Source organism: Yersinia sp. 2545 StPb PI (assembly GCF_052217125.1).
In the GTDB taxonomy this organism is placed as follows: Bacteria; Pseudomonadota; Gammaproteobacteria; order Enterobacterales; family Enterobacteriaceae; genus Yersinia; species Yersinia enterocolitica_E.
The window spans coordinates 4,664,480-4,779,822 of the sequence record NZ_JAZGPY010000001.1 but is presented as its reverse complement, the minus strand read 5'-3'; the positions used below and the strand labels follow the sequence as shown (position 1 = coordinate 4,779,822).

Sequence of the window (115,343 nt, the reverse complement as noted above, 5' to 3'; positions counted from 1 at the left end):
TGCTGGCTAAGCAAGCAGCCAGATCGGTACCTCCGCGAAAATGTTGGCCAAGAAAACGAATCGCCTGCTCAATACCACTGGCAGCAGATAGCTCGTAGTGAATTATTTCAGTGGCAAATAGCATGATGTAACAGCGGCGATTATCTGCCAGTGCAATTCGAAGCAGAGCCAGACAAAATGCTTTGGCACATTGTTCGTTAAATCCGCCCATGGAGCCTGAGGTATCGACACAGACGATAAAAGGGCCGCGAGGGTGTTCATCATTGCTTTTAAGACTGACCGGGCGCTGTAAGGTTTTCTCCTGCCAGTTGTCACCCTGCAAACGGTAAGTGAGTAAGCGGCGCTCCAGTAAACGGCGATAAAACTCAAATTCCAGCTCGCTCATCCCTAACATCACCAGTTCCGTCGGGAGCAATCGCAAAATATCATTGCTTTGATGAATGCCACTGACCTCCTCTGGCACTGTATCGGGCTGGCGAACCATGACAGTATAAGGTTCAAAGCGAGCCTCTGGTGTCGGTTGTGCCTTTGCTGAACGGCTACGACCCAATTGCTCGGCCAGTTGTTGTAATTCGGGTTGTTGTTGTAGAAAGTCACCGTATTGCAGTAGCAATTGATAATCGCCACGCTGTAAGTGGCCCTGACTCATATCCCAAAGCCGCCCTGCTGCCCCATCATTGGTTGCCAGTACTGGTTCTAATGCCCCACTGAGCGCCAATCTCTGCTGGAGTTCAGCCAGAAGTTGCTCTCGCTCTTGCTCAAGTAACTGGTGATGAATGGTGATGGTTTGTAGCGTTAGACTGACACGCCAACGCTGTAAAAATAAGGTTTGTAAACTATCGCCGGGTTGAGGGTTTCTGGCTAAATCAGCGGTTTGTAGCAATGTATTGGCTTGTGAAGCAAAGGGCGATTGCCATTGCTGTAACTGAGCCACAATATCTGGCAGATGCACATAAAATAGTGGGCTACTTTCCAACAAGCTTTGTTGGTATAGGGAAAACTCATTTGCCAGAGTAGCCGGAGCTTTAGCCTCGCGGATACGCTGCTGTAAGTTTTGCTTCCAACCAGGAATATCTTTCATTAGCGCCCGTTTAATTCGCGGGAATTTTTCGAAAAATAGTGCTAATTGAGGTGACGCCAATAGCCCGATCACCATCTCTTCGATAAGCTCACCCTCACTTATCGATAGCAGCATATCCAATGTTGCCAGGCTGAGCATCTGTCAGTGTCCGCGCATTTTTTGCTGTTGCTGTTTAAGTTGTTCTGCCACCTGCAACAAGCTGGCCTCGACTTTGGCAAGCCATGAGGAGGGAGTGAATAAACACGGCTGGTGTTGGCTGAATAGCCGCCGTTGTTCGGCAAGACTATGTTCTACTGTGGTTAATTCCACCAGCAATTCCGGGGGAACACTGGCAGTTGCCGTGCCCGGTTGGGAAAGTGTGGAGGGTTGGCGGCTGATATCCAGTATTGTGATATGAAATTTATCATCAATTTCTGCATCAATGGATTGGGCATAACCGACACCATTTAATTTAGCGCGCAAGCTCCCTCCTTTGTTCAACCATTGAGCGAGGGCATCTTTTTCTATTTGCAAATGGGTAACTTGAATATCATGCAGGCTGAGCGGTTTTTGCAGCAAAAGCGTCAAAGTGCTGTCTGTCAGGTCGTCTGGTAGAGCATATTGGGATTTGCGGCTGAACATACCGTTTTGTTTGACGACGGTTAGCGCTTGATGGTCACTTTGCTGTTGTTGGTGCTGCAACCACTGACCCTGAACATGCTGTAGTTTCATTAACAGGCTTTGCTGTTGATATCCCTGCTCGGTTAATAACTGTTCAAGCTGCTGTTGCAGCAGCTTAAGCGAACTGAGGTCATGCCACAGGCAATCTTTCAGCAAGATTAAGTCGATGGGTGTCACTTCACTGCGGCCACTAAAGAAAGCACTGGCTTGTAACAGGCGTAGCGCTTTTTTCCAACGTCTATCTGAGACATAGGGCGCTTGTTCTTGCGCACTGAGCCGTTGACGTAACTGAAAAATAAGCTCAAAACAGTGATCCGGTAAGGTGATTTTGTCGATCAACGGTTGCCACTGATAGAACTCTTCATCGCTGATACTGAGATTTTCTGCCACCGGATTATGATTTTCATTCTGTCGGCTGAGCAGTAGTGAGCGGAAGTTCTGCTTCTCTTGTACGCGATCCAGCCATAGACGGATCAACATGCGGTCATAAAGTGCTTCCAGGCTACTATCAGCGTCAGGCAGCTCGTTAGAGGCAGTAACGAGTAATCGCATAGGGATGCTGTCTTCCCGATCACCATTTCTAAAGCGCCGTTCATTAATCGCTGTCAGCAAGGTGTTTAGAATTGCCGGGCCGGCTTTCCAGATCTCATCCAAAAAGACGATTTCAGCCTCCGGCAGGTAACCGCCTGTCATCCGTTGATAGCGTCCCTCCTCTTTCAATGCCTGAATCGAGAGGGGGCCAAACACCTCTTCCGGTGTTGAGAAACGGGTCATCAGATATTCAAATGCACGGGCATTACGGAAGGCAAATTTCAGGCGGCGGGCAATCAGGCTTTTGGCAATTCCCGGTGGGCCGAGCAAAAAAACACTCTCGCCACTGAGGGCGGCCAGCAAACATAAGCGGATAGCTTCCTGTCTTTCATACAGACCACTTTCAAGGGCACTGCTTAAGCGGGAGATTCTTTCTGCTAATTGTGATGATTGCGCCATAATTGTTCTACATGTTCCGTTAGTTGATTGATTTTTACCTGATAAAAAGGAATAAACCATCTTTTCTTCATGGGATCGCTGGTTTTATTAATAAGATAGTTCGTTGATTCGTAGAATTTTTATATCATCAGTTATTTGTAGTTGATGAATTTTCGCTCTGTTAGGTGCCTATTTAAGAGTAGGCAATCCATTGAAATCGTGCATACTGTGCGCCTTTTGGTGGGCGTATAAACAATACAGAACCGAGGATTAAGGTTCTTAAACGCACGCATCAGCTTATGGATGTTCTAGCAAAAAGAAATCAATTATGAGCACAGAACATAAACAGTCTTTATCGGCGGTAACCCTGGCGGCAATAGGGGTAGTTTACGGTGATATTGGTACCAGCCCGCTCTATACCTTGAGAGAGTGCTTTTCTGGTCATTATGGTTTTGATGTCCGCCCGGACGTGGTGTTTGGCTTTTTATCGCTGATTTTCTGGATGCTTATCCTGATTGTCTCGATTAAATATCTTACCTATGTCATGCGGGCCGATAACGCCGGCGAAGGGGGCATTTTAACGTTAATGTCTTTGGCAGGGCGTAATACCTCTTCCAGAGCCACCTCAATACTGGTGATTCTCGGGTTAATTGGCGGCAGTTTCTTTTATGGTGAGGTGGTCATCACCCCGGCAATATCCGTTATGTCGGCCATTGAAGGGCTAGAAATAGCAGCCCCAGCATTAGACCCTTATATTGTTCCCTGCTCCATTGCGGTACTCACCCTGCTGTTTGTGATTCAAAAGCACGGTACCGGCAGTGTCGGTAAATTATTCGCTCCCGTGATGCTGGTCTGGTTTCTGACGATCGCACTACTTGGTTTGCGCAGTATTATTGCGAATCCAGAAGTATTGGTTGCGCTGAATCCTAAATGGGCGATAGGTTTCTTTACTGAATATAAATCCGTGTCGTTTTATGCGCTTGGCGCAGTTGTACTGGCGATAACTGGGGTGGAAGCCTTATATGCAGATATGGGCCATTTTGGTAAATTCCCTATTCGTTTAGCCTGGTTTACCGTGGTTTTGCCCTCATTAGTACTGAACTATTTTGGTCAGGGCGCGTTATTGCTGAAAAATCCTGAAGCCATCAAAAACCCCTTCTTCTTATTAGCTCCTGACTGGGCATTGATTCCGCTGTTAATTCTGGCAACCCTTGCGACCGTTATTGCCTCGCAGGCGGTTATTTCCGGTGTATTCTCGCTCACTCGGCAGGCGGTTCGCCTAGGCTATTTACCGCCAATGCGGATTATTCATACCTCCGAAATGGAATCTGGCCAGATATATATCCCGGTCATTAACTGGACTCTCTATCTGGCGGTGGTATTGGTTATTGTTGGCTTCGAACGTTCCAGTAACCTGGCGGCCGCGTACGGTATCGCCGTAACCGGTACCATGGTGATAACCAGTATTCTGTTCTGCATCGTGGCATTGAAAAACTGGCACTGGAATCGGGTATTTGTCGGCATCTTACTGGTGATTTTGCTGATTATCGATGTCCCTATGTTCTCTGCCAATGCGTTGAAATTGTTCTCCGGTGGTTGGTTGCCAGTGTCTCTGGGGCTGGTGATGTTTATCATCATGACGACCTGGAAAAGTGAACGTTTCGGTTTGCTGCGCCGTATGCATGAACACGGTAATTCACTGGAAGCGATGATTGCTTCATTGGAGAAATCCCCCCCAGTGCGGGTTACGGGTACTGCTGTGTATATGTCGCGCGCAATGAATGTCATTCCCTTCGCGCTGTTGCATAACCTTAAACATAATAAGGTGTTGCATGAACGGGTTGTGCTACTGACATTGCGAACTGAAGATGCGCCGTATGTGCACAATGTGAACCGGGTAACCATCGAACAACTCTCCCCGACGTTTTGGCGAGTGGTGGCCAGTTATGGTTGGCGTGAAACACCGAATGTGGAAGAAATCTTCCATCGCTGCGGCCTGGAGGGGTTGCCATGCCAGATGATGGAAACCTCATTCTTTATGTCCCATGAGTCGCTAATCCTTACCAAGCGGCCGTGGTACCTGTTCCTGCGCGGTAAGTTATTTATTGCGCTCAGTCGGAATGCGCTGCGTGCAGCTGACCAGTTTGAGATCCCACCGAATAGGGTGATTGAGCTTGGGACGCAGGTAGAGATTTAATCTGAAAGGCCGTTATGATTAACGGCTTTTTTTGTACCTATTCTTCTTCTTTTCCCACTGTTCAGCGAAACGTTTCGATGGCGATCACAATTTCATCAAATTGGGTTTGCCTTCTGCGGCTATTTTTCTAAACTCAGTATCAGCGAAACGTTTCGCTGTTGGAGTAGAAAATGAAAAAAGGCGCATTACTTAATTCTGATATTTCCGCTGTTATCTCCCGCCTGGGCCATACCGATCAGGTTGTGATAGGTGATGCGGGGCTGCCGATACCGGCAACCACCACACGTATCGATCTGGCACTGACACGAGGCGTCCCTGGATTTCTTCAGGTTCTTGAGGTGGTAACACAAGAAATGCAGGTTGAAAGTGCAGTCTTGGCGGAGGAGATCGTTAAAAATAATCCGCAACTCCATGAAGCGTTACTCGCGCAACTATCACAACTTGAGCAGCACCAGGGAAACCAAATTGTTTTGCGCTATATCAGCCATGAGGCTTTTAAAGAGCAAACCAAACAAAGCCGGGCAGTGATCCGTAGCGGGGAATGTTCCCCCTTTGCTAATGTCATTCTCTGTTCCGGCGTAACCTTCTGAGGCATTTATGCAACCTTTGCTGCAACTTAAAGGGATTGATAAAGCCTTTCCCGGCGTTAAAGCACTCTCCGGTGCCGCACTGAGTGTCTATCCCGGCAGGGTGATGGCACTGGTAGGCGAAAATGGCGCTGGAAAATCGACCATGATGAAAGTGCTGACCGGCATCTACAGTAAAGATGCTGGCAGTCAGTATTTTATGGGTAAGGAAGTGGCGTTTAATGGCCCAAAAGACTCGCAGGAAGCGGGCATTGGCATTATTCATCAGGAACTTAACCTGATTCCTCAATTAACTATCGCAGAAAACATCTTCTTAGGGCGTGAGTTTGTTAATCGTTTTGGCAGCATCGATTGGAAAAAGATGTATGCCGAAGCCGATTTACTGCTGGCGCGCCTTAATATCAGTTACAGCAGCCATCGGCTAGTGGGTGAGCTTTCCATTGGTGATCAGCAAATGGTGGAGATAGCCAAAGTGCTGAGCTTTGAATCCAAAGTGATCATTATGGATGAGCCAACCGATGCGCTTACCGATACTGAAACCGCCTCTCTGTTTAATGTGATTAAAGAGCTAAAGGCGGAAGGTCGCGGAATTGTTTATATCTCTCACCGGTTAAAAGAGATTTTTGAGATTTGCGACGACGTCACGGTATTTCGTGATGGGCAATTTATTGCCGAAAAACCGGTTGATAGTCTGACTGAAAACTCACTGATTGAGATGATGGTGGGCCGTAAGCTGGAAGAACAGTACCCGCGCTTGAATATACCCCGTGGTGAAAAGCGTTTGCAGGTCAAACAGCTATGCGGCCCGGGCGTGAAAAATGTCAGTTTCACTTTATACAGTGGCGAAATTTTGGGGGTTGCCGGTCTGATGGGGGCTGGTCGCACCGAGCTGATGAAAATCATCTATGGCGCGCTACCGCGTAAATCAGGTTTTGTGATGTTGGATGGCCGCGAAGTTGTCACCCATTCACCACAAGATGGTCTGGCAAATGGCATTGTCTATATTTCTGAAGACCGCAAACGGGATGGTTTGGTACTTGGAATGTCAGTTAAAGAGAATATGTCTTTGACTGCATTGCGTTATTTTAGCCGTTCAGGTGGTTCGCTCAAGCATGCTGAAGAGCAGCAGGCGGTATCGGATTTCATTCGTTTATTTAATATTAAAACACCTTCCATGGAACAACCTATTGGTTTGTTATCCGGTGGTAACCAGCAGAAAGTGGCTATTGCACGCGGTTTAATGACCCGTCCTAAAGTGTTGATCCTTGATGAACCTACCCGTGGTGTCGACGTCGGGGCTAAAAAAGAAATTTACCAATTAATCAACCAATTCAAACAAGAAGGGTTGAGCATCATTCTGGTTTCCTCAGAAATGCCGGAAGTGCTGGGCATGAGTGACCGCATTCTTGTGATGCATGAAGGCCAGCTAAGCGGCGAGTTCTCTATTGAACAGGCTACCCAGGAAGTGTTGATGGCGGCAGCCGTTGGCAAGCGTGATTTATTGAAAAATAATTTATTTACACTCTAAATAATTCGAGTTGCAGGAAGCCAACGCAAATGCGGCTTGAAATATGACGAGTAGAGCAGGAGTAATCAGATATGAGTTCCCAAGCTATCCAGACAAAACGCTGGTTCAGTAAAGAATGGTTATTAGAACAAAAATCACTGATTGCGCTGCTGGTGCTGATTGCTGTGGTTTCGTCACTAAGCCCGAACTTCTTTACCCTAAATAACATGTTTAACATTCTCCAGCAGACTTCTGTCAATGCCATTATGGCGGTGGGTATGACGCTGGTTATCCTGACATCCGGTATTGATTTGTCTGTCGGGTCATTATTGGCACTGACTGGCGCAGTAGCGGCATCTATTGTTGGGTTGGAAGTGAATGCTTTGGTTGCCGTCGCAGCTGCATTGGCGCTAGGGGCATTTATTGGTGCCATAACCGGGGTCATTGTCGCTAAAGGTAAGGTACAAGCGTTCATTGCCACTCTGGTCATGATGCTGTTATTACGTGGCGTTACTATGGTTTACACCAATGGTAGCCCAGTAAATACCGGTTTTACTGATGTGGCTGATACTTTTGGCTGGTTCGGTATCGGGCGCCCATTGGGTATACCAACACCAATCTGGTTGATGGCTATCGTCTTTATTGCTGTGTGGTACATGTTGCACCACACTCGCCTGGGCCGCTATATCTACGCATTGGGTGGCAATGAGTCAGCAACACGGCTCTCTGGTATTAGCGTAGATAAAGTTAAGATTATTGTTTATTCATTATGTGGATTGTTAGCGGCACTGGCTGGGATTATCGAAGTGGCCCGCCTGTCGTCGGCACAACCTACAGCCGGTACTGGCTATGAACTGGATGCAATCGCAGCCGTGGTTCTTGGGGGTACCAGCCTTGCTGGGGGTAAGGGGCGGATCGTCGGCACCCTGATTGGCGCGTTAATCCTCGGCTTTTTAAATAACGGTTTGAATTTATTGGGTGTCTCCTCTTACTACCAAATGATCGTAAAGGCAGTGGTTATCCTGCTGGCGGTATTGGTAGACAATAAAAGCAGCAAATAACCTCCTAACTCCCTACAGGAATTGCGACCATGAAAATGAAGAAACTAGCTACCTTGATCTCTGTTGTTGCCCTGAGCGCCACCGTAAGTGCTAACGCACTGGCAAAAGACACCATCGCACTGGTAGTTTCCACGTTGAATAATCCGTTCTTTGTTTCAATGAAAGACGGCGCGCAAAAAGAAGCGGATAAACTCGGCTATAACCTGGTGGTATTGGATTCTCAAAATAACCCAGCGAAAGAACTGGCTAACGTGCAGGATCTGACGGTTCGCGGCACCAAACTGTTGCTGATTAACCCAACTGATTCCGATGCAGTCGGTAACGCAGTCAAAATGGCAAATAAGGCCAATATCCCGGTTATCACACTCGACCGTTTGGCAAACTCTGGCACTGTGGTGAGTCACGTTGCCTCCGATAACCGTTTTGGTGGCAAAATGGCCGGTGATTTCATTGCCAAAAAATTGGGTAATGATGCCAAAGTGATTCAGTTGGAAGGGATTGCGGGGGCGTCTGCGGCCCGTGAACGTGGTGAAGGCTTCAAGCAGTCAATGGATCAACATAAATTCCAACTGTTAGCCAGCCAACCTGCTGATTTTGATCGTACTAAAGGTTTGAATGTGATGCAGAACCTGCTGACCGCCCACCCGAATGTTCAGGCTGTATTCGCACAGAACGACGAGATGGCACTGGGCGCACTGCGTGCCTTGCAAACAGCCGGTAAAGCCGATGTGCTAGTGGTTGGTTTTGATGGCACCGACGACGGTCTTAAAGCCGTTCAAGGCGGCAAACTGGGCGCAACTATCGCTCAACGCCCTGACCAGATTGGTGTTATTGGCGTGCAAACCGCTGATAAAGTATTGAAAGGCGAGAAAGTGCAGGCCGTTATCCCGGTTGATTTGAAATTAGTGACTAAATAATATCGAAAAGCAGGGCATATAACGCCGCTACCCTAAAACGGAAAACAAAACGTTACGGGTGGCGGTGTCATTCACAAAGGAATAAATACGATGAAAACAGGCAAACTGGTGGTCTTGGGCAGCATCAATGCCGACCATATTCTGAATGTTGAGCAGTTTCCGCGCCCAGGTGAAACGGTGATCGGGAAGCAGTATAAAGTGGCGTTTGGTGGCAAAGGTGCTAACCAGGCGGTAGCTGCTGGCCGTAGCGGAGCAAACATCGCGTTTATTGCCTGTGTGGGTAAAGATGATATTGGTGACCGGGTGCGCCAGCAATTAGCCAACGATAACATTGATACTGCGCCAATCGAGGCTGTAGCGGATACCACAACCGGTGTTGCTTTGATTTTCGTGAATGGTGAAGGCGAAAACGTCATTGGTATCAATGCCGGTGCTAACTCGGCAGTTACACCTGAATATCTTGGTCGCTACCAGCAGCAAGTTATCGATGCAGATGCATTATTGATGCAACTGGAATCACCACTTGAGACAGTTATTGCTGCCGCTAAATTGGCGAAGCTGCATCAAACACAGGTTATTCTTAATCCGGCACCAGCTCGTGAATTACCGGACGAGCTATTAACGCTGGTGGATATGATTACTCCGAATGAAACAGAAGCCGAGCGTTTAACGGGGATTCATATTGATCAGGATGATGATGCAGCGCAAGCAGCGCAAATTCTGCATGATAAAGGCATCGCTACCGTAATCATTACATTGGGTAGCCGTGGCGTATGGCTTAGTGAACAAGGTAAAGGGAAATTGGTTGCCGGGTTCAAGGTTAACGCCGTAGATACTATTGCTGCTGGTGATACATTCAATGGCGCATTATTAACTGCGTTATTGGAAGGTCAGATAATGGACTCAGCAGTACGTTTTGCTCACGCAGCAGCCGCTATCGCGGTGACTCGCCCCGGCGCGCAGCCCTCTATTCCGTGGCGTGCAGAGATAGACAGTTTCCTACAAGGCCAGGTATAACTTTGGCCACCATGAAAGACGTCGCCCGCCTGGCGGGTGTATCTACGTCAACAGTCTCACATGTTATTAATAAAAACCGCTTTGTCAGTGATCCTATTCGCGACAAAGTGCTGGCTGCTATCAAACAGCTCAACTATGCCCCTTCAGCACTGGCTCGTAGTTTGAAACTCAATCAAACCCGTACCATTGGTATGTTGGTTACCGCCAGTAGCAACCCATTTTATGCTGAAGTAGTCCGTGGCGTGGAGCGCAGTTGCTATGAGCGTGGTTACAGTTTGATTCTATGCAATACCGAAGGCGATATCGATCGCATGAGCCGTAGCATTGAAACTCTGATGCAAAAGCGCGTCGATGGTCTGCTACTGATGTGCACTGAAAATCACCGCCCTTCTCAAGATATTCTGCGTTGCTACCCGTCATTACCGATAATCATGATGGATTGGGCACCCTTTGAGGGCGTCAATGACGTGATTCAGGATAATTCATTATTGGGTGGCGAAATGGCAACCTCATATTTGATTGCCAGAGGCTATACCCGAATTGCCTGTATTGCTGGCCCACAAGATAAAACCCCTGCCAAAGAACGTTTGGAAGGGTACCGTCAGGCTATGGATCGCGCAGGTTTACCTATTCCATCCGGTTATGAAGTTGCCGGTGATTTTGAATTTTGTGGCGGTTTAGTCGCCATGAAACAGTTGCTTGCGCTACCGGAACCGCCAGAAGCGGTATTTACCAGTAATGATGCGATGGCTGTTGGGGTTTATCAGGCATTGCATCAGGCGGGGTTATCGATACCACAAGATATGGCGGTTATTGGTTACGATGATATTGAAATCGCACAATATATGACACCGCCATTGACCACTATCCATCAACCAAAAGACTCCCTTGGTGAACTGGCTATTGATACACTGATTCATCGATTGAATAACCCGGAAGCGGAACCACAAGTTCTGATTCTCACTCCCGAGCTAATCGAGCGGGGATCGGTGGTCAGTTGTTAAACTTCACTCTCCGCAGGTTGTGTGGCTTTTTTGCTATTACGGCCTTGAATTAGATTGTCGCCATCATTTGGTTTCAGTAATAAGAACACCATGGATGAAAGTAATGTCACTATTCCCATTGTAATAAAGGTGTAGTGGAAGTGATCGACATTGCCACCAAACGATAACCCATCATAAAACCGCAATACCACCGCACTAATGGCAACGCCAAAGCTAATGGCCAGTTGTTGGGTTACCGCCAAAACACTGTTACCTGAGCTGGCATTGTTATCGGTTAAGTCAGCCAGTGTGATGGTATTCATCGCAGTGAACTGTGTCGACATTGCCATCCCCAAGACAAACAGCGGCAATATCATCATCCACGGCGACATGCCCGGTGATTGCAGCGCAAATAGCGCAATCAGCACTCCGATAATAACCGTAATACCTACCAATACAGTCCTATAACCCAGTGAACGTAATACTTGAGTAACGGCAGATTTTGCCATCATCGAACCAATGGCGGTTGGGGCCATCATACAACCGGCAATAATAGCGGAATAGCCAAATCCGACCTGCAACATCAGTGGCATTAGGAAAGGAACGCAGCCAGTCCCTAAACGCGAGGCCACGTTACCGGCAATCCCAACCGAGAATGTTCGGTTTTTAAATAGCGGTAAACCAATCAATGGATTTGGATGACCTTTGGCGTGGAATATATAGAAGAGCAACATCAATAAACCACTCAGTAACACCGTGACTGGCAGATAGCTGGCGATATCCGGTCGGCCCATTATCTCCAGACTTACGGATATCAGGACCAAACTGCTACCAAATAGCAGGAAACCGATAATATCAAAGGCACGTTTAGGCATGGTGAAGTCCGGCATATATTTACGGGCATAAAAGATGCCCAGTAAGCCGATAGGAATATTAAGGATAAAGATCCAATGCCAAGTGGTATAGGTCACCAGTAATCCACCTAATAGTGGCCCCATCACCGGGCCGACTAACCCTGGGATAGTGACAAAATTCAGAACCGGCAATAATTCACTGCGTGGGTAAGCCCTGATCAGCGCAAGCCGGGCCACAGGCATCATCATTGCGCCACCCACCCCTTGAATAACCCGGGAGGCCACCAGAAAAGCCAATGAATCTGAAAGTGCACACAGTAATGACCCTAGCGTAAATAGAGATACAGCCAGAATGAATACCCGTCGGGTACCAAAACGGTCCGCTAGCCAGCCACTCACTGGAATCAACATCGCGACCGTCAGGGTATAGCTGATAATTGCTGACTGCATGGTCAGTGGTGAGCGGTTAAGGCTTTCAGCAATTGATGGGAGTGCCGTATTCAGTATGGTGGCATCCAAAGCCTGCATAAAGAAGGCCATGGCAGCTAGCCAAGGAAGGCCCGCCATACTGCGTGCAGATTTTATCATTGTTCGTCCTGATTATAGGGGTGAGTGTGAGCACCTTCTTTATATATATAGATAGAACAGCTAGCCGTTAATTTTTATCTGTTAATAATACCTGACATGCCAGCAAGGCTCCCTGACTGTCACCTGCCAAAATTGTATCAACAATATCCTGATGGTATTGCAGCTTAATCACTTCATCGCCGGTAATGGCGCGAAAATAGCTGTGATAAACCGAACTGAACAAATTGGCGAAAGAGGTCAAAAACGGATTACCACTGGCTTCATATATTAACTGATGAAATTGAGCATCCACTTGAATCCATTTTTCACGATTAAAGTGAGTATCTAACGCACGCATCTCTGCAATCAGTGATGCTAACAATGCTCGCTGTTGCTCATTGGCATTAATGGCTGCCAATGAACAGGCTTGAGGCTCAAGTGAGGTTCTTAATATAAGGAAGTGTTGCATCACTTGATCGAAATTCTCTCTGTTCAGCCACCAAGTGAGTAACTCCTGATCAAGGTAGTTCCAATTTGTTTGTGGCATCACTCGGGTACCAATGCGTGGGCGGGGTAATAACATCCCTTTTGCTGCCAGCATCTTTACTGCTTCACGAACGGCAGTACGACTAACACCAAATTGCTCCCCCAACTCTATCTCACCAGGCAGTATGCTGCCGGCTGCATATTCTCCGGCGAGAATTCGCTGGCCAATCTTCTCAGCCAACAGGTAAGAGAGATTTCGCTGGGCGGCCTGTTGTTGGGTATTTAGTTGCATGGTGATTTGTCCTATCTGTCTTCTTATATATCTATTTTACTCTACTGTTTAACACTGGTAGTGAATGTTTAGCTTAATAATTGTTTAAACATTGGTCTTTTAGCCTATTTTTGCTGAAATAAAACGCGGTTGAAAAGTTTTTTCAAATTAGGGGTTGCAGGCTGTCAGGAACTCCCTATAATGCGCCTCCACTGACTGGGAACAACGAAACATACTTCGCCGGGTCAGGAAGCGAAAAGAATGATTTTGACTTCGAAAGAAACCAAAGAAACTCTTGACTCTTCAGCGGGAAAGCGTATTATCTTCCTCCCGCGTTACCGTAAGATTCGCCGAAAGGCAAACGGGTAACGAACGCTCTTTAACAATTTATCAGACAATCTGTGTGGGCACTCGCAAGACGATATCGAAGCCTGTTTCGGCAGGCAGAAGAAATATCAAAGTCTTGAAGAGTGACCAAAGCAGTACACATTTGAACTTCGGTTCGAATGCTTATTTGCAGAAAGTAATCTTTGAGCATCGCTGCTTTTATTAGCAGCAAATCAAACAAATCTTAAATTGAAGAGTTTGATCATGGCTCAGATTGAACGCTGGCGGCAGGCCTAACACATGCAAGTCGAGCGGCAGCGGGAAGTAGTTTACTACTTCGCCGGCGAGCGGCGGACGGGTGAGTAATGTCTGGGAAACTGCCTGATGGAGGGGGATAACTACTGGAAACGGTAGCTAATACCGCATGACCTCGCAAGAGCAAAGTGGGGGACCTTCGGGCCTCACGCCATCGGATGTGCCCAGATGGGATTAGCTAGTAGGTGGGGTAATGGCTCACCTAGGCGACGATCCCTAGCTGGTCTGAGAGGATGACCAGCCACACTGGAACTGAGACACGGTCCAGACTCCTACGGGAGGCAGCAGTGGGGAATATTGCACAATGGGCGCAAGCCTGATGCAGCCATGCCGCGTGTGTGAAGAAGGCCTTCGGGTTGTAAAGCACTTTCAGCGAGGAGGAAGGCAATCGTGTTAATAGCACGGTTGATTGACGTTACTCGCAGAAGAAGCACCGGCTAACTCCGTGCCAGCAGCCGCGGTAATACGGAGGGTGCAAGCGTTAATCGGAATTACTGGGCGTAAAGCGCACGCAGGCGGTTTGTTAAGTCAGATGTGAAATCCCCGCGCTTAACGTGGGAACTGCATTTGAAACTGGCAAGCTAGAGTCTTGTAGAGGGGGGTAGAATTCCAGGTGTAGCGGTGAAATGCGTAGAGATCTGGAGGAATACCGGTGGCGAAGGCGGCCCCCTGGACAAAGACTGACGCTCAGGTGCGAAAGCGTGGGGAGCAAACAGGATTAGATACCCTGGTAGTCCACGCTGTAAACGATGTCGACTTGGAGGTTGTGCCCTTGAGGCGTGGCTTCCGGAGCTAACGCGTTAAGTCGACCGCCTGGGGAGTACGGCCGCAAGGTTAAAACTCAAATGAATTGACGGGGGCCCGCACAAGCGGTGGAGCATGTGGTTTAATTCGATGCAACGCGAAGAACCTTACCTACTCTTGACATCCACAGAACTTAGCAGAGATGCTTCGGTGCCTTCGGGAACTGTGAGACAGGTGCTGCATGGCTGTCGTCAGCTCGTGTTGTGAAATGTTGGGTTAAGTCCCGCAACGAGCGCAACCCTTATCCTTTGTTGCCAGCACGTAATGGTGGGAACTCAAGGGAGACTGCCGGTGATAAACCGGAGGAAGGTGGGGATGACGTCAAGTCATCATGGCCCTTACGAGTAGGGCTACACACGTGCTACAATGGCAGATACAAAGTGAAGCGAACTCGCGAGAGCAAGCGGACCACATAAAGTCTGTCGTAGTCCGGATTGGAGTCTGCAACTCGACTCCATGAAGTCGGAATCGCTAGTAATCGTAGATCAGAATGCTACGGTGAATACGTTCCCGGGCCTTGTACACACCGCCCGTCACACCATGGGAGTGGGTTGCAAAAGAAGTAGGTAGCTTAACCTTCGGGAGGGCGCTTACCACTTTGTGATTCATGACTGGGGTGAAGTCGTAACAAGGTAACCGTAGGGGAACCTGCGGTTGGATCACCTCCTTACCTAACGATACGCATTGCGCAGTGTCCACACAGATTGTCTGATGAATGTAAATGAGCAAGAGCACCTGTTGATGAGGGTGATGATTGTGCAATAAGACCTCGGTATCGAGTTTTTACTGCATCAGTCGTTCGAATGTGTCACCACATTCTCACCTTTACACAAAAATACTGAATCAGTGATTCAGTAGAAATTTTTGTGTCCCCATCGTCTAGAGGCCTAGGACACTGCCCTTTCACGGCTGTAACAGGGGTTCGAATCCCCTTGGGGACGCCACTCCGATAATGTGTGAAAGACATTATCAACTGAATATCTTAAAGATGACTTTAACGAGTCGTGTTTAAGATATTGCTCTTTAACAATCTGGAACAAGCTGAAAATTGAAACATTACAGCCGAAATTTATCTCTCCCTAGATGTACTGAGATAAAGAGTAACCTGTAATAGAGTCTCTCAAATAATCGCAATGCCAATGGGTAATCATTGTTGCAGTGTGAGCGAGAAGACACTCAGCAAGGCGTACAGCGCACAGCAACCGGAGTGAACTTAACGTTCATGAGGATTGCGCGCACTGCACAACATAGCAGAGTGTGTTCACAGCCACACCAATAACGAAAAACACCTTTGGGTTGTGAGGTTAAGCGACTAAGCGTACACGGTGGATGCCTAGGCAGTCAGAGGCGATGAAGGGCGTGCTAATCTGCGAAAAGCGTCGGTAAGCTGATATGAAGCGTTACAACCGACGATACCCGAATGGGGAAACCCAGTGCAATTCGTTGCACTATTGCATGGTGAATACATAGCCATGCAAGGCGAACCGGGGGAACTGAAACATCTAAGTACCCCGAGGAAAAGAAATCAACCGAGATTCCCCCAGTAGCGGCGAGCGAACGGGGAAGAGCCCAGAGTCTGAATCAGTTTGTGTGTTAGTGGAAGCGTCTGGAAAGTCGCACGGTACAGGGTGATAGTCCCGTACACCAAAACACACTTGCTGTGAACTCGATGAGTAGGGCGGGACACGTGACATCCTGTCTGAATATGGGGGGACCATCCTCCAAGGCTAAATACTCCTGACTGACCGATAGTGAACCAGTACCGTGAGGGAAAGGCGAAAAGAACCCCGGCGAGGGGAGTGAAATAGAACCTGAAACCGTGTACGTACAAGCAGTGGGAGCCTACTTTGTTGGGTGACTGCGTACCTTTTGTATAATGGGTCAGCGACTTATATTTTGTAGCAAGGTTAACCGAATAGGGGAGCCGTAGGGAAACCGAGTCTTAACTGGGCGTCTAGTTGCAAGGTATAGACCCGAAACCCGGTGATCTAGCCATGGGCAGGTTGAAGGTTGGGTAACACTAACTGGAGGACCGAACCGACTAATGTTGAAAAATTAGCGGATGACTTGTGGCTGGGGGTGAAAGGCCAATCAAACCGGGAGATAGCTGGTTCTCCCCGAAAGCTATTTAGGTAGCGCCTCGTGAACTCATCTTCGGGGGTAGAGCACTGTTTCGGCTAGGGGGTCATCCCGACTTACCAAACCGATGCAAACTCCGAATACCGAAGAATGTTATCACGGGAGACACACGGCGGGTGCTAACGTCCGTCGTGAAGAGGGAAACAACCCAGACCGCCAGCTAAGGTCCCAAAGTCATGGTTAAGTGGGAAACGATGTGGGAAGGCATAGACAGCCAGGATGTTGGCTTAGAAGCAGCCATCATTTAAAGAAAGCGTAATAGCTCACTGGTCGAGTCGGCCTGCGCGGAAGATGTAACGGGGCTAAACCATGCACCGAAGCTGCGGCAGCGACACTTAGGTGTTGTTGGGTAGGGGAGCGTTCTGTAAGCCGTTGAAGGTGACCTGTGAGGGTTGCTGGAGGTATCAGAAGTGCGAATGCTGACATAAGTAACGATAATGCGGGTGAAAAACCCGCACGCCGGAAGACCAAGGGTTCCTGTCCAACGTTAATCGGGGCAGGGTGAGTCGACCCCTAAGGCGAGGCTGAAAAGCGTAGTCGATGGGAAACAGGTTAATATTCCTGTACTTGGTGTTACTGCGAAGGGGGGACGGAGAAGGCTAGGCTAGCCGGGCGACGGTTGTCCCGGTTTAAGCATGTAGGCGGAGCGACTTGGTAAATCCGGTTGCTTATCAACGCTGAGGTGTGATGACGAGCCACTACGGTGGTGAAGTAGTTGATGCCAAGCTTCCAGGAAAAGCCTCTAAGCATCAGGTAACATTAAATCGTACCCCAAACCGACACAGGTGGTCAGGTAGAGAATACTCAGGCGCTTGAGAGAACTCGGGTGAAGGAACTAGGCAAAATGGTGCCGTAACTTCGGGAGAAGGCACGCTGGCATTAGGTAATGGGACTTGCTCCCGGCGCCGAAGCCAGTCGCAGATACCAGCTGGCTGCAACTGTTTAATAAAAACACAGCACTGTGCAAACACGAAAGTGGACGTATACGGTGTGACGCCTGCCCGGTGCTGGAAGGTTAATTGATGGGGTCAGCCGCAAGGCGAAGCTCTTGATCGAAGCCCCAGTAAACGGCGGCCGTAACTATAACGGTCCTAAGGTAGCGAAATTCCTTGTCGGGTAAGTTCCGACCTGCACGAATGGCGTAATGATGGCCAGGCTGTCTCCACCCGAGACTCAGTGAAATTGAACTCGCTGTGAAGATGCAGTGTACCCGCGGCAAGACGGAAAGACCCCGTGAACCTTTACTATAGCTTGACACTGAACATTGAGCCTTGATGTGTAGGATAGGTGGGAGGCATCGAAGTGTGGACGCCAGTCTGCATGGAGCCAACCTTGAAATACCACCCTTTAATGTTTGATGTTCTAACTCGGCCCCGTGATCCGGGGTGAGGACAGTGTCTGGTGGGTAGTTTGACTGGGGCGGTCTCCTCCCAAAGAGTAACGGAGGAGCACGAAGGTTAGCTAATCACGGTCGGACATCGTGAGGTTAGTGCAAAGGCATAAGCTAGCTTGACTGCGAGAGTGACGGCTCGAGCAGGTACGAAAGTAGGTCTTAGTGATCCGGTGGTTCTGAATGGAAGGGCCATCGCTCAACGGATAAAAGGTACTCCGGGGATAACAGGCTGATACCGCCCAAGAGTTCATATCGACGGCGGTGTTTGGCACCTCGATGTCGGCTCATCACATCCTGGGGCTGAAGTAGGTCCCAAGGGTATGGCTGTTCGCCATTTAAAGTGGTACGCGAGCTGGGTTTAGAACGTCGTGAGACAGTTCGGTCCCTATCTGCCGTGGGCGTTGGAAGATTGAGAGGGGCTGCTCCTAGTACGAGAGGACCGGAGTGGACGAATCACTGGTGTTCGGGTTGTCATGCCAATGGCATTGCCCGGTAGCTAAATTCGGAAGAGATAACCGCTGAAAGCATCTAAGCGGGAAACTTGCCTCGAGATGAGTCTTCCCTGGGGCTTTAAGCCCCCTGAAGGAACGTTAAAGACTATGACGTTGATAGGCTGGGTGTGTAAGTGCAGCGATGCATTGAGCTAACCAGTACTAATGATCCGTGAGGCTTAACCTTACAACACCAAAGGTGTTTTAGATTTGAGAGATAGAAATTTTCAGCGAAGTTCCGAGATTGGGCTGGCTGGCTGTGTGGAGACATATAGCGGGTTTAGTTTAGACAGAATTTGCCTGGCGGCCTTAGCGCGGTGGTCCCACCTGATCCCATGCCGAACTCAGAAGTGAAACGCCGTAGCGCCGATGGTAGTGTGGGGTCTCCCCATGCGAGAGTAGGACACTGCCAGGCATCAAATAAAGCCGAGACCCCATGCCAAAAGCGTGGGTTTTTTGCTATGGGCAGAATAGTGAAATAGGTATAAATAGTGACCTTAGAGTGGTTGCGTCGCAGGGCTCATAGTCAGACGAGTCAAATATTGCAGGGGCAGATGAGTCAAATCCGGCCGTCACAGCGATGAATAAAATAAAAGGCTACCTTGATAGGTGGCTTTTTTTGTTTTTATAGCTCTGACTGATCCATCTTGAGCCAGCTATAAATAAACTCTGCGATCTGATCTGGTTGATTAATATCTAATTGCTTTACTACAGTATCTATCGGCTCGTCACTTGCCAAAGCGATAACGTATTCATCAATCAAACCAGCGAAAGGCTTACCTACAGCTGCTCTATAAAGAGCAATTTTGCTGATCGGCTCGTGCTTAAAGCCCTCAACCAAAATCAAATCGATAGTTGATGTATCTAATCGACTAGCCAGATAGTGAAGATCCATCGGAGGCTGTTCTGGTGTTTCTGTCATTAATGCCCAGCGGCAATCACTGGCAACTAACGTTTGATGGGCTCCAGCTTTACGCAATTCATAACTGTCTTTGCCCGGCGTATCAATTTCCATATTGTGATGAGTATGTTTGATTAAGCCAACGCGGATTTGGCGCTGTTGAAGTAAGGGGATCAGATGTTTTAGTAAGGTTGTTTTTCCTGTACCACTGTACGCGGCTATACCGAGTAACGGGGGCGTCTTGCTGCTCATAATGGCTCTCTTTTAGCTTGTTCCCATAACTCGCAATCTGCGGGAGTATTTAGGTTACTGAATTGATTGGGTTGTCCATCGAATACCACTCTTTGCGCGTTGATACTCGTCATAAATATCATTAACTTACGCTCCCCTTTTGCCAGATACGTTGCTAGCGTTGGTTTAAGACTAACATGCATTAAAGCTAATGTTGGATGCTCACGCTCGTTATCACTAACATAAGCAGCAAGAGCCTGCCCTTTTGACTGCCAGAGTTGAGAAACCAGATTAAGTGGAAGCATAGGAACGTCACAGGGAGCAAAGACAACCCATTCGGTAGTTGAATGGCTTAATCCAGCATGCATGCCAGCCAATGGGCCTACAAAGCCAGTAATGATATCGTTAATGACGTGAACGCCACTTTGTTGATAGAGGGCTTGGTTACGATTAGCATTAATCAGTAAATTCTCAACCTGAGGTCTTAACCTATCAATCACATGTCGATACAGTGGCTTTCCATTTAGGGAGATTAATCCTTTATCATTTCCGCCCATTCTGGACGAAAGGCCTCCAGCAAGAATAACGCCTGTAATATTAGGTCGCATTTCTATCACTCCACGGTATTAAACTGACTATGGGATTGTATCTTCAAATAGGTGAACAGGTCAGGATTTACTTTTATTGACAATAGGCTCTCTTTCCCTGTGTGAATATCCCTGCTACTTTGTCAGCATATTTTTGAATAGGATAACTTCGCTATGAAATGTCATCGTGTTAATGAACTGATTGAGCTTTTACATCCGGCCTGGCAGCAAGAACCTGATTTAAATCTGGTGCAGTTTTTACAAAAATTGTCAGAGGAAGCTGGTTTTGAAGGTAATTTCGCAGATTTGACAGACGATATTCTTATTTATCATCTGAAAATGCGTGGCTCGGCATCAACGGAAGTGATTCCAGGACTGAAAAAGGATTATGAAGAGGATTTTAAAACAGCATTATTGAGAGCTCGTGGCATCATTAAAGATTAGTCACACTCCTGTCTGCGTAGGGAGGGGGCTTTAATGATACTATTTCTTATTCTCAGCGCGCCGCTGTTACTTATACAGACTGAATGTTGTTATGAACAATTCTGCTTTTAATTTTCAGACTTTGTCTCCAGACCTGATTATGGACGCCCTTGAGGCTGTAGGATTACGGGTGGATTCAGGGTTAACCGCGCTTAATAGTTATGAGAACCGCGTCTATCAGTTTATGGATGAAGATCGTAAACGGTATGTGGTGAAGTTTTATCGTCCCGAGCGTTGGAGCAGTGAACAAATTATCGAGGAACATCGGTTCTCGCTTGATTTGGCAGAATCTGAGATTCCGGTTATCGCCCCATTAGCGCTAAACGGCGAAACTTTGCATACTCATGGCGGCTTTTTCTTTGCTGTGTTCCCAAGTGTCGGTGGGCGGCAATATGAAATAGACAATCTTGATCAACTGGAGTGGGTGGGCCGTTTTCTCGGCAGAATTCATCAGGTGGGTAGCGATGGACTTTTTGTTGCCCGGCCAACGATGGATATTGAGGAATATCTGACCGAGCCACGTCAGTTACTGGCCAGCAGTGTGTTAGTGCCGGCAAAACAGAAAGACAAGTTTCTGGCGGCAACCGATCTGTTGATCGCCACCATTAAGCAGTATTGGCACACCGATTGGCAGCCGTTGCGGCTACATGGTGATTGCCATCCTGGTAATATTTTGTGGCGTGATGGGCCAATGTTCGTCGATTTGGATGATGCCAGAAATGGTCCGGCGGTTCAGGATTTGTGGATGTTATTACACGGCGAGCGCAGAGAGCAATTGATCCAGTTGGATATCTTGCTGGAAGCTTATGGTGAATTTGCTGATTTTGATCAGCGTGAACTTGCATTGATTGAACCTTTACGCGCAATGCGCATGGTTTATTACCTTGCATGGGTCGCCAGACGTTGGCAGGACCCTGCATTTCCGAAAAGTTTTCCGTGGATGGCGGAGTCTGATTTTTGGTTACAGCAGACTGCATCATTTACAGAACAGGTTAAGCTGTTGCAGGTACCCCCTTTGCAGCTGATGCCAATGTACTAAAGCTAAGATAATGGAGATTGTTATAGTATGAAAAATGTATGGTTAGCTCTCGTTGGCATGGTGATGGCATTCAGTGCATCTGCCGCACAGTTTACAGATGGAACCCAGTACCAGACGTTAAATAAACCAGTAACGGGTGAGCCTCAGGTTTTAGAGTTTTTCTCTTTCTATTGCCCGCACTGTTTTCAGTTTGAAGAAGTTTATCATATCCCTCAGGCAGTAAAAAAAGCACTGCCAGAAGGGACAAAAATGACTCGATACCATGTTGAGTTCCTTGGGCCATTAGGTAAGCAATTGACTCAGGCATGGGCTGTTGCCATGGCATTGGGTGTTGAGGAAAAAATCACCCCACTGATGTTTGAAGGTGTACAGAAAACACAAACTGTTCAAACCCCTGATGATATTCGTAATGTCTTTATTAAAGCGGGTGTGAGTGGCGAAGATTATGATGCAGCATTAAATAGTTTTGTCGTTAAATCACTGGTTGCTCAACAACAAAAAGCGGCTGAAGATTTACAATTACGTGGTGTGCCAGCCATGTTTGTTAATGGCAAATATATGATTAAGAATGATGGCATGGATACCAGCTCAATGGATACCTATGTTAAACAGTATGCGGATGTCGTTAAGTTCCTACTGACCCAAAAGTAATTGTACAAAAGGAGGAGCTGGCTTTTGTTAGCTCCTCTTTCACTTATCCAATACCTACATTGTCATCAGCACTTCAATTCTGTATCTATCTCTGCCACGGAATCATCATATTTACTAATGTGACAGTAATACGACTAAATACTGATTTTATATTTTTTTCCATGTTGTTTTCGATAGATTTATTTATTTCAGTGATGGATAAATACGGATATTAGCGATGCTAAAAAGAGAAAACGACTTGATGGTGGGTAATAAAAAAGAGAGAACACTAAATTATCCACCCGTGGAATTTATTTACCTTAAGACTGTAACTGAATAAGTAATATCCACAATTTAGATAAAGAAAAAATGACAGTAAAATAAAAAAACAATGAATGTAACTATATGATTATTATAATTTTAAATATTACCTCTAAAAAATAAGTAGAGCAGATATAATCTGCACATGCTTTTACTCACAAAGTTATCCACAGATTGGATCTTCAGGATCACTACGTAAAAATGCTCTCTTTCGCACAACAATGGACGCTAAAATTCGTCTCTTGTCGCCAGCTATGGCATTCTTAGCGTTAGACCTTGCTGAATAAAGATGAAGAAACCCTATGGCCCAGATTGCAGAAAACCCATTGATCCTCGTTGACGGTTCCTCTTACCTCTATCGTGCTTACCATGCGTTCCCACCACTGACCAACGGCAGCGGTGAACCAACGGGTGCGATGTACGGCGTGTTGAACATGTTGCGCAGTCTATTGCTGCAATATCGTCCTAGCCATGTAGCGGTAGTATTCGATGCTAAAGGTAAAACATTCCGTGATGAGCTTTTCGCTGACTATAAATCCCACCGGCCACCGATGCCAGATGATTTGCGAGCTCAAATTGAGCCGTTGCACCAAATGGTTAAGGCAATGGGGCTACCTTTATTGGTTGTCTCCGGTGTTGAGGCCGACGATGTTATTGGTACTTTAGCGCAGGAAGCTGAAAAAGCAGGTCATGCTGTATTAATCAGTACCGGTGATAAGGATATGGCGCAATTAGTTACGCCAAATATCACTTTAATCAATACAATGAATAACGCTATTTTGGGGCCACAGGAAGTCTGTGAAAAATATGGTGTACCTCCTGAATTGATTATTGATTTTCTAGCACTAATGGGGGACTCCTCAGACAATATTCCAGGGGTTCCAGGTGTTGGCGAAAAGACCGCACAAGCTTTATTGCAAGGTTTGGGTGGGCTGGATGCGCTGTTCAGTAATTTGGATAAAATATCCACACTGACATTCCGTGGTGCCAAAACCATGTCAGCCAAGTTAGAGCAGAATAAAGATGTTGCTTATCTCTCCTATAAATTAGCCACCATTAAAACAGATGTTGAATTGGATGTGACTTGTGATGAGCTAAAAGTTTCCCCCCCAGATGATGATCAATTACATCAGTTATTCAGCCGTTATGAATTTAAGCGCTGGTTAGTGGATGTAGAAGCGGGCAAATGGCTGGACGGTAAAAAAGATCGGCCAACGGCACAAACAAGTAATAAAGCTTTTGTGGCAGTAGAGCCAGCTGATGCGGTTGAGGTCACCGCAGTACTATCACAAGAAAATTATCAGACCATTTTGGATGAGAAATCCTTAGTAGAGTGGATTGAGCGCCTCAAAAAAGCAGAGGTTTTCGCGTTTGATACTGAGACTGACGGCCTGGATACGCTTAGCAGCAATTTAATTGGTATCTCTTTTGCCGTTGCACCAGGCGAAGCCGCTTATTTACCCTTGGCGCATGATTATTTGGACTCTCCTGTACAGCTCGACCGGGATTGGGTTTTGGCCACGCTAAAACCACTACTGGAAGACGATAAAGCCCTTAAAGTTGGCCAGAATCTCAAGTTTGACCAAAGCATGCTGGCACGTTATGGCATTGAGCTGCGCGGTATCGCTTTCGATACTATGCTGGAATCTTACGTTTTAGACAGTGTTGCTGGTCGCCATGATATGGATAGTCTGGCAGAACGTTATCTCAACCACAAAACTATTACCTTTGAAGAGATCGCCGGTAAGGGTAAAAACCAACTGACCTTTAATCAAATTGCGTTGGAACAAGCAGGCCCTTATGCCGCAGAAGATGCCGACGTTACGCTACAGTTGCATTTGGTGCTGTGGCCAAAACTGCAACAAAGTGAAGGGTTAAAGCGGGTATTCCAGGAAATTGAGATGCCGCTATTGCCAATTCTGTCTCGCATCGAGCGTACTGGTGTCTTGATTGACCAGAATATCTTGGCCGCACATTCAAAAGAGCTGACTATCCGCCTTGATGAGTTAGAAAAACAGGCTCATGAATTGGCTGAAGAGCCGTTCAACCTGGCATCACCTAAGCAGCTTCAGACTATCTTGTACGAAAAACAAAAACTGCCCATCTTGAAGAAAACCCCTGGCGGGGCCGCGTCAACTAATGAAGAAGTGTTGGCTGAGCTGGCATTAGATTACCCGTTGCCGAAGGTGATCCTTGAATATCGTGGTCTGGCTAAGCTGAAAAGTACCTATACCGACAAGCTGCCATTGATGATTAACCCAATTTCGGGCCGGGTCCATACCTCTTATCACCAGGCGGTGACCGCGACAGGGCGTTTGTCCTCACGTGATCCTAACCTGCAAAACATTCCAGTGCGGAATGAAGAAGGGCGTCGTATACGGCAGGCTTTTATTGCGCCTAAAGGCTATCGCATTATGGCGGCTGACTACTCACAGATTGAGCTGCGTATTATGGCGCACTTGTCGCAGGATAAAGGGCTATTAGCTGCATTTGCTGCGGGAAAAGATATCCACCGTGCGACAGCTGCGGAAGTCTTTGGTATGCCACTAGAAAAGGTCACAACTGAACAACGCCGCAGTGCCAAGGCGATTAACTTTGGTCTTATTTATGGTATGAGCGCTTTTGGTCTGGCGCGGCAGCTAAGCATTCCCCGTGGAGAGGCGCAGCGCTACATGGATCTCTATTTTGAGCGCTATCCCGGTGTGTTGGAATACATGGAGCGCACACGTAAGCAAGCCGCCGATCAAGGTTATGTCACCACGCTGGATGGCCGTCGCCTCTATTTGCCAGACATTCATTCTCGTAATGCAACTCGCCGTAAAGCTGCTGAACGTGAAGCTATCAATGCGCCAATGCAAGGTACCGCCGCTGATATTATCAAACGGGCAATGATTGCAGTGGATGCCTGGTTACAACAGGAACCAGAACCATTGGTGCGGGTAATCATGCAGGTACACGATGAATTGGTGTTTGAAGTGCATGAAAGTGTATTGGAAAGCGCGGAACAAAAGATTCGTGAACTGATGGAGCAGAGTATGCAACTGGCGGTACCACTGAAGGTGGATGTCGGTGTTGGTGATAACTGGGACCAGGCTCACTAGCTTTGTGGGTAAGTGGCGATAAATAAAGCATTTTATGTAATTAAGCTACATTTATCCGCCATTATGCGGGGAAGATGTGCGCTGAATCGTGCCAATTTGTGTAACTATACAACAAAAAATTCTTTTGCCCCGCGAAAAAATGATGTAGAGTTACAGACGTAGGGTACAGAGGTAAGATGTTCTATCTTTCAGACCTTTTACTTCACGTAATCGGATTTGGCTATATATTAGCCGCCCCAGTCATTTATTGACTGGGGCGTTTTTTATTGGGATTTGTGAGCACTTTTCGCGAACCGATAGGAAAACAGCCCGGCATTACCCGTGAAAATACGGGTTGATGATTTTTTTACTCTAGGGGGAAGTGGTATTGCCAGGTATTAACTCAGGGCGATATAAAACATCACCCTTGGGGATAACAGCCCTTGCGGGCTGCTGTTAGCGCTTACTCACTCACCTTCATCGTCATAATCATCAATCATAACTTCTGGTGGTATCTCGCTAAACCAGGTATCCAGTTTTTCCCGTAGTTTTTCGACGCCAATCTTCTTCAAAGAAGAGAAAGCTTCAACCTGAATATCACCCATAAATGGAATAATCGCTTCTCGCACCATGTTCAATTGAGCCTTACGGGCGCCCGAAGCCAGCTTATCCGCTTTGGTCAGCAATAATAGAACCGGGGTGCCAACCGCAACCGCCCAGGTAATCATCTGCTGATCTAAATCTTTCAGTGGATGGCGAATATCCATCAACACAACTAATCCTTTCAGACAGTTACGCTTTTGCAAATACTCACCCAGCGCGCGTTGCCATTTGAGTTTCATCTCTTCCGGGACTTCAGCATAGCCATAGCCCGGTAAGTCAACCAGACGAATACCGTCAACGACTTCAAATAGGTTAATTAGCTGAGTACGGCCGGGTGTTTTACTGGTTCTGGCCAGACTTTTCTGGTTAGTTAACGTATTAAGTGCACTCGATTTACCGGCATTTGAACGGCCAGCAAATGCCACCTCAATACCTTCATCACGTGGCAGATGGCGGATATCCGGAGCACTGATGACGAAGTGGGTCATGTGATAGTTATAGTTTCTAATAGTCAAAATTTGTCGTCTCCGTGAGAGATAGCTTACATGCAGCGATTATAACTGCATCAGGCAAAAAAAAGGGGGTTTATCTTTTATACCCTTCAAGTAACAGGGTTCAGGTATACTGGCAGGCGCGCTGGTTGAGTTGCCTTGAGGGCCGCAGATATGACAAGGATGGCGCATTGCAGGAGGGAGATATCCGGTTGTTATGTCAGTGCAGGGAGTGTGCTGTAAGGATATCCTTCCGCAGAAGATGCGAAAAAGGGCGACAGGTTAATCTGCCGCCTTTTTTCTTTCTCTTCTTTCTGCTAGATTCCGGCCCAATCCTATACTAAATCCGATCCCATACTTATTTACCCATTTAAGAGCACAGGTTATGAAGCAGCCAAATAAAGCACCACGCGCGAATATTGCGGCCCCGAAAGGTACCGCGACGCCTAAGCGTATTAGAAAGACCCGTGTAGAGCTTGATATTGAAGCTCGCGAGCGTAAACGTCAGAAGAAACATAGTGGCAATCGCTCAGGGGCGAGAACCAATGTAGAAGGCAGCAATAAGAAGGGCCAGTCCGAGACTCAAGAGAAAGATCCACGTATCGGCAGTAAAGTACCCGTGCCGCTGGTGGTTGAGAGTAAGGTTAAAGCTAAGCCAACCACTAAGCCGGTGGCTAAAGTTGAAGCTAAGCCACGTCTGACGCCGGAAGAAGAGCTGTCTAAGCTGGAAAACGATGAGCGTCTGGATGCATTGCTGGATCGTCTGGATAATGATGAAGTATTGAGCAAAGAAGATCAGGCTTATGTTGATCTGACGTTGGATCGTATTGATGCCCTAATGGAACAATTGGGTATTGAATTGGGCGACGATGAAGATGACGAAGCGCCAGAAGAAAAGCAGGAAGACATTTTGCAATTGCTGAAACGCGGTAACCCAAAAGATACATTTTAAACCATGAATTGGGTGATCCTGATAATAGCCCTACTGCTTACATGTTATCTAGTGTGGTTATTGGGTAAACTATGGCTACTGTCGCAACGAAGAAAGCGGTTGCGCAGTGCTACTGCGGCCAGACAACGAAAACATCTGCCCTCTAACCGGCCCGGTAGGCGCAAATATCGGAAGGAATGAACATGTCTGAGCAGGCTATAGTTTGGGATTTATCCCTGATTCAAAAATATAATTATTCAGGGCCGCGCTATACGTCGTACCCCACTGCGCTTGAATTCAGTGAAGATTATAATGAATCTGCTTTTCAGCAGGCAGTGAAGCGTTACCCACAACGGCCTTTGTCGCTGTATGTGCATATCCCGTTTTGCCATAAGCTGTGTTATTTCTGCGGCTGCAATAAGCTGGTGACACGGCAACAGCATAAAGCTGATGAGTATCTGGCGGTCTTGGAAAAAGAGATCCGCCAGCGTGCGGCGTTATTTGTTGGGCGTCAGGTTAGCCAGATGCACTGGGGCGGTGGTACGCCCACTTACCTGAATAAAATACAAATTACCCACCTGATGAATCTGCTACGTGAAAACTTTGATTTCCTGCCCGGTGCTGAGCAATCAATAGAAGTAGACCCACGTGAAATTGAACTGGATGTCCTTGATCACCTGCGTGCTGAGGGGTTTAACCGCCTAAGCATGGGGGTGCAAGATTTTAATAAAGAGGTTCAACGGCTGGTTAATCGTGAGCAGGATGAGGATTTTATCTTTGCCCTGATTGCCCGCGCTAAAGCCCTTGGTTTTAACTCAACCAATATCGATTTGATTTATGGTTTGCCAAAACAGACACCAGAGAGTTTTGCTTTTACCCTCAAACGGGTGGCAGAGCTGAATCCTGATCGCCTGAGTGTGTTCAATTACGCACATTTACCGAGTCTGTTTGCTGCTCAACGTAAAATTAAAGATGCCGATCTGCCGAGCGCCGAACAGCGGCTAGATATTTTGCAGCACACCATCAGTTTCTTAACTGAGTCTGGCTATCAATTTATTGGTATGGATCATTTTGCCCGGCCAGATGATGAATTAGCCATTGCGCAGCGTGAAGGTGAATTACACCGTAATTTCCAAGGTTATACCACCCAAGGCGACAGTGATTTACTCGGTTTGGGGGTTTCTGCTATCAGCATGTTGGGTGACAGCTATGCGCAGAATGAAAAAGATTTGAAGACTTACTATTCCTGCGTGGAGCAGCGTGGCAATGCGCTGTGGCGTGGTTTGGCGATGACTGAAGATGATTGCTTGCGCCGTGATGTGATTAAAACGCTGATTTGTAATTTCCAAATCAGTTATCAGCCGATTGAGCAGCAGTATGGTATTCGTTTTGCAGATTATTTTGCTGAAGATTTTGAGCTACTAGCGCCTTTCGAACACGATGGGCTGGTGGAGCGGGATGATAAAGGCATTCGGGTAACACCGCGCGGGCGCTTACTGATTCGTAATATTTGTATGTGTTTCGATATCTATTTACGGAAACAGGCGCGCAAGCAGCAGTTTTCACGCGTGATCTGATGATGTCCCCCTCAATGGTCAACATTACCTTGAGGGGGAATTTAGGCAGGAATTACTCTGTTTCTCCCAACTACTCCATTCCCAGCTCTTTTAACTTCCGCGTTAAGGTGTTGCGGCCCCAACCCAGCAGACGTGCCGCTTCTTGCTTATGACCTTGAGTATGGCGTAATGCCGTGGTTAACAGCGTGCGCTCCATTTCCGGCTGTGCCTCAGATAACAGATCCTGATGACCAGAACGTAGGGCGCGTTCAGCCCATTGTGCCAATAGGGTTGCCCAGTTGTCCGGCGTCCGCTGACCTGAAGCATCTGGCGTGCTGGTTTCAAACAATTCAGAAGGTAAATCTTGAGTCAGTACTTCCTGCCCGGCAGCCATCACCGTCAGCCAGCGACAGGTGTTTTCCAGTTGGCGCACGTTACCCTGCCAAGGCAGACGGGTTAGCGCCACTTCGGTCTCAGGGTGCAGATTTTTGGCTTCCACACCTAACTCTTTAGCCGCCACTTGCAAGAAGTAACGAGCCAAACGCGGAATGTCTTCACGACGTTCACGCAGCGGTGGCAGATGTACCCGAATCACATTCAGACGATGGAATAAATCCTCACGGAATTTACCTTCCTGAACACGCAGCTCCAGATTTTGGTGGGTAGCGGCAATAATACGAACATCTACTTTGACCGGTGCGTAACCCCCGACGCGATAAAACTGACCATCAGCCAGCACGCGTAGCAGGCGGGTCTGTACATCCAATGGCATATCACCGATTTCATCTAAAAACAGTGTGCCGCCATCGGCTTGTTCAAAACGACCTTGGCGCACTTGATTCGCGCCGGTAAAGGCACCTTTCTCGTGGCCGAATAATTCAGATTCAATTAAATCTTTCGGGATCGCCGCCATATTCAGCGCGATAAACGGCGCTTTAGCCCGTGGGCTGTGGCGATGTAACGCATGGGCCACTAACTCTTTACCGGTACCCGACTCACCGTTAATCAGCACACTAATAGAAGAACGAGATAAGCGGCCGATGATACGGAAAACGTCTTGCATCGCCGGTGCTTCGCCAATGATATCAGCGGTTGGGCCGCTGGCTGGTTGGCTGCGTGCCGGTTGCTGCTGCTCCTGATAATGGCTGATAGCCCGCTCAACCAGAGCTACGGCTTCATCAATATCAAAAGGTTTAGGCAGGTAATCAAAAGCCCCTTGCTGATAGGCACTGACCGCAGCATCTAAATCAGAATGTGCCGTCATTATGATGACCGGGAGCATCGGGTGGCGCTGCTTAATCTGTTTCAGCAGGGCTAATCCGTCCATGCCAGGCATGCGAATATCCGATAACAACACATCCGGGGTTTGTGTCGCGAGTGCATCCAACACCTGGTTACCGGTATCGAAGGTTGCACAGTTCAGACCTGCTCCAGTCAGTGCACGTTCAAGCACCCAGCGGATGGAGCTATCGTCATCGACGATCCAGACTATCCCTCGTTGCATAGAAACCTCACTGGCGAATAGGCAGGTAAACCGAGAATTCGGTATGTCCCGGCCAACTGTTGAATTCAATTTTACCCGAATGTTGATCGATAAGATTACGGGCGATAGACAAGCCAAGGCCAGTTCCCCCCTCGCGACCACTTACCATCGGATAGAACACGGTATCTTGTAATTGCGTTGGAACGCCCGGACCGTCATCTTCAATATCAATGCGAGCGCTCAAACGATAGCGCATACCATGCAGTGTTATCTGAAACGCAGTACGGGTGCGCAGCGTAATAGTGCCGCCAGCTCCCCCCAAAGCCTGTAATGCATTGCGAGTGATATTCAGCAACACTTGTTCAATTTGGTCTGGATCATGGGCCAGTTCAGGCAAGCTTGGGTCATAGTCACGGATTAACGTCACATTATCTGGTTTTTCCAGCGAGACTAACTGACAAACCCGTTCAGCAACCTGATGGATACTTTGTGTGATGTGTTGACCGGGCCGTTGTGGGCCTAATAAGCGATCAACTAAGTTACGCAAGCGGTCTGCCTGCTCAATGATCACTTTGGTATATTCCAACAATGCCGGATCAGGCAATGCTTTAGACAATAATTGTGCTGCCCCCCGTAAGCCACCTAACGGGTTCTTAATCTCATGAGCCAGCCCACGAACCAGATCACGGGCTGCGACTTGCTGTGCATGTTGTAATTGTTCTTGGCTTAACCGACGCTGATTATCCATCGGCGCCATTTCCAGCAATATAAAACCTTCTGGCAGTGATTGTGCTGTCAGCGACAAAATATGCGCGCGGCCATCAACAACTACGGTCACCTCGTTATCGGTAAAACCTTGACCGGCGATCAGACTTTCCCGCATCAGGTCGATGTTAAGAGAAAAATAGCCTAATAAATCGGGCAGGGGTGTACCAAAAAGTTTACGAGAGCTTTGCGCCAGAAGTTGCTGCGCAGCGGGATTGGCATAATGGATAGCCAAATCATCATCTAATAGCAGAATACTATTAATGAGAGAATTAAGGATCTGCCCAGCATCGGGCAGCGTGCCTGTTGCCATTACGCAGACTCCTGCACTCTTTTGGTGAATACATCCTAATCGGTTCAGTCGTGACTGAGCCAGAGGAAATATGACGAAAACGAAAAGTGGAGAAAAAAGCCCATCCGAAGATGGGCCAAAAGTTTCCACGGCAACAACCCTTCATCTTTCAAGTTGTAGGTGTGTTGGCTGCTCTCACTCACCCGAATCACTTACTGGTGTAAGCTCATCGGGATTCTCTCGCTTGCCGCCTTCCTACACCTTGAAATCTATTGGGTAAACTAAAATTAAACGCTGTAATACAGTTCGAACTCAACTGGGTGCGGAGTCATACGAACGCGGTCCATTTCTTCTTTACGCAGTTCGATATAAGCATCGATAGCGTCGTCAGTGAACACGCCACCACGGGTCAGGAACTCGCGGTCTTCGTTCAGTGCAGCCATAGCTTCGTCCAGTGAACCTGCAACTTTTGGAATTTCTGCTTCTTCTTCCGGTGGCAAGTCATACAGGTTTTTGTCCATCGCATCACCTGGGTGAATTTTGTTGATGATGCCATCAAGGCCAGCCATCAGCAGTGCTGCGAAGCACAAGTATGGGTTAGCGGCTGGATCCGGGAAACGTGCTTCAATACGACGTGCTTTCGGGCTGGCAACCACTGGAATACGGATAGAAGCTGAACGGTTACGGGCAGAGTATGCCAACATGACCGGAGCTTCGTAGCCTGGGACCAAACGCTTGTAGGAGTTAGTCGTTGGGTTAGCCAAGGCGTTAATTGCTTTTGCGTGCTTGATGATACCGCCGATGTAGAACAGCGCCATTTCAGACAGGCCAGCATATTTGTCACCGGCGAACAGGTTAGTACCGTTCTTGGACAACGACATATGGCAGTGCATGCCTGAACCATTATCACCAAACATTGGTTTTGGCATAAAGGTCGCAGTTTTGCCGAATGCGTGTGCCACGTTGTGCACCACATATTTGTAGATCTGAATTTCATCGGCTTTCTTGGTCATGGTATTGAAGCGAGTAGCCACTTCGTTCTGACCTGCGGTAGCCACTTCATGGTGATGCGCTTCTACTACCAGGCCCATTTCTTCCATGGTCAGACACATGGTAGAACGCAGGTCCTGTGAAGAATCAACCGGAGGAACTGGGAAGTAACCGCCTTTCACTGCCGGACGGTGGCCTTTGTTGCCGCCTTCGTATTTGGTGCTGGAGTTCCATGCGCCTTCGATGTCATCGATAGCGACATGAGAGCCACGGATGCTGCTACCAAAACGAACATCGTCAAACAGGAAGAATTCTGGTTCTGGCCCAAACAGCACGGTATCTGCGATACCTGAAGATTTCAGGAATTCTTCTGCGCGTTTTGAGATTGAACGTGGGTCGCGATCATAGCCTTGCAGGGTACCTGGCTCAAGAATGTCACAACGGATAATCAGTGTGGAATCTTCGAAGAACGGATCCATAACAGCGGTGCTGGCGTCTGGCATCAGTACCATGTCGGATTCGTTAATGCCTTTCCAGCCACCAATCGAGGAGCCATCAAACATTTTGCCTTCTTCGAAGAAGTCAGCGTTGACCTGATGAGCCGGAATAGTGATGTGCTGCTCTTTCCCTTTGGTATCGGTGAAGCGCAAATCAACAAATTTCACTTCGTGCTCATTCAGCATCGTCAAAACATGTTCAGCGGACATACTTATATCTCCTGGATTTGTCATAGTCGTCGTGGAACGATTATCGTTTGGGTGTTCAGTTATCTTTTTATTCAGGCTAACGCTCATGCTGATTTTTCATGACCGTTATTCATGCTAAACTGCGTCATAAAGTCTGTTGCGAAATCTATGCCAACTTTCCAAACGCCCCGTTTATGCCATATCATAGGGGTCTGCTGATATTCAGTATGCACCAGGATAGTTATATTGCACTATTTTGGTGCTTCATTTGCGTCGTTGGGCACTGTATTGGTGCAAAGGTGGGCCGAGAGGCTATTTTTGCACCGTGAAAGGGATCACAAACTAACCGCCGTCAGGTTGTTTATAAGAGAAGTTTGTGATCTTGTTTAGTCCCTCGCTTAATACGTGTACAATAGCGCGCTATTTCTAAATGCCTGAGGCAAAAAAGCTGTGATCGAGAATCTGCGTAACATCGCCATTATTGCGCACGTTGACCATGGGAAAACTACCCTGGTTGATAAGTTGCTACAACAATCTGGTACGTTCGGTGAACGTGCTGAAGCAACTGAACGTGTAATGGACTCCAACGATTTGGAGAAAGAGCGTGGGATAACCATCCTCGCGAAAAATACCGCCATTAACTGGAAAGACTACCGCATCAACATCGTGGATACCCCAGGACACGCCGATTTCGGTGGTGAGGTTGAGCGTGTAATGTCTATGGTTGACTCTGTGCTGCTGGTCGTCGATGCAATGGATGGCCCGATGCCGCAGACCCGTTTCGTGACCAAGAAAGCCTTTGCTCATGGTCTGAAACCAATCGTGGTTATCAACAAAGTTGACCGTCCTGGCGCGCGTCCAGATTGGGTTGTCGATCAGGTGTTCGACCTGTTCGTAAACCTGGATGCCACTGACGAACAACTGGACTTCCCTATCATTTACGCATCAGCATTGATGGGTATTGCGGGCGAAGACCACAATGATATGTCGGCAGACATGACTCCGCTGTATCAGGCAATCATCGACCATGTGCCTGCACCAGACGTAGACAGCACTGGTCCATTGCAGATGCAAATCTCCCAGTTGGACTACAACAACTACGTAGGTGTTATCGGCATCGGCCGTATCAAACGTGGTGTTGTTAAGCCTAACCAGCAAGTTACTGTTATCGATAGCGAAGGTAAGACCCGCAACGGTAAAATCGCTAAAGTACTGGGCCATATGGGTCTGGAACGTATCGAAGCAACTATGGCTGAAGCTGGTGATATCGTTGCTATCACCGGTTTGGGCGAGTTGAACATCTCTGACACTATCTGTGATGTGAATGCTGTTGAAGCATTGCCAGCACTGTCTGTTGATGAACCAACTGTTACCATGTATTTCTGCGTTAACACCTCTCCGTTCTGTGGTAAAGAAGGCAAGTACGTGACTTCACGTCAGATCCTTGACCGTTTGAACAAAGAGCTGATTCATAACGTAGCACTGCGTGTTGAAGAAACTGAAGATGCTGACGCATTCCGCGTATCAGGCCGTGGTGAACTTCACCTGTCGGTTCTGATCGAAAACATGCGCCGCGAAGGTTTCGAGCTGGCTGTTTCCCGTCCTAAAGTTATCAACCGTGTTATCGACGGCCGTAATCAAGAACCATTTGAAAGCGTAACTCTGGATATCGAAGAACAGCACCAGGGCGCAGTAATGCAAGCCATGGGTGAGCGTAAGGGTGACGTGAAGGACATGGTTCCAGACGGCAAAGGTCGTATTCGTCTGGATTATATGATCCCAAGCCGTGGCCTGATTGGCTTCCGTACTGAATTCATGACTATGACTTCTGGTACTGGTCTGCTGTACTCCACATTCAGTCACTACGATGATGTGCGTCCAGGCGAGATCGGCCAACGTCAAAACGGCGTACTGATCTCTAACGGTCAGGGTAAAGCTGTGGCATTCGCACTGTACAAACTGCAAGACCGCGGCAAGCTGTTTATTGGTCACGCGACTGAAGTGTATGAAGGCCAGATCATCGGTATTCACTCACGTTCTAACGACCTGACTGTAAACTGCCTGACCGGTAAGCAACTGACCAACATGCGTGCATCCGGTACTGACGAAGCAACCACTCTGGTTCCTTTCTTGAAGAAAACTCTTGAACAGGCACTGGAATTCATCGATGACGATGAATTGGTAGAAGTTACCCCGCAATCAATTCGTATCCGTAAGCGTCACTTGACGGAAAACGATCGTAAGCGTGCAGGTCGTGGTCCTAAAGAAGGTTAATTCTTCTTGGTACTGCTGATACTTAGGGCGCTAGCTGCGCCCTGAGTTCTATTCGCCGCACCCTTGAAGCTGCAACTGTGTTAGCTTCGCTTACTAACCCGAATCACTTACCTGAGTAAGCTCATCGGGATAAGTTCACTTGCTGCCTTGTTGCAACTCCAAGGTTTTTGAGGATACATCCTATTTTTTTGCCATTGTTATAAAAATATTATTTTTCCTGACTGACCCCTCCTTTTTCTTCCTCTCTCTGTTCAGTTTTCCCTTTTCCCGTTACAGTGAAACTCACCATCTAATTGGGAGAGCGCCATGCTGTATATCTTTGATCTAGGTAATGTGATTGTCGATATCGACTTCAAACGCGTATTGGGCGTTTGGAGCAAATTAAGCAGTGTCCCGCTGGCGACGTTGAGTGAGCGGTTTACCATGGGCGAGGTCTTCCAGCAGCATGAGCGCGGTGAAATTAGCGATGAAGAGTTTGCTCACCAGCTCAGTGATGAGATGGGGCTATCTCTAAGTTTTGAACAGTTTGCCGAAGGCTGGCAGGCGGTATTTGTCGCTTTGCGCCCGGAAGTGATCGCCATTATGCAAAAGTTGCGTCAGGAAGGGCATCGGGTGGTGGTGTTATCCAATACTAACCGGCTGCATTGTAATCACTGGCCCCAACATTACCCTGAAGTGGTGGCTGCCGCTGACCATATGTATCTGTCCCAGGATTTGGGCATGCGCAAGCCGGAAGCGAGAATTTATCAGCATGTGCTGAGTGCGGAAAACATCCCGGCGGAGCAGGCGGTATTCTTTGATGATGTTGAAGCAAATGTTGTTGCAGCCAGAATTGTAGGTATCACCGCAATTCATGTCATAGACCGAAAGGTTATTCCTGCTTATTTTCCCTGATAAGTTCTTACTCCAGACGTTAATGGGTTAGCCTTAAATATCACGCTAACCCATAACCGAGCCTAAACACCGGTATTGACTGAGAGATAAACATGGCGAGTTTTCTGCGTTTTCGCTTATCTGCATCTTTAAAACCCTACATTACGTTCGGGCGAATGCTTTACACCCGAATAGATAAAGATGGGTTAACCATGCTGGCTGGGCATCTGGCGTATGTGTCATTACTTTCTCTAGTGCCATTGGTCACTGTGATTTTTGCTCTGTTCGCGGCTTTTCCCATGTTTGCTGATATCAGCATAAAATTGAAAGCCTTCATATTTGCCAATTTTATGCCTGCCACTGGCGATATTATCCAAAACTACCTTGAGCAGTTTGTTGCCAACTCAAATCGTATGACGGTGGTGGGCACCTGCGGCTTGATTGTGACAGCACTGCTGCTGATTTACTCCGTCGACAGTGTGCTTAACATTATCTGGCGCAGTAAGGTTCACCGGTCACTGGTGTTTTCATTTGCCGTTTATTGGATGGTACTGACATTAGGGCCAATTCTCGTCGGGGCCAGTATGGTGATCAGCTCATACCTGCTTTCATTGCAATGGCTGGCAAATGCCCAGGTAGACAGCATGATTGATGAGACATTACGGCTATTTCCTCTCTTGATTTCCTGGGTTTCTTTTTGGTTATTGTACAGTGTGGTTCCGACAGTACGGGTGCCTGCCCGGGATGCACTTATTGGTGCGCTGGTGGCTGCATTGCTCTTCGAATTGGGTAAGAAAGGATTCACGATGTATATCACGCTGTTTCCGTCTTATCAGTTGATTTACGGGGTGCTGGCGGTTATCCCCATCTTATTCCTTTGGGTTTACTGGAGTTGGTGCATCGTGTTACTGGGGGCAGAAATCACCGTGACCTTGGGTGAGTATCGAGCACAGCGGTCTAAAGTGGTCATTGAGGAAAACCAGAGTCAGGAGATGTAAGGCATTATGATTGCGTTGATTCAACGGGCGCTTAGCGCCAGTGTTGTCGTAGATGGGAATATTGTCGGTGAGATTGGGCCTGGATTATTGATATTGCTGGGGGTCGAACAAGAGGACACCGAGCAAAAAGCACAGCGTCTATGTGAAAAGGTTTTGGGGTACCGGATTTTTGGCGATGAGAACGATAAAATGAATCTCAACGTCCTGCAAGCTGGTGGCAGTGTGCTAGTCGTCTCGCAATTTACACTAGTGGCAGATACGCAAAAAGGCATGAGACCAAGCTTTTCCCGTGGTGCAGTTCCGGCAGAAGCTGATCGGCTTTATCAGTATTTTGTTGCCCTGTGTCGTGAGCGTGGTGTAAAAACGGAAACGGGATTATTTGCCGCAGATATGAAAGTCAGTTTGGTAAACGATGGCCCAGTGACTTTCTGGTTACAGGTCTAGAGGCAGAATAGTGCCCAAAACTGAGGGTTATTTTATTGATAATTTTAAAGAGAGAATGCTTCTATGTATCACTTGCGTGTGCCCATAACAGAACAAGAACTCAAAGATTATTATCAATTCCGCTGGGAAATGTTACGCAAGCCGTTGCACCAACCGGTTGGCTCAGAGAAAGATGCTTATGATGCGATGGCCCATCATCAAATGGTGGTGGATGAGCAGGGTAAACCTGTCGCTATTGGGCGGTTATATATCAATGCAGATAATGAGGCTGCGATTCGTTTTTTGGCCGTTGACCCATCAGTGCGCGCCAAAGGTTTGGGAACGCTGGTGGCAATGACCTTAGAGTCAGTTGCGCGGCAGGAGGGGGTGAAGCGAGTTGTGTGTAGCGCGCGTGAAGATGCGGTAGATTTCTTCGCCAAGCTGGGCTTTGTCAGCCAGGGGGAAATAACCGCCCCGCAAACCACACCTGTGCGCCACTTTTTAATGATAAAACCGGTTGTGACCATGGACGATATTCTGCATCGCCCTGATTGGTGCGGTCAGTTGCAGCAAGCCTGGTACGACCATATTCCGCTTAGTGAAAAAATGGGGGTGCGCATCAGCCAATATACCGGCCAGCGTTTTGTCACTACCATGCCAGAGGCGGGTAATCAAAATCCTCACCATACCTTATTTGCTGGTAGCCTTTTTTCGTTGGCGACCCTGACGGGCTGGGGCTTGATTTGGCTATTATTGCGTGAGCGCCATTTGGGCGGCACGATTATTCTCGCTGATGCCCACATTCGTTACAGTGCGCCGGTTACTGGTCGGCCCCGGGCAGTGGCTGAGCTAAGCTCCCTGAGTGGTGATCTGGATAGATTGGCCCGTGGCCGTCGTGCCAGAGTGCAGTTAGACGTGAATCTATTCGGTGATGAAGATGCTGGTGCTGTTTTTTCAGGAACTTACATGGTGTTGCCAGTTGCTGCTGGAGAGGATGCCGTGAGTTAATTCACGCCCTCCGCTATGCCCGCTTTACTGATAACAGATGAGCGGGTGTACATTTATAACTTTCTTTTATCCTCCCGCGTTCTATCTATACATTCTTTTCCTGTGACCCCTCGCACTAATTTATCGAATTCTTTGCTGTGGTATGTGCAATATTCAATAGATAACTTACAGTTATATATTCATGTTTCTGATTGATCATTTTTTGGAGGCGAATCAAAAAGTAATTTTCTCAGTGTTACCCACTGACCAATATACTAAATATGATTGATATAATTAAATAAAATCATGCGTAGATACTTGTCTTATTTCTTTTTGAATCACAGCAATCACCTCCAGATGGTTCGATTTTGATTCCCCATCCTTGGTGTCAAGGAGGGAGTTATGATGGTATGTAATGAGAAAACATCAATTAATGTTATTGGTTCATCCGCAGCATTTAAGCAACTTTTACGTTTAGTTGACCGGGTTGCGCCATCACAACAAACTTTACTGATTTGTGGCCCTACTGGGTGTGGAAAAGAAGTTATTGCCCAACTGATACACCAACGTAGCAAAAATCCTTCAGCTCCATTTATTGATCTCAACTGTGGCGCAATCCCTGAGCATTTGGTTGAAGCTGAGCTATTTGGTCATGTCAAAGGTGCATTTACTGGTGCCTCTGGCGATCGGCGTGGTCATCTGGAAATGGTCGGTAATGGCACGCTGTTTTTAGATGAAATAGGTGAAATGCCTTTGTCAGTACAGCCTAAGTTATTGCGTGCATTGGAAACTCGTACTTTCCGGCCTATCGGCAGCAGCGACATTCGCCACTTTAATGGGCGAGTGGTCGCTGCCACTCACCGAAATTTACTTGCTCAGGTAAAAAGTGGTGTTTTTAGGGAAGACCTTTATTACCGCTTAGGTGTCATTACTCTGGATATTCCTGCTCTCAGCCAGCGAAGGGAGGATATCCCCGCATTAATTGACTATTTCTCAGGGTTACAAACTCACCCGTTAGTTTTCAATTCCCAGGCTATGTCTTACTTACAGCAGTATCCTTGGCCGGGTAATGTGCGGGAGTTGCGCAATCTGGTCGACAGGCTTGCGGCATTATCTGATAGCCATTTAATTACGCGTGAGGTGTTGGATACCTTTATGCCAACCTCACAACTCGAAGTGAAAGTGTCATCTGACCTGCTTGCTGATGCCATGCTGGCATTGCCGGGGGCTGATAAGCTCGTTGCGGTGGAGCAGTTATTGATAGACCGAGCGTTGCAGCGTACTACCGGTAATAAAACAGCAGCGGCACAACTATTAGGGATTAGTCGTAAGTCAGTGGAACGGCGAATTCATGGCCGGATGGATAAACGGCCAATAGCATTACAACACTTGCAGGAAGGTATGCGGTTAATGAATTGCTCCGCCTACCATGAAGCCATCGTTGATTTACAGAAAGGGTTACAACTACTGCTGGGAATCACCTTGGATGAAGAGGTTCGACAGCTTCATTACAAGCTCTATCGCCAACTCAGTATCAGCTATCAAATACTTTATGGTTGGTTAAGCCATGATGCGCTTAAATATCATAATGATGCCATCGCGCTAGGTAAAAAAGCAGGTGATGAGTCTGAGCTGGCAGGATTACTCTTTTGGCGTTGGTCGGCCCAGTTGGTGACCCTTGATTTACCGCATGTCCGCACTCTGGCTCAGGAGTTACTGCAATGGGGCCTGACTGAAAAAACCGCGTCAATATGGAGTGAAGCACATATCGCTCTTGCCAGTACCCTATTTTGGTTGGGGGATAATCAAGAAGTCTTAACATGTTTAGCTCGCAGTAAGTTACTGACTACCCCTTGCGAGTATGCTGATCAACAAGGATTGGATTTGGTTGGCATGGCACTGACCCTGAAAGGGCTGGCTTTATTTCAACTAGGTGAATTTAAAAAATCCAGAGAGGTAGCCCAAAAACTGGCCTCACGTGCTATGGGGGAAGACATTATTGCTTTTCATCGGGTTATCTCCTTACGGGGCGCGGCGTGGCTTGCTTGCTTGTTCGAAGACCGTGACAGTTTAGGTCGCTTGACCCACGAATTAGCAGTGCAGGCGCAGCAATATGGATTTACTTTTTATCAGGGGTTAGGGAAGGTACTGAAGGGGTGTTATTTGCTCATGCAGCATGACTATGTTCAGGCTGAACAGCATATGATTGAGGGTTATGATAGCCATCTGTTGTGCCAAGGAGGAAAGCTTTTTCACTCCTTCCAGGCATGGAAACGTGGCGAGTTATTGCTGCAATCAGGTGAGCCGCAACAATGTGATGTACTGATGTCACAGGCATTGGACTTGGCATTTAAGTATCAAGAACGCGCCTATCTTAGTGAGTTGATGGTCGTCAAAGCCCGTGCCAGACTGGCATTGAATGACATTGTTGGCGCTGAACAAGGCTTTCGCTGCGCCATCGCGAGTGCGCAAACGTTGGGTATTATTCCCGCACAAATTATTGCTACCAGTGAACTGGCTCGTTTGTTAGGGCAATCGCGACGAAAAGCTGAAGCGGTTGCCTTGCTGTCTTCCATTCTGAAAAGCATCGACTCTCACCATGTTCCACCTTTTGTCAGCCGGGCAATTCAGTTGCTGGCTGAACTGGATAAGCCGGAGTGAAGCGGCATTCTGGGGCATGGACGTTTTCGACCAATCACCGTCTCTCACTTGGACAGTATCGTCCATCCTAGGTGTTTTTAAACCCCTTAGATTTTAATTAATTATTAAAAATCAATTGATTATCTAGTTGTCACACAGGTTGCAATTTGTACTGTGGGTAGAGCGAATATCGGATGTACTACCTAATGATGTCTCCCTCTTATTTATAAGGAACACACTATGAGTACTCTATATACAATTAACGTAATCAATAACAGCCCGACAGCGCAGGATTTCTTTTTCTTCCAAAAACCGGCGATTTATACCGGTGGCGCTAAAGTTTACTCCAACAGTATTTATCAGGAAGTGTTATCACCTTTTGCCAGCTCGGGTTCTGTACTGACCTTTGAATGTTTAATGCAATTTTATGCTGGAGCGCAATCTCAACTACCAAGCTTGTTGGTTGGGCAAGATTCAGGATATATCACCTCAAGCCAGCCTGTCGATTTGACCTCTATTACCGCTGGAGTACAAACAGCAAACACCACGGTAATGTCGGTTGATCCTTCTCTTGGTCTGTCTCCCGCGACTTATACCGAGGGGGTGCAACCTGGTGCTTATCGTATTGTCACTCCTGCATTTAACCCCGTCACAGATGTATTTAACGCGGGGTTGGCGGTGCAAAGTGCCAGTGGCAGTAGCGTACTGTCGAGTTTCATCAATGCAGAACCAAGCAAAAATATCGATTGTCAGCCAGTGCTGAGTTTTTATGTCCAAACGGGTACCTATCAGGCGGGGACGGTTATTAACTTCTCTACGTCTTCAGTTGGGTCCGCGATATGTGATACCACCCAAGGTGTGACCGCATTCAATGTTACTTATAACCCTCAGGGCACCTGGACGGTTAGCGCTGCTTGATAAAAACACGCGTGTACGGCCTGCCTGATCAACAGTGCCGTACCTGTACTCCCCTATTTATTATTTCTATGAGGAGGCTATATGCCTAATCTAACAACCAGTATTTCGCTAAATCTATTATTGGGCCAATTTCCGAATCCTGTTAGTCAACTGACTCAGCCACCGCTCAGTAATGAGTGTGGTGCTTATGCATTAACTGCCACATTGGCTGCATTTGCACTGTGGCCGGAAAGTACCATTATCACTTATGGAGAAAATAATAATGTCATTCAACAAGACGATGATTTTATTAACGCTAAGGATAAGATCTATGGTCTGACTGGGATACTTAACCCCGATGGTGGGGCAAACGTTGCGGGTGGCGGATATAACTCACCTGCGGCAATGGCTGCTGTGGCGATAGATTTCGCACGGGTGGTATCGGTGAATATCACCGCTGCTGGCTTATATGCCTTGGGGGCGTTGTATCCAGCTGAGCAAGCTGCCTGTGTGGCGGTGGTAGGGGAGCCAAATGTACATACGGATGCTGTTTATGTAGAGCCGGCTCATGGGCAAGTACAATTGATTTGTGTGGCTTCCGGCCCGCAAGCTCTTCACATGTTAGCTCGTGGTTCCGACGGACTTTATTACGATCCCGCCACCGGAGTTCGTGATAATGATTGGGGTAATCCAACAGCTGAACTCTTTGAACAACTCAGTGGCTATGAATTTGTTGGTTTATGGCTAGTTATTAGTTAATTAATGAGTAATTTGAAATAGTAAACCGATAAACGGTGCTATCGAGTTGTTTATCGGTTTACTTCAATATTTTTTAGTGTGATTTTATAAACCTCCTTTCTTAACCTTTTCTTTAATTTATCATCGTTAAATTATCTATAATTTATGTTTAGCTAAATAATGCAGGGTTGTTTTATTTGGTTTTTTTAAAAAAAGAGTAACTAATGCACTGGATCATACAGCGTAATCGTTATTTAATAAATTAACATCTGCTGTTTGCTATTTATAAATATAAATCAACCCTTAATATTATTTATTAAATAGCTAACTATAGATAAATCTAAACTAGTCTGAGTCATTTAATTAAGGAATTTATAATAAATTTTTTAATGGGAGTGAATTAAAATGGATAGAGATTGGCATAGACAAGATATTTTAGCTGCAATACGGAAAGCAAAAGGCTCACTAGCAGCATTATCAAGAGAGAGCGGGCTTTCGCCAAGTACATTAGCTAACGCGCTAACACGCCCGTGGCCCAAGGGAGAAGTAATTATTGCAGACGCTATCGGTGTTTCCCCTCGAGAGATATGGCCCAGTAGGTTCATCGATTATCGAGGGCGGATGATTATTCGAAGAGTAAGGCAAAACTAACGTTAAGAGGGTGGTTCAAATGGATAAAAAACTACTAAACTCGCTTAAAATGTTAATACCATTTTGGGAAAATAGTTCGGAAGCTTGGGGGGTTAAGGATAACAAGTCAGTGTTTATTTATGCAAATAATAGGTTTGGTACATTATTAGGCTTACCTGATAAATTTAGTGTGGAAGGGCGATTAGATGGCGAACTTCCTGCGCCAACGGCAGAGTTTCAGACTGAATTTCAGGAACATGACCGTCAGGCGATATTATCGAAAGAACGTGCGACAACGATTGAAATCCATGCATTTGAGCGACGTTCCTATTTTCAACCTTACTTTTGTGATAAGTATCCATTAATAGATAAAAACGGCATTTCACAGGGGCTTATTTTTCATGCCAGGCCAGTAGAAGATATAATATTAACGCATTTAAATAAAATAAAAGTCCCCACCTCACTTATCTTTACCCCGCCATCAGAGTCATTTACCAAAAGAGAGTGGGAGGTGTTATTTTATATTTTACATGCTTTTTCAAGCCCTGACATTGCTAAAAAGCTTAATTTATCAACCAGATCAGTCTGCAATATAATTAAAAATATCTATCGAAAGGCCGGTGTGACCAGTAAAAAACAGGTTATAGAATATTGTTATGAGAAGAAAATTAATAACTATGTACCACAAAGTTTCTTTGAATACTCAGGTTCTTTTCCGCTTGCGGGGAAAGGTAACGTAAATTTAAGGGGAAAGTAATGATGGATAAGACATTACTAAACTCGCTTGAGGTATTAATACGGTTTTGGGAGCATAGTTCAGAACCTTGGGGGGTTAAAGATAATCAATCAAGATTTATTTATGCAAATAACAGATTCAATAAATTATTAGCTTTACCGGATAAATACTGTGTAGAGGGGCGGTCTGATGGCGAACTTCCCACTCCAATATCAGATTTTGAGGTTGAGTTTCAAGAGCATGACCGTAAGGTAGAGCTATTGCAGGATCGTATAACAGCGGTTGAAATACATGAGTGGGATGGCCTTTCCTATTTTAAGCCTAATTTCTGTGACAAATATCCGTTAATAGATAGCGATGGGATATCGCAAGGTGTTATTTTCCATGTAAGACCTGTGCATGATATGTTGTTAACAAATTTAGGTAAAATAAAAGTCCCCACCTCACTTATCTTTACCCCGCCATCAAAATTATTTACTAAAAGAGAATGGGAGGTGTTGTTTTATATTTTACATGCTTTCTCAAGTAAAGAGATTGCTAAAAAAATCCATTTATCCACCAGAACAGTTTGTAATATAACTCAAAAAATCTATCGAAAGGCCAGTGTGACCAGTAAAAAACAGGTTGTTGAGTATTGTTATGAAAATAAGATAAATAATTATGTTCCGCAGAGCTTCTTTGAATACTCGGGTTCCTTCCCACTGGCTGGGTAAGTAAAACTAAATATAATGGGAGGATTGAAATGGAAAAAAACCTAAAGCAATCGCTTGAGATATTAATCCGGTTCTGGGAACACAGTTCTGAACCTTGGGCGGTAAAAGATAATCAATCAAGATTTATTTATGCCAATAGACGAGTTTATAAATTATTCAATTTACCTGGAAAATACAACCTTGAAGGTCGGTTAGATGGTGAGATTCCTACGCCATCAGCAGATTTTCAGGACGAATTTCAGCAGCAGGGTCGTCAGGTAGAATTATCACAGGACCGCGTAGCATCAGTTGATATTCAGCTATATGATGGCCGTTCATATTTCACACCTTATTTTAGTGACAAATACCCACTAATAGATGAACATGGCATATCCCAAGGAGTTATTTGTCATGGGCGGCCCGTACAAGATATAATGTTAACGCGTTTAAATAAAATAAAAGTTCCGATATCACTTATCTTTACACCTCCATCTGCATTATTCACCAAAAGAGAATGGGAGGTATTGTTTTATATTTTACATGCTTTCTCAAGTAAAGAGATTGCTAAAAAAATCCATTTATCAACCAGGTCAGTCTGCAATATAATCCAAAGCATCTATAGAAAAGCCGGTGTAACCAGTAAACGGCAGGTTATAGAGTATTGTTATGAAAATAAGATTAATAATTATGTGCCGCAGAGTTTCTTTGAATATTCGGGTTCGTTCCCTCTTATGTAGGACAAACTTCTGTGCCGATTACATGAAAAATATCATGTAATCGGCGTTGTCACCCAGCAGCAATCTGGTAGGGCAGTGTAAAACGCCCTTATTGCCCCGCTACGCTATGCACTTCACCATGCTGCATAGTTTGATTGACTTGTTGCCCATTGCTGTCAGTAGCTTGTAGAGAGCCGCTAACAGTAGGTTTCAATGGTGTATCGGCAGCCAGACTTCCTTTTATCTGTAATTTTAGGTTGCCCAGGCCATGCAACGGTAATGCTGGCCAACCCCAGTTTTGCAAGATATCCAGATTGACAGAACGGCCGGTCAGCGCCAGTGATAAGGCGCGGGCAGGCGTTTGGTCAATACTGGCGGTGGACTCCAGTAAGCCCTCTTTGGTGAATGCGCTTAACTCACTAAATGTAATCTGTTGTTCATTGGCATTGAGGGCCAGTGACGGACGGCGAATATCATTTTTATTAAATGTCGCATTACCTGCATTCAACATTAATGAGCCAGACCATACACCCCACTGATGGTTTTTTGCCAACAGTAAGTTAGTGCCTGCGGCGTCCAGCGATGTAATCTGGAAGGGGAAGTCAGGGCTGATATCAATCAACAAGTTACGATTAGCACTAAGCTTGCCGACGTACACCTCGGATAGCCAGTTTGGCAATGTTTGTTGCCATTGTTGCTTCCAATCGGCAGGCAGAGTGTAAACCAGCGCGACCAGTGTCAGTTCATCCAATTGCAGGCGATGAGTATCGCGCGCCCAATTCCCCTGAGTTCTTAATAGACCATCCTGCCAGCGGGTTGAGAACTGATTAATTGCGACGCCAGCCGGAGATAAAGTAAATGTTGCTATTGGGTCAATCAGATGAATATTACCCTTGATAATATCACCGGCATTGAAGGACAGTTCGCCATCCTCTGTTTGCCAATCGCCTTGTTTAAACGTGATATTTTTTAGCGTCAAATCGAGGTCATTAAATGCCCAGCTTTTCCCTTCTACTCGCGCATCAATTAAATCAAACCGTTTTAGCGTAATCGGCGGGAGTTGTAAGAATGTATTCCAAACATCATCTATCGATGCTGGTGTTTGTAGGCGAATATTGCTGAGCCGCAGGCGATCGACCAGCCAACTGCCATCAGCCGCTTGGCTGGCGTTACCGGTCAATTCACCCTGCGCGATATCTGCCCCAAAATTGGTTAGGGTCAGGGCATTTTTCTGTATCGAGCCTTGCAGATAAAGTTGTTGCGCGGTAATACCGTTAATGGTTAAAGAACCGGCACTAAACTGAAATTGAGCATTTTCGCCAAGGCTATTACCCGGTTGTGGCTGCCAAGGCACCAAACCGCCAGTCACTTGCTGACCCGCAATCTTCCACTGAGTTGCTGAGTTTTTCGCCTCAAGAGTGGTATCGAGGGCCATATTAGTCAACTGCAAGGTATCAGCCTGTAATGGCAGCGGTGATGGGCTGTTACTGAGGATTAAACGACCATTTTGCAGATTGAGACTGAGAAGGTGACGAGGCTCGGTCAGTTGCCGCCAACTCAGGCCAAACAGCGCTTGTTGGGCAACAAGAAACGGAGGCTGATTGGCCCGGCCCAGAGTGATATCACTGAAACTGATTTGTCCCGGTTGGGACCATGAGTGGTCTATTTTACCCAGAGAGAGGCGATATTCACTATTATCACTAACCCAACGGCTCAGCCAACCGGCAGCCCAACTGGTTTGGAGCAATACGTAACACAGCACTACGGACAGCACCAGTAGTAGTAATAACGTTAGCAGCACTTTCCCGAGAAATTTCATCCGGTCTTTCCACGCCTGTCGGTGATACGGAACCCTGTTTATGCCGTAATTTGTCCATGAGCTCAATAGACAATCAGTTATCCGGCGATAAAAAAATGGCCGGGATCGTTTACGACCGGCCATTTCATTGACGTGTTGATGTAAAGATTATTTTTCTTGTGGGAAGAGTAAGTTAAGCACAATGGCAGTAATACCACCGGCAGCAATCCCGGAAGAAAGCAGCGTTTTTACCCAATCTGGCGCGAATTGTAGAATCAATGGCTGTTGTGCCACACCCATACCAACTGCCAATGACAGAGCCATAATCATAATAGCGCGGCGATTGAGTGTTTCACGAGAGACAATACGCACGCCGGAAGCGGCAATAGTACCGAACATCACCAGCGTGGCGCCCCCCAACACTGGTTCAGGAATATGTTGCACGAAACCTGCAACCGCCGGGAACAAGCCCAGTACAATCAGCATCAGTGCAACAACGAAACCGACATAACGACTGGCAACACCGGTCAACTGGATCACGCCATTGTTCTGGCCGAAGCAGGAGTTAGGGAAGGTGTTGAACACCGCCGACAGCATGGAGTTCAAACCATTCGCCAGCACACCACCTTTCAGGCGTTTCATATACAACGGGCCATGAACAGGTTGTTCAGAGACATCCGAGGTCGCGGTGATATCACCAATGGTCTCCAGTGAGGTCACCATGAAGATTAACATCAGTGGTACCAGCAGATTCCAATCAAAGGAGAGGCCATAATAGAGTGGTGTTGGGATAGTGATCAGCGCGGTATCTACCACCGGGCGGCTCTCTGGCAACATACCCAACGACCAGGCCAGCAAGTAACCCACGGCCATCGCAATGACTAAAGAGGCCACACGCAAATACGGGTTGCGCTGGCGGTTCAGTAGAATAATCACGACTAATACGGCACCCGCTAATAGCAGGTTTTTCGGTGCGCCAAAGGTATGGTCACTCATTGCACCATAACCGCCGCCAATTGATGTCAGCCCAACCTGAATCAATGACAAACCGATGATCATCACCACGATACCAGATACCAGTGGGGTGATAATGCGGCGCGCCAGATGCAGGAAGCGGGAAAGTATAATTTCGGTGCAGGACGCCACCATTAGCGTACCAAACAGTGCCGCCATCATGGTTGGGATATCTGCGCCGCCGTTTTTTAGCGCCAGGCCACCCATAATCAATGGCGAAACAAAGTTAAAACTGGTGCCCTGAATCGATAATAGGCCAGAGCCAACTGGCCCCCAGGTTTTAATTTGCAGTAACGATGCCAAGCCGGAGGCAAATAGCGACATGCTAATAATGCGTTGGGTATCTTCCGCTGGTAGTCCCAGCGCCTGACAAATCAATAAGCCAGGGGTTATCACTGCGACAAACATCGCCAATAAATGCTGGCAAGCAGCGAACAATGTTTGGGCGAGTGGGGGGCGGTCTTCTAAACGGTAAATCAATTCGCTGGGGCGAGTGGCTGCTTGCTGTGGAGTATCAAGCTCGGCGGATTGCGTAGACATGGAGTGGCATTCCCGGATCGGCAAAGAGGGCATTTTAATGATCCGGCTCACAAAAGCAATCGGTTGCGCTGCGTTTTTAAAAATAATTCTATTCGGTGCTCACCTGCATTTTTCTATTACTAAACTTGTAATGGGCGGCGTTTTTTCTTCTAATTCCTTCCTTAACTGTTTTGGCGTTTTTAAGGAACTGTCTAACGTCATATTTTTAATCGATATTTCAATCGCATGGAGTACCAAGATGTTTCATCTCGATACCTATGGCACGCTAGTCGCGGCCTGCTTGGTTTTATTATTAGGCCGAAAACTCGTACAAACTGTCCCATTCCTGAAAAAATACACTATTCCTGAACCAGTAGCCGGCGGTTTGTTGGTTGCCTTCTTGATGTTGCTGATGCAAAAGACTCTTGGCTGGGAAATCAGTTTTGATATGTCGCTCAAAGATCCCTTGATGCTGGCATTCTTTGCAACTATTGGTTTGAATGCCAATCTGGCTAGCTTACGTGCTGGCGGCAAAGCTTTGAGCGTATTTGTGTTTGTGGTCATTGGTTTGTTGCTCATGCAGAACGCAATTGGTATTGCGCTTGCTAAATTGATGGGGCTAGACCCGTTGATGGGGTTACTAGCTGGCTCAATTACCTTATCAGGTGGGCACGGTACTGGTGCTGCGTGGAGTAAACTCTTTTCTGAACGCTATGGCTTTGAAAATGCAACAGAAGTTGCTATGGCTTGTGCAACATTTGGTTTGGTGCTGGGGGGATTGATTGGTGGCCCGGTAGCCCGCTACCTGGTGAAGCGCTCTTCCACACCCGATGGTACGCCGGAGGACAGCGAAGTCCCTTCCGCATTTGAAAAGCCTTCGGCGGGGCGCATGATCACCTCGTTGGTGTTAGTTGAAACCATCGCCATGATAGCTATCTGCCTGATGGCAGGCAATGTGATTGCGGGTTGGTTGCAGGGCACGATGTTTGAACTGCCAATCTTTGTTTGTGTGCTGTTTGTCGGGGTTATCCTCAGTAACACGTTGTCGGCAATCGGCTTCTATAAAGTCTTTGATCGTGCGGTATCAGTGCTGGGCAATGTCAGTCTGTCACTGTTTTTGGCAATGGCACTGATGAGTTTGAAGCTCTGGGAGCTGGCTTCACTGGCATTACCGATGCTGGTAATTTTGTCAGTTCAGGCACTGGCGATGGCGTTGTACGCTATCTTTGTCACTTATCGCATCATGGGAAAAAACTATGATGCAGCGGTACTGGCGGCGGGGCACTGTGGTTTTGGTCTGGGTGCAACACCGACTGCAATCGCCAATATGCAAGCGATTACTGACCGTTTTGGCCCATCTCATCTGGCGTTCTTAGTGGTACCAATGGTTGGCGCATTCTTTATTGATATCGCTAATGCGATCGTGATTAAGCTGTATCTTTTACTGCCAATATTCCCAGCGGTGGTAGGGTAACTGCACTTAGGGGGGGGGGTTACCTGCCCCTTATTTATTAAGCGTTAGTGTAACGCGCTCGCTCTGGTAGCCAGCGCTCAATCAATGCGCGTGCATGTTCAGGATATTGCTGGTGCAGATGGCGAGCTACCCGTTGGACTTCGGGAATCATCGCCTGATCGCGCAGTAAATCAGCCACTTTGAACTCCGCACTTCCAGTTTGCCGTGTTCCCAACAATTCGCCCGGTCCACGGATTTCTAAATCTCGCTGGGCAATGACAAAGCCATCATTACTATCACGCAACACTTGCAAACGCATCTGGGCGGTTTTACTCAACGGCGTTTTATAGAGTAATACACAATGAGAGGCGATAGCACCACGGCCGACACGGCCTCGTAACTGATGTAATTGCGCTAACCCCAAGCGTTCCGGGTTATCGATTATCATCAGGCTGGCGTTAGGCACATCGACCCCAACCTCGATCACTGTGGTTGCCACCAATAGCTGCAACTCACCCTGTTTAAATGCCTGCATAACTGCCTGTTTTTCTGGTCCTTTCATGCGCCCATGAACTAAACCGACTTTAATTTCCGGCAAAGCAATTTTCAGTTCTTCACAAGTTACTTCGGCGGCCTGCGCTTCTAGGACTTCCGATTCCTCAATCAGTGTGCAGACCCAATAAGCTTGCCGACCCTCTTCCAGACAGGCATTTTTAACTCGCTGGATAACATCACTGCGGCGGGTATCAGGGATTGCCACTGTAGTCACCGGTGTTCTACCTGGCGGAAGCTCATCAATCACTGAGGTATCAAGATCTGCATAGGCAGTCATGGCCAGCGTTCTTGGAATTGGGGTCGCGGTCATAATGAGTTGATGTGGATGGAAACCTTGCTCCTCGCCCTTTTCCCATAAAGCGAGCCGTTGATGAACACCAAAACGATGTTGTTCATCAATAATAACCAGCGCCAGTCCAGAGAACTGCACCTGTTCTTGAAACATCGCATGGGTGCCAACAACCATTGCAACCTGACCGCTGGCGACAGCTTCTTGCTGTGCTATACGGGCTTTACCTTTTTGCTTGCCAGCCAGCCAGCCCACTTGCAGCCCCAACGGTTCTAGCCATTGGCGGAAAGTGGAGGCATGTTGTTCTGCCAGTAATTCGGTGGGTGCCATCAAAGCAACCTGCTTGCCGTGAGCAATTGCCCGTAGCGCGGCCAGGGCTGCAACCAATGTTTTTCCTGAGCCAACGTCCCCTTGAATCAATCGCATCATCGGGAAGTTATGGGTCATATCCTGCTCAATCTCCGCCACTACCCGTTGCTGGGCATGCGTGGGGCTGAAAGGTAGCGCGGCCAGAAAACGTTGTTTGAGCTGTTGCTCTGCCAATAGCGGTAATGCCCGATAGCTTTGCGCGCCGGCCCGGACAGCCAACATACTGAGGTTATGAGCGACTAGCTCTTCCATGATTAATCGCCGCTGTGCAGGATGCTTGCCTTGATCTAAATCAGTCAACTGAATATTTGCTGGTGGGCGATGCAGGGTATGAATAGCTTCTGGCAAGCTAATGAGTGAGCGGCTTAACTCAATCGGCAATAATTCGGCAATAACACAAGTATCCAGCATCGCCAGCGCTTGATCGATAAGTTTGCGCAAGGTCGCCTGACGAATCCCTTCGGTGGTGGGATAAACGGGTGTCAGGGACTCTTGTAATTCAACGCCAATGTTCTCGCCATGCACCCGATATTCAGGGTGAATGATTTCCGCCCCGGTATTGCCCCGTTTGACTTCGCCGTAGGCGATAACATGCTTGCCCGGAGACAAACTGTTTTTCATCGCAGCGTTGAAGTTAAAGAAACGCAGAGTGAGAACACCACTACCGTCGCTGATTTGGCAGGTCATCATGCGGCGGCGGCCAAAGGTGATATCAGAACGTAGAACCTCGCCCTCAACATTAACCGAGAGGCCAGGCATTAAATCGCCAATACGATACAGGCGAGTACGATCTTCATAACGCAGTGGGAGGTGAAGCAGTAGGTCTTGGATGGTTTCCAACCCCATTTTAGCCAGCTTCCCAGCCTGACTTGCGCCAACACCGGAAAGTGTACTGAGGGGTACTGCATCCAGCAGGCGGCCTTTCATTTAAGACTCCGTGGCTTGCATGGCAGACCACCATTGTGCATCGGCAATAACCTGACCCTGCTCATCAATATGTGGTTGAGGTAGCCCTTTCCGTTTGGCGACTTGTGCCAATACCGGATAGCCCCCCTCAAACAGTAACCGTTGCTGCTCATCTTCGGACAAGACACTTTTTGCTCGCTGATACATACCTGCATTTTGCCGCTGCCGTTGGGCTTCATATAAAATCAACGCAGACGCGACAGAAACATTGAGTGATTGCACCATGCCGATCATCGGAATAATGATGTCTTGGTCCGCGAGTGCTAACGCTTCCTCAGATATACCGGTCTTCTCTTGTCCCATCAAAATACAGGTTGGGCGGGTATAGTCTATTTCACGAAAATCGACAGCATTATCAGACAGATGCGTTGCCAGAACTTGCATGTTCTGTGATTTCAGATGAGCAATGGCATCGCTAATATGAGTGTGTGTTTTGACTTGTACCCAACTGTTGCTGCCGGCCGCGGAAGAGAGTCGTGTATACATCTGAGTCGTTGGCCAAATTGCATGTACTTGATGGATACCGACAGCATCAGCTGTACGAATGATAGCGGATACATTATGAGGTTTATGTACTTGCTCCAGGCAAACCGTTAGGTCCGGCTGCCTGGTAGCCAGCATTTCACAAATCCGCGCATAGCGTTGAGGATTCATAGGCGTTAGTTACGATTACGGCTGACTTTAACCACATCTGGCATGATACGAATCTTACGCATTATGTTAGCCAGATGGACCCTGTCACGGGTAGTCAGGCGAATAAAGGCACTGTATACCCGGCCATCTTTCTCTTCAGTATTCAGGCTCTGAATATTAGATTCGGCTGCATTGATTGCCGCAGTCAGATTTGCCAAAGCACCTTGCTGATTGAACATATCGACTTTAATTTCAGCAATGAACTCTTGTTCAGTCTCTTGATCCCACTCAACCGCCATAAATTTCTCAGGCTCTTTCTGGTAGCCACGGATATTACGGCAAGACTCATGATGGATAACCAAACCTTTGCCTGGGCTGATATGAGCAATAATCGGGTCACCGGGGATAGGACGGCAGCACTTGGCAAAGGTAATTAGGACACCATCGGCACCCTTGATTGCCAGATTACGGGTGCCAGAGGTCGCCAGCGTTGATAGGTCACCCAACAGGTTTTTGGCCACTACCACACTCATCGCATTACCCAAGCCAATTTCTGCTAGCAAATCATCTAGCGTCGCCAGTTTCATACGGTCCAGTTCATGTTTGATATTATCTTCAGAAATATCAGACAGTTTTCGACCATTTCCTAACGCATGATTCAGTAACCGGCGGCCAAGGCTCACCGATTCATCACGTTTCAGGTTTTTCAGCAACTGGCGAATTTTGGCTCGCGCTTTCGAGCTGACAACAAAGTTCAGCCAGGCCGCATTTGGCCGAGCACCCGGAGCGGTAATAATCTCAACGGTCTGGCCACTGTTCAGTGACTGAGAAAGCGGGTAGGGCTGACGGTCAACACGCGCACCTACACAGGCATGGCCAATATCGGTATGCACGGCATAGGCAAAGTCGACAGGTGTCGCACCGGCAGGTAATTCAACGATGCGCCCTTCTGGGGTGAAAACGTAAATCTCATCAGGGAATAAATCAGATTTTACGCTTTCAATAAATTCAAATGAGCTGCCTGCACTTTGCTGTAACTCCAGCAAGCTTTGCATCCAGCGCTGAGCGCGAATTTGTGCGGTGGTGCCAGACTCACCCTGCTCTTTATAAGCCCAGTGTGCAGCAACCCCCATTTCGGCCATCTGATCCATATCTTCAGTACGAATCTGTACCTCGACCGGAACCCCATGAGGGCCGATTAATGAGGTATGTAACGATTGATAGCCGTTAGCCTTAGGGATGGCAATATAGTCTTTCACTCTACCGGGGCGTGGCTTATACAGGCTGTGAGCCTGACCCAACACGCGGTAGCAAGTATCGACTTCTTTGACGATAACCCGAAAAGCATAGATATCCATGATGGAGTGAAAGCGCTGCTCTTTCAGGTTCATTTTGCAATAAATGGAATAGAGATGCTTTTCACGACCACTGACTCGGCAAGGAATACCGGCCTCAGTCAGACGCCCTTCAATCTCCGCCAAGATTTTCTGAATCATCTCTTTGCGGTTACCACGTGCGGCTTTCACCACTTCTTTAATTACGCGATAGCGATTGGGGTAGAGCGCTTCAAAACCCAGCTCTTCCAGCTCGGTTTTTAAATGATGGATACCCAGCCGATGGGCCAGTGGGCTGTATATTTCAAGGGTTTCACGTGCAATGCGGCGACGTTTATCTGGGCGTAAGGAACCCAGCGTTCGCATGTTATGTGTGCGGTCAGCCAGTTTGATCAAAATAACGCGGATATCCTGCACCATCGCCATGATCATTTTGCGGAAATTTTCCGCCTGAGCTTCTTTCTTGTCACGAAAATTCAGTTTATCGAGTTTAGAAACACCCTCGACCAGCTCGGCTACGCTTTTCCCAAACAACTGCTCCATATCTTGATATGTAGCAGGAGTATCTTCAATGACGTCATGTAATAACGCCGCCATTAAGGTTTCGTAATCGAGCCGCATCTCCGCGAGAATACAGGCCACAGCAACAGGATGAGTGATATAAGGCTCACCACTGGAGCGTGTCTGACCCTCGTGAGCATCACGTGCAACAAGATATGCCTGTTTGAGGCGCTTAATCTGCTCCTCTGGCAGGTAACGTTGAATCAGCAGATTCAGGCTTTCAAACAGGTACAAGGCAGACTCGCTGTCTAATTAACGACGACCTTCAGCAATCGCGGTTACCGCTTGGATCTCTGCGGCTTCCTGCTCTTGCTGTTCTTGGCGTTCACGAACATCGAGAATCTGATTAGTAATCAGGCCTTCTTCAATCTCGCGCAGCGCAATCACAGTAACTTTATCGTTTTCTTCTGGAACCAGTGCGTCTTTACCGCCGGACTGGATTTGACGTGCCCGACGAGCAGCGACCAACACCAGGTCAAAACGGTTACCAATTTTCTCTACAGCGTCTTGAACAGTTACGCGTGCCATAATTCTGCTACTCCACAGGTGACGAAATGACGGGGCATGATACTGAAACTCGGTTCAGTCTGCCAATAATTTGGTGATTAAAGCGTCATGCCGCTGTTTCTGGCGGCCTAAACGCAGTCGTTCTGCGCGAATAATGGTTTTCAGATCAGATAAAGCCAGATTGAAATCATCATTTACGATTAAATAATCATATTCAGCGTAATGGGTCATCTCGGCGACAGCTTGCGCCATTCGCTTAGCGATAACCTCTTCGCTATCTTGCCCACGGCCTCGCAAGCGGCGATCCAATTCTTCCTTGGATGGCGGCAAAATAAAAATACTGCGTGCAGTGGGCATTTTTGCGCGAATTTGCTGCGCACCTTGCCAATCAATATCTAAAAATACATCGACACCGGTTGCAAGAACCTGCTCAATCGCCAAACGTGAGGTGCCATAGTAATTTTCAAATACTTTGGCATGCTCAAGGAAAGCATCGTCATCAATCATCTGGCAAAACTCTTCTTTAGAAATGAAGAAGTAATGTTCACCGTGATTCTCACCCGGACGTATTGCACGCGTGGTATGGGAAATAGAAACCTGCGTGTCGTACAGCGGTTGTGTTTTTAACAAAGCCTGAATCAGGCTTGATTTCCCTGCCCCACTGGGCGCGGAAACGATGTATAGCGTGCCTTGGACCATGATGACGTTTCAGTTGATTAGGTTGATATACCCTTCTTACTTGACGTTGCAACGGCGCTAGCAGCCCTCTCTCCAAAAACACTGACTTTAGTCAGCGCATCAGGATTTGCTCGCTTGCTACCTATCCGCAACACCAATTACTTTGGGTGTATATAGAAAGCAGAAGTGTGAATCTCCGCACAGTATACACGGCTGCTACGCGTCATGCAGCGTTACAACACATTTCACCTGAATGTTTCGTCTGTAAACAGCTCGATTTTCTGATTTTGCGGCGAAGATTGCGTAATTTTCATTTGTTGCTGTAAGCAGAAAACTATTTTTCGGTAGCGCCCGCATTTAATTTTTTTGGTCTTCGACGGATAAGACATTTCAGGTTTTACTTCCGGCCACCAAGGAAAGGGACTTATGAGCATGCTGAATTTAAAAATATTTGTTCTGTTGATAGTCAGTTTTATACATTGGTCCTCCAGAGCGGAAGCTATCTGCCCTGAATGGCCGCCAGAAAGAATGTCGGTTGAAATTAACTCACTCAAGAAACAACTGGATAAGTGGAATGTGGCTTACCATCAGCAAGGTATTAGCGTGCATGCCGATGATGTTTACGATCAATTGCAGGAAAAATTGCAGTTATGGCAGTCATGCCATTTATTGCCGGACAAACAGGAAAACAGACTTACTCCTGGTAATGGGAAGTTTCTTCATCCGGTTGCGCATACCGGACTAAAAAAACTTAAAAATGAAGTTGCACTGGCTGATTGGATGGTGGGGCGGAAAAATCTCTGGGTGCAGCCTAAAATAGATGGCGTTGCAGTAACACTGGTGTATCAGGATGGAAAACTGATGCAACTTCTCAGTCGAGGAAATGGTTTGAAAGGCCAGAACTGGACTGACAAAGCACCATTTATTACTGCTATTCCTCAATATATTGCTACCGCTCCTCCCTGGTTAACGCTGCAAGGGGAGCTATTCCTGCAAATGGACGACCATCAACAAGCATCGTCTGGTGGTGCCAATGCCAGGGCGACAGTTGCTGGCGCACTTATGCGTAAGTCTCCAGCGGCATTACTACCCCAATTGGGCATTTTTATATGGGCATGGCCTGATGGACCAAGCAGCATGGTGGAGAAAGGGACACTATTGCAAGCGATGGGCTTCCCCTTGACCGCTAAATACAGCAAACCAATAGTATCAAGTCGCGATGTTGCACACTTTCGCAAACACTGGTTGCAAACACCGCTGCCTTTTGTAACTGATGGCGTTGTTATCCGTCAGGAACAGGAGCCAGCCGGACGCTACTGGCAGGCCGTTCCGGGGCACTGGGTTGTGGCGTGGAAATACCCACCACAGCAGCAACTTGCTGAAATTAAAGATATACATTTCACGATAGGCCGCACTGGTAGAGTGACAGTCGTTTTACAGGTTTCACCAGTAAAAATTGATGACAAATGGATTCGGCGAGTGAATGTTGGCTCGGTCGCGCGTTGGCGGCAGTGGGATATTACATCTGGCGATCAAATCGTTATCGCACTGGCCGGGCATGGTATTCCACGGTTGGATAGTGTTGTTTGGCGGGTAAGCCAACGGCAGACGTTCACTCCTCCAGCAGAGGATCAATTTCATCAATTGAGCTGTTTTCGCCTTATCCCTCCTGAATGTGAGCCGCAACTTCTCTCTCGTTTGACATGGCTTAGTGGCCAAAAAGGACAAGATATACAAAGTGTTAGTAGTGGATATTGGCGAGAGCTGATCCATCATGGGCTGATCAATGATTTGGTGGGGTGGCTATCTCTCACGAAAGACCAAATAGCGGATGTTCCTGGCATAGGGATAGCCCGTGCTGAAAATATTTATCAGCAATTTCAAAGCACAAGGGAAAAACCCTTTTCCCAATGGCTACAGGCATTGGGTTTTGCGCAGGGTACACTTGTCAATTCTCAATGGCGGTCACTACAACAACGCAGTATCGCCGAGTGGAGTTTAATACCGGGTATTGGGCCGATTCGAGCAAAACAGATTACTCATTTCTTACACCACCCAGAGGTGCAAGCTATGGCTGACTTTTTATCGCAACAGAATATTAGCGGGTTCCAACTTGAGGAGTAAACCTTCACGTACCTGACTTAATGCTCTGAATGGTCATATTTGAAGATTGGCAGGCCCAGCCGGAATCGTAATGCTAACAGTCGTGCACTTAGCCCGGTGACGAGTGTAATGATAACAACCCAATTATGTGACAGTTGTGTGTATTGCAGAGTAATGTAGATCCAGGCGGCAGCGAATGAGATACCAGCATAGATTTCTTTCTGGAATACCAAGGGGATACTGTTACAGAACATATCGCGCAGGACGCCGCCAAAAACGCCGGTAATGACGGCCGCAATGGCGGCAATTATCGTACTGTGGCCCATATCAAGAGCGATTTGTGCCCCAATAATAGAGAAAACAATCAGCCCAATTGCATCAAGCACCAAAAACAAATGGCGTAAATGCTTCATTAGTGGTGCCATCCAAGTTGTGACGATTGCAGCAACGGCGACAATAACAATGTATTCCGGGTGTTTAACCCAACCCAGCGGATAATGGCCCAGCAGCATATCTCGGACTGAACCACCACCAATTGCCGTTGCAGATGCAATAATAATGACACCAAACATATCCATTTGACGGCGGCCCGCAGCCAGTGCCCCGGTCATGGCTTCAGCTGTAATACCAATAATATAAAGAACACTGAGTAGCATAATGAATCAAATTTCTTAAGGGCAGTAAAGGCCGCAGAGTAGTGACTAAGGCTGGTTGTCGCGACTGAGATTTTCTAAGTCATATATTTAAGATTACTTTAACTAATCAATTTATTAATTATATATCTAATAAATATAAATAAAAAAAGAATGTATTAATAATTAGGCATGAATAATTGTAGGGTAAAAATAGTAGGTTAAAGCTCTGTGAGAGTACATTAGTACGCTTGTATGATCCTCTTGCGTGATTGCAGAGTCATTCAGGGGATGGTAGTTTTTATCTTTTATTTCAGTGAGATTTGTTCATGGACAATCGTGTTAATCCGTTGCGTTATCGTGGGGCATTGTTTGCCGGTATGGTTGCTATCGGGGTATTACTGGGCGGTTGTGTTGATAACGCTGGTCATGCAAACACTGTAGCGGTGAAAGTTGTACCTCCGACCTGTATTAAAGGTGAGTCAATGACACAAACCACACTCTACTTCGGTTTGAATCGGCCTCATGGCCCCGCTATTTCTATCACTGAATGGCAGTCTTTTGTCGATAATGATGTGACTAGCCGCTTCAATGAAGGCTTGACCGTAATTGATGCCAAGGGGCAATGGTTGGGAAATGATGGGAAAGTTGCCAAAGAAAGCAGTAAGGCATTAGTCCTTATTCATAAAGATGGCAAAGAAGACGCCATTGAAGCTTTGCGCTCCCGCTATAAACAGCAGTTTTCACAAGAATCTGTCATGCGAGTTGATACTACTGTGTGCGTAGATTTCTAACATTCATTTCAAGCCTTTTATCTCCAATTTACGAGAGATAAAAGGCTGATAGCCCTATTTTTGGCTTAGAATGAAAGCTTGCCTTATTACAAAATAAGTCCTGCAACGGCGGCAGAAAGTAAACTGACCAAGGTTGAACCATAGACTAATTTTAATCCGAATCGTGAAACGATATTCCCTTGTTGCTCATTCAGCCCTTTGATGGCACCAGCAACAATACCAATTGAGGCAAAGTTAGCAAAAGATACTAAAAAGACAGAAAGAATGCCTAAGCCACGTGGAGACATTTCGGCTGCTACTTTCTTTAATTCAATCATGGCAACGAACTCATTTGCCACCAGTTTGGTAGCCATAATACTCCCCGCCTGTAACGCATCCTGAGTAGGAATGCCAATCAGCAGAGCAAGCGGATAAAATAGATATCCCAGCACTTCTTGGAAACTGATGTTGAATAAGCTACTAAATAAAGCATTAATAGCAGAAATTATGGCAATAAACCCGATTAACATCGCGGCTATAATCATAGCGATTTTAAAACCAGCCAGAATATATTCCCCCAACATCTCAAAAAAACTTTGGTCTTCATGAAGTTTGTTTAGCTTTAATTCGGGTTCTTCAGTAACAGGGTAAGGATTAATAATAGAAAGAACAATAAAAGTACTAAACATATTCAATATTAATGCAGTTACTACAAATTTTGGCTCAAGCATAGTCATATAAGCGCTTACAATCGACATGGACACTGTTGACATCGCCGTTGCTGCCATGGTGTACATTCTACGTGGTGATATATCAGCAATAATCCCTTTGTAAGCAATAAAATTCTCTGATTGTCCTAAAATCAATGTACTTACGGCATTGAAAGACTCCAGTTTCCCCATGCCATTTACTTTGGATAACAACGTGCCCACCACCCGTATGATGAGTGGCAATATACGAAAGTGCTGTAAAATCCCAATCAGTGCCGAAACGAAAATGATCGGGCAAAGAACGTTCATGAATATAAATGCTAAGCCTTGTTCGTTCATTCCCCCAAAAACAAAACTAGTACCGACTGAGGCAAATTTCATCAGTGTTTCGAATAATCCAGCAAAATACTTTATCGCACCCAGGCCATTTTCTGAGTGTAAAAAGAAATAAGCCAGTGCAATTTCTAAAACCAATAACTGAAAAATATAGCGCAGTCTAATATTTTTTCGGTCACGACTGGCTAACAACGCCAGTATTGCAATAGTCATCAACGCTAAAAGAAAGTGCAGAATTTGCAGCATAAAAAATCCGTCAGGGATAAAGTTCAGCCAGTATTTTATCCATAACGGCAGGCTTTTTTCATCTGAAATTCTACCGCCTTGGCAATATATATTCTATTTAGCGCCTTAACACAGCTCTAAACATGCGTATTGTTAAAATTTTTACTGCTTTTCTCATCATTTATCCATTGAGTGACTCACTATTTATCTGCCAGCTTAAGTTGCCATCACTCCGGCAAGTTTAGCGCGTCCTCAAGGAGGATCCGGCAGAAATAGCACTATTTGTGTTTAACTAACTCATTGGATGGAATATGAATATGATTAATCTTCCTAGCTGCCGCCCTTTTACTGAGGCTGGCCACTTATCTCAAATATCGGCCTATTACGAAGAAGAGCGTAATACCATGTGGATGTTGTTGCGCGCTCATCCGCGCCCTTGTTTTAATCTGGAATTAATTGAAAATATTATGACACTCGCGCAAGCCGCTAAAGAATCAAAGTTACCTTTTGATTTTTGGGTGACGGGTTCGGTGGTGCCCAATATGTTTAATGTAGGGGGGGACTTAAACTTTTTCGCGCATATGATCAAAAACCGCAAACGAGAAGCGTTAATGGCATATGCGCGTGCATGCGTAGATTGTGTTCATGCGGCTTCCCGTGGCTTTGATACTGGTGCTATCTCTATTGCGATGATTGAGGGCAGCGCGTTAGGTGGCGGCTTTGAGGCAGCATTAGCCCATCATTTTGTTCTGGCACAAACTACAGCCAGAATGGGATTCCCAGAAATTGCATTTAATCTATTTCCTGGCATGGGGGGGTATTCGCTTGTTGCCAGAAAAGCAGGAATGAGGGTAGCTGAACAATTGATTTGGACGGGTGAGTCTCATGCAGCGGAATGGTATGAGAGTCGTGGCTTAGTTGATAAGTTATTTCAGCCGGGAGATGCTTATCTTGCTACTCGCACCTTTATAGATACGATCAGGCCGAAGTTAAATGGTATGAGAGCGATGATTAGGGTCCGGCAACGTGTTTTACAATTAACGCGTTCAGAACTGATGGATATCACTGAGGATTGGGTTGATTCTGCATTTTCTATTGAGCCGAAAGATATTGCCTATATCGAACGGTTGGTTACGTTACAAGACCGGCATACTTCGGCAATGCCAAAAGCAATATAACGTTATGCACCTAATCCAATGAAAGGTGAGGGTGTTGTGTTACCAGCCAATGCTCCAGTTCATCTGCGGGCATTGGTTTGGCGTAAAGAAATCCCTGCTTTTCATCAATGCCAATAGAATCCAGGAATTCTTCTTCCCCTTTAGTTTCCACACCTTCTGCAATCACCCGCATTTTAAGTGCCTCAGCGACAACGATAATGGCTTTAACCAGAGATTGTGAAATAGGATTATTATCAATATCACGAACAAAACTTTGATCCAATTTAATGGCATCAATAGGGATACGGGCCAATTGAGAAAGTGAAGAATAGCCAGTGCCGAAGTCATCCAAATGAACCTGAGCACCCAAGTGACGTAGTTGTTTCATGATATTGATAGCTGCATCTTCATCATCAATTAAGCAACTTTCGGTTAATTCAACATCAACCAAACTTGATTCTAATTCGCTGGATTCAAGAGACTCAATAAAACTGGTTACGATAGCTTCATCAATTAATTGCCTGGCTGACACATTGACTGCCACCCGCAAGTTAATTCCACGTTTTTTCCAATTTACCGCTTGTTGCATTGAGGTTTGCAGTACCCATTTTCCCAATGGTCCGATCAACCCGGATTCTTCGGCATAGGAGATAAATTCAAGTGGGGCGATTAAACCACGCTCAGGTGATAACCATCGGACTAATGCTTCGACACTATGAACTTTACCCGTTTTGGCAGATATCTTGGGTTGGTAAAAAACTTGTAATTGATGTTGTTCTAAACCCTTACGTAAATTGGTATCTAGCCAGACGTATTCAGATACTTTCTTATTCATCTCTTGTGAAAAAATCGAATAGGTCTGTTTTCCATGTTCTTTTGCGGTGTACATGGCAGTATCTGCGCTACGGATAATATTCTCTAGTGTATCGCCATGTTCAGGGCACAGTGCTATCCCGATAGAGCACCCAGTATATACTTCAATCAATCCTACTCGGAAGGGCAATTTCATGCGGTTGAGAATACGCTGTGTAGTTGCCTCCAGTAAGCTCATCGAGGCATTCTCGACCAGAACAATAAACTCATCACCGCCTAACCGGGCAAGCATTTCACTTTCACCCAAACAACTTAAAATGGCGAGTGAGACATCTTTCAGTAAGCGATCACCAAACATATGACCGTAATGGTCGTTCACTTTTTTAAAATTATCGAGATCGAGGTAAATAATCCCCACCGAAGAATCACCACGAGTTAGGATCGCGCTATTAATACGTTCATGAATAGCGTGGCGATTAGGCAGGCCAGTAATCATGTCGGTATTAGCCAAAATCCGCAAACGCTCTTGAGCACGCCTTTCTTTAGTAATATCGGTACCAGAACAGATAAGGTAACGCTCGTTTTTGCCACTGCCACTGTGAACAAACTTATTGCGGAATAAAAAGAGACGTTTTCCTTTTACGGTATTAACCCAACGCTCAACTTCGTAAGATGCACCGCGCTGGAAGAAGCCCTCAATATTTTTACGTGATGAGGCTCCCTCTTTGGCTGTCATAAACAAGTCGTAAACATTTTTACCAATGACATCTTGTTCTTTTTTACCGGTATATTCTTCGCTAAGGTGATTGAAACGCTGTACATAACCATCTTTATCGAGAATCACAATGACTGAGTTAGCTTCAGAAACCACTTGTTCTGCAAAGGAAAGCCCCATTACTAAATCGCGCGCTACTGATTCAGTATCCGCGTACGCGGAAGCCGTTCCGCCCCATTCTTTGTCATTAACTTTACGGCCCACCAGATGTAAATGAAGTGGATTACCATAAATCTCGATTTCAATATCTAAACTGGCAGTAATGCCGGTTAAGCCCCGAATTTTCATTGTTTGAACTGAATTAAGGGGAATAGCAATATTTGTAGTCCCTTTAATCGCTGACAACTCTAAAGCTTGACTATCAAAAGCCAGTCGCCAAAAAGGGCTATGGGTACCAAAATAGGTATCAAGGATCGATGTGTTTTGGTCTTCGAACATACGCGATCCCCTAAAAGTGTATATGTGTCTTTTACTTACCTTAGCCAGAAAATTTAAGCAACGCTATTTCTGGCTTACCCTGTGATGGTGGTAATTCTGGCCCTTATAAAACGACCCTGTCTAGACCGACCAACCAATAAAGTATATGTGTAATTTCTTCATACCTGATATTAGATAGTAGTCATAAACATATTAAATGCCCTTTCTGCTCTCAAATTGTGGCATAAGAAGAAAGGTAAGCATGGGAAAAATAAAAAAACATCATATTTTTTATATTGTTACATTGATTTGTACAAAATATTTTAATTGATAAAATAATGAAGAAGAGCCGCTTGTTCGAGGGAGAGAAGTGTGACTTTGGGCGGGTTAACATCACTACAACAGCAAAATGGTGAGCAATTAGGGTATTCCATTTCAAATGAAGTAAGAATACCCAAATCCCAATTATGGTTTTTCTGCGATTCTTTTCAGATATTCATTGTTTTTGAATGCGATCATGATCATTTCAAAACAGATTCGAGAAGTAAGGCCACCAGCAAGGATGCTAAAAAAGCCGCCGATGACGCTGGTATTTATCATTACAAATACGCCGGAAAAATGATGAGCACCAGTAAAAGCCAATATAAACCAGTAAGAATTTTTGGTGTTAGCAAAGCATCGAAAAAAAGTACATTCTTAAGCATTACGAAATCCTTCTTATTTGAGCGTTAAAATTCCAGCAGGGATTATGCATTAGCTTTAAACCTCTTGCCATACACAAACACTTACAAATATTATGGAATTATAATAATCAGATGATTCTCGTTATTACTGCTCAAATTGGGCACTTTAATTACTAAAAGTTCAGTATCATGCCAACGCCGACTTCTTCAATATTAACTGTATTAGCTAGGGCTATTTTGGCTTTAAGATCAGTACAGTGGCAGGGATAAACTGCTTTAGCATTGAGTTGTTTAAAATAGTCAGATGTTCTGGATAGAATCTCACTACTGGCATTTAATAAATGAAAGCCGCCAATAACTGCACGCACACGTTTATCGTTGGTAACTTTAATAGCATAATCGATAATATTGCAGATACCAGAGTGAGAGCAGCCTGTGATTATTACGATACCTTCAGGGCTGGTATAAACCATTGCACTATCATCGGTAACAAAATCTTCAACTTTATGGCCGCAGCAATCGACAGTTTCGCCAATAGGCTCTAGCCCTTCGAAATCGTTGTTACGCGCAATCTCCCCTAAAAAGAGTAAATTATCGGTAAGGTAATATACCCCAGGCTGTTCGACCCGTTCGAAAAGCATCGGATAACCATCCGCCGGTAAATTAGCCCCTATAGATTTATCTTCATAGTATTTCGGCAGAAAAGCATTGGGATGAGCAACAATCTTTATTTTCTTGGCATATTGATGGTTTACCCGATCAAGATGCTGTGCAAGGTGGTTTAGCCCCCAGCTATGGTCGTTATGCCCATGAGAAAGGACAATACTGTCTATCTCAGTCAGGTTAATGCCTAAAATGGCCGCATTACTCAGAAAAACATCGGAGTAACCGGTATCAAAAAGAAATGATTTTTCGTCAATTCGTAAGTGATAGCAGACACCAGGTTCGGCGGTAAGGTACTTATCTATCAAGGTATTATTATCAACTAATACGGTTAACTGCATGTTTTCTCCTTACCTACATACTCTACACTGACATGAGTATTATTTGCGACTATCGTTAAGCGATTAATCAGTAACTGATTATATTTATTCAACATACACCTGATGGCTAGGGAAAAAAGTGCTCACCTCGCGTTGTTTGGAACAAATACGGTCTTGTTTCATCCTTCTACGGTCAGTGATAATTACGCTTGTCTCTGAGGTGAAAATTTGAGGTATAGATGATAAGAAAGGCGACACTTGCGGATATATCCCGTTTGGTTGAGGTTTGGGAACTCGCAGTAAGAGAAACACATTTATTCTTAACCGAAACTGATATTCAGTTTTATTTGCCACAGGTGCGGGATATCTATTTACCTGCTCTGGAGGTGTGGTTATTTGAAAATAGTACCGAGATCGTAGGATTTATCGGCCTGGATAGTAACAAAGTAGAAACGTTGTTTATTGATCCCGCTTATCACGGTAAAGGTATTGGTAAAGCGTTGCTGGTTCATGCTCAGCATTTAAAGGGAAAGTTGCGTGTGGATGTGAATGAGCAAAATCCAGCGGCATTAACTTTTTATCTAAAATGCGGATTTATAAAAATCGGTCGCTCAGAATTGGATGGCGAGGGGAAACCTTTCCCATTGATTCACCTGACTCAGACTGAATAGTAACCTAGGACGGGTGATACTAAGCATGAGCTGTGGTTAGTGTATATCACAAACCATTAAATAACCTTTTCACCACTACGGCGCTACTCTCTTTGCAAGCAATTCCCATCGGTTCATCGTGAGTTGCAGAGTTCAGAACTTCTGAAGTATTGGCTCTGGCTTGGATTGAGGCATATGTACGCATGTTGTTACTTCTTAAATTTACATTTCCATTGCTGAAAATTCAATCAACCCCAGGGGGAATATATGGTTGCAGAAAGTATTCGACCATAAAAATTTATAGCGCTAAAAAAGCCCGTAGTGACACGGGCTTGAGGTGTACTTCGAGGGGCAGTGAGACTTAGTGAGTGCTAGCGTGATAACTTACTCAATATTCTGAATCTGCTCGCGCATTTGCTCGATTAGTACTTTCAGTTCGATAGCGGAGTTGGTCACGTCGGCATTGATAGACTTTGATGCCAGCGTATTCGATTCGCGGTTAAATTCTTGCATCATAAAATCAAGGCGACGGCCTACCGCTTCTTTCTTCTTCAGAATATTGTGCGTTTCTTTAACGTGCGCTTCCAGGCGATCTAGCTCTTCGGCAACATCGACACGTTGCGCCATCAACACCAATTCTTGCTCCAGACGGGTATTTTCCAGTTGGACTTGCGCTTCTTCCAGCTTATTGAGCAAGCGTTCACGTTGCCACTGCAAGATATTTGGCATATGCGCACGGACTTTAATCACTTCCGCACTAACACCATCAAGGCGCTGTTCGATAAGGGTTTTCAGTGCCGCACCTTCTGTTTCGCGGGAAACGATAAAGTCATCCAGCACGATATCCAATGCTTGCATTAGCTCGGTACTGATTGCGTCCAGATCCTGCTCTTCAGCGGCCATGACACCCGGCCAGCGCAGAATATCCACCGGATTTATCTCGCCTTCATCACTTTGCATTTTGACCCAGTTACCGGCCTCAACTAACTGCTTTGCCAGTTTTTCATTAAGGATCAGAGAGCTTTGTGCGTTAGCATCCAGTTCAAAACGCAGGTTGCACTCAATTTTGCCGCGCGTTAAGCGGCCACGGATGCGTTCGCGGATAACTGGTTCCAGACTGCGAAATTGTTCAGGTAAGCGAATATAGGTTTCTAAATAGCGTTGGTTAACGGAACGCAGCTCCCAGGCTGCGCTACCCCATTCACCCTTAATGTCACGCCGAGCGTAAGCGGTCATGCTGCGGATCATTGTTGCGTACCCGTTTTAAAGAAAAGATGCAGCGATTATAGCCTCCGAGGCGCAGGCAGGATAGGCATTACATCACTAAGGCCGTATAATGCGCGACCAATATCGATTTAAAGCCGGAGAAAGCCCATGCGTCCAGCAGACCGAGCAGCACAACAAGTCCGCCCACTCACCCTGACCCGTAATTACACGAAACACGCTGAAGGTTCAGTATTGGTTGAGTTTGGCGATACCAAAGTATTGTGTACCGCCACGGTCGAAGAGGGTGTTCCGCGCTTTCTCAAAGGCCAAGGGCAGGGCTGGATAACTGCTGAATATGGCATGTTGCCGCGTGCTACTCATAGCCGTAATGCCCGTGAAGCCGCGAAAGGTAAACAAGGTGGCCGTACTTTAGAGATTCAACGCCTGATTGCCCGTTCTTTACGTGCTGCGGTTGATTTGAAAAAATTAGGTGAGTTCACTATCACCTTAGACTGCGATGTGTTGCAGGCTGATGGTGGTACCCGTACTGCTTCAATCAGTGGTGCTTGTGTGGCTCTGGCCGATGCACTGAATAAACTGGTCGCGGCGGGTAAATTGAAAGCGAACCCAATGAAAGGTCTGGTTGCTGCGGTTTCTGTCGGTATCGTTAAAGGCGAGGCCCTTTGCGATCTGGAATATGTAGAAGATTCTGCCGCAGAAACGGATATGAATGTGGTGATGATGGAAGATGGCCGGATGATTGAGGTGCAGGGCACCGCAGAAGGCGAACCATTCAGTCACGAAGAACTCTTGTCGTTGCTGGCTCTGGCCCGTGGGGGAATAGAGACTATTTTCCAGGCGCAGAAAGCAGTGTTAGCACAATAATTGATTAAGGCGACTTGCTAGTCGCCTTTTTTTTGCCTGCAATTTAGATATCGAGTCAGTTAATAAAGCAGTTAACAAGAACAGTCACAATCTGGAGAGGAGAAGTACCCATGAAAGCCTATCAGCGCGATTTTATCGAGTTTGCGCTTAACAAGCAGGTGTTGAAGTTTGGCGAATTTACCCTGAAGTCTGGGCGGATTAGCCCCTATTTCTTTAATGCCGGATTGTTTAATACCGGGCTGGATCTGGCAAAACTCGGGCGTTTTTATGCCGCTGCCTTAGTAGATTGTGGTGTAGAGTTCGATCTGTTGTTCGGGCCAGCATACAAAGGTATCCCAATTGCGACGACGACGGCTGTTGCATTGGCAGAGCATCATGAACGCGATGTGCCTTACTGTTTTAACCGTAAAGAAGCGAAAAATCACGGGGAAGGCGGCAGTCTGGTAGGTAGCCCGTTACAAGGCCGAGTCATGCTGGTGGATGATGTAATAACCGCTGGTACTGCTATTCGTGAATCAATGGAGATTATCAATGCACAGGGCGCGACCCTGGCTGGCGTAATGATTTCATTGGACCGTCAGGAACGTGGCCGTGGTGAGATTTCAGCGATTCAGGAAGTTGAACGTGATTATCACTGCAAAGTGATTGCGATTGTGACGTTGAGTGATGTGATAAGTTATCTGGAAGAAAAACCAGAAATGGCTGATCATCTGGCCGCGGTGCGTGAATATCGCAAGGAATACGGTATCTAGCCACTCTATTGCTAAGCCAGCAAAAAGGGCCATCAGGCCCTTTTTTTATAGGTTTTGTGACTGCCGCGACTGAGCTTATTGCAACTGCGCCACAATCAGTGGCCAGCGGGCGTCAAACTCTTGTGTTGGCCGGTAGCGGAATTCTGAACGGACAAAGCGCGAAAGCATCCCTTCACAAAATGCCAGTAGTTGAGTCGCCAATAGCGCTTCATCATGTATAAAACCTTGCCCATCACGCAGTTTTTTCTCGCGCAAAACTTGACGCAATTGCACTTCAATACGTTCAAATAGTTGATTAATCCGCCCTTGCAGACGATCTTGTTCAAACATCAGTGCATGCCCGGTCATGATTCGGGTCAGGCCGGGGTTGCGTTCTGCAAACCCTAATACCAGTAGCAGGATTAGCCGGAGGCGATTAAACGTCTCTTTTTCATCTTGCAGAATCAAATTAATGCGGGACATCAGACTATCTTCAATAAACTCGATCAGGCTATCGAACATCCGCGTTTTACTGGGGAAATGTCGATAAAGCGCTGCTTCAGAAACCCCCACATTGGCGGCAAGTTTAGCGGTAGTAATGCGTTGGCTACCATCACTGGATTCCAGCATCTGCGCTAAAGCCTGCAAAATTTCCTCGCGCCTGTTCCTTTTCGTATTCTGTTTTTCTGCCATGTCCGAGTAGACCCTTGCTAAAAATGACTTAATAACAAAAACCCAAATATCGGCCGCACTGGGTACCAAGCCCCGGCGGCTTATGTGATAGCTTTTTTACGATATTGAGGTCTAGGGTAGGTTATTGGCGCCCAGAATGACCAAAACCACCGGTACCACGTTCACTTTGGTCAAAATCCTCAACCAAATTGAATTCTGCTTGTACTACGGGAACAAATACCATCTGAGCGATGCGTTCACCGGGTTCGATGGTAAAAGCCTGTTGACCACGGTTCCAGACTGACACCATCAATTGCCCTTGATAATCGGAATCAATCAGTCCCACCAGATTACCTAATACCACGCCATGCTTATGCCCCAAACCGGAGCGCGGCAGAATGACGGCGGCTAAAGCACTATCACCGATGTGTATGGCTAAGCCGGTAGGTAACAATGTGGTTTGCCCCGGCAGTAAATCAACTGCCTCGTCCAGACAGGCACGTAAATCCAGCCCGGCAGAACCTTCTGTAGCATAGGTTGGTAAAGGAAATTCATTGCCAACACGTGGGTCCAGAATTTTAATGTCGATTTTTTTCATCATAACGGCTGACAATCTCGTCTATTAAACGCTGACTGAGGAGGTGTTTATCGCTGAGCGGTAAACGTTTCTCTCCAGCCAGCCAAAAAAGGTGCAAGGCATTGGTATCACTGTTAAAACCATGCTCTGCGAGCGATACATCATTAGCGCAAATCAGATCCAGCTTCTTTCGCACTAGTTTTTGTCGCGCGTATTCTTCCACATTCTGGGTTTCGGCAGCAAATCCAACCACAAATGGTCGATTTTTAGCCATCGAAGCCACGCCAGCAACAATATCCGGGTTTTTCACCAACTTAAGGGTGATTTCATCACCCTGTTTTTTTATTTTCTCATCAGAAACTTGCTCTGCACGGTAATCTGCTACCGCAGCACAAGAAATAAAAATATTCTGCTGGGCTACGGTGTTCTGCACGACCTGCTGCATCTCAAGAGCACTGACAACATCAATGCGATTAACACCCGTCGGCGTGGAGAGATTCACCGGGCCTGCAATCAGCGTGACTTTAGCGCCTCTCGCGGCGGCGGCCTGAGCAATTGCGAAGCCCATCTTGCCCGAACTTTGATTACTGATAAAGCGCACCGGATCAAGTGCTTCACGCGTTGGCCCTGCGGTAATCATGACACTCAAATGTTGCAGGTCTTGTTTTGCAGAAAAATGACTGTCTGCCAGTGCGACGATTTCCAGCGGGTCCAGCATTCTTCCCGGCCCCACATCACCACAAGCCTGGCTGCCGCTGTCCGGCCCCCACAGCAACATTCCGCGATTAGCGAGAGTCTGCAAGTTCGCTTGGGTGGCCGTAGCACGGTACATCTGTTGATTCATGGCCGGAACAGCCGCAATAGGGGCTGCCGTGGCCAGGCAAACCGTGGTCAGTAGGTCATTTGCCATCCCCGCAGCAACCCGGGCCAGCAAATCAGCCGTAGCCGGAGCCATGATGACCAGATCAGCCCATTTACCTAACTCAATATGGCCCATGGCGGCTTCTGCCGCCGGATCGAGTAAATCATCTGAGACGGGATAGCCCGAGACTGCCTGCAACGTGAGCGGCGTAATGAACGCTTTGGCGGCGGTCGTCATCACCACACGCACTTCTGCGCCCCTGTCGCGCAAGCGGCGTACCAGCTCAGGAGATTTATACGCGGCAATACCTCCGCTAATCCCGAGCACAATATGTTTGCCGGAAAGTCCCGTCATCATGATTGTCCGAATGAAAGCTGTAAGAGGCAATATTTTAGCATAACCACTGAGTAGATTAGCTATCGGGCTGTCGCTTGATGTCATCAATCATCAAATTTGCGAAGCGTTTCGCATGCACTTAATCATGAGTTCGCCAGGCAGAAAGCCTTCTGTCATGCTGCATGTGCTGTTCTGGGATTACAGGAGCCAAAGGATGGATGAATGGTATGGGCAGATAGCCCCAAGGGAGAAATTACTGAAATACGGTGCAGCCATGCTGACCGATGCCGAGTTACTCGCTATTTTTCTGCGTACCGGTATTCCGGGAGTACACGTAATGCAGATGGCTGAATATCTGATTGAAGAGTTTGGCTCACTTCATGGGCTGATGTCGGCGGATTATCAGACGTTATGTGCTCAAAAAGGGATTGGTGCATCTAAATACAGCCAAATTCAAGCTATTGCAGAACTGGCCTGCCGTTGTTTTTCATCCCACCTGATGCGGGAAAGTGTTCTGCAAAATCCCGAAATTACCCAAAAGTTTCTACAAAATATTCTTTCCCACCGCGAACGAGAGATTTTTTTAGTCATGTTTTTGGATAACCAGCATCGTGTTATTCGCCATGAGGAGATGTTTACTGGTACCATTAGCAGCGTTGAGGTCCATCCGAGAGAAATTGTGCGTGAAGCGCTGAAGGTTAATGCCGCCGCGCTGATTCTGGCGCATAATCACCCCTCGGGTAAGGCTGAACCGAGCCAAGCCGACCGTTTGATTACTACGCAGGTGATAAAAGCCTGCTCATTATTAGATATTCGTGTGCTCGATCATTTAGTGGTTGGCCGGGGTGAATGTGTCTCATTTGCTGAACGGGGATGGCTTTAGAGCAATAATAATTGATCCTTTCAGGATCTTTAGCTGTTAGGGACTTGAGCACTTACGCTTCAGAGCGTATACTACGCCACCTTTGAGAATCTTGGGTTTGGCGTGAAGAGCCTATCTCAGCAGGTTTATAGCCTGGTGGCAGGGGTTTCTGACCTGATGACAGTGAGTCTTCTCAGTGAATTTGCTGAGATGGGCTCTAAAGCCTGACGAGGCGGCCAAATCCTATACGAAGCTCGAGCTGATTTGATTTTTGGAGAATAGACATGTCCCGAGTCTGCCAAGTTACTGGCAAGCGCCCGGTGAGCGGTAACAACCGTTCCCACGCAATGAACGCGACCAAACGCCGTTTTCTGCCGAACCTTCACTCTCACCGTTTTTGGGTTGAGGGCGAGAAGCGCTTTGTAACTCTGCGTGTATCTGCTAAAGGTATGCGTGTTATTGATAAGAAGGGTATCGAAACGGTCTTGGCCGAAATTCGTGCCCGCGGTGAGAAGTATTAAGGAACTGAATCATGGCTAAAGGTGTTCGCGAGAAGATCAAGCTGGTTTCTTCTGCTGGTACTGGTCACTTCTATACCACTACGAAGAACAAGCGTACTAAGCCGGAAAAATTGGAATTGAAGAAATTCGATCCAGTTGTCCGTCAACACGTGATCTATAAAGAAGCTAAAATTAAATAATTTTAATTTTGGTGGATTATGAAAACCCGGCTTCGGCCGGGTTTTTTATTATATAAAGTTCAGTGAGATACGTTTAGGGAGGTTACATGCCTGAATTACCAGAAGTTGAGACCAGCCGACGCGGGATCGAACCTTATCTTGTCGGCCAAACTATTCTTTACGCGGTGGTTAGAAATGCCCGTTTGCGTTGGCCGGTATCCGATGAAATTCTGGCTTTGAGTGATCAGCCGGTGCTCAGTGTTCAGCGTAGGGCCAAGTATTTACTAATAGAACTGCCAACTGGCTGGATTATCGTCCATCTGGGAATGTCAGGTAGCTTACGGATATTATCTGAAGAAACTGAAGCTGAAAAACACGACCATGTCGATTTGGTGATCAGTAATGGCAAAATATTGCGTTATACCGACCCACGGCGCTTTGGTGCCTGGTTGTGGGCAAAAGACCTTGAAACCAGCAATGTATTAGCACATTTAGGGCCAGAACCACTGAGCGACGAATTTTCTGCCCAATATCTGTTTGATAAATCACGTAATAAGCGCACCGTGATTAAACAGTGGCTGATGGATAATAAAGTGGTAGTTGGTGTTGGCAATATTTACGCCAGTGAATCCTTGTTTGCCGCGGGTCTTTTGCCTGACCGTGCCGCCGGTTCATTAACCAACGCTGAAATTGTACTGCTAGTGGCCACAATAAAAGCCGTGTTGCTGCATTCCATTGAGCAGGGGGGCACTACATTGCGCGACTTTCTACAGTCAGACGGTAAGCCTGGTTACTTTGCGCAGGAGTTGCAGGTGTACGGGCGGGCAGGCGAGTCATGTCGCCGTTGTGGGCATCTGATTGAAATTGCGAAACATGGGCAGCGCAGCACGTTTTTTTGCCGCCACTGCCAGCATTAATCGTATACCCTTCGTATTTGAAGCCGCTGGGTTGTGAGCTATGTTCGCTTACCACCTACCGGTAACGCCAATTAACTTTGGCTATATAGGGTATCGCGTAAATAAAGAGTCAGGCCAGTTTACTCATTAGCGCTTTGGTGACCGGTACCGGAAGGAACGGCGTGATATCTCCCCCATGGCGCGCCACTTCCTTCACCAATGAGGAAGAGATAAACGACCATTTTTCTGATGGCATCAGGAACACACTTTCCAGTTTTGGCATCAGGTGACGGTTCATATTGGCCAGTTGCCATTCATACTCAAAGTCTGATACTGAGCGTAAGCCTCGTACCAAAATATTAGCATCGTGTTTTCTGGCGAACTCAGCCATCAGTTCACTGAATCCTAAAACCTCTACATTCTTCAAAGGTGCGGTCACTTCTTTGGCCAATGCCACGCGTTCTGCCAGTGTAAACATCGGTTTTTTGCTGGAACTGTCGGCAATAGCCAGGATGACATGGCTGAACATGGCAGCGGCACGTGTCACTAAGTCCAAATGCCCATTGGTTATGGGATCAAATGTCCCCGGATAGATGGCTTTGGTGGTCATGAGTTCTCGCTTTTCTGATATTGGTGGCTCAATGCCCACAGAGCCGCATATTTATTAAAGGTATATTGCGCGTTTACGACTGCCAGCAATAGCCCTTGTTTACCATCGAGGAAACCTGCACGTAATAACCATGTTTTACAGAAAGCCCCAAGAGTATGGCTGAGAATAGAGAAGTAGCTGCAACTCTTACCTTGCTGATGGCGCTGAGTGGCCCACGCCTTTGCATAACTCAGTTGTTTACGTTGAAAAGCAAAGAAATCACGGCAAGTTAGATGCAATAAATCACCGCTCAACGGGATAACTTTTGCTGAGCCGCTATTGAGCGATTCATGCACCAAATTATCGTTATATTGGAACTGATGATGCGGATATAACCGAGTTACTCGATCTGGATACCAGCCACTGTGGCGCATAAAACGGCCTAAAAACAGGTTCCGCCGTGCACAGCTATAAACTGCGCCTTCCTCCGGTGCGATAAGTACCGCTTCAATAGCTGCTTTAAGCTCAGGGGTTACTCGTTCATCGGCATCCAGCATCAGAATATAATCACCACTGGCATACTGTTGAGCTAATTGCCGCTGTTTACCATAACCCGGCCATTGCTCGTTACAGTAGACTTTAGCGCCATATTGCTGAGCCAGCGCGATGGTTTCATCTTCACTGCCTGAATCCAATACCACTATTTCATCAGCCCAGCTCACTGATGCCAGGCAATCCGCCAGCAATGAGGCTTCATTCTTGGCAATCATCACCACTGACAGGCGTTTTCTTGCACTCATTTAGTGGCTCCGTTGCGGCAGATAAGGCTCCAGCAAGTGTAATAGCCGCTGTAGTGCACCTTGGTTTTCATGCAACACATCAACTGCATGGCGACCATAATAGAGGCGGCAATCTTCATCTGTTAGCAGCACGGTGATTTCTTTTACCAGCGATAGGGTATCTGTTACGGTTATCAACCCTTCAGCCTGTTCCAGCTTGGCACAGATGTCTTTAAAGTTAAATGTATGTGGCCCCATCAACACCGGAATGGCATGGGCCGCGGCTTCCAATGGATTATGACCACCACGTTCAACCAGGCTTCCACCGACAAAGGCCAGATCGGCAATACCATATAGCAGCATCAGTTCACCCATGGTATCGCCAATCACAACCTGTGTACTGCCAGAAGGGATTTCACCTTTGCTACGTAAGGTATAACTCAGCCCTGCTTTCTGTGTCAGTTCAACCGCTTTCGGGAAACGTTCGGGATGACGAGGTACCAAAATCAACAATAATGTCGGGAAGTGTTGCAGCAATTGGCTGTGAGCCTCCAGCAAAATGGCTTCTTCGCCGTCATGAGTACTGGTTGCAATCCACACCGGGCGATGCGGTGCCCATTGGCGGCGTAATGTTACGGCTCTGGCTGCTAATTCAGGGGTGACGGAAATATCAAATTTCAGGCTGCCCGTTACCGTCAACTGAGAACGTCTTAGGCCCAGTTCGATGAAACGGTCGCCATCTTCTTGATTTTGTGCAGCAATCAGTGTGATGCGTTGCAGCATATTACGGATAAAACTACCGATTTTCTTATAGCCAGCGGCAGAACGGGCAGAAAGACGTGCATTGGCAATCACCAGTGGGATCTTGCGACGATGCAGCGCATTGATAAGATTCGGCCACAGTTCTGTTTCCATGATAATGACCAGCTTAGGATTGACCTGATCAAGAAAACGGTTCACCGAGCCGGGGAGGTCGTAAGGCAGATAAACGTGGTGAACATCTTTACCAAACGCAGATTGGACACGCTCAGAACCGGTAGGTGTCATGGTGGTCACGGTAATGGGCAGTGATGGGTAGCGGTGACGTAATGCCCTGACTAAAGGGATCGCGGCCAGTGTTTCACCGACTGAAACTGAATGCAGCATGATACCGCCAGCGACAACTTTACCGGCACAAAAACCATAGCGTTCCCCCCAACGCTTGCGATAAGCGGGGGCTTTACGGCTACGTAACAGCAACCGCAGCCAAATCAAAGGTTGAATAAGGTAGAGCAGTACCTGATATAAACGCAGCAACATTCTATCAATTTCATTAATATGGATTATTAAGAATAATACCATATTTGAGCAAGAAAGGCTCTTTTCAACTGGGCCAGCCTGATAGCCGGAGTAGGGCCAGACTATTCATAAAAAAGAATATAATTTTTAACAAATTTCAGTAATTGGGCAGCGATAAAATTGATTTTGCGTGCTTAAAGATGAGAATGATTATCATTATTTCTTGTTGCGCTTAAATGTATAGCCATAGATACCAGTAAGTTATTATTTGGTGATATTTTTATCTGGAAATATGCCTATTTTTGGCGGTATATCGCTATTTATTGAAGCCTCTACTTTGATGGAATGATATTTAGTAATTAATGGTGTGACCGATAAATTGGTGAGCCGTTATTCGGAGGATATCAGCGAGTCGCGTTATTAATTATTTAAATAATTAATTAGAAATTCTTAACAGTCAGGTGTTGATGTTAATTGAAGCTATGTATTAGCCGCCATCTCTTGTTGGATAATAGGTTAGAAAGATAATCAGACAACCCATAACAAGCGAATCTGATAATTACCAGAGTCGCTTGTTATTACATGATAAATACTGGCAGATAGAATTCCTGGCATGAATAAATCACGGAAAACAAACAATAGTCGCTTATGAAATCAGTGCTTCCAATCGCGCCATAATAGTTTCAGCCGTAATAGTATCCATGCTTTTTTGTTCGGAAATCACCGCAATCTGGTTTTTCCCGTAGCCACCAATTAACCCAGGGTCAGTTGGACCGAACAGGGTAATATTGGGGCGATCCAACGCTGCGGTCAGGTGGCTGAGGCCGGTATCAACGGAAACGACGGCTTTTGCACCCGCCAGAACCTCTGCCACCTGCTGGAGGCTGAGTTTAGGCAAGACCTCAACATGCGGAAAATGCTCCGCTAATCGTAACGCGCGTTGATACTCATGTTCCGCCCCCCATGGTAACTTGATTTTTAAACCGGTGGGTGCAACCAGCTCGATCAATTGCAGCCAATGGCTTTCAGGCCAGTGCTTGCTGTCTCTGGTTGTTGCGTGCAGAAAAACCAAATACTGGCCAGCATCGCTGGGTAACTGGCTTAAAAAGCGCTGCGCGATAGCATAATCGCCATAGCTGTCAGGTTTGTCATAGCCAAGGCTTTTGGCAAACAGTTGGCGTATGCGCTCAACAGCATGTTGTTTAGTATCAATCTCATGACGGCAGTTATAAAACCAACTGGCAAAGGGTTCGCGGGCACTTTTGCAATCTGGGCCATGTCTAACCCCTTTGGCGATACGGGTAATCAGTGCGGCACTTTTAATTAGCCCCTGAGCATCAATCACCACATCATAACGGCGCTGCTGCACAACACGTTTAAAATCACAGCGTTCCTGCCGGGTATCACTACCAAACCAATTCTTACGCCAACGGCGGATGGCAACCGGAATCACTCGATCCACCGCCGGGTGCCAACTGGGTATTTGGCTGAACCCTTCCTCTACCACCCAATCAAAGCGAATCTCTGGCATAGCATTCATCGCATCGGTCAGTGCGGGCAACGTGTGTAAAACGTCGCCCATAGAAGAGGTTTTAACGATCAATACATGCATTAATCGGCCTCACTGACAGTGCTTTGGCGAGCCGATAATTGTTTCTCAAGGGCCGCCATCACTTGTTCTGGCTGGATATCAATCAAACTCTGATGATAGCCTTGCGCGCTATCGCCTTTGCGCACTTTGTGATAGCCGGTAATGAGGCGAATGACCGTAGCTTTATCGGACAGTGGTGGGGTGAAATCCGGGCTGCTTGGGCCATATAAGGCCACTAATGGCTTATTTAATGCAGCAGCAACATGCATTAAACCGGAGTCATTACTGACTACCGCACTACAGGCTGCAATCAATACCACCGCTTGTTCCAGCGAGGTTTGCCCCGCCAGATTGAGGCAGAATTCGCGGGAATTTTCGCCCAAAGTCTGGCGGATCTCTTCACCGGCTTCATTATCTTTAGCTGAACCTAATAAGACGACCTGATAGCCAGTATCAATCAGTTTCTGGGCCAGCGTAGCATAGTGATAATGTGGCCAGCGTTTTGCCGGACCAAACTCAGCGCCTGGGCAGAAACCCACGATTGGCCGGTTATCAGTCAAATTGAATGACGCAGTAATCTCGGCAATTTCTTCATCCCGAACCTGCAATTGCGGCCATAGCAAAGGTTGCGGTAAATCGTCGGCTGAATGGATTTTTTCTTTATCATAGGCCAGTGCGACATAGCGCTGAACCATCATAGGGAAGGCTTGTTTATCCAAGATACGCATATCATTGAGCAAGAAGTAGCGCATTTCGCCACGCCAGCCAATGCGTTGCTTAATCCCTGAAAAATAAGGTATCAGGGCGGATTTAAATGAGTTTGGCAGCACATAGGCACGGTCATAGCCGGTTTCACGTAAGGCTAAACCCAAGCGACGACGTTCATCAAAAGCAAAAGCCCCATGGCCTAAGGGCATGGGGATTGCATGACGCACTTCTGGCATTCTGGCCAAAAGCGGACGGCACCACGCAGGTGCCATCACATCAATATCTGCTGCCGGATATTCGGCCTTCAGGGTACGGTAAAGACTTTGCGACATCATCATATCGCCAACCCAAGAAGGGCCGATGACCAGTATTTTCATACCGTTTATCAATTCCTTGCAGCAAGTAATTTAGACTGAGCGATTGAGCCAGGCCAGGTATTCGTTGACGCCTTCAGCGACGGTTTTGAACGGCTTGTCGTAACCCGCAGCACGCAACTTGGTGAGGTCAGCTTGGGTGTATGCCTGATAACGACCTTTCAGTTTTTCAGGGAATTCAATGTATTCCACAGGTCCACTGTGGTGGAAGTCTACTACCGCATCGGCAACAGCCTGGAAAGATTCTGCGCGACCGGTACCACAGTTGAAAATGCCGGAGACATTGTTTTGCCAGAACCACAGGTTAACGTCAGCCACATCACCCACATAGATGAAATCGCGTTTGAAGTTTTCACTGCCGGAGAAGAGTTTAGGATTCTCACCCGCATTGATCTGGTTATTCAGGTGGAAGGCAACGCTTGCCATGCTGCCTTTGTGCCCTTCGCGTGGGCCATAAACGTTGAAATAACGGAAACCACAAATTTGCGAATCAGCTTGCGGCAGAATCTCGCGCACATACTGATCAAACAAGAATTTGGAATAACCATAAACGTTAAGTGGTTGTTCGTACTGACGATCTTCGATGAAATTATCGGTACGCCCACCGTAAGTGGCAGCAGAAGAGGCATATAAAAACGGAATGCCGCGATCCAGACAGAAGTGCAGGATATCTTTAGAGTATTGATAGTTGTTATCCATCATGTACTTGCCATCCCACTCGGTGGTGGAAGAACAGGCACCCTCATGGAAAATAGCATCAATATCACCCATGTCATCACCGGCAACGATACTGGCGACAAAATCTTCTTTATCCATGTAATCAGCGATATCCAGATCAACCAAATTGACGAATTTAGTGCCGTCTTTCAGGTTATCAACAACCAGAATATCTTTATAACCGATATTATTCAGTGCCTTAACGATATTGCTGCCAATGAAACCGGCGCCGCCAGTGACGATAATCATCAGGTTCACCCTTGCTAATCTTCTTGGTCGGGCACAATGCCCCACACTCTAGTTGGCGTTATCATAACATTTCATAGGATAGCGCACAGCCGCAAGGGGCTTAATCTCACGGTTTCTATGCGCTTTAGGATTGTTCACCGTGATATGTACTGCATTTTTTATAATATAAGACAAGGTTCCTCGTCAGTTCACTCACTAATCAGTAAAATGTACTGTGAAATTGCCCATCTTGGAGATAACTGAATGTCCCAGCCATTTAATCGACACCCTTTTTATCAGCAATTAGAACAACAACTCATAACTACCCGTGCTGAAGGGTTGTATAAAAACGAGCGAATTATCACCACCGCCCAGCAAGCAGACATTGCTGTAGCTGATGGAAGCCGTGTTATTAATTTCTGCGCCAATAACTATTTGGGCCTGGCCAACCACCCAAGGTTGATCGCAGCCGCTAAGCAAGGCATGGATACTCATGGTTTTGGTATGGCGTCGGTTCGTTTTATTTGTGGTACCCAAGACACACATAAAGAGTTAGAGCAGAAGCTAGCCAGTTTCCTCGGTATGGAAGATGCCATTCTTTACTCTTCTTGTTTTGATGCTAACGGCGGTTTGTTTGAAACCCTGCTGGGGCCAGAAGATGCCATTATTTCTGATGCGCTGAATCATGCCTCAATCATTGATGGTGTACGGTTATGTAAAGCCAAGCGCTACCGTTATGCCAATAACGATATGAGCGAACTGGAAGTCCAACTCAAACAAGCCAAAGCAGATGGTGCGCGTCATATTATGATTGCCACTGACGGTGTGTTCTCCATGGATGGTGTCATTGCCAACCTGAAAGGTGTTTGTGATTTGGCGGATGAGTATCAGGCATTAGTGATGGTCGATGACTCCCATGCTGTGGGTTTTGTGGGGGCTAATGGTCGTGGCACTCATGAATACTGCGAAGTAATGGATCGCGTTGATATTATCACCGGTACTTTGGGTAAAGCACTGGGTGGGGCGTCAGGCGGTTATACCGCTGGCCGCAAAGAAGTGGTTGAGTGGTTGCGCCAGCGTTCACGGCCTTACTTGTTCTCAAATTCATTGGCTCCAGCAATAGTAGCGGCTTCTATTGAAGTGTTATCGCTATTGGAAGACGGCGCTGAACTGCGTGATCGCTTATGGTCGAATGCGCGTTTATTCCGCGAGAAAATGAGTGCCGCCGGATTCACATTGGCTGGCGCTGATCATGCCATCATTCCTGTCATGCTCGGTGATGCGGCACTTGCGCAAAAATTTGCCAATGCCTTGCTGAAAGAGGGTATTTACGTTACCGGCTTCTTCTATCCGGTGGTACCGAAAGGCCAGGCGCGGATCCGTACCCAAATGTCGGCGGATCATACGACAGAGCAAGTCGAGCGGGCTATTGAAGCCTTTGTGCGTATCGGCAAACAACTTAACGTTATTGCGTAAGGAATGTTCATGAAAGCATTGTCTAAACTGAAGGCCGAAGAAGGTATCTGGATGACCGATGTGCCGCCACCAGAGCTGGGGCACAACGATATCATGATCAAAATTCGCAAAACCGCTATCTGTGGTACCGATGTGCATATTTATAATTGGGATGAATGGTCGCAAAAAACGATCCCCGTCCCAATGGTGGTTGGCCACGAATATGTTGGTGAAGTTGTCGCCATTGGTCAGGAAGTGAAAGGCTTTAATATTGGTGATCGGGTGTCTGGCGAGGGTCATATTACCTGCGGTCATTGCCGTAATTGCCGTGGTGGTCGTACTCATTTGTGCCGTAATACCGTGGGGGTTGGGGTTAACCGCCCTGGTTCTTTTGCTGAGTATTTGGTCATTCCTGCCTTCAATGCGTTCAAAATTCCAGACAATATTTCTGATGAGCTAGCCGCTATTTTTGACCCCTTCGGTAATGCGGTGCATACCGCGTTATCCTTTGATTTAGTGGGTGAAGATGTGCTGGTTTCCGGTGCTGGCCCGATTGGTATCATGGCTGCAGCCGTGTGTAAGCATGTTGGCGCTCGCCATGTTGTTATCACTGATGTGAATGAATATCGCCTGGATCTGGCGCGTAAAATGGGTGTAACCCGTGCCGTTAACGTTAGTAAAGAGAATCTGACGGATGTGATGGCTGAACTGGGCATGACTGAAGGGTTTGATGTCGGTCTGGAAATGTCAGGTGCGCCACCGGCGTTCCGTTCATTACTTAACTCAATGAATCATGGTGGGCGTATCGCAATGCTGGGGATACCTCCCTCTGATATGTCTATCGACTGGAATCAGGTGATCTTCAAAGGGCTGTTTATCAAAGGGATATATGGCCGTGAAATGTTTGAAACCTGGTACAAAATGGCAGCACTAATTCAATCTGGCTTGGATTTAACCCCGATAATCACTCATCGTTTCTCTATTGATGAGTTCCAGCAAGGGTTTGATGCGATGCGTTCGGGTAAGTCGGGTAAGGTGGTTTTAAGCTGGGACTAAAATATTCCCTTCGGGCCTTGAAGTTGCAGGGGTGTTGGCTGCGCGCACTAACCCGAATCACTTACTTATGTAAGCTCATCGGGATGAGTTTGCTGGCCGCCTACCTGCACCTCCAATGACTTTGGGAATTCCCTTCGGCCTTGAAGCTGCAGGATTGAGAGCGGGGCAGTCAGGTGATGATTGCCCCGTTTTATTAAGGCTTATCCGCTTTCGGTTTATCGCCGTCTTGGTTATTCGATTTTGGTTTATCCACCGGAATAACTGGCGCTACTGGCGGGAAGTATTGCTGCCAATGCCGCTGAACAAAGACCACCGCAGGGCTTTGCATCAAGCTCTCACCTATGATGCTAAACATCCTGTCTGCGTAGATTTTCTCCGCTACATAGCCCTCTTTCGCTTTGCATTGCTTGATAGCTTTCAGGCGATCGCCTTGGGTTGAGCCAGGTAGTTTGGTTTTACCCGACAACATGCCGCCACTGTTATTTTGCGTATTGTTTTGTACCGGCTCATTGAGAAGTGCACTTGGCCGGACTAATACGATATCAGCAGGTAACTGAGGCAACATTTGTTGCAACACTTTAATGGTGGCCGGATGGGGGTGCCCGATAGCAATAGCCGAACCATTACGACGAGCCAGTTCTACCGCACGGTTAAACTGTTGGCGGATCGCCGCTTCATTTTGTGAGTCATCCAAAAAGACTTTGCGCTTAATGACCTTAACCTGAGTCCCCTCTGCGGCACGGCTCGCTTGGCTATTACCGATGGTCACGCTATCGAGGAAATAGAGCTGATAGTGGTCCAGCTCCCGCATCACTTTCTGCATGCCGGAGAAACTGGAGGTCATTGCGCTGCCCATATGGTTATTCATGCCCTTGGCATAGGGGACATTATTCACCGCCTGGCGCATGATGCGCTGAATCTCTTCGCTGCTCATTGATGGCTGTAATGTATCGCGCTCCAGCGGTTGTTTGCTTAGGGGAGCCATCGGCAAATGAATCAGTATTTCGCGCCCTTGATTATGGGCTTTGACGGCCATCTCTCTGGCATAAGGCGCATTCGGCAGGATAGCCACTGAAATAGGCAATGGCATCTGTAAAATCTTGTTTTCGTTCTGGGGGCGATAACCAAAGTCATCAATCACAATAGAAAGTTTGCCCGCCTGTGCGGCGTTAGCGATGAGTAGGGCGGTTACAATGATAAATCGGCGTGTGTTGAAATAGTGCAATACAAGTTCCCTAACGTTGTTCGCTATCGTCCTAACCAAGGTTGTGGGTTAACTGCTTGTCCTTGACGGCGGATTTCGAAATAGAGTGATGGTTCACCCTGGCCGCCACTGGTACCCGCAAGGGCGATCGGTTGGCCAGCTTTCACCTGAGCACCCACATTGACTAGTGCACTCTGATTGTAGCCATACAAACTCATATCCCCTCTACCATGCTCGATAACCACAACCAAACCATAGCCTTGCAGCCAGTCAGCCAATAAGACACGGCCATCGGCGATCGCTTTTACTTCACTGCCTTCTGGTGCAGAGATAACCATGCCTTTCCAGCGTAGTTCACCTTGTAAGGCTTCACCGAAACGATGAGTTACATTACCACGGACCGGCCAGACAGCTTGCCCATCCGGGCGACCAAGGCCGCCAGTGCGTGCCATTAATGAGCGCTCACTTTCACTTGGTTTGTAGCTAGAACCGGTTTTCTTGGCTTGTTGTTCTTTAACTTTTATCTGTTCGCGTACCCGAGCGGCTTCTTTGGCCTCTCGTTCGGCGCGAGCTTTCGCTTCTCGTTCTGCTTTGGCTATTTGATCACGCAAGCGGGTTTCGTTTAGTTTTAACTCAGCCAGGCCTTGCTGATCTTTTTCCAGTGAAGCTTCCAGCGAGGTCAGGGTTTTCTTGCGTGCGGTACGTGCTTGTTCCAGTTTTTGCTGCTGAGTTTTCTGCTCATTCAACACGGTTTTTTGCTGATTTTGCTTTTGCTCCAGCGTTTTTTTCTCGGCAGAGAGATGGGTACGAGTCTGTTTCAGCTCTTCAATAGATTGCTGTCGTGCTTCATTGAGGTAACTGAAATAAGCCAGAATACGCTCACTGCGCTGGCTCTCTTCGCCACTTAAAATAAGCTGTAAACCACTGTGTTGGCCCTGTTTAAAGGCAGCATCAAGTTGTTTAGACAGAATATTTTGTTGCTGGGATTGTTTACTCTCGAGTTTCTCAATCGAGGAGGTGAGACGGGATATTTCTTGGTCTAACTCAGTCAGGGTACCTTGGGTGTCACGCAGGCTGCGGCTGGCCTGAGCAATGGTATTTTCCTGTTGTTTCAACTGATCCAGCAATGAACTGCGTTGCTGCTTTTGTTGCTGAACACTTTTTTCTTTTTCGGCAATATCCTGCTGAATGGTCTTCAACTGGTCTTTGCTTTGTGCGGTTTTTGCTGTAACGGGGGCATCTGCTGCCGTGCCGGATAATGGCAATAGCAATACGCCAGCGCAAAAAACGCTGGCGTACAGTGCTGACCACGGGCGACGCACCAACTGACCGGACAGCCGAGAAACTGTATCTCGGCTGGTGGTAATGGCATCTTCCGTAACCATTAATTTTGCAAATGACGCCTTTTCCTTCATAACGAAGGATTATTCCACGATGAACAGCGGCTTACCAGTCATCTCTTGCGGGATTTCCATTTCCATCAGTGACAACATGGTTGGTGCGATATCTGAAAGTTTGCCACCTTCCACCGCTTTAACCCCTTTATTGCCGACATAAATCAGTGGCACTGGCAGGCTGGTATGGGCGGTATGGGCCTGACCGGTTGCCGGGTCGCGCATCTGCTCAGCGTTGCCGTGGTCGGCGGTGATAAGCAATTGGCCATCGGCGGCTTTTACGGCAGCAACCACTTGTTCAATACAATTATCCAGTGTTTCTACTGCTTTCACCGCAGCATCGTAATCACCGGTATGACCAACCATATCGCCGTTCGGATAGTTACAAATTATCACATCATATTTGCCACTGCCGATAGCGCCGACCAGTTTCTCAGTCAGTTCTGCTGAACTCATTTCCGGTTGCAGGTCATAAGTGGCAACTTTCGGTGAGTTGATCAGGATACGGTCTTCGCCTTTAAATGGTTCTTCAACGCCGCCGTTATAGAAGAAAGTGACGTGAGCATACTTTTCAGTTTCGGAAATACGTAACTGGGTTTTGTCATGCTTCATCAGCCACTCACCGAAGGTATTCTGTAGTGATGCTGGTGGGTAAGCGCAGGCCACTTTAATATCCGCTGCATATTCGGTCAGCATAACGAAATCGCCGAAATTAACTACTTTATCGCGTTTGAAACCGTCAAAATCGGCATTAACAAAGCTGCGGGTGATTTGACGGGCGCGGTCAGCGCGGAAGTTCATGAAGATCAGCGCGTCGCCATCGTTCATCGCCGCATCGGCTTCGCCAGCCGCCTGAATGACAGTTGGTCGGACAAATTCATCGTTTTCATCACGGGCATAAGCTGCTTGCAAACCTGCGACGGCGTTATCGAAGGTGAATTCCCCTTTTGCCTGAGTCAGCAAATCGTAAGCCAGTTGTACGCGATCCCAGCGGTTATCACGGTCCATCGCATAGTAACGACCAATAATAGAAGCGATGCGACCTTTACCCAGCGCGGCAAATTTCTCAGTGAATCGTTTCAGTGAAGATTCCGCACTGCGCGGCGGAGTGTCACGTCCATCGAGGAATGCGTGCAGATAAATAGCCGTCGCACCGCGTTTGGCGGCCAGTTCAACCATCGCCAGAATGTGGTCTTCGTGGCTGTGTACACCACCGGCAGATAACAGACCCATAATGTGGACCGCTTTGCCTGCTTTAACCGCTTTATCAATCGCTGCTGTTAAGGTTGAGTTAGTGAAAAAGTCGCCGTCTTTGATCTCTTTGTCGAGACGGGTCAAGTCCTGATAAACAATGCGACCAGCTCCCAGGTTGACGTGGCCCACTTCAGAGTTACCCATTTGCCCATCTGGCAGGCCAACATCCAGACCGGACGCGGCAATTAAAGTATGAGGCTGTTGCTGCCATAAACGGTCCATAACCGGCGTTTTAGCATTCAGAATGGCATTATCCTGCAGCTCTTCGCGGTGACCATAGCCATCAAGAATAGTCAGTACCAGTGGTTTTTTAGTGCTCGACATTGCATAACCTCTTTCTTATAAGTCCAAGTGTCAAATAGCAGCGAACATCCAACGATATGCGCGGCTATGTACACTCGGCTATTTACGTTAACGTATTTACACCGCCAGAACGAAGGCGGTAATTTACTACAAAACCGGTTAAAAATAGCCCAAAGAGATCAACATTGGCGTGGGGTTTTGCGTAATTGTCATCATTTAGACGACAAAAGTTTCCGAAATGGCTCGCAGTTTCTGCAATAGCACTTGCATATTGGCTGTATTTGCCGCAACGCGCAGGTATACTCTGTGACCTTGAATATTATCCCCTAACTAACGGGAGTTTTTACCCCCATGTTGCAAGAAATTATGCAATTCATTAGCCAGCATCCGGTTTTGAGTCTGGCTTGGGTGGCGTTGTTCGTCGCCGTAATTTTCACCAGCTTTAAAACCTCTCTCTCTAAAGTGAAAGAGATTACCCGTGGTGAAGCGACGCGTCTGATTAACAAAGAAGATGCGGTTGTGGTTGATATCCGCACACGTGATGATTATCGCAAAGGCCATATCGCCAGTTCTATTAATTTGCTGCCAAGCGACATTAAAAACGGTAATTTGGCTGAATTGGAAAAACACAAAACACAGCCTATCATTGTGGTTTGTGCTACTGGGACAACCTCTCGTGCTTCGGCTGAACTGCTGAACAAAGCAGGCTTTGAACGCGTATTTACCTTGAAAGAAGGTATCTCCGGTTGGAGTGGCGAGAATCTACCACTGGCGCGCGGCAAGTAATCATATTGCCTGCGTTTTAGTGATATGAGTATTGAGCTGTACCCGTATTTGTTATAAAAATTCGCTATATCAATAAATTATAATGTTAACTGAGGTGTATCCATGGCGAAGATTGAGATTTATACCAAAGCAACCTGCCCGTTCTGCCATCGTGCCAAAGCACTGCTGAACCACAAAGGTGCTGCTTTCCATGAAATCGCAATTGATAGTGATCCGGCCAAACGCGAAGAGATGATTGCTCGGAGTGGGCGGACGACTGTGCCTCAGGTATTTATTGATGGGCAGCATATCGGTGGCTGTGATGATTTACACGCCCTGGATGCGCGCGGTGGGCTTGATCCGCTGCTTTAACTCGTCAGTGGGTCCCATTAATTTGATGGACAGAGCCCACGGCGGCAGTGCTATTTAATACAGACGTCTAACTTAGGGTATTTATACACATGTCCGAACAAAACAACACAGAGATGGCTTTCCAGATCCAGCGTATCTACACCAAAGATATCTCTTTCGAAGCACCAAATGCCCCGCAGGTTTTCCAGCAGGATTGGCAACCAGAAGTTAAACTTGATCTTGATACTGCTTCTAGTCAACTGGCTGAAGATGTGTATGAAGTGGTACTGCGAGTGACGGTAACCGCCTCTTTGGGTGAAGAAACTGCATTCCTGTGTGAAGTTCAGCAGGGTGGTATCTTCTCCATCGCGGGTATCGATGGTACCCAGTTGGCGCATTGCTTAGGTGCATACTGCCCGAACATTTTGTTCCCGTATGCTCGCGAATGCATCACCAGCCTGGTTTCTCGTGGTACTTTCCCACAGCTTAATTTGGCACCGGTTAACTTTGATGCCCTGTTCATGAACTATCTGCAACAGCAGGCTGACGGCGAAGGTGCTGAACAACGTCAGGATGCCTGATGAACACCATCAATGCTTCAATGACTGTAATCGGTGCCGGATCTTACGGCACCGCATTAGCCATTACGCTGGCGCGTAATGGCCATCAAGTCGTGTTATGGGGTCATGACCCTAAGCATATTCAGGTTTTGCAACGTGATCGTTGTAACCAAGCTTTCCTACCCGATGTTCCTTTCCCAGATACCTTATTACTGGAAACCGATCTGGCACGTGCGCTGGCAGCCAGCCGCGATGTGTTAGTCGTGGTACCTAGCCATGTCTTCGGTGCGGTATTGCATCAGTTGAAACCACATTTACGCAAAGATGCACGTATCGTCTGGGCGACCAAAGGGCTTGAGGCCGAAACTGGCCGCTTGCTGGCGGATGTGGCGCGCGAAGTGTTGGGTGAAACTATCCCGCTGGCGGTGGTGTCTGGCCCAACCTTTGCTAAAGAGTTGGCAGCAGGGTTACCGACGGCAATTGCGCTGGCATCAACCGATGCGCAATTTAGCGAAGACCTGCAACAGTTATTGCACTGTGGCAAAAGCTTCCGGGTTTACAGTAATGCTGATTTTATCGGGGTGCAGCTTGGCGGTGCGGTGAAAAACGTGATTGCGATTGGTGCCGGGATGTCCGATGGCATTGGTTTTGGTGCGAATGCCCGTACTGCACTGATAACCCGAGGTTTGGCCGAAATGACGCGGCTGGGTTCTGCATTGGGTGCCGACCCTTCCACCTTTATGGGCATGGCAGGCTTGGGTGATTTGGTGCTAACCTGCACAGATAACCAATCTCGTAACCGCCGGTTTGGTATTATGCTGGGCCAAGGGTTAGGGGTACAAGAAGCGCAGGACAAGATTGGTCAGGTGGTTGAAGGTTACCGCAATACCAAAGAAGTTCTGGCATTAGCCCAGCGCCATGGTGTTGAAATGCCGATAACTGAACAGATCTATCAAGTGCTCTATTGTCACAAAAATGCCCGTGAAGCGGCATTGACCTTATTGGGTCGGACCAAAAAAGATGAGAAAAGCGGCATTTGATCGGTTACGCGGGTTTGGCGGAATAAAATAATAACTACATACCTAAAGTCATTGGTGTTGCCGCTAACACTGCGGTGACCTCAACGAATATGGGTATAGTTGCCTTGGTCGTTCCCTTGGGCAATTTTTTATGGGCAGGAGTAGGTAATGTCGTCAGAAGAGTTAGAACTGGTCTGGAGTAGCATTAAATCAGAAGCAAGAGCACTGGCTGAGTGTGAACCCATGCTGGCGAGCTTTTTTCACGCGACATTATTGAAGCATGAGAATTTAGGCAGTGCCCTGAGTTATATTCTCGCGAATAAACTGGCTAATCCGATCATGCCTGCTATTGCCATCCGTGAGGTAGTTGAGGATGCTTATCGTGCAGATGCTCAGATGATAGTTTCGGCCGCGCGGGATATTCTGGCGGTGCGGCTACGTGACCCGGCCGTTGATAAATACTCTACACCACTGCTGTATCTCAAAGGTTTCCACGCTTTACAGGCTTATCGTATCGGTCATTGGTTGTGGGCGCAGGATCGTAAAGCGTTAGCTATTTACCTTCAAAATCAAGTCTCTGTTGCTTTTGGGGTTGATATCCACCCTGCGGCTACCATTGGTTGCGGCATCATGTTGGACCACGCGACCGGTATTGTTATTGGCGAAACGGCAGTAGTTGAGAATGATGTATCGATCCTGCAATCGGTTACTTTAGGGGGGACCGGTAAAACCAGCGGTGATCGTCATCCGAAGATCCGTGAAGGTGTGATGATTGGGGCTGGGGCAAAAATTTTGGGGAATATCGAGGTTGGACGCGGTGCGAAAATTGGTGCCGGGTCCGTTGTATTGCAGGCGGTTCCCGCTCATACCACCGCAGCAGGGGTACCTGCCCGCATCGTTGGTAAACCCGAAAGTGATAAGCCGTCATTGGATATGGACCAGCATTTCAATGGGATTACCCATGGGTTTGAGTACGGCGACGGCATCTGATCATCTCCTTCGTACTTGAAGCTGTAGCGGTGTTAGCTGCTCTTACTCACCCGAATCACTGACTTATGTCAGCTCATCGGGATGAGTTCGTTTGCTGCCTGGCTACAACTCCAATTACTTTGGATATACACCTTTCTATTGGGTTGCTAGCTGATCACCGACACATTTTGGCTAAAACAACGACTCTCTCAGTAACGCACCCGGATAACCTAATTGCCGCCAGGCTTCATACACCACCACTGACACCGCGTTTGACAGATTCATGCTACGGCTATCGGCTTGCATCGGAATCCTGATTTTCTGTTGAGCAGGTAACGCATCCAAAACACTGGCGGGCAAGCCACGGGTTTCAGGGCCAAACAACAGGTAATCATCAGCTTGATAGCTTACTGCACTGTGGGCTGGCGTCCCTTTGGTGGTTAGTGCAAATAATCGGGCAGGCTGCGCACTGTCGAGATTTTCACAATCTAAAAAGGCTTGATAATCATGGTGATGCTTAATACTGGCAAACTCATGATAATCAAGACCTGCACGGCGTAAGCGTTTGTCATCCCAGGTGAAACCTAAAGGTTTAATCAGATGGAGCTGGCAGCCGGTATTCGCACATAACCGGATGATATTACCGGTATTGGGCGGAATTTCAGGTTCAAATAAAACGATATTAAGCATATGTCCCCCAATAATGAGGGGCGCAGGATATCAGAAACCTCCCCTCTGTGCAGCGGTTGCTAATGTCAGTAGCACGCACAATAATTTAAAAGCAAGCAGCGGAGAGTGTAAGCAGTGGCGGTTTTATATGCTGATTACCACAGTCACTACCAACGGGGTATTTACCATGATCCGGACGAAAGATACATTCTGGGATGCGATCGTTAATCGGGATAAAACAGCCGATGGCCAGTTCGTTTATGCAGTGAAAACGACCGGTGTTTATTGTCGCCCCTCTTGCCCGTCCCGTCAGGCTAAAGCAGAGAATGTTGAATTCTTTGCCGATAATCATGCTGCTGAACAGGCCGGTTATCGGCCCTGTAAACGATGTCAGCCCACTGAATTACCACTGTCACAGCAGCATGCAGACAAAATCAGTCGGGCATGCCGCTTAATTGAGCAGGCCGAGACGCCACTTAAACTTGATGAGCTAGCGGCGCAGGTGAATCTCAGTGCTTTTCATTTCCATCGTTTATTTAAAGCCATTACCGGGTTGACCCCTAAGGCATATGCCAGTGCAACGCGCAGTGCGCGTATTCGTGCACAATTAGCGGGGCAAGGCTCGGTAACTGACGCTATCTTTGAAGCCGGTTATAACTCTAATGGCCGATTTTATGAGCAATCGAATCAGTTGTTGGGGATGACACCGACCCGCTACCGCAGTGGCGGGCGTGATGTCACGTTGCATTTTGCCGTCGGAGAAAGTTCTCTCGGTGCGATTCTGATGGCAAAAAGTGAGCTGGGTATTTGCGCCATCTTGCTGGGTGACTCCCCAGCGCTGTTGGTGCAGCAGCTACAGGATAAGTTTCCACAAGCAGAGTTAATTGGCGGCGATGCTGAGTTTGAGCAATGGTTCGCGCAGGTGGTGGGGTTGGTTGAGGCTCCTCAGCTCGGGCTAGATTTGCCACTGGATATTCAGGGCACCGCTTTTCAGCAGCGGGTGTGGCAGGCACTGCGGGAAATACCGGTAGGTGAGACCGCCAGTTATGCTGATATCGCCGCCAGAATAGGTTCGCCCAAAGCGGTGCGTGCGGTAGCTGGTGCCTGTGCTGCCAATATGCTGGCGATTGCTATTCCTTGTCACCGGGTTATTCGCCAGGATGGCACGTTGTCAGGCTATCGTTGGGGTATTGAGCGCAAAAAGCTGTTGCTGGAAAAAGAGGGGCAGGGAGAAGAGGTCAGCAAACCGTGATAGCAGAGATCTGCCCGATCCCAGATGATCGGGCAGAGGTACGATAGATTAAGACTTAAGTGGATGCAGCGGCAACCACAGTATCAAGCGCAAGCCCCCTAATGGGCTATCTTCAGCCCGCACCCATCCGCGATGCTGATTGACGGCTGTTTCGACAATCGCCAATCCCAAACCCGTACCACCTGATTCGCGATCCCGCGCTTCATCAGTGCGGTAGAACGGCCGGAATATTTGTTCGCGGTCTTCCGGGCTAACACCGGGGCCATCATCATCGACAGTGATAGTAATACCCTGATTATCAGAGCTGAATGCCACCGCAATGTGATGATGAGAGTAACGCAGTGCGTTACGCACGATATTCTCCAGCGCGCTATCAAGTGCTGCGGGATTGCCAAATAGGGTCCATGGCCCGGGAGGTGCGGTGACTTCCAGAGTTTTGCCCATTTGGTCTGCTTCAAACTGGGCATTTTCCAGCACGTCAGACCATAAATCATTCGCTTTAATGGGTTCGCGATGTAGCTCGTTTTTATGTTGGCTACGGGATAACACCAGTAAATCATTGATCATGCTATCCAGTCGCTGTGCTTCCATTTCGATACGTTCCAGCTCTTTCCCCTCACCATGACGACGTCGCATCAACGCGGTCGCCAGTTGCAGGCGGGTAAGTGGCGTGCGCAACTCATGGGAGATATCAGAAATCAGCCGTTGTTGGGCCACAACCATTCTATCGAGCGCACTGATCATCTGATTAAAACTGGCACCGGTGGCCAAAAACTCTTGTGGGCCGGACTCCAGCTCAGGGTGCTGTTTCAAATTACCCCGCGCCACATCATCGGCGGCATTCTTCAACTTACGAGCCGGTTTTGCCAGACTCCAAGCCAACCATAGCAGCAGTGGCGCACTGATAAGCATGGTGACAATCAATAGCAGCAGCGGGCGGTCAAACATCAAATTGATAAAATCAGATTGCGGGCTACTGGCCGGGCGTATCAGATAGAGCTGATAGTTATCTTCACCATCGCGGATAGAGAAGGGGCCGACCATCTCGACACGGCCATATTTCTTCTTTTTCGGCTGATCTGAGTTATCAGACTGGCCGATAAAATTACGGACAATTTGCATTTCGTGACGTTGAGCGCCAATGACACGGCCCTCAGTGGTGACTAACACGAGATGTTGGCCCGGTGGTGCCCATTTTTCGATGGCGCGATAAAGCCTGCGCCACCACATCAGGTCATTGGCGGGGTCACTGGCCAGTTCAGCTTCGATATGTTGCTCGAGCATTGTTCCCTGGCGCTGTTCACTGTCGAGCAAGGCAGTCAGTTGACGCGAGTCGAGCTTTGGCACCATCAATACCAGCATTAATACCAGTGCTAAGGTGAACCAAAAAATAGCAAAAATTCGCGTCGTTAAACTGTTAATCATGTTTCTGATACCATCAGATATCCGCGACCACGCAGAGTTTTAAACCAAGGTAACCCGTCTTTGCGATCCGGCAGCTTACGGCGCAGGTTTGAAATGTGCATATCAATAGCACGGTCAAAAGGTGTTAACCGTTTCCCCAGCACTTCCTGGCTGAGATGCTCCCGCGAGACTACCTGACCGAGATGCTGAGCCAGCAGGTAGAGCAAGGTAAATTCAGTCCCGGTCAATTCCAGCGATTGGCCTTCAAAGGTAGCCTCTTGACGGCCTGGATTCAATTGCAGGCAATCAACGTCCAGTGTTGGCGCACCTTGATCGACATTTTGCTGTTGTTCGCTCCAGTTCGAGCGGCGCAAAATGGCACGGATACGCGCCACAAGCTCACGATCATTAAACGGTTTTGCCAGATAATCATCAGCGCCCAGCTCAAGGCCAAGCACCCGATCCAATTCACTGCCACGAGCAGTCAGCATAATGACAGGGGTCTGGTGATGTTGACGTAATTCTTTCAAAGTTTCGATACCGTTTTTACGCGGCATCATAATATCTAGCAATAACAAGTCGATAGAGTTATCTAGCAGGTTTAACGCCTGTTCGCCATCATAGGCAACAACAACATTAAAGCCTTCCATTTCCAGTAATTCTTTCAACAGCGACGTCAATTCACGATCATCATCAACTAATAGGATTTTATGCATGGTTATTTCTCCTCTTGACGCAAAATACGTTAACAATTGCCGGTATTCCATGACTTTACTTAGCTTTACATGCACTGACCCCAGTTTTACATGCGCTGACGCTTGTTTGCAGCAGGAGCGATAGACTGCTTCACATTGAATCGCATAGCAGCAAATCGCTTAGCAGACAGAACCCAGGAGTTAATAATGCGCAAAGTAACTAAAGTAACAACGTTAATCATGGCGTCAATGTTAGTTCTAGGCTCTCAAGCCGCCTTCGCCGCCGATAAGACCGGGGCCACTGATAGCTGGTGCCACGGTGATAGTGCGATGATGAACAAGAAAGATGGTCGCGGTCACCATAACATGTTTGACGGCGTCAATCTGACAGAACAACAGCGTCAGCAAATGCGTGACCTGATGCGCCAGTCTCGCCAAGGCCAGCCACGCCTTGATATGGCGGACAGAGACGCAATGCACAAGCTGATTACCGCCGATAAATTCGATGAAGCTGCGGTAAGAGTGCAGGCTGAGAAAATGTCCAAGGACCAGATTGAACGTCAGGTCGAAATGGCCAAAGTTCGTAACCAAATGTTTAACTTGCTCACTCCAGAGCAAAAAGCTGTCTTGAACCAAAAGCACCAGCAGCGCATTGAGAAAATGCAGCAGGCGCCAGCAGCACAACCCTCTTCTGCCCAGAAGTAAGTAGTACCCTGTAATACCCTGTTTTCCTTGCCATAGACACCATCCCTGTCTTTCGCCCTCCATGATGGAGGGCTTTTTTTATTCCATTTCCGTATACTCATAATTCTAAAATATCATTTAGGATAAGTTATGGATCCGCAATATGCGCGTTTGGTTAAAGCTGCCGCGCTCAGTGCGACAGGGCTGGCATCAACCTTACTGATTATTAAAATTTTTGCCTGGTGGCATACCGGTTCGGTAAGTTTGTTGGCGGCGTTGGTTGACTCTCTGGTGGATCTGGCCGCTTCTCTGACAAACCTTTTTGTGGTGCGTTACTCTCTGCAACCCGCCGATGAAGAGCACACTTTTGGTCATGGCAAGGCTGAGTCACTGGCCGCACTGGCACAAAGCATGTTTATTTCCGGCTCGGCGTTATTCCTGTTCCTGACGGGTTTTCAGCATTTGGCGTCACCGCAACCAGTGCAAGATCCAGGTATAGGTATCTGGGTCACCTTAATTGCATTATTCAGTACATTGATATTAGTCACTTTTCAGCGTTGGGTGATACGAAAAACCCACAGCCAGGCCATTCGCGCCGACATGTTGCACTATCAATCTGACGTCATGATGAATGGTGCTATTCTTATTGCATTGGCATTAAGTTGGTATGGTTTTCACTGGGCTGATGCGTTGTTTGCATTGGGTATTGGTGTTTATATTCTCTATAGTGCGTTACGTATGGGATATGAAGCGGTTCAAGCCTTGCTGGACAGGGCATTGCCTGATGACGAGCGCCAGCAGATTATTGATATTGTGATGTCATGGCCGGGCGTGATTGGTGCTCATGATCTGCGTACCCGCCAATCGGGGCCAACACGCTTTATTCAACTTCATCTTGAAATGGAAGATATGATGCCATTGATGGCAGCACATATCTTAGCTGAGGAAGTTGAACGCGCACTGTTGCACCGATTCCCCGGTGCCGATGTACTTATCCATCAAGATCCCTGCTCTGTGGTGCCGAAAGAGCGCCATGCGCATTGGGAGTTATAATTTCTTCATTAACGACAGGTAAACTGTGGTTACATTATGGTTCAGTGTTGAAGAAAATACCGCCAGATGGCATGACTTGAATCAATTCAGCTTGGTGTTTTTGCTATAATATCCGATATTAATCTCATAAAGCTGGTTTTCTGTACGGGTCTCTTGTGCAAGACAAAATTAGCAAATAAAGAATTTTAAAAATCGCATCTACAAGTTTAGAGGTAGTCATGGTCAAAAAAATCGGTGTACTAACAAGCGGCGGTGACGCGCCAGGTATGAACGCAGCCATTCGTGGGGTTGTTCGTGCCGCTTTGTCAGCAGGATTAGAAGTTTACGGTATTGAAGATGGCTACCTGGGCTTGTATGAAAATCGCATGAGAAAACTGGACCGCTATAGCGTGTCCGATATGATTAACCGTGGTGGTACCTTCCTGGGTTCTGCGCGTTTTCCTGAGTTCCGTGATCCAGAAAAACGTAAAGTGGCCCTGAAGAACATGCAAGACCGGGGTATCGATGGCCTGGTGGTTATCGGTGGTGACGGTTCTTATGCCGGTGCAGACTTGCTGACCAAAGAGGGTGGTATCCACTGTGTAGGTTTACCGGGCACCATCGATAACGATGTGGCCGGTACTGACTATACCATCGGTTTCTTCACCGCACTGGGGACCGTGGTTGAAGCGATTGACCGTCTGCGTGATACTTCCTCTTCACACCAACGTATCTCTATCGTTGAAGTGATGGGTCGTTATTGTGGTGACCTGACTTTGGCGGCTGCCATTGCTGGTGGTTGTGAGTTTATTGCTATTCCTGAAGTCGAATTCAAACGTGATGATTTGGTTGATGAAATCAAAGCTGGCATCGCGAAAGGTAAAAAGCACGCTATCGTTGCTATTACTGAAAAACTGGATGATATCGACGAATTGGCTAAATATATCGAGAAAGAAACCGGCCGTGAAACCCGTGGCACTGTATTAGGCCACATTCAGCGTGGTGGTGCACCAGTAGCCTATGACCGCATTCTGGCTTCCCGTATGGGTGCTTATGCCGTCGACTTGTTGTTGGAAGACCACGACTATACGCAAGGTGGTTTCTGCGTTGGCGTACAAAACGAGAAAATGGTGCATGAACTTATCTCTGTTTGTATCGCGCCAGAGAACAAGAAAAGTAAATTTAAAGAAGATTGGTACGACACAGCTAAAAAACTGTTCTAAAACAGTCTGCTATCCAATATAAAAGCCTCCGCATGCCGGGGGCTTTTTGCATTTATGCCTGCTATTTCTCAGACCACCGGTGTGTCGATTGCTTGATATTTATTGGTCGTGCTGCCTGTATATTTCGTATTGATATAATAAAAACTTTTTTATTCTTTAATTGCGCGGGAAGTTTCTGGCACGCTCAGTATCAGGTCAACCAATTTAGTTGATTACAATTTATACCCGTCATACTTCAAGCTGCGTATGTGTTGGCTACACTCAATAACCCTAATCACTTACTTATGTAAGCTCATCGGGATTATCTCCCTTGCCGCCTTCCTGCTACTTGAATTATTTAGGGTATAGGTTAATAACTATTTAATTAATAACAATATTTATGGGAGCGGGTCAATGCGTAAATGGGGTGTAGGTCTGTCATTACTGCTGCTGGCATCAGGTGCCATGGCAAAAGATATCCAACTACTGAATGTGTCATATGATCCGACACGTGAATTCTATCAGGAATATAACCAGGCATTCAGTAAGCATTGGCAACAGCAAACCGGTGATAAGGTGACGGTGCGTCAATCACATGGCGGTTCCGGTAAGCAGGCGACCTCGGTTATTAATGGTATTGAAGCTGATGTGGTGACATTAGCACTGGCATATGATGTCGATGCTATTGCTGAGCGTGGTCGTATTGATAAAAACTGGATTAAGCGCCTGCCTGATAACTCTGCGCCGTATACCTCAACTATCGTGTTCTTGGTGCGTAAAGGGAACCCGAAACAGATTCATGACTGGTCAGATTTAGTGAAACCAGGAATTTCGGTCATTACACCTAATCCGAAAACCTCGGGTGGCGCGCGTTGGAACTATCTGGCGGCATGGGGTTATGCGTTAGAACACAACAATAATGATCAGGCTAAAGCGCAGGAATTCGTTAAAACGCTGTATAAGAATGTGGAAGTGTTGGACTCCGGCGCGCGTGGTGCCACGAATACCTTTGTTGAACGCGGTATTGGCGATGTGCTGATTGCCTGGGAGAACGAAGCTCTGCTGGCGGTGAATGAAGTAGGTAAAGACAAGTTTGATATCATCACGCCAAGTGTCTCTATTTTAGCTGAACCGACGGTATCTGTAGTGGATAAAGTGGTTGATAAGCGTGGTACCCGGGAAGTGGCGGATGCTTACTTAAAATACCTCTATTCGCCAGAAGGCCAGACTATTGCTGCCAAGAATTACTATCGGCCACGGGATCCGGCAGTGGCGGCTAAATTCGCCAACGAGTTCCCGAAATTGAAGTTGTTTACTATCGATGAAGTGTTCGGTGGCTGGACCAAAGCACAGCAGACACATTTCGCCACTGGTGGCGTGTTTGATGAAATAAGTAAACGATAAAATAATAACATTTTTATAGCCGTAGTAGACTCAGCGCCCGTAGGTTAATGCTTGCGGGCGCTTTGTTTTATTAACCATTTTAACCCTCTGATTATTTTCACAATTCATCTCTTTCTTACAGATAAAAACCGCGTAATTCGCCAGCACGTGTTAAATGCGCTATTGAGTTATTTGGTCTAATAAATGTGGCAAATTATGCGGAGAGAATTATGAGCATTCGTGGCGTTTCAAGTACGAGCTTGATAGATAATCCAGGTTTGGACCCATTAAGTCCGCCATTGAGGGCATTATCGAGGGGTGGGAGTACTGAATCACTGTATAGTAACGTGTCAATTATATGTGAACCTGATGAATGGGATGCCGCTTCAGCAGTTATCACTGAGAGCTATACACCACCAACATTAGCCATAACAAATGAGAAAGCCTCCTTTGGCATTAAGCCCAGTAACTACTCCATTTTTGGTACCAAAGAGAATTATCTAACAGGCTATTTGTTAAATATAGGCAATAGTAAGGGTAAGCCGCCTCTGTTACTACGACCACTCGCTGCTTTGCTGGCATACTTCGGCATTCATGGTTTTGGGCAAACTAACTGTGCTTCTTGTGCCACCGCCGTGGCTGAAACATTTGAGAAGAATACGGTTTATCTTGCAATACCCGAACTGAGAGGTGGGGATGTCAAAGGGAATATGGGGTTGCTAGATAAGAGTGCTAAGTCTGTTGATGAACTGTTGACTCAGCTACAGCAATATCAACCCACTGACGAGTTAAATGGTGTCCTTGTGATTCATCGGCCAGCTATGTTGCGCATGTTACCGGGGGCGACACAAGGGCATGCCTGTAATGTGATTAAATTTAAAGGCAGTAATATTATTCATTTTTTTGATGCGCAGAAAAAGACTTATGTTGAATGTCACCTTAATAATATTGCAGGAAAAAGCGCGGAGATAAGCAAATTTCTTGGCCCAATTGGCACTGACGGAATTGATTTATATAAAAAAGAGTTTCATGAAAATTTTAATAAAAAAGCCGGAGCATCATCTGCCCCAGCTTAATCAGTAACTTAGAACCTGAATTAGGCTTTTTTAGCTTTCGCTGCTGCTTTCACGATAACCGCGAAAGCATCCGCTTTCAGTGATGCACCGCCAACCAGTGCGCCATCGATATCAGGCTGGGTGAACAGCTCTGCTGCGTTTTTGTCGTTAACAGAACCGCCGTACTGAATGATAACTTGTGCTGCAACCGCGGCATCTTGTTTCGCGATATGGTCACGGATGAATTTATGAACTGCCTGAGCCTGTGCCGGAGTGGCTGATTTGCCAGTACCGATTGCCCAAATTGGTTCATAAGCAATGACTGCGCCTTCGAACGCTTTTACGCCCAAAGTAGTCAGCACGGCATCCAGTTGTTTGGCGCAGACTGCTTCAGTTTGGCCCGCTTCGTTTTCTGCTTCGGATTCACCAATACATAAAACGGGGATCAGACCGGCTTCTTTCAATACACCAAATTTCTTGGCGATGAATTCATCACTTTCGTTGTGATAAGTACGGCGCTCAGAGTGACCGATGATGATGTATTGCGCACCGATATCTTTCAGCATGTCAGCAGAGGTTTCACCGGTAAATGCACCAGACAGGTTCACATCAACATTCTGTGCACCCAGAGCGATGCGGCTACCTGCCAACTCGTGCTTAGCTTGATTCAGATAGATAGTCGGTGGGGCAATAGCAACACCACAACCGTCAACGGTGCTCAGTTCTGTACGCAGGCCAGCGATAAGCTCTTTGACCATGTTAGTGCTACCGTTCAGCTTCCAGTTACCCATAACTAATGGATGACGCATGTTTCTTCCTCCAACAAGGGGACGCGAGGGTCAATAATAATGACTGCCCGACAGGCAGTTTACCTGTCCAACAGTATAGAGATGATTAGTGGCAATGGCTTTGCTTTTCGTCATTAATTGCGGCAAGACTATGCTTCAGATAGTGACAGCTTAATCGGTTCAACAGCGAAAGTTAGCCCTTTTTCGCCGTTATCCGCTACCACATAGCGAATTGCGCCAACCGGATGGGCATAGAAAGGCGAACCTTTACCTTGTGTCAGCAGTTGCTGCACATTATCAAGACTTTGCTGGAGCGTGAGTGTGGGCTCAAACTGGCGCATCAGGGCTGCCATATAATTGACAGCCACTAGTCGGGCCGCTTTCTCTTCACTCCCTTTTATCGGCAAATAGGTAATTTGTAAGGTCTTAATCTTACCGGTACCTTTTTCCAGTGCGGTTGAAGCATAGAGATTCTCATTAATCTTACTGGCAGCCCGAGTCAGTGGGGGCAGATCATCTTTTACTGTAATCGCATGAAACTCACTGAGAGGCAGTGTTGGATTCGTGCGGTTATAGCTTTCACGAAATTTGACCAGTGTTAAATCAAAAGTTGGCGCGCCAGAAAGTAGATAAGGCGCGGTCGGCTGAGCCTCTTCCGTTGGCTGACCGCTGTCGTCTGCGGGGTCGGCATGAGCGCGGCTAACTGTTGCTATTAGCAGCAGTATTGCCAGTATCGCGACTCTCTCTTTTCTCATGACTTATGCCGTCGTTAGAAGTGTGTGTAGGGGATTAAAGCGGTAATTGAGTGTGATTGTCAAAATTCACTGCAAAGATTATAGGTTAGTTGCGGCATTGGGGTACTCTATTGTGTATACCCGTCATACCTCAAGCTGCATGTGTGTTGGCTGCCTTCGTTCACCCCAGTCACTTACTTGTGTAAGCTCTTGGGGACTCGCTCAGTTGCCGCCTTCCTGCAACTCGAATTATTTAGGGTATACATCAACTTTAGGTTATATCAGGTAAATGGATCGGTTCATTGATGACAATACAGCAGTGGTGTTTCTCGTTTAAAGGCCGTATCGGGCGGCGGGACTTTTGGATCTGGATTAGTTTGTGGCTGTTGGCGATGCTGGTTGTTTTTACGCTGGCAGGTAAGGATTGGTTACCCATTCAGACTGCGGCTTTTGCGATAGTTTTTTTGCTGTGGCCAACGGCGGCAGTGGTGGTTAAACGGCTTCATGACCGTAATAAAGCCGGTTGGTGGGCATTTTTGGTGGTACTGGCCTGGATGCTGATGGCCGGTAACTGGCAGATGCTAGCGCCCATCTGGCAATGGGGTGTTGGGCGGTTTATTCCCACACTAATTATTGTCATGATGTTTATTGATTGTGGCGCATTTCTCGGTACCGAGGGTGACAATCGTTTTGGCCCAGAAGCGGTACCGGTGAAGTTTCTGGCTGATAAAACACCACAGTGAATAGGGTTTGATAAAGCCAAAAGGGCCATATGGCCCTTTACTATCAGTTGGTTAGCTTTGACAATACTGTCTATTACCAATATTGCTCGCTGGTCATATGCCCCGGTTTGCGGCGTAAATGTTTACGCATCTCACGCTGTTCTTTCAGCAATTGCTGGGTGTCTCGTACCATTTGCGGGTTACCGCATAGCATTACATGGCTGTCATGCGCGTCAATTTTCAGGCCGACAGCGGCTTCCAGTGAGCCATTCTCAATCAAGGCCGGAACTCTGCCGGTCAATGAACCGTGGGACTCTTCACGGCTCACCACAGTTTGGATACGTAACTTGCCGTTGTAGCGCTGTTCAAGTTGTTGCATCAGTGGCAGGTAGCTGAGATCACGGGCGAAACGTGCCGCATGGACCAACACCAGATTTTTGAAGCGTTCTAAATCACGCCCTTCCTGTAAAATTGACAGATAGGGGCCGATCGCGGTGCCGGTGGCTAACATCCACAAGGTATCGCAATCGGGGATCTCTTCTAGCACAAAGAAGCCCGCCGCTTGCTTGGTAACCATCACTTCACCGCCTACGGGCAACTGGTCCAGCCGTGGACTGAGTTTGCCTTCCGGTACTGTGACCAGATAAAACTCCAGATTGTCGTCACTTGGCGCATTAACGTAAGAATAAGCCCGCTGTACCCGCTCGCCGTTGATATCTAATGCCAGCTTGGCAAATTGACCGGCGGTAAAGGAGTCAATTGGCGCATTGACCCGAATACTGAACAACGAGTCGGTCCAGTGTTCGATGTGAGTAATTTTGCCACTAACCCATTCAGCCATAATTCTTTCCCATCATATACTTATCTGAAGTGATGCCTAAAGCGATGGCGATATTTTAGAGCATTTGGTTGAAAAACATTATCGATAAAATGTTATGCCTTTCGTCCTTGGACCTCTGTCATCATTCTGAAAATGACACTGGGCTATGATTTCTACTGGTATTATCATCGCGTCCCCCCTTGTCTTACAGGAACTGCCGTTTCATCCAAATTGATAGGGGCATCATATTACTATCTCAGGTCAAAAACTCATCCAACTACCACCTTTCATTCGATAACGGCTAATGAATTGTATCGGTACTGGTGTTACGAAAGTGGCTTCGACGGTACGTGCTGGTAACATGGCAACAAAATTAGACGTATCCACCGAATGACCGTCAAGCAGCAATCGCGGCGCACTGACTTTGGGGCCGGTTCTAACCGATTGAGTGCCGATCACCTCAGCGGTAATGTTTTGCTGACGCAGGCCTGGAATTTTAACTTCATAAAAATAGCTGCGGGTGTCAGCATAGCCGCCTGAATCGAGATCGGTACCAAAGGAAATATAATCAGGATTGCCTTGACGTACATGCGCCTGGGAATGCCCAGCGGCGTCTTCACCAAAGGCTTTTTTAAATCGCGTAAGCACGTCTTTCGAGGAATCACCGCTTCTGGGGTAGAATCCACCCGCTTTTCTGATGGCCTCCGGTGAACGATCGTCACCGCGATAAAACGTCATCAGATCCTCAGAAGCCCATGTTCTGGCCGCAGCTGGGCTACCACGGCCTGATAAGCCTTTTTCCAGAATATTAGCAGTTCGTGTTCTCAGCCCCGATGTGGCGCGGGAGATACCTTTATAAACGCCACGGCCCACGCCTCCTGCCAGTCCGGAAATCCCTGTTCCCAGTGATATCCATCCCAATACTGAGGATGCTTCGGGATTACTATCGGAAATAGCGTTGCTCACAATAGATATTACATCTGAAGCAACGCCCATCGAGCCAACCACCAGTGATATTGCTGAAGCTGAGCTGATTGCTGTCATCACGCTGCCAGCGGCAATTATTGATGCACCGGCGCTAAATATAGCTGCCAATAATCCCAGAGAGCCCAACACGATCCCAGCAATGGCGCTTCCGCTCAGGTGACCGCTTGGATCTAGGCGATTAATAGGATCTCCTGCGCAGTAAGCATATGGATTAATGCCGCCAGCGCCAAACGGGCTGAGGCTATCCGGGCAGTTGAATCGCATTAGTAAAGGGTTGTAGGCACGATAACCGTTACCTAAATGGTAGCTTCCACTAACCGGATCGAGGCGTTCGCCATTAAACCCCGGTAACGGGGAAGGCGTGTAGCCATAGCCGTAGGGTGACCAAGTGTTGAGAGTACCGCTGCTGTTAGCTACCTCTCGTGACCAGAGCAAATTATCATGGTTATCGGTGGCCGTCAGGGTAAGATGGCTGAGCTCTTTTACCCCCAGACAGGCATGACCCAGTTTAATCAATCGATTATTACTTGCCTGATATGTTATGACTTCGTTGACTAACTCATTTCCTTGGTAATACAACACTCGCTTATCGCCATCACTGACGTTCTGGGCCACCAGTCGGTTCAGTGCATCGTAACTGTAGCTACCGCCTGCGATATTCTCTCCGTTTATGCCAATAAGACGACCGGTTACGTCGTAGGTGAGCGTGCGGCCCGATTCATCTTTAATCATGCGCCCATTGGCATCATAGTCGAGGGCAATACTGGCGGGATAATTAGGATGCGTATGAGTTATTGAGGTTAATTGTGTGGGATCGTCATCATTGAGATATCGGTACACTACACTGTCGGTAGTGCCATCGGAGAAAGTGGTTTCCAGGTGGGTCAGATTATTCAGAGCATCATAAGCGTAGCGTTGTGCAGATAACATCATGCCATTAGGCGCGGGTGACAGGTTGCTTCCGGTCGCGACATAGCTGACCAAACGATTACGTTTATCATAGCCGTAATTTTCAGTGTGAATGGTGATATTATTGTGTTTGGTGATACGAGTAGCCAACTGATCGTTTGCCAGCCATGTTTGTAATATGATGATTTCTATGCCTTTGCTATCAGTCACCTTACGGGATGTTTCCCGGCCAAAATCATCGTGAGCTAGCTGAGTTTTCAGGCTGTTCTGCGTTGTTCCATCGGTAATCAGCAAGCTGGCAAGGTAGCCTAACGGGTTATAACTTAGCCGTGCATTCAGATCATCATCCGCAACTTCAATTATTCTGCCGTCAGTATTTCGGTTATAGCGGGTTTGTGCGCCGGTGATATCGGTAAAAGTGGTGTTGCTACCACGCAGCGTCCAGCGATAATGACTGGCACGGGGGGAATCTTGGTGATGGATCACTGTTTCGGTTTTCAAACTGCCGGAAGGGTGCCAGGAAAATTGAGTATCGACACTGTCAGTTTCTTTGGCGTCCAACTGCCGGCCACTAATAGGGTCATAGCTAAACTCTTGGGTGACACCGTTTGCGTTGAGAGATTGCACCGAATTATTCAGTTCGGGAATGTAAGATAGATTAATCACTTCCTTCTCAGGGGTGATGATACTGAACGGAACGGGTGATGCTTCCTGATAGCGATAGGACGTAGTTCGGCCACAGCTGGAGCTTTCGATCAGCCGCCCCAGGCTATCAAAATTCTGAGTACCTAGTAGCCAATGCTGGGTTTTTCCTGCTGAATTCTTACCCGTAAGGGTGAGTGAGGCTACACAATTGCCCTTTAAATAGCCGGGGTAGGTGCGGGTTACTATGCTGCCGTCTGCTGTAGTTTGGCTGACTAGCCGGTCGTAAGCATCATAGGTATGTAAAGTGACATGCCCAAGTTCATCTTCTTCTCGGCATAAGCGGCCCAGTCCATCGTAAGCATAGTGGCACACTCCCTGTGGCTTTCCGGCAGTGTCAATACGGGTCGTGCTCAGAGGGCGTAGATTGATATCGTATTGAATTTTGCTGCTACCACTGTCGATCTCACGGTTATTGTTGTTACCACTCTGGTGGAGAGTTTGGGTAAGCTGAATAGGGTCATTCACTTGCCAACGCGTAATGCCGTCGCTGCCAGCGGCTTTAGTTATTTCCCCCCAATTATCATAAGTATGAGCCGAGTTAATGGCATATTGTTCAGGCCGCTGATTTTTCGCTATCCACCAATCACTGCTTTTCTCTGCGGTGATTTCATTTAACAGGTTATAGCTATAAGACTGAATTTCATACCAAGAAGGTGTCTCTCCCGCATTCGACTGCTGTTGGCGTAATGTGCGACCCAGACCATCAAAATAGGTGCGAAGCTTATTACCTGCGGCATCTGTTTCAGTAGTGGAAAGCTTCCCTTCGCCATCGATCAGGTAGTCCCAACGGGTCGTATTTTCATAGCGAGTGCCAGGGCAGGTAACTCTGGAGGTAAGACGGCCCATTTCATCGTATTGATAATGCGTAGTAATACCTTGAGCATCGGTTTTTGCATACAACAGCCCAGTATAAGCGGAGCGAGTGTGAGTTACCGTACTGGTTACACCGTCAGAGCCGATAAATTTTGCTATTTGAGTTAATAAACCACTTTGTATTTGAGTTGTAAAACGCTGAGTGCTGGTGAATTGCTTGCCGCTATCTGACAGCTCATACATGTCCTCGTTAATGGCAATAATTCGCCCAAACTCGGCGTCATTAGCGTCACTTATTGACATTAGGTTCTGTTGCGACAACAACTGGTCGTCGCGATAAAAGAATTTCTTCTCTTGCACCACATACGGAGTATTGCCGAGTCTTTGGTAGGTAAAACGGCAGGTCCGGATTGGCGTGGTATAAGCGGATTCGGCAGGGATGAGTTTTTGTTGTTTCATAAATCGCACAAAACCATTGGGTTCCGCTGGGCAGTTTTCCTCCCCCTGGTTGGCGTACCAACGGGTCACTACCACCGAACCATCAGGATTTTCTTCCTTCGTTGGGTTGCCCCAGAGATCAAATTCAGTTTTCGTTATTTCAACGCGGCGTTGTTCGGTTGCTGGTTTGCTGGTATCAAGAAACGTCGTTGTGGTTTGTTTGGGGAGCTGAAATTGTGCGGGCTGTTGGCCAAAAGGGATGCCTTTTTTGGCATAATACTCAGTTTCTACGGTACATGAACAGCTGCCCTGTTGGGTGCTTTCCCGCGTAATCAGATGGAAATTATTGTATCTACGGGTAATAACAATATTGTGCTTATCACCGAGTTGAGTTTCCGTTGATCCATATTGGTAATCCGTCAGGATCCGATAAGCATTATCGCTATTTGGTAAGAAATTCACGCCACTGGCAAAGCCTAAATAGTTCGTGTTGGTATATTCGTAGAGGGTGACCAACTTTTGCTGCCCAGTTCCGGGGGTGATAGTGTGTCTGACGGCGGCAGGCAACGCGGGCACGGCATTCTCAGGAAAGCGCATCAAGTTATTTTGGTAATCAACGTTTTCAATTAAGCCGGATGGATAAGTCACCTGTTCAATATAACCCTCGCCAGTATAGGCCATAACCCATTGATACTTATTATCAACTAAGGTTATTTTTTGCAATCGTTTGTTGAACAACTGAAATTGTAGCGTGCGCTGTTCCTGCGTCCCTGAAAAAATAGTAATTTCAGGGAATATCGCATCGTCGTAATTTATTTTAAGTAATTCTCTATTGGCATCTCGGATGCTGGCTAGACGCTTGAAACCTTTAAATATCCAGTTAAAATGAACTTCATGCCCTAACGGAGAAATTACTGAAATAACATTTTTAATATTTTGACCTGAATTCCTGCCTTCTAATATTTCGACCACACCTGATTTATAAGTAATAATATAGTTATCATTATTACGCTCGAATTTAAAAGAGCTTAATTTTTTTTGCTCAATTTCTACGCCGTTAGCACTTTCATAAATATGGTATTTATCACCTGTTGATAAATACAAAACTTTATTTAGTGCATCATACTGTGAGAAAGAAAATGAAAACCCCATGCCAAGGCCAATGTTATTATTATCAAACATATTATAATGTAGTGATACATCTATTTCCGGCCCTAAATTGTTATTAGCCACCACACTGGTAATAGGAAAAGAAAATGAATATAAACCGGTTCTCGGGTCAACGCCGCCTAAGGCTGCACTGATGAAATTACCACTCTGAGTGAAATAGTTAGCCACTTGAGTCATATAAATGACCTCCATTGAGTTTTTAATATTGAAATGAAAGTAGCCCAGTCGGTAAAACTGAAACTACTTTTAATAATAAATCACGGTTAAGCAATGGGATGAATGCAAGGTGAACTAAGCCAAGACATGGAAGGATATGTCCTGGTCGCCATTAGATTTTACGTCAATATCAGCTCTGTTACCGTATTGGTCATGTAAGAAGAAATGCAGAGATTTAGACCAATCGTTATAAGACCATAGCGCACCGTACCATAGGCGATAAGACCAGAAACAGATGCCGCGTTCCTCATGATTTTTCGAGGTAACGCTAATGGTCCAGGAGTTCGACACTTGAAATTTGGCAGTATAGTTAGCTGAGCTAATATCAATTGAGCTATCAGTTGAGGTAGAACAGCCTTTATAGTTGCCTTGCTGTCTATAATAGAACCAGTATCTCTGATCACATAAAGCATCATGGGTAATGGTATTATCTGTCGATTTAAATCGGACGTAATACTTTCTCAAGATACTGTTATAGCCGTCAACACGGTTTTCTTGTTTAGTCAAAATGTCCAAATCATTATCAGTGAATATTCTCGCCGGGAGAATTCTCATTGATATATAGTCAGGTATTGCATTGTTATTATTGTTTATTTGTGCCGTTGTATACTCTATTTTGGTCCCAGTATTGGGATCGTTAATGAAAACCTGAACATATACTTTGAGTGGGGACTCTGAAACTTTAGGAACAGATAAATAGAAGTGACAAGGGTTACCGGGATTGTCTCGTGATATTTGCTTGAGAACAGGATAAACATATTCCCCAGCCACTTTTGATTTGGTTAATATCCTGCTGGGAATAGGCGTATTTTTATAATCGACGAGATTAATATGGTCGTATATTTCATCGCTGGATAAAAATACTGGGTTATTTTTTTATCTCTAGCTTCAATAATTATATCTACGGGTATTTGATTATTACCATTGGCATAGATAGAAGTCGATTTCTCACCATTGGAAATATAAATACTTAATTTATATATACTTGCTATATCATTCCAGTTAGACATATATCACCTCTTTAGGTTGAGATTTCACCCATCGACTTTATTAGCCATGAGTGGTGCAAATAAATCTTATATTGATGATTTGGCTTATTCAATCGGTGATTTTAAATCCTGTTACTCATAATATGATGTTATTGTATGAAAAATAATTTAATAAAAAACAAAGTGTATCAGTAAATATAAAACTCGCTGAATGATACCGGGGGGATATTAATTGGTATAGACTATTTTGTGGGGTCTTTATAGTATTTTTTAGTCACATTTTTATTCAGAACTCTATTAATACAATTGCTAATTTTGAGGTCCGCTCAGGAAACGGAAATTATTGTACGTTTAGAACATTATTTAACCACTATCGATACGCAACAGATTTATTTAGCGTCAATGATTACCGCTTTTAAATTATCTCTCTCCATGTATTGCTTTTAGGTTATGCCATTATTCACGATTGCCGCATAAATGCTTTACCGCGCTGGAGCACCCTAATATAACGATCTGTTCTGTTCAAAAAACAGGCTTATCGTATAATTATTTTCCAATATTTAAACACATCTCTTCTCCATCAAGGTTCATCTGGACAGTTTACTTTACGGCCATGGTGTTTTTATCTGCCAGTTGGCTATTTGGCAATATGTCGTGCTGGCTCGCTAAAATTTCTAGATTTGTTAGCTTATGCGCCAATAGTGAGGTGTGTCACTTTTTCAATATCAATGTGGCACGTAGTCCGGCTAATAGACTAGTTAAGACAATGAGAAAAATAGAAAATTTCCACCTGCTGGTTATGTTGATCCTCCTGGTTGCCGTTGGTCAGATGGCGCAAACCATTTATGTGCCGGTTATCTCGGATATCGCCCGTGATTTATCGGTTCGCACCGGAGTGGTGCAGCGCGTGATGGCAGCGTATCTATTGACCTATGGTTTTTCACAATTGATTTATGGCCCGCTATCAGACCGGGTTGGTCGCCGGCCGGTGATTCTGGTTGGTATGATGATATTCATGTTGGGGGCGCTTGGGGCTTGGCTGGCGGATAGCCTGACCATGTTGGTTGCTGCCAGCGCTTTGCAGGGGATGGGGACGGGAGTTGCAGGTGTGATGGCACGCACCATGCCACGGGATTTATATGCCGGTACGGCGCTACGCTACGCCAACAGTATGTTAAATATGGGTATTTTAGTCAGCCCTTTAATGGCACCGGTTATCGGTGGAGTGCTGGCCAGTCTATTTGGCTGGCGCGCTTGCTATGCGTTCTTGCTATTTCTGTGTGGTGGTGTGGCGTTTTGTATGTTCCGCTGGTTGCCGGAGACTCGGCCACAGCAAACTGAAAAGCGGCGAATGTTGGCCAGCTTCCGCCTGTTACTCTCTGACCGGGCCTTTAGCTGCTATTTAATCATGTTGATTGGAGCGTTGGCCGGGATTGCCGTATTTGAAGCCAGTGCCGGCGTGTTGATGGGGGGGGGGCTGGGGCTGAGCGGTATGATGGTCAGTATTCTGTTTATTTTGCCGATCCCAGCCGCATTTTTCGGTGCATGGTATGCCGAGCGCGAAGGTAAAACCTTTCACAGCCTGATGTGGCATTCGGTTATCAGTTGCCTGCTGGCCGGGTTGATGATGTGGATCCCTGGTTGGTTCGGCATCATGAATATCTGGACGCTGGTGATACCGGCAGCGTTGTTCTTCTTTGGCGCCGGAATGCTGTTCCCACTGGCAACTACCGGTGCCATGGAGCCGTTTCCATACCTGGCCGGTGCGGCAGGGGCATTAGTGGGGGGATTGCAGAATATGGGATCAGGATTGGCTACCTGGTTGTCAGCTATGCTGCCACAAACCGGGCAATTTAGTTTGGGGCTACTGATGTTTGCCATGGCAATTCTGATTTTGCTGTGTTGGTGGCCGTTATCTCATCGGATGCAACCACAAGAGCATCATGCTTAAGTCGGCAGATAAAAACGGGTACTGATTTAATGCGGTACCCGTTTTATTTTTTGCTCAAAGAGGACGAAAAAGATTCACGGGGCGGTTTACAGCAAGAACTCGTGTAATGCTGAGTCTTTGCGATCAAGGAAATGGGTCGAACGGATACGGCGGATAGTGCGGGATTTACCCCGGATCAGCAGTGTCTCAGTGGTCGCCATGTTGCCTTTACGATAAATCCCTTCCAGCAAGTCGCCTTTGGTAATACCGGTTGCAGAGAAAATCACATTGTCATTACGGGCCATATCCCCCAATAACAGCACTTTACCTGCTTCAATACCCATGGATTTGCAACGAATCAATTCTTGTTCACCCATACTGCGGTTATCTTCGTTATCGCCCTTAACTTGATGGCGTGGCAACAAGCGGCCTTGCATATCGCCATCCAGTGCACGGATCACCGCAGCAGAAATGACACCTTCAGGCGCACCACCGATGCAGTACATCACATCGACTTCGCTTTCTGGCATGCAGGTCAAAATGGACGCTGCCACGTCGCCATCTGGAATGGCAAACACTTTCACCCCAAGTTGCTGCATTTCAGCGATGATACCGTCATGGCGTGGTTTAGCCAGTGTGATAACAGTTAAATCACTCAAGGGTTTATTGAGCTTGATGGCGATATTGCGCAGGTTTTGTTCCAGCGGTAGGTTAAGGTCGATAGCCCCTTTGGCTCCCGGTCCAACTACCAGCTTTTCCATGTACATATCCGGGGCATGTAAAAATGTCCCTTTATCTCCCACCGCCAGCACCGCCAGCGCATTTGCCTGGCCCATGGCGGTCATACGGGTGCCTTCAATCGGGTCAACCGCAATATCAACCGCATCACCTTGACCGGTCCCCACGTTTTCACCGATAAACAGCATCGGTGCTTCATCGATTTCACCTTCACCGATAACAATCTGCCCATCAATATTGACTTGATTGAGCATAATACGCATGGCCCGTACGGCAGCGCCGTCGGCGGCATTCTTATCGCCCCGGCCCAGCCACTTATAGCCTGCCAGCGCGGCAGCTTCGGTGACACGGGAAAACTCGATGGCTAGTTCACGTTTCATGGTTAGACCTGTATCCCCGTCATACTTCAAGCTGCATGTGCGTTGGCTACGCTCGTTACTTGGCTCGTCAATGGGCCTCGCAAGGCGAGACCGCTGCAAGCAGATTTTTCATCCCAGTCACCTACTTAATGTAAGCTCTTGGGGCTTTTCTCGCTTGCCACCTTTCTGCAACTCGAATTATTTAGGGTAATAGAAGAAGGATGTAAGCAGGAATTCTACCATCTTTGCGAAGTAAAGCCGTAGGGGTGTCTTTTGGCGGGATGAGATTTTTCACAATAAAAAGGCACCATCAGGAATGATGGCGCCTTTGGTTTACAAAAAACAGTGTAAAACAAGCGGGCCGTTACTCTTCGTGCTCTTCCCATGCCTGGGCACGCGCCACGGCTTTCTTCCAGCCACGGTAGCGAACATCACGTTCAGTGGTTTCAATCCCTGGGCGGAATTCGCGCTCAATCGTTGCCTTGCTTTTCACTTCATCCAGATCACTCCAGAAGCCAGTCGCAAGACCTGCCAGGAACGCAGCACCGAGAGCGGTACTTTCACGAACCGCTGGGCGTTCAACGCGGGTACCCAGAATATCGGCCTGGAACTGCATCAGGAAGTTATTCGCCACCGCACCACCGTCCACACGCAGTGATTTCAGACGTTCGCCGGCATCTGCCTGCATCGCATCCAGTACATCACGCGTCTGGTAAGCAATCGATTCAAGGGTTGCACGGATAATGTGGTTACTGTTAACCCCACGTGTCAGGCCGAAAATCGCACCTCGGGCATACGGGTCCCAATAAGGGGCACCGAGGCCGGTGAACGCTGGCACTACGTATACGCCGTTGCTGTCTTTCACTTTAGTGGCGAAATATTCGGAGTCGGTAGCATCACTGATCAGTTTTAGCTCATCACGCAGCCACTGGATAGATGCGCCGCCAATAAATACCGCGCCTTCCAGTGCATAGTTAACTTCACCTCGTGGGCCGCAGGCAATAGTAGTCAGCAGGCCATGAGTAGACTGAACGGCTTCTGTACCGGTATTCATCAACAAGAAACAGCCGGTTCCGTAGGTATTTTTAGCCATGCCGGGTTGTACACAAAGCTGACCGAACAAGGCCGCTTGCTGGTCACCCGCGATCCCTGCGATTGGAATACGGGTCCCGCCTTTACCACCAATGTTGGTCTGGCCGTAAACTTCTGAGGATGGACGGACTTCAGGCAGCATAGCGCGCGGAATATTCAGCGCTTTCAGCATACGGTCATCCCACTCTTTGGTACGGATATTAAACATCATGGTACGTGATGCGTTTGTGTAATCCGTAACGTGTACGCGGCCTTGGGTCATGTTCCATACCAGCCAGGTATCCACCGTACCAAACAGTAACTCACCGCGTTCAGCGCGCTCACGGGCACCCTCGACGTTATCAAGGATCCATTTCACTTTGGTGCCGGAGAAGTAAGGGTCGACCACCAGGCCGGTGTTGTAACGGATGTACTCTTCCAGCCCTTCTTTTTTCAGTTTTTCGCAGATATCAGCAGTACGACGGCATTGCCAAACAATGGCGTTATACACTGGTTTCCCAGTTACTTTATCCCAAACAATGGTGGTTTCACGTTGGTTGGTAATACCGATACCGGCGATTTCGTCAGAACTGATACCGGCTTTTGCCAGTACTTCAACCAGTGTTGAGCTTTGCGTCGCCCAGATTTCCATCGGGTCATGTTCAACCCAACCGGCTTTAGGGTAAATTTGAGTGAATTCGCGCTGAGAAACACTCACGATATTGGCATCATGATCCAGCACCACGGCTCTGGAGCTGGTGGTTCCCTGATCAAGCGCGACAATGTATTTCTTTTGAGTAGTATTTTCAGTTGTCATAGTTAGCCTACTTTTAAGTTGCCGTAAATCTATTGGGTAGTATCTATTATTTATGCTTTACGTTCTGTGGTCGTTACCGTGGTTTCTTCATCATCAACCACGCACACATCGCACGGTAAATGGCGGCCAATCAGGGCGCGATAACCGAAAGCACCGAGTAATGCACCGACGATAGGCCCGAAAATAGGGACCAGGAAGTAAGGAATATCACGCCCGCCAGTGAAGGCAA

Annotated in this window: 98 protein-coding genes, 1 tRNA gene and 3 rRNA genes (2 of these 102 running past the window's edge); 56 read left to right on the top strand and 46 right to left on the bottom strand. The window is 47.0% G+C overall.

Annotated features, from left to right (window positions below; genetic code table 11):
• Both viaA and ravA read right to left on the bottom strand, forming a co-directional pair.
• A protein-coding gene (gene viaA / locus V1955_RS22125) for an ATPase RavA stimulator ViaA (RefSeq protein WP_083161591.1) crosses the window boundary here: on the bottom strand, positions 1 to 1,219 show its 5' portion. Its footprint begins 248 nt before the window's first position; the window shows 1,219 of its 1,467 coding nt (coding positions 1-1,219); it begins with the start codon at positions 1,217 to 1,219; its stop codon lies beyond the left edge, outside the window.
• Between the two features lie 3 nt (positions 1,220 to 1,222).
• A complete protein-coding gene (ravA, locus tag V1955_RS22120; protein WP_442821398.1) occupies positions 1,223 to 2,731 on the bottom strand; it encodes an ATPase RavA in 1,509 nt (502 codons plus the stop codon).
• Between the two features lie 307 nt (positions 2,732 to 3,038).
• Here ravA and kup point away from each other — a divergent pair, with 307 nt between their 5' ends.
• From kup to rbsR, 7 genes are all read left to right on the top strand, one after another.
• Positions 3,039 to 4,907: a low affinity potassium transporter Kup gene (gene kup, locus V1955_RS22115; protein WP_083161595.1), complete on the top strand. Its 1,869-nt coding sequence runs from the start codon at positions 3,039 to 3,041 to the stop codon at positions 4,905 to 4,907.
• A 170-nt stretch (positions 4,908 to 5,077) separates the two neighbouring features.
• The gene (gene rbsD, locus V1955_RS22110) at positions 5,078 to 5,497 is read left to right on the top strand and encodes a D-ribose pyranase (RefSeq protein ID WP_083161597.1); all 420 of its coding nucleotides are present in this window, start codon (positions 5,078 to 5,080) and stop codon (positions 5,495 to 5,497) included.
• Between the two features lie 7 nt (positions 5,498 to 5,504).
• A complete protein-coding gene (gene rbsA, locus V1955_RS22105; RefSeq protein ID WP_083161599.1) occupies positions 5,505 to 7,022 on the top strand; it encodes a ribose ABC transporter ATP-binding protein RbsA in 1,518 nt (505 codons plus the stop codon).
• Between the two features lie 71 nt (positions 7,023 to 7,093).
• Positions 7,094 to 8,062: a ribose ABC transporter permease gene (rbsC, locus tag V1955_RS22100; RefSeq protein WP_083161601.1), complete on the top strand. Its 969-nt coding sequence runs from the start codon at positions 7,094 to 7,096 to the stop codon at positions 8,060 to 8,062.
• A gap of 29 nt (positions 8,063 to 8,091) precedes the next feature.
• The gene (gene rbsB / locus V1955_RS22095) at positions 8,092 to 8,979 is read left to right on the top strand and encodes a ribose ABC transporter substrate-binding protein RbsB (RefSeq protein WP_083161603.1); all 888 of its coding nucleotides are present in this window, start codon (positions 8,092 to 8,094) and stop codon (positions 8,977 to 8,979) included.
• 90 nt (positions 8,980 to 9,069) lie between these two features.
• Complete coding sequence (gene rbsK, locus V1955_RS22090; protein WP_083161605.1) at positions 9,070 to 9,996, top strand: ribokinase; 927 nt, start codon at positions 9,070 to 9,072, stop codon at positions 9,994 to 9,996.
• Between the two features lie 2 nt (positions 9,997 to 9,998).
• Entirely contained in the window at positions 9,999 to 11,000 is a 1,002-nt protein-coding gene (gene rbsR, locus V1955_RS22085) for a ribose operon transcriptional repressor RbsR (protein ID WP_083161607.1), read from the top strand.
• On the opposite strand, the gene mdtD is transcribed toward rbsR, so the two are convergent.
• Together mdtD and V1955_RS22075 are read right to left on the bottom strand one after the other, a co-directional pair.
• A complete protein-coding gene (gene mdtD / locus V1955_RS22080) occupies positions 10,997 to 12,421 on the bottom strand; it encodes a multidrug transporter subunit MdtD (RefSeq protein ID WP_083161609.1) in 1,425 nt (474 codons plus the stop codon). The two genes, rbsR and mdtD, sit on opposite strands and share 4 nt — an antisense overlap.
• Before the next feature lie 67 nt (positions 12,422 to 12,488).
• Complete coding sequence (locus V1955_RS22075; protein ID WP_083161611.1) at positions 12,489 to 13,178, bottom strand: FadR/GntR family transcriptional regulator; 690 nt, start codon at positions 13,176 to 13,178, stop codon at positions 12,489 to 12,491.
• Between the two features lie 552 nt (positions 13,179 to 13,730).
• Between V1955_RS22075 and V1955_RS22070 the strand changes: the two genes are divergently transcribed.
• From V1955_RS22070 to rrf, 4 genes are all read left to right on the top strand, one after another.
• Positions 13,731 to 15,273 (top strand): 16S ribosomal RNA (locus V1955_RS22070).
• Between the two features lie 198 nt (positions 15,274 to 15,471).
• Positions 15,472 to 15,547: transfer RNA gene (locus tag V1955_RS22065), tRNA-Glu, on the top strand.
• A gap of 358 nt (positions 15,548 to 15,905) precedes the next feature.
• Positions 15,906 to 18,813 (top strand): 23S ribosomal RNA (locus V1955_RS22060).
• 112 nt (positions 18,814 to 18,925) lie between these two features.
• Positions 18,926 to 19,041: ribosomal RNA gene (gene rrf / locus V1955_RS22055) — 5S ribosomal RNA — on the top strand.
• The 16S, 23S and 5S rRNA genes sit together here with 1 tRNA gene alongside, the layout of an rRNA operon.
• Before the next feature lie 210 nt (positions 19,042 to 19,251).
• Here the strand turns inward: rrf and mobB are convergent.
• Both mobB and mobA read right to left on the bottom strand, forming a co-directional pair.
• Positions 19,252 to 19,779 carry a molybdopterin-guanine dinucleotide biosynthesis protein MobB gene (gene mobB / locus V1955_RS22050; protein WP_372569814.1) on the bottom strand — a complete coding sequence of 176 codons (528 nt, stop codon included), beginning with the start codon at positions 19,777 to 19,779 and terminating at the stop codon, positions 19,252 to 19,254.
• On the bottom strand, positions 19,776 to 20,366 hold the full coding sequence (gene mobA, locus V1955_RS22045) for a molybdenum cofactor guanylyltransferase MobA (RefSeq protein WP_372569813.1): 591 nt from the start codon (positions 20,364 to 20,366) through the stop codon (positions 19,776 to 19,778). The genes mobB and mobA overlap by 4 nt, the downstream gene beginning before the upstream one ends.
• 153 nt (positions 20,367 to 20,519) lie before the next feature.
• Here mobA and V1955_RS22040 point away from each other — a divergent pair, with 153 nt between their 5' ends.
• The 4 genes from V1955_RS22040 to polA all read left to right on the top strand — a co-directional run bounded on the left by V1955_RS22040 (position 20,520) and on the right by polA (position 25,919).
• Positions 20,520 to 20,789: a YihD family protein gene (locus V1955_RS22040; RefSeq protein ID WP_083161617.1), complete on the top strand. Its 270-nt coding sequence runs from the start codon at positions 20,520 to 20,522 to the stop codon at positions 20,787 to 20,789.
• A 91-nt stretch (positions 20,790 to 20,880) separates the two neighbouring features.
• Positions 20,881 to 21,867, top strand: coding sequence for a serine/threonine protein kinase (locus V1955_RS22035; protein ID WP_372560165.1), 987 nt, complete (start codon positions 20,881 to 20,883; stop codon positions 21,865 to 21,867).
• Positions 21,868 to 21,894: 27 nt separating this feature from the next.
• Positions 21,895 to 22,518 carry a thiol:disulfide interchange protein DsbA gene (gene dsbA, locus V1955_RS22030; RefSeq protein ID WP_083161621.1) on the top strand — a complete coding sequence of 208 codons (624 nt, stop codon included), beginning with the start codon at positions 21,895 to 21,897 and terminating at the stop codon, positions 22,516 to 22,518.
• A 602-nt stretch (positions 22,519 to 23,120) separates the two neighbouring features.
• Positions 23,121 to 25,919 carry a DNA polymerase I gene (gene polA / locus V1955_RS22025; RefSeq protein ID WP_420073476.1) on the top strand — a complete coding sequence of 933 codons (2,799 nt, stop codon included), beginning with the start codon at positions 23,121 to 23,123 and terminating at the stop codon, positions 25,917 to 25,919.
• A 446-nt stretch (positions 25,920 to 26,365) separates the two neighbouring features.
• Here polA and yihA read toward each other — a convergent pair whose 3' ends face one another.
• The gene (gene yihA / locus V1955_RS22020) at positions 26,366 to 27,016 is read right to left on the bottom strand and encodes a ribosome biogenesis GTP-binding protein YihA/YsxC (RefSeq protein ID WP_032907610.1); all 651 of its coding nucleotides are present in this window, start codon (positions 27,014 to 27,016) and stop codon (positions 26,366 to 26,368) included.
• Positions 27,017 to 27,377: 361 nt separating this feature from the next.
• Between yihA and yihI the strand changes: the two genes are divergently transcribed.
• On the top strand, positions 27,378 to 27,944 hold the full coding sequence (gene yihI, locus V1955_RS22015) for a Der GTPase-activating protein YihI (protein ID WP_083161625.1): 567 nt from the start codon (positions 27,378 to 27,380) through the stop codon (positions 27,942 to 27,944).
• Between the two features lie 182 nt (positions 27,945 to 28,126).
• Entirely contained in the window at positions 28,127 to 29,500 is a 1,374-nt protein-coding gene (hemN, locus tag V1955_RS22010; protein WP_083161627.1) for an oxygen-independent coproporphyrinogen III oxidase, read from the top strand.
• Positions 29,501 to 29,570: 70 nt separating this feature from the next.
• Here the strand turns inward: hemN and glnG are convergent, their stop codons facing one another.
• The 3 genes from glnG to glnA form a co-directional block, all read right to left on the bottom strand.
• On the bottom strand, positions 29,571 to 30,983 hold the full coding sequence (gene glnG / locus V1955_RS22005; protein ID WP_042568869.1) for a nitrogen regulation protein NR(I): 1,413 nt from the start codon (positions 30,981 to 30,983) through the stop codon (positions 29,571 to 29,573).
• Positions 30,984 to 30,990: 7 nt separating this feature from the next.
• Complete coding sequence (gene glnL, locus V1955_RS22000; protein WP_083161629.1) at positions 30,991 to 32,040, bottom strand: nitrogen regulation protein NR(II); 1,050 nt, start codon at positions 32,038 to 32,040, stop codon at positions 30,991 to 30,993.
• 266 nt (positions 32,041 to 32,306) lie between these two features.
• Positions 32,307 to 33,716, bottom strand: a complete 1,410-nt coding sequence (glnA, locus tag V1955_RS21995) for a glutamate--ammonia ligase (RefSeq protein WP_004392048.1) — start codon at positions 33,714 to 33,716, stop codon at positions 32,307 to 32,309.
• 429 nt (positions 33,717 to 34,145) lie between these two features.
• Between glnA and typA the strand changes: the two genes are divergently transcribed.
• From typA to V1955_RS21935, 12 genes are all read left to right on the top strand, one after another.
• Positions 34,146 to 35,969 (top strand): ribosome-dependent GTPase TypA, encoded by a 1,824-nt coding sequence (gene typA / locus V1955_RS21990; protein ID WP_042568870.1) that lies wholly within the window; start codon positions 34,146 to 34,148, stop codon positions 35,967 to 35,969.
• Between the two features lie 306 nt (positions 35,970 to 36,275).
• On the top strand, positions 36,276 to 36,863 hold the full coding sequence (gene yihX / locus V1955_RS21985; RefSeq protein ID WP_083161633.1) for a glucose-1-phosphatase: 588 nt from the start codon (positions 36,276 to 36,278) through the stop codon (positions 36,861 to 36,863).
• A 92-nt stretch (positions 36,864 to 36,955) separates the two neighbouring features.
• The gene (locus V1955_RS21980) at positions 36,956 to 37,840 is read left to right on the top strand and encodes a virulence factor BrkB family protein (protein ID WP_083161635.1); all 885 of its coding nucleotides are present in this window, start codon (positions 36,956 to 36,958) and stop codon (positions 37,838 to 37,840) included.
• 6 nt (positions 37,841 to 37,846) lie between these two features.
• Complete coding sequence (gene dtd, locus V1955_RS21975; RefSeq protein WP_442821397.1) at positions 37,847 to 38,284, top strand: D-aminoacyl-tRNA deacylase; 438 nt, start codon at positions 37,847 to 37,849, stop codon at positions 38,282 to 38,284.
• 63 nt (positions 38,285 to 38,347) lie between these two features.
• The gene (fabY, locus tag V1955_RS21970; protein ID WP_083161639.1) at positions 38,348 to 39,271 is read left to right on the top strand and encodes a fatty acid biosynthesis protein FabY; all 924 of its coding nucleotides are present in this window, start codon (positions 38,348 to 38,350) and stop codon (positions 39,269 to 39,271) included.
• 381 nt (positions 39,272 to 39,652) lie between these two features.
• Positions 39,653 to 41,911 carry a sigma-54 interaction domain-containing protein gene (locus V1955_RS21965; protein WP_083161641.1) on the top strand — a complete coding sequence of 753 codons (2,259 nt, stop codon included), beginning with the start codon at positions 39,653 to 39,655 and terminating at the stop codon, positions 41,909 to 41,911.
• Positions 41,912 to 42,130: 219 nt separating this feature from the next.
• Positions 42,131 to 42,808, top strand: a complete 678-nt coding sequence (locus V1955_RS21960; RefSeq protein ID WP_083161643.1) for a hypothetical protein — start codon at positions 42,131 to 42,133, stop codon at positions 42,806 to 42,808.
• 81 nt (positions 42,809 to 42,889) lie between these two features.
• Positions 42,890 to 43,546 carry a hypothetical protein gene (locus V1955_RS21955; RefSeq protein ID WP_083161645.1) on the top strand — a complete coding sequence of 219 codons (657 nt, stop codon included), beginning with the start codon at positions 42,890 to 42,892 and terminating at the stop codon, positions 43,544 to 43,546.
• 384 nt (positions 43,547 to 43,930) lie between these two features.
• Positions 43,931 to 44,176: a helix-turn-helix domain-containing protein gene (locus tag V1955_RS21950; protein ID WP_083161647.1), complete on the top strand. Its 246-nt coding sequence runs from the start codon at positions 43,931 to 43,933 to the stop codon at positions 44,174 to 44,176.
• A gap of 19 nt (positions 44,177 to 44,195) precedes the next feature.
• Positions 44,196 to 44,912, top strand: a complete 717-nt coding sequence (locus V1955_RS21945; protein WP_442821396.1) for a helix-turn-helix transcriptional regulator — start codon at positions 44,196 to 44,198, stop codon at positions 44,910 to 44,912.
• 2 nt (positions 44,913 to 44,914) lie between these two features.
• A complete protein-coding gene (locus tag V1955_RS21940) occupies positions 44,915 to 45,604 on the top strand; it encodes a helix-turn-helix transcriptional regulator (RefSeq protein ID WP_442821469.1) in 690 nt (229 codons plus the stop codon).
• Positions 45,605 to 45,633: 29 nt separating this feature from the next.
• Positions 45,634 to 46,320 (top strand): helix-turn-helix transcriptional regulator, encoded by a 687-nt coding sequence (locus V1955_RS21935; RefSeq protein WP_442821395.1) that lies wholly within the window; start codon positions 45,634 to 45,636, stop codon positions 46,318 to 46,320.
• A gap of 88 nt (positions 46,321 to 46,408) precedes the next feature.
• Here V1955_RS21935 and V1955_RS21930 read toward each other — a convergent pair whose 3' ends face one another.
• Positions 46,409 to 48,118 carry an AsmA family protein gene (locus V1955_RS21930; RefSeq protein WP_372569805.1) on the bottom strand — a complete coding sequence of 570 codons (1,710 nt, stop codon included), beginning with the start codon at positions 48,116 to 48,118 and terminating at the stop codon, positions 46,409 to 46,411.
• 147 nt (positions 48,119 to 48,265) lie between these two features.
• Positions 48,266 to 49,651 (bottom strand): uracil-xanthine permease family protein, encoded by a 1,386-nt coding sequence (locus V1955_RS21925; RefSeq protein ID WP_083161655.1) that lies wholly within the window; start codon positions 49,649 to 49,651, stop codon positions 48,266 to 48,268.
• Between the two features lie 238 nt (positions 49,652 to 49,889).
• On the opposite strand from V1955_RS21925, the gene gltS reads away from it, so the two are divergent.
• The gene (gene gltS / locus V1955_RS21920) at positions 49,890 to 51,104 is read left to right on the top strand and encodes a sodium/glutamate symporter (protein ID WP_083163981.1); all 1,215 of its coding nucleotides are present in this window, start codon (positions 49,890 to 49,892) and stop codon (positions 51,102 to 51,104) included.
• Positions 51,105 to 51,141: 37 nt separating this feature from the next.
• On the opposite strand, the gene recG is transcribed toward gltS, so the two are convergent.
• The 5 genes from recG to gmk are packed head-to-tail and all read right to left on the bottom strand — an operon-like array spanning position 51,142 to position 56,996.
• A complete protein-coding gene (recG, locus tag V1955_RS21915; RefSeq protein WP_372569803.1) occupies positions 51,142 to 53,223 on the bottom strand; it encodes an ATP-dependent DNA helicase RecG in 2,082 nt (693 codons plus the stop codon).
• Positions 53,224 to 53,916, bottom strand: coding sequence for a tRNA (guanosine(18)-2'-O)-methyltransferase TrmH (trmH, locus tag V1955_RS21910; RefSeq protein WP_420073499.1), 693 nt, complete (start codon positions 53,914 to 53,916; stop codon positions 53,224 to 53,226).
• Between the two features lie 5 nt (positions 53,917 to 53,921).
• Positions 53,922 to 56,024 (bottom strand): bifunctional GTP diphosphokinase/guanosine-3',5'-bis pyrophosphate 3'-pyrophosphohydrolase, encoded by a 2,103-nt coding sequence (spoT, locus tag V1955_RS21905; RefSeq protein WP_083161661.1) that lies wholly within the window; start codon positions 56,022 to 56,024, stop codon positions 53,922 to 53,924.
• A gap of 18 nt (positions 56,025 to 56,042) precedes the next feature.
• Positions 56,043 to 56,318, bottom strand: a complete 276-nt coding sequence (gene rpoZ / locus V1955_RS21900; RefSeq protein ID WP_004392061.1) for a DNA-directed RNA polymerase subunit omega — start codon at positions 56,316 to 56,318, stop codon at positions 56,043 to 56,045.
• A 54-nt stretch (positions 56,319 to 56,372) separates the two neighbouring features.
• Entirely contained in the window at positions 56,373 to 56,996 is a 624-nt protein-coding gene (gene gmk, locus V1955_RS21895) for a guanylate kinase (RefSeq protein ID WP_005191120.1), read from the bottom strand.
• 405 nt (positions 56,997 to 57,401) lie between these two features.
• Here gmk and ligB point away from each other — a divergent pair, with 405 nt between their 5' ends.
• Entirely contained in the window at positions 57,402 to 59,099 is a 1,698-nt protein-coding gene (gene ligB / locus V1955_RS21890; RefSeq protein ID WP_442821394.1) for an NAD-dependent DNA ligase LigB, read from the top strand.
• 17 nt (positions 59,100 to 59,116) lie between these two features.
• On the opposite strand, the gene V1955_RS21885 is transcribed toward ligB, so the two are convergent.
• Positions 59,117 to 59,734: a trimeric intracellular cation channel family protein gene (locus V1955_RS21885; protein WP_442821393.1), complete on the bottom strand. Its 618-nt coding sequence runs from the start codon at positions 59,732 to 59,734 to the stop codon at positions 59,117 to 59,119.
• Positions 59,735 to 60,039: 305 nt separating this feature from the next.
• Between V1955_RS21885 and V1955_RS21880 the strand changes: the two genes are divergently transcribed.
• A complete protein-coding gene (locus V1955_RS21880; protein WP_442821392.1) occupies positions 60,040 to 60,504 on the top strand; it encodes a DUF3574 domain-containing protein in 465 nt (154 codons plus the stop codon).
• A gap of 86 nt (positions 60,505 to 60,590) precedes the next feature.
• Here V1955_RS21880 and V1955_RS21875 read toward each other — a convergent pair whose 3' ends face one another.
• The gene (locus V1955_RS21875) at positions 60,591 to 61,775 is read right to left on the bottom strand and encodes a NupC/NupG family nucleoside CNT transporter (protein ID WP_083161668.1); all 1,185 of its coding nucleotides are present in this window, start codon (positions 61,773 to 61,775) and stop codon (positions 60,591 to 60,593) included.
• 290 nt (positions 61,776 to 62,065) lie between these two features.
• Between V1955_RS21875 and V1955_RS21870 the strand changes: the two genes are divergently transcribed.
• Positions 62,066 to 62,932, top strand: coding sequence for a crotonase/enoyl-CoA hydratase family protein (locus tag V1955_RS21870; RefSeq protein WP_102970503.1), 867 nt, complete (start codon positions 62,066 to 62,068; stop codon positions 62,930 to 62,932).
• A 10-nt stretch (positions 62,933 to 62,942) separates the two neighbouring features.
• On the opposite strand, the gene pdeR is transcribed toward V1955_RS21870, so the two are convergent.
• On the bottom strand, positions 62,943 to 64,937 hold the full coding sequence (gene pdeR, locus V1955_RS21865) for a cyclic di-GMP phosphodiesterase (RefSeq protein WP_442821391.1): 1,995 nt from the start codon (positions 64,935 to 64,937) through the stop codon (positions 62,943 to 62,945).
• Between the two features lie 351 nt (positions 64,938 to 65,288).
• Here pdeR and V1955_RS21860 point away from each other — a divergent pair, with 351 nt between their 5' ends.
• Positions 65,289 to 65,648, top strand: a complete 360-nt coding sequence (locus V1955_RS21860; RefSeq protein WP_442821390.1) for a hypothetical protein — start codon at positions 65,289 to 65,291, stop codon at positions 65,646 to 65,648.
• A 124-nt stretch (positions 65,649 to 65,772) separates the two neighbouring features.
• Here V1955_RS21860 and V1955_RS21855 read toward each other — a convergent pair whose 3' ends face one another.
• Positions 65,773 to 66,603, bottom strand: coding sequence for an MBL fold metallo-hydrolase (locus tag V1955_RS21855; RefSeq protein ID WP_083161674.1), 831 nt, complete (start codon positions 66,601 to 66,603; stop codon positions 65,773 to 65,775).
• 218 nt (positions 66,604 to 66,821) lie between these two features.
• On the opposite strand from V1955_RS21855, the gene V1955_RS21850 reads away from it, so the two are divergent.
• The gene (locus tag V1955_RS21850) at positions 66,822 to 67,253 is read left to right on the top strand and encodes a GNAT family N-acetyltransferase (RefSeq protein ID WP_083161676.1); all 432 of its coding nucleotides are present in this window, start codon (positions 66,822 to 66,824) and stop codon (positions 67,251 to 67,253) included.
• A gap of 46 nt (positions 67,254 to 67,299) precedes the next feature.
• Here V1955_RS21850 and V1955_RS21845 read toward each other — a convergent pair whose 3' ends face one another.
• Positions 67,300 to 67,437: a hypothetical protein gene (locus tag V1955_RS21845; RefSeq protein WP_193784755.1), complete on the bottom strand. Its 138-nt coding sequence runs from the start codon at positions 67,435 to 67,437 to the stop codon at positions 67,300 to 67,302.
• A 179-nt stretch (positions 67,438 to 67,616) separates the two neighbouring features.
• A complete protein-coding gene (locus V1955_RS21840; RefSeq protein WP_005191086.1) occupies positions 67,617 to 68,480 on the bottom strand; it encodes a YicC/YloC family endoribonuclease in 864 nt (287 codons plus the stop codon).
• 126 nt (positions 68,481 to 68,606) lie between these two features.
• Here V1955_RS21840 and rph point away from each other — a divergent pair, with 126 nt between their 5' ends.
• Positions 68,607 to 69,323 carry a ribonuclease PH gene (gene rph / locus V1955_RS21835; RefSeq protein WP_083161705.1) on the top strand — a complete coding sequence of 239 codons (717 nt, stop codon included), beginning with the start codon at positions 68,607 to 68,609 and terminating at the stop codon, positions 69,321 to 69,323.
• A gap of 110 nt (positions 69,324 to 69,433) precedes the next feature.
• Positions 69,434 to 70,075, top strand: a complete 642-nt coding sequence (gene pyrE, locus V1955_RS21830) for an orotate phosphoribosyltransferase (protein WP_083161707.1) — start codon at positions 69,434 to 69,436, stop codon at positions 70,073 to 70,075.
• A gap of 75 nt (positions 70,076 to 70,150) precedes the next feature.
• On the opposite strand, the gene slmA is transcribed toward pyrE, so the two are convergent.
• From slmA to coaBC, 3 genes are all read right to left on the bottom strand, one after another.
• The gene (gene slmA, locus V1955_RS21825) at positions 70,151 to 70,747 is read right to left on the bottom strand and encodes a nucleoid occlusion factor SlmA (RefSeq protein WP_005191076.1); all 597 of its coding nucleotides are present in this window, start codon (positions 70,745 to 70,747) and stop codon (positions 70,151 to 70,153) included.
• Positions 70,748 to 70,868: 121 nt separating this feature from the next.
• Positions 70,869 to 71,327, bottom strand: a complete 459-nt coding sequence (gene dut, locus V1955_RS21820; protein ID WP_042568893.1) for a dUTP diphosphatase — start codon at positions 71,325 to 71,327, stop codon at positions 70,869 to 70,871.
• Positions 71,305 to 72,522: a bifunctional phosphopantothenoylcysteine decarboxylase/phosphopantothenate--cysteine ligase CoaBC gene (coaBC, locus tag V1955_RS21815; RefSeq protein WP_193784756.1), complete on the bottom strand. Its 1,218-nt coding sequence runs from the start codon at positions 72,520 to 72,522 to the stop codon at positions 71,305 to 71,307. The genes dut and coaBC overlap by 23 nt, the downstream gene beginning before the upstream one ends.
• A 193-nt stretch (positions 72,523 to 72,715) precedes the next feature.
• On the opposite strand from coaBC, the gene radC reads away from it, so the two are divergent.
• From radC to mutM, 4 genes are all read left to right on the top strand, one after another.
• The gene (gene radC / locus V1955_RS21810) at positions 72,716 to 73,384 is read left to right on the top strand and encodes a RadC family protein (protein WP_083161712.1); all 669 of its coding nucleotides are present in this window, start codon (positions 72,716 to 72,718) and stop codon (positions 73,382 to 73,384) included.
• 263 nt (positions 73,385 to 73,647) lie between these two features.
• Positions 73,648 to 73,884: a 50S ribosomal protein L28 gene (rpmB, locus tag V1955_RS21805; RefSeq protein WP_005164747.1), complete on the top strand. Its 237-nt coding sequence runs from the start codon at positions 73,648 to 73,650 to the stop codon at positions 73,882 to 73,884.
• An 11-nt stretch (positions 73,885 to 73,895) separates the two neighbouring features.
• Entirely contained in the window at positions 73,896 to 74,063 is a 168-nt protein-coding gene (gene rpmG, locus V1955_RS21800) for a 50S ribosomal protein L33 (RefSeq protein ID WP_004392084.1), read from the top strand.
• 86 nt (positions 74,064 to 74,149) lie between these two features.
• Positions 74,150 to 74,959 (top strand): bifunctional DNA-formamidopyrimidine glycosylase/DNA-(apurinic or apyrimidinic site) lyase, encoded by an 810-nt coding sequence (gene mutM / locus V1955_RS21795; protein ID WP_083161714.1) that lies wholly within the window; start codon positions 74,150 to 74,152, stop codon positions 74,957 to 74,959.
• Positions 74,960 to 75,068: 109 nt separating this feature from the next.
• On the opposite strand, the gene coaD is transcribed toward mutM, so the two are convergent.
• The 6 genes from coaD to rfaD form a co-directional block, all read right to left on the bottom strand.
• A complete protein-coding gene (coaD, locus tag V1955_RS21790) occupies positions 75,069 to 75,548 on the bottom strand; it encodes a pantetheine-phosphate adenylyltransferase (RefSeq protein WP_083161716.1) in 480 nt (159 codons plus the stop codon).
• Positions 75,545 to 76,327 (bottom strand): glycosyltransferase family 2 protein, encoded by a 783-nt coding sequence (locus V1955_RS21785; protein WP_372560142.1) that lies wholly within the window; start codon positions 76,325 to 76,327, stop codon positions 75,545 to 75,547. The genes coaD and V1955_RS21785 overlap by 4 nt, the downstream gene beginning before the upstream one ends.
• Complete coding sequence (gene waaA / locus V1955_RS21780) at positions 76,328 to 77,605, bottom strand: lipid IV(A) 3-deoxy-D-manno-octulosonic acid transferase (RefSeq protein ID WP_442821389.1); 1,278 nt, start codon at positions 77,603 to 77,605, stop codon at positions 76,328 to 76,330. It abuts the gene before it with no gap.
• Between the two features lie 625 nt (positions 77,606 to 78,230).
• Positions 78,231 to 79,196 (bottom strand): lipopolysaccharide heptosyltransferase RfaC, encoded by a 966-nt coding sequence (gene rfaC / locus V1955_RS21775; RefSeq protein WP_083161720.1) that lies wholly within the window; start codon positions 79,194 to 79,196, stop codon positions 78,231 to 78,233.
• On the bottom strand, positions 79,196 to 80,260 hold the full coding sequence (rfaF, locus tag V1955_RS21770; protein ID WP_083161722.1) for an ADP-heptose--LPS heptosyltransferase RfaF: 1,065 nt from the start codon (positions 80,258 to 80,260) through the stop codon (positions 79,196 to 79,198). Before rfaF ends, rfaC begins: the two co-directional genes overlap by 1 nt.
• Positions 80,261 to 80,290: 30 nt before the next feature.
• On the bottom strand, positions 80,291 to 81,223 hold the full coding sequence (rfaD, locus tag V1955_RS21765) for an ADP-glyceromanno-heptose 6-epimerase (protein ID WP_083161724.1): 933 nt from the start codon (positions 81,221 to 81,223) through the stop codon (positions 80,291 to 80,293).
• 243 nt (positions 81,224 to 81,466) lie between these two features.
• On the opposite strand from rfaD, the gene kbl reads away from it, so the two are divergent.
• Together kbl and tdh are read left to right on the top strand one after the other, a co-directional pair.
• The gene (gene kbl / locus V1955_RS21760; protein WP_083161726.1) at positions 81,467 to 82,678 is read left to right on the top strand and encodes a glycine C-acetyltransferase; all 1,212 of its coding nucleotides are present in this window, start codon (positions 81,467 to 81,469) and stop codon (positions 82,676 to 82,678) included.
• Positions 82,679 to 82,687: 9 nt separating this feature from the next.
• Positions 82,688 to 83,713: an L-threonine 3-dehydrogenase gene (gene tdh, locus V1955_RS21755; protein ID WP_083161728.1), complete on the top strand. Its 1,026-nt coding sequence runs from the start codon at positions 82,688 to 82,690 to the stop codon at positions 83,711 to 83,713.
• A gap of 193 nt (positions 83,714 to 83,906) precedes the next feature.
• On the opposite strand, the gene V1955_RS21750 is transcribed toward tdh, so the two are convergent.
• From V1955_RS21750 to gpmM, 3 genes are read right to left on the bottom strand one after another with little or no spacing between them, the layout of a single operon-like run.
• Positions 83,907 to 84,938, bottom strand: coding sequence for a divergent polysaccharide deacetylase family protein (locus V1955_RS21750; protein ID WP_442821388.1), 1,032 nt, complete (start codon positions 84,936 to 84,938; stop codon positions 83,907 to 83,909).
• Positions 84,939 to 84,961: 23 nt separating this feature from the next.
• Complete coding sequence (gene envC / locus V1955_RS21745) at positions 84,962 to 86,332, bottom strand: murein hydrolase activator EnvC (protein ID WP_442821387.1); 1,371 nt, start codon at positions 86,330 to 86,332, stop codon at positions 84,962 to 84,964.
• A gap of 9 nt (positions 86,333 to 86,341) precedes the next feature.
• Entirely contained in the window at positions 86,342 to 87,889 is a 1,548-nt protein-coding gene (gene gpmM / locus V1955_RS21740; protein WP_442821386.1) for a 2,3-bisphosphoglycerate-independent phosphoglycerate mutase, read from the bottom strand.
• 330 nt (positions 87,890 to 88,219) lie between these two features.
• On the opposite strand from gpmM, the gene V1955_RS21735 reads away from it, so the two are divergent.
• The 5 genes from V1955_RS21735 to cysE all read left to right on the top strand — a co-directional run bounded on the left by V1955_RS21735 (position 88,220) and on the right by cysE (position 91,553).
• Positions 88,220 to 88,654, top strand: a complete 435-nt coding sequence (locus V1955_RS21735; RefSeq protein ID WP_083161738.1) for a rhodanese-like domain-containing protein — start codon at positions 88,220 to 88,222, stop codon at positions 88,652 to 88,654.
• A 102-nt stretch (positions 88,655 to 88,756) separates the two neighbouring features.
• Positions 88,757 to 89,005, top strand: a complete 249-nt coding sequence (gene grxC, locus V1955_RS21730; protein ID WP_083161740.1) for a glutaredoxin 3 — start codon at positions 88,757 to 88,759, stop codon at positions 89,003 to 89,005.
• 89 nt (positions 89,006 to 89,094) lie between these two features.
• Entirely contained in the window at positions 89,095 to 89,565 is a 471-nt protein-coding gene (gene secB, locus V1955_RS21725) for a protein-export chaperone SecB (RefSeq protein ID WP_032907531.1), read from the top strand.
• Positions 89,565 to 90,584, top strand: a complete 1,020-nt coding sequence (gpsA, locus tag V1955_RS21720; RefSeq protein ID WP_083161742.1) for an NAD(P)H-dependent glycerol-3-phosphate dehydrogenase — start codon at positions 89,565 to 89,567, stop codon at positions 90,582 to 90,584. The genes secB and gpsA overlap by 1 nt, the downstream gene beginning before the upstream one ends.
• 147 nt (positions 90,585 to 90,731) lie before the next feature.
• A complete protein-coding gene (cysE, locus tag V1955_RS21715) occupies positions 90,732 to 91,553 on the top strand; it encodes a serine O-acetyltransferase (protein WP_005190588.1) in 822 nt (273 codons plus the stop codon).
• 171 nt (positions 91,554 to 91,724) lie between these two features.
• Here cysE and trmL read toward each other — a convergent pair whose 3' ends face one another.
• Positions 91,725 to 92,222, bottom strand: a complete 498-nt coding sequence (gene trmL / locus V1955_RS21710; RefSeq protein ID WP_083161744.1) for a tRNA (uridine(34)/cytosine(34)/5-carboxymethylaminomethyluridine(34)-2'-O)-methyltransferase TrmL — start codon at positions 92,220 to 92,222, stop codon at positions 91,725 to 91,727.
• Between the two features lie 127 nt (positions 92,223 to 92,349).
• Between trmL and ada the strand changes: the two genes are divergently transcribed.
• Complete coding sequence (gene ada, locus V1955_RS21705; RefSeq protein WP_372569785.1) at positions 92,350 to 93,453, top strand: bifunctional DNA-binding transcriptional regulator/O6-methylguanine-DNA methyltransferase Ada; 1,104 nt, start codon at positions 92,350 to 92,352, stop codon at positions 93,451 to 93,453.
• 48 nt (positions 93,454 to 93,501) lie between these two features.
• Here the strand turns inward: ada and cpxA are convergent, their stop codons facing one another.
• Positions 93,502 to 94,878 (bottom strand): envelope stress sensor histidine kinase CpxA, encoded by a 1,377-nt coding sequence (cpxA, locus tag V1955_RS21700; protein WP_372569784.1) that lies wholly within the window; start codon positions 94,876 to 94,878, stop codon positions 93,502 to 93,504.
• Complete coding sequence (gene cpxR, locus V1955_RS21695) at positions 94,875 to 95,573, bottom strand: envelope stress response regulator transcription factor CpxR (RefSeq protein WP_005190576.1); 699 nt, start codon at positions 95,571 to 95,573, stop codon at positions 94,875 to 94,877. Before cpxR ends, cpxA begins: the two co-directional genes overlap by 4 nt.
• A gap of 186 nt (positions 95,574 to 95,759) precedes the next feature.
• Between cpxR and cpxP the strand changes: the two genes are divergently transcribed.
• From cpxP to V1955_RS21670, 5 genes are all read left to right on the top strand, one after another.
• Positions 95,760 to 96,257: a cell-envelope stress modulator CpxP gene (cpxP, locus tag V1955_RS21690; RefSeq protein WP_420073070.1), complete on the top strand. Its 498-nt coding sequence runs from the start codon at positions 95,760 to 95,762 to the stop codon at positions 96,255 to 96,257.
• A gap of 129 nt (positions 96,258 to 96,386) precedes the next feature.
• Positions 96,387 to 97,289 carry a CDF family cation-efflux transporter FieF gene (gene fieF, locus V1955_RS21685; RefSeq protein ID WP_420073071.1) on the top strand — a complete coding sequence of 301 codons (903 nt, stop codon included), beginning with the start codon at positions 96,387 to 96,389 and terminating at the stop codon, positions 97,287 to 97,289.
• A gap of 218 nt (positions 97,290 to 97,507) precedes the next feature.
• A complete protein-coding gene (gene pfkA, locus V1955_RS21680) occupies positions 97,508 to 98,491 on the top strand; it encodes a 6-phosphofructokinase (protein WP_083161752.1) in 984 nt (327 codons plus the stop codon).
• 393 nt (positions 98,492 to 98,884) lie between these two features.
• A complete protein-coding gene (locus V1955_RS21675) occupies positions 98,885 to 99,874 on the top strand; it encodes a sulfate ABC transporter substrate-binding protein (RefSeq protein WP_083161754.1) in 990 nt (329 codons plus the stop codon).
• A 209-nt stretch (positions 99,875 to 100,083) separates the two neighbouring features.
• Positions 100,084 to 100,929: a hypothetical protein gene (locus V1955_RS21670; RefSeq protein ID WP_372569783.1), complete on the top strand. Its 846-nt coding sequence runs from the start codon at positions 100,084 to 100,086 to the stop codon at positions 100,927 to 100,929.
• Positions 100,930 to 100,949: 20 nt separating this feature from the next.
• On the opposite strand, the gene tpiA is transcribed toward V1955_RS21670, so the two are convergent.
• Together tpiA and V1955_RS21660 are read right to left on the bottom strand one after the other, a co-directional pair.
• Positions 100,950 to 101,717 (bottom strand): triose-phosphate isomerase, encoded by a 768-nt coding sequence (gene tpiA, locus V1955_RS21665; RefSeq protein ID WP_083161756.1) that lies wholly within the window; start codon positions 101,715 to 101,717, stop codon positions 100,950 to 100,952.
• A gap of 128 nt (positions 101,718 to 101,845) precedes the next feature.
• Complete coding sequence (locus tag V1955_RS21660; protein WP_102970506.1) at positions 101,846 to 102,451, bottom strand: DUF1454 family protein; 606 nt, start codon at positions 102,449 to 102,451, stop codon at positions 101,846 to 101,848.
• A gap of 284 nt (positions 102,452 to 102,735) precedes the next feature.
• On the opposite strand from V1955_RS21660, the gene V1955_RS21655 reads away from it, so the two are divergent.
• Complete coding sequence (locus V1955_RS21655) at positions 102,736 to 103,173, top strand: DUF805 domain-containing protein (protein ID WP_083161760.1); 438 nt, start codon at positions 102,736 to 102,738, stop codon at positions 103,171 to 103,173.
• Between the two features lie 73 nt (positions 103,174 to 103,246).
• On the opposite strand, the gene fpr is transcribed toward V1955_RS21655, so the two are convergent.
• From fpr to V1955_RS21640, 3 genes are all read right to left on the bottom strand, one after another.
• On the bottom strand, positions 103,247 to 103,993 hold the full coding sequence (gene fpr, locus V1955_RS21650) for a ferredoxin--NADP(+) reductase (protein WP_083161762.1): 747 nt from the start codon (positions 103,991 to 103,993) through the stop codon (positions 103,247 to 103,249).
• 240 nt (positions 103,994 to 104,233) lie between these two features.
• Entirely contained in the window at positions 104,234 to 109,171 is a 4,938-nt protein-coding gene (locus V1955_RS21645; protein ID WP_442821385.1) for an RHS repeat domain-containing protein, read from the bottom strand.
• Positions 109,172 to 109,992: 821 nt separating this feature from the next.
• Complete coding sequence (locus V1955_RS21640; protein ID WP_442821384.1) at positions 109,993 to 110,220, bottom strand: hypothetical protein; 228 nt, start codon at positions 110,218 to 110,220, stop codon at positions 109,993 to 109,995.
• A 745-nt stretch (positions 110,221 to 110,965) separates the two neighbouring features.
• Here V1955_RS21640 and emrD point away from each other — a divergent pair.
• Positions 110,966 to 112,150, top strand: coding sequence for a multidrug efflux MFS transporter EmrD (gene emrD / locus V1955_RS21635; RefSeq protein ID WP_442821383.1), 1,185 nt, complete (start codon positions 110,966 to 110,968; stop codon positions 112,148 to 112,150).
• 86 nt (positions 112,151 to 112,236) lie between these two features.
• On the opposite strand, the gene glpX is transcribed toward emrD, so the two are convergent.
• The 3 genes from glpX to V1955_RS21620 form a co-directional block, all read right to left on the bottom strand.
• Positions 112,237 to 113,247, bottom strand: coding sequence for a class II fructose-bisphosphatase (glpX, locus tag V1955_RS21630; RefSeq protein ID WP_442821382.1), 1,011 nt, complete (start codon positions 113,245 to 113,247; stop codon positions 112,237 to 112,239).
• A 343-nt stretch (positions 113,248 to 113,590) separates the two neighbouring features.
• Positions 113,591 to 115,114 carry a glycerol kinase GlpK gene (glpK, locus tag V1955_RS21625; protein WP_083161770.1) on the bottom strand — a complete coding sequence of 508 codons (1,524 nt, stop codon included), beginning with the start codon at positions 115,112 to 115,114 and terminating at the stop codon, positions 113,591 to 113,593.
• A 50-nt stretch (positions 115,115 to 115,164) separates the two neighbouring features.
• A protein-coding gene (locus V1955_RS21620) for an MIP/aquaporin family protein (RefSeq protein WP_083161772.1) crosses the window boundary here: on the bottom strand, positions 115,165 to 115,343 show its 3' end. Its footprint extends 670 nt past the window's final position; the window shows 179 of its 849 coding nt (coding positions 671-849); the start codon falls outside the window, past its right edge; the stop codon is at positions 115,165 to 115,167.

What these genes read in the sequence shown, in the direction of transcription:
- V1955_RS21660 (WP_102970506.1), bottom strand. Translation starts at nt 102,451, where the DNA reads ATGAGAAAAGAGAGAGTCGCGATACTGGCAATACTGCTGCTAATAGCA.
- V1955_RS21640 (WP_442821384.1), bottom strand. Translation starts at nt 110,220, where the DNA reads ATGTCTAACTGGAATGATATAGCAAGTATATATAAATTAAGTATTTAT.
- cpxR (WP_005190576.1), bottom strand. Translation starts at nt 95,573, where the DNA reads ATGCATAAAATCCTATTAGTTGATGATGATCGTGAATTGACGTCGCTG.
- glnG (WP_042568869.1), bottom strand. Translation starts at nt 30,983, where the DNA reads ATGCAACGAGGGATAGTCTGGATCGTCGATGACGATAGCTCCATCCGC.
- V1955_RS22075 (WP_083161611.1), bottom strand. Translation starts at nt 13,178, where the DNA reads ATGCAACTAAATACCCAACAACAGGCCGCCCAGCGAAATCTCTCTTAC.
- V1955_RS21840 (WP_005191086.1), bottom strand. Translation starts at nt 68,480, where the DNA reads ATGATCCGCAGCATGACCGCTTACGCTCGGCGTGACATTAAGGGTGAA.
- slmA (WP_005191076.1), bottom strand. Translation starts at nt 70,747, where the DNA reads ATGGCAGAAAAACAGAATACGAAAAGGAACAGGCGCGAGGAAATTTTG.
- trmH (WP_420073499.1), bottom strand. Translation starts at nt 53,916, where the DNA reads ATGAATCCTCAACGCTATGCGCGGATTTGTGAAATGCTGGCTACCAGG.
- rfaD (WP_083161724.1), bottom strand. Translation starts at nt 81,223, where the DNA reads ATGATTATCGTCACTGGCGGCGCCGGTTTCATTGGCAGCAATATCGTT.
- rfaF (WP_083161722.1), bottom strand. Translation starts at nt 80,260, where the DNA reads ATGAAAATACTGGTCATCGGCCCTTCTTGGGTTGGCGATATGATGATG.
- ligB (WP_442821394.1), top strand. Translation starts at nt 57,402, where the DNA reads ATGAGCATGCTGAATTTAAAAATATTTGTTCTGTTGATAGTCAGTTTT.
- rpmB (WP_005164747.1), top strand. Translation starts at nt 73,648, where the DNA reads ATGTCCCGAGTCTGCCAAGTTACTGGCAAGCGCCCGGTGAGCGGTAAC.
- kup (WP_083161595.1), top strand. Translation starts at nt 3,039, where the DNA reads ATGAGCACAGAACATAAACAGTCTTTATCGGCGGTAACCCTGGCGGCA.
- waaA (WP_442821389.1), bottom strand. Translation starts at nt 77,605, where the DNA reads ATGTTGCTGCGTTTATATCAGGTACTGCTCTACCTTATTCAACCTTTG.
- V1955_RS21960 (WP_083161643.1), top strand. Translation starts at nt 42,131, where the DNA reads ATGAGTACTCTATATACAATTAACGTAATCAATAACAGCCCGACAGCG.
- rfaC (WP_083161720.1), bottom strand. Translation starts at nt 79,196, where the DNA reads ATGCATGTATTGATCGTTAAAACCTCTTCTATGGGCGACGTTTTACAC.
- V1955_RS21965 (WP_083161641.1), top strand. Translation starts at nt 39,653, where the DNA reads ATGATGGTATGTAATGAGAAAACATCAATTAATGTTATTGGTTCATCC.
- V1955_RS21885 (WP_442821393.1), bottom strand. Translation starts at nt 59,734, where the DNA reads ATGCTACTCAGTGTTCTTTATATTATTGGTATTACAGCTGAAGCCATG.
- emrD (WP_442821383.1), top strand. Translation starts at nt 110,966, where the DNA reads ATGAGAAAAATAGAAAATTTCCACCTGCTGGTTATGTTGATCCTCCTG.
- rbsD (WP_083161597.1), top strand. Translation starts at nt 5,078, where the DNA reads ATGAAAAAAGGCGCATTACTTAATTCTGATATTTCCGCTGTTATCTCC.
- tdh (WP_083161728.1), top strand. Translation starts at nt 82,688, where the DNA reads ATGAAAGCATTGTCTAAACTGAAGGCCGAAGAAGGTATCTGGATGACC.
- coaBC (WP_193784756.1), bottom strand. Translation starts at nt 72,522, where the DNA reads ATGATGACGGGACTTTCCGGCAAACATATTGTGCTCGGGATTAGCGGA.
- coaD (WP_083161716.1), bottom strand. Translation starts at nt 75,548, where the DNA reads ATGACCACCAAAGCCATCTATCCGGGGACATTTGATCCCATAACCAAT.
- pyrE (WP_083161707.1), top strand. Translation starts at nt 69,434, where the DNA reads ATGAAAGCCTATCAGCGCGATTTTATCGAGTTTGCGCTTAACAAGCAG.
- cpxA (WP_372569784.1), bottom strand. Translation starts at nt 94,878, where the DNA reads ATGATTAACAGTTTAACGACGCGAATTTTTGCTATTTTTTGGTTCACC.
- dut (WP_042568893.1), bottom strand. Translation starts at nt 71,327, where the DNA reads ATGATGAAAAAAATCGACATTAAAATTCTGGACCCACGTGTTGGCAAT.
- dtd (WP_442821397.1), top strand. Translation starts at nt 37,847, where the DNA reads ATGATTGCGTTGATTCAACGGGCGCTTAGCGCCAGTGTTGTCGTAGAT.
- V1955_RS21945 (WP_442821396.1), top strand. Translation starts at nt 44,196, where the DNA reads ATGGATAAAAAACTACTAAACTCGCTTAAAATGTTAATACCATTTTGG.
- V1955_RS21980 (WP_083161635.1), top strand. Translation starts at nt 36,956, where the DNA reads ATGGCGAGTTTTCTGCGTTTTCGCTTATCTGCATCTTTAAAACCCTAC.
- ravA (WP_442821398.1), bottom strand. Translation starts at nt 2,731, where the DNA reads ATGGCGCAATCATCACAATTAGCAGAAAGAATCTCCCGCTTAAGCAGT.
- V1955_RS21675 (WP_083161754.1), top strand. Translation starts at nt 98,885, where the DNA reads ATGCGTAAATGGGGTGTAGGTCTGTCATTACTGCTGCTGGCATCAGGT.
- V1955_RS22040 (WP_083161617.1), top strand. Translation starts at nt 20,520, where the DNA reads ATGAAATGTCATCGTGTTAATGAACTGATTGAGCTTTTACATCCGGCC.
- V1955_RS21925 (WP_083161655.1), bottom strand. Translation starts at nt 49,651, where the DNA reads ATGTCTACGCAATCCGCCGAGCTTGATACTCCACAGCAAGCAGCCACT.
- trmL (WP_083161744.1), bottom strand. Translation starts at nt 92,222, where the DNA reads ATGCTTAATATCGTTTTATTTGAACCTGAAATTCCGCCCAATACCGGT.
- ada (WP_372569785.1), top strand. Translation starts at nt 92,350, where the DNA reads ATGCTGATTACCACAGTCACTACCAACGGGGTATTTACCATGATCCGG.
- V1955_RS21670 (WP_372569783.1), top strand. Translation starts at nt 100,084, where the DNA reads ATGAGCATTCGTGGCGTTTCAAGTACGAGCTTGATAGATAATCCAGGT.
- glpK (WP_083161770.1), bottom strand. Translation starts at nt 115,114, where the DNA reads ATGACAACTGAAAATACTACTCAAAAGAAATACATTGTCGCGCTTGAT.
- rpoZ (WP_004392061.1), bottom strand. Translation starts at nt 56,318, where the DNA reads ATGGCACGCGTAACTGTTCAAGACGCTGTAGAGAAAATTGGTAACCGT.
- V1955_RS21735 (WP_083161738.1), top strand. Translation starts at nt 88,220, where the DNA reads ATGTTGCAAGAAATTATGCAATTCATTAGCCAGCATCCGGTTTTGAGT.
- tpiA (WP_083161756.1), bottom strand. Translation starts at nt 101,717, where the DNA reads ATGCGTCATCCATTAGTTATGGGTAACTGGAAGCTGAACGGTAGCACT.
- V1955_RS21875 (WP_083161668.1), bottom strand. Translation starts at nt 61,775, where the DNA reads ATGCTGCAAATTCTGCACTTTCTTTTAGCGTTGATGACTATTGCAATA.
- rbsA (WP_083161599.1), top strand. Translation starts at nt 5,505, where the DNA reads ATGCAACCTTTGCTGCAACTTAAAGGGATTGATAAAGCCTTTCCCGGC.
- yihX (WP_083161633.1), top strand. Translation starts at nt 36,276, where the DNA reads ATGCTGTATATCTTTGATCTAGGTAATGTGATTGTCGATATCGACTTC.
- dsbA (WP_083161621.1), top strand. Translation starts at nt 21,895, where the DNA reads ATGAAAAATGTATGGTTAGCTCTCGTTGGCATGGTGATGGCATTCAGT.
- mutM (WP_083161714.1), top strand. Translation starts at nt 74,150, where the DNA reads ATGCCTGAATTACCAGAAGTTGAGACCAGCCGACGCGGGATCGAACCT.
- kbl (WP_083161726.1), top strand. Translation starts at nt 81,467, where the DNA reads ATGTCCCAGCCATTTAATCGACACCCTTTTTATCAGCAATTAGAACAA.
- gpmM (WP_442821386.1), bottom strand. Translation starts at nt 87,889, where the DNA reads ATGTCGAGCACTAAAAAACCACTGGTACTGACTATTCTTGATGGCTAT.
- glpX (WP_442821382.1), bottom strand. Translation starts at nt 113,247, where the DNA reads ATGAAACGTGAACTAGCCATCGAGTTTTCCCGTGTCACCGAAGCTGCC.
- V1955_RS21950 (WP_083161647.1), top strand. Translation starts at nt 43,931, where the DNA reads ATGGATAGAGATTGGCATAGACAAGATATTTTAGCTGCAATACGGAAA.
- mdtD (WP_083161609.1), bottom strand. Translation starts at nt 12,421, where the DNA reads ATGATAAAATCTGCACGCAGTATGGCGGGCCTTCCTTGGCTAGCTGCC.
- V1955_RS21935 (WP_442821395.1), top strand. Translation starts at nt 45,634, where the DNA reads ATGGAAAAAAACCTAAAGCAATCGCTTGAGATATTAATCCGGTTCTGG.
- rbsK (WP_083161605.1), top strand. Translation starts at nt 9,070, where the DNA reads ATGAAAACAGGCAAACTGGTGGTCTTGGGCAGCATCAATGCCGACCAT.
- gltS (WP_083163981.1), top strand. Translation starts at nt 49,890, where the DNA reads ATGTTTCATCTCGATACCTATGGCACGCTAGTCGCGGCCTGCTTGGTT.
- V1955_RS21845 (WP_193784755.1), bottom strand. Translation starts at nt 67,437, where the DNA reads ATGCGTACATATGCCTCAATCCAAGCCAGAGCCAATACTTCAGAAGTT.
- V1955_RS21850 (WP_083161676.1), top strand. Translation starts at nt 66,822, where the DNA reads ATGATAAGAAAGGCGACACTTGCGGATATATCCCGTTTGGTTGAGGTT.
- secB (WP_032907531.1), top strand. Translation starts at nt 89,095, where the DNA reads ATGTCCGAACAAAACAACACAGAGATGGCTTTCCAGATCCAGCGTATC.
- envC (WP_442821387.1), bottom strand. Translation starts at nt 86,332, where the DNA reads ATGAAGGAAAAGGCGTCATTTGCAAAATTAATGGTTACGGAAGATGCC.
- cysE (WP_005190588.1), top strand. Translation starts at nt 90,732, where the DNA reads ATGTCGTCAGAAGAGTTAGAACTGGTCTGGAGTAGCATTAAATCAGAA.
- V1955_RS21655 (WP_083161760.1), top strand. Translation starts at nt 102,736, where the DNA reads ATGACAATACAGCAGTGGTGTTTCTCGTTTAAAGGCCGTATCGGGCGG.
- rbsC (WP_083161601.1), top strand. Translation starts at nt 7,094, where the DNA reads ATGAGTTCCCAAGCTATCCAGACAAAACGCTGGTTCAGTAAAGAATGG.
- mobA (WP_372569813.1), bottom strand. Translation starts at nt 20,366, where the DNA reads ATGCGACCTAATATTACAGGCGTTATTCTTGCTGGAGGCCTTTCGTCC.
- mobB (WP_372569814.1), bottom strand. Translation starts at nt 19,779, where the DNA reads ATGAGCAGCAAGACGCCCCCGTTACTCGGTATAGCCGCGTACAGTGGT.
- glnL (WP_083161629.1), bottom strand. Translation starts at nt 32,040, where the DNA reads ATGGCAACAGGCACGCTGCCCGATGCTGGGCAGATCCTTAATTCTCTC.
- fabY (WP_083161639.1), top strand. Translation starts at nt 38,348, where the DNA reads ATGTATCACTTGCGTGTGCCCATAACAGAACAAGAACTCAAAGATTAT.
- recG (WP_372569803.1), bottom strand. Translation starts at nt 53,223, where the DNA reads ATGAAAGGCCGCCTGCTGGATGCAGTACCCCTCAGTACACTTTCCGGT.
- glnA (WP_004392048.1), bottom strand. Translation starts at nt 33,716, where the DNA reads ATGTCCGCTGAACATGTTTTGACGATGCTGAATGAGCACGAAGTGAAA.
- pdeR (WP_442821391.1), bottom strand. Translation starts at nt 64,937, where the DNA reads ATGTTCGAAGACCAAAACACATCGATCCTTGATACCTATTTTGGTACC.
- V1955_RS21855 (WP_083161674.1), bottom strand. Translation starts at nt 66,603, where the DNA reads ATGCAGTTAACCGTATTAGTTGATAATAATACCTTGATAGATAAGTAC.
- rbsB (WP_083161603.1), top strand. Translation starts at nt 8,092, where the DNA reads ATGAAAATGAAGAAACTAGCTACCTTGATCTCTGTTGTTGCCCTGAGC.
- fieF (WP_420073071.1), top strand. Translation starts at nt 96,387, where the DNA reads ATGGATCCGCAATATGCGCGTTTGGTTAAAGCTGCCGCGCTCAGTGCG.
- gpsA (WP_083161742.1), top strand. Translation starts at nt 89,565, where the DNA reads ATGAACACCATCAATGCTTCAATGACTGTAATCGGTGCCGGATCTTAC.
- hemN (WP_083161627.1), top strand. Translation starts at nt 28,127, where the DNA reads ATGTCTGAGCAGGCTATAGTTTGGGATTTATCCCTGATTCAAAAATAT.
- cpxP (WP_420073070.1), top strand. Translation starts at nt 95,760, where the DNA reads ATGCGCAAAGTAACTAAAGTAACAACGTTAATCATGGCGTCAATGTTA.
- V1955_RS21870 (WP_102970503.1), top strand. Translation starts at nt 62,066, where the DNA reads ATGAATATGATTAATCTTCCTAGCTGCCGCCCTTTTACTGAGGCTGGC.
- V1955_RS21645 (WP_442821385.1), bottom strand. Translation starts at nt 109,171, where the DNA reads ATGACTCAAGTGGCTAACTATTTCACTCAGAGTGGTAATTTCATCAGT.
- gmk (WP_005191120.1), bottom strand. Translation starts at nt 56,996, where the DNA reads ATGGTCCAAGGCACGCTATACATCGTTTCCGCGCCCAGTGGGGCAGGG.
- rph (WP_083161705.1), top strand. Translation starts at nt 68,607, where the DNA reads ATGCGTCCAGCAGACCGAGCAGCACAACAAGTCCGCCCACTCACCCTG.
- rpmG (WP_004392084.1), top strand. Translation starts at nt 73,896, where the DNA reads ATGGCTAAAGGTGTTCGCGAGAAGATCAAGCTGGTTTCTTCTGCTGGT.
- grxC (WP_083161740.1), top strand. Translation starts at nt 88,757, where the DNA reads ATGGCGAAGATTGAGATTTATACCAAAGCAACCTGCCCGTTCTGCCAT.
- V1955_RS21930 (WP_372569805.1), bottom strand. Translation starts at nt 48,118, where the DNA reads ATGAAATTTCTCGGGAAAGTGCTGCTAACGTTATTACTACTACTGGTG.
- V1955_RS21940 (WP_442821469.1), top strand. Translation starts at nt 44,915, where the DNA reads ATGGATAAGACATTACTAAACTCGCTTGAGGTATTAATACGGTTTTGG.
- radC (WP_083161712.1), top strand. Translation starts at nt 72,716, where the DNA reads ATGGATGAATGGTATGGGCAGATAGCCCCAAGGGAGAAATTACTGAAA.
- polA (WP_420073476.1), top strand. Translation starts at nt 23,121, where the DNA reads ATGGCCCAGATTGCAGAAAACCCATTGATCCTCGTTGACGGTTCCTCT.
- fpr (WP_083161762.1), bottom strand. Translation starts at nt 103,993, where the DNA reads ATGGCTGAATGGGTTAGTGGCAAAATTACTCACATCGAACACTGGACC.
- yihI (WP_083161625.1), top strand. Translation starts at nt 27,378, where the DNA reads ATGAAGCAGCCAAATAAAGCACCACGCGCGAATATTGCGGCCCCGAAA.
- V1955_RS21955 (WP_083161645.1), top strand. Translation starts at nt 42,890, where the DNA reads ATGCCTAATCTAACAACCAGTATTTCGCTAAATCTATTATTGGGCCAA.
- V1955_RS21880 (WP_442821392.1), top strand. Translation starts at nt 60,040, where the DNA reads ATGGACAATCGTGTTAATCCGTTGCGTTATCGTGGGGCATTGTTTGCC.
- V1955_RS22035 (WP_372560165.1), top strand. Translation starts at nt 20,881, where the DNA reads ATGAACAATTCTGCTTTTAATTTTCAGACTTTGTCTCCAGACCTGATT.
- V1955_RS21785 (WP_372560142.1), bottom strand. Translation starts at nt 76,327, where the DNA reads ATGAGTGCAAGAAAACGCCTGTCAGTGGTGATGATTGCCAAGAATGAA.
- pfkA (WP_083161752.1), top strand. Translation starts at nt 97,508, where the DNA reads ATGGTCAAAAAAATCGGTGTACTAACAAGCGGCGGTGACGCGCCAGGT.